We start from the raw sequence: 115,343 nt of genomic DNA on the forward strand, positions 1-115,343 counted from the left end.
CGACGAACAGCATCCAGATGGTGGTCCGCTTCCCGTCGATGGTGACCGTCATCGGCTCCGCCGCTGCGAGAACCCGGATCATCGCGGCTCCTGCGGCCGGCCACTTACCGAATCGTGGTTCCCATTTTTCCCTCAGGCGCACAGCATCCGGGTATCCACCGAGGCTGGCTGTGTTGAGAAACCGTGCAGTCACTCCGGAATCCGTGCGCACCACCGCGTGGTCGACGAATGCCGCCTGACCGGACTCGACTGCCTGTGCGGTCTCCTCGACATTCACCGCCCCGACGTCGCGGGCGAAATGGTTCAATGTTCCGCCGGGAAAAACCGCAAGTGGTAGCTCGTGCTTTGTCGCCGCGGTCGCGACCGTGACCACTGTTCCGTCGCCGCCGCATACACCCAACGCTTTCGGCGAGAGCTCGGGGATCTTGGCATCGATCTGCATGTCGAAGTCGATGTCCGCGTCGAACTCGTAGACGATCGCCGCAGGTAGTAGTTCTCGAATCGATTCCACGATCCCGTCGTCCTCGGAGCCTGAACCAGGATTGGTGAAGACCAACAAGCCTTCTCCGCGCGGGAGCGCGGGAACCACGCACTCGGGTCCGAGTTCGGCGGGTTCTTCGTCGCGCACCGCCCACCAACGACGCGTGCCGGCAGCGATAGCACCGCCGACCGCGAGGCCTGCGAAGACGTCGGACGGCCAGTGGACTCCGTTGTGAACGCGTGAGTACGCCACTGCTGCGGCCAGTGGTGCGAGAGCAGCTCCAGCAACCGGGGACTCCATGGCCACTGCCGCGGTGAATGCCGCGGCCGAAGACGAATGTCCGGAGGGGAACGAGGACGACGTCGGAATGTCGACGCCTCGCTTCGGGCTCAGCCAGACGCGTGCCGGTGGGCGTCGGCGGGGAAAGAGGGGCTTGAGTATGCCGTTGGCCAGCGCGCTGGAACCGGCCAGTGCGAGCAGCCCGCGTGCTGCTGCCCTACGGGGCCGCCCGCCGATCATCGCGAGCAAGGCGGCGACAACCATCCACAAAACGCCGTGATCGGCGGCTCTGGAGAGAAACCGCATGGTCGGGTCGAGCACGGAAGGGCGCAGTGCTCCAGTGCTTTCCATGACTTTGACGTCGCTTCGGACAACTTTTCGGCGAATAAGGCTCACACCGTCACACTATGCTGCCGCCCGACGTTGTCGAGTCGTGACTTACGACGCGATCGAAGTACACGGGTGAACCTCGCATTCTGGTTGTACTGTCGAAGTGTGCAGAGACGAATCATGGGTATCGAGACGGAATTCGGCGTTACCTGCACCTTTCACGGGCACAGGAGACTGAGCCCCGACGAGGTTGCTCGTTACCTCTTCCGTCGTGTCGTGTCGTGGGGTCGCAGCTCCAACGTCTTCCTCCGTAACGGAGCTCGCTTGTACCTGGATGTGGGTTCGCACCCGGAGTACGCGACGGCCGAGTGCGACAGCCTCATCCAGCTGGTCAATCACGACCGTGCCGGTGAGCGTGTGCTCGAAGAACTGCTGATCGACGCCGAGGCGAGACTCGCCGAGGAGGGTATTGGTGGCGACATCTATCTCTTCAAGAACAACACCGACTCGGCCGGAAACTCGTACGGCTGCCACGAGAACTTTCTCGTCGCGCGCGCCGGTGAGTTCTCCCGCATTTCGGATGTCTTGTTGCCGTTCCTCGTCACGCGCCAGTTGATCTGCGGCGCCGGAAAGGTACTGCAGACTCCGAAGGCCGCGACGTTCTGCCTCTCGCAGCGCGCGGAACACATCTGGGAGGGCGTCTCGTCGGCTACCACTCGCTCGCGTCCGATCATCAACACCCGCGACGAACCGCACGCGGACGCCGAGAAGTACCGCCGCCTGCACGTGATCGTCGGCGATTCGAACATGGCCGAAACGACGACGATGCTCAAGGTCGGTTCTGCCGCACTGGTGCTCGAGATGATCGAAGCCGGGGTGTCGTTCCGCGATTTCGCGCTGGACAACCCGATTCGTGCCATCCGCGAGGTCAGTCACGACGTGACCGGTAAAAAGCCGGTTCGCCTTGCTGGTGGACGTCAGGCCAGTGCCCTCGATATTCAACGCGAATACCACGCCAAGGCAGTCGAACATCTGCGTAACCGCGAACCGGACCCGCAGGTGGAGCAGGTAGTCGACCTGTGGGGTCGCACCCTCGATGCCGTCGAAGCTCAGGATTTTGCGAAGGTCGACACGGAGATCGACTGGGTCATCAAGCGCAAGCTGTTCCAGCGCTACCAGGACCGTCACGGTTTCGACCTGTCCGATCCCAAGATCGCGCAGCTCGACTTGGCTTACCACGACATCAAACGCGGCCGGGGCGTCTTCGACGTTCTCCAGCGCAAGGGCTTGGTCAAGCGGGTCACCGAGGACGAGACGATCGACGACGCCGTCGAGAATCCGCCGCAGACCACGCGCGCCAAATTGCGGGGCGACTTCATCACCGCAGCCCAGGCAGCAGGCCGGGACTTCACAGTCGACTGGGTTCACCTCAAGCTCAACGATCAGGCACAGAGAACGGTGCTGTGCAAGGACCCGTTCCGCTCCGTCGACGAGCGTGTCGAGCGTTTGATCGCTTCGATGTAGGTCACCCAATTTCACGATTTACAACACAGCAGGTCTGTTTTGCGGCGACGCGCCGGGCACGAAAGTGTCCGGCGCGCGTTCGGTTATCGGATAGCCACTAGGATTTCGGCGTGGCGACATCAAAAATCGAGCGGTTGATGAACCTGGTGATCGCGTTGCTGTCCACCAGACAGTTCCTCACGGCGGAGAAAATCCGTGACAGTGTGGCCGGGTACAACGATTCCGCGAACTACGAAGCGTTCAGTCGCATGTTCGAGCGCGACAAGAACGAACTTCGTGACCTGGGTGTCCCGTTGGAAACCGGTCTGGCAGGACGGTTCTCGACCGTCGAGGGGTATCGGATCAATCGCAATGCCTACGAGCTTCCGGACGTGGACCTCACCAGCGAGGAATCTGCTGCAGTCGCCGTCGCGGTGCAGTTGTGGGAGTCGCCGGAACTGATTTCGGCAGCCCAGAGTGCACTACTCAAACTCCGAGCGGCCGGCGTCCAGGTCGACTCAGAAGTCAGTGCCGCCCCGGTCACCGCGATTCCCGCGCGCACCCGCGGTTCGGAGCCCGCGCTCGGCAAGCTTCTTGCAGCGGTCGACGCCGGCCGAGCAGTTCATTTTCAGCACCGCGGCGCATTGAACGAACCGTTCACCGAGCGCACCGTCGAACCGTGGGGCGTCGTCACGCACAACGGCAAGTGGTACCTGGTCGGGCACGACGTCGACCGTGATGCGGTGAGGACCTTCCGGCTCTCACGGATCGGTGACGACGTCAGGGAGTTCGGCCCGGCCGGTTCGGTTCACAAACCTGAAGGTGTCGACCTTCGCGAGGTCGTCGATCGCGTGACCGGTTCGGGCGTCGTGACCGGGACGGCTACGGTGTGGGTCGCAGACGGCCGCGCCCATGAGCTTCGGCGGCTTGCGACGTCGTCGTCCGAACGGCGGTTGACCGATCGCGACGGCAGCGTGCTGGCCATCCCCGTCCGATCCTGGGAATGGACCGCTCGGTTGATCGCCGGTCACGGGTTGGACGCATTGGTGCTGGACCCACCGGATTTGCGTGCTGAGGTCGTCGCGAAGCTGCGCGCCGCCGCGGCGAGCCCGATCACCGGCAATGGACAGGGGGACCACTGATGAGCAATCGACTGTCGTCGCGGTTGGCACGGCTGCTCAACCTCGTGCCGTACTTCATCGCAAATCCTGGCATCAGTCCCGCCGAGGCCGCCGAGGAGCTCGGTGTCAGCACCACTCAACTGATGACCGACCTCAATCAACTGTGGGTGTGCGGACTGCCCGGTTACGGTCCCGGTGATCTCATCGACCTGTCCTTCTCCGAGGAAAGTATCGAGGTCACGTTCTCGGCCGGGATCGATCGCCCGTTGCGCCTCACCTCGACGGAGGCGACGGCGTTGCTGATCGCCCTGCGGTCCTTGGTGGAAATGCCCGGCATGGTCGATCCGTCCTCGGCGCAGCGTGCCATCGCGAAGATCGAGGACGCAGCAGGCTCGGCCGCGGCACGAGCCATCGGTCAGGACCGGGACACATCGCCGGCGCCGGACATCGCCGAAGACCCGATAGCAGCGACGGTCAGAGCCGCGCTCGCAGACAAGACCGCCCTGCGATTGACGTATTACTCCGCCTCGCGCGACGCGGTCTCCGAGCGCATCGTCGACCCCGTTCGTATCGTGTTGGTCGACAACTACAGCTACCTCCAGGCGTGGTGCCGTCAAGCCGAGGGAGTGCGGTTGTTCAGATTCGATCGGATCGACGCCGCCGTCCAACTCGACGAGCCCGCCGACCCGCCGCCGCAGGCCCTCGAGGAGGATTCGAATCTCGAATTGTTCAGCGGCGACGGTTCCCTTCCGGAAGCGCGGTTGTTCATCACCAAAGAGTGGGTGTGGATGCTCGACTACTACCCGTTGGACGTCGAGCACGTGAACGACGACGGGTCGGTCGAGGCGACGATGAGTTTCGGAACACTTGAATGGATGGCAAGGCTGGTGTTGGGATTCGGTGAGGGCGTTCGGGTCCTTCATCCGCCGGAACTGGTCTCCGAAGTCCATGATCGAGCCGTTGCGGCGCTCGACGCCTATGACGTAATCGGTTCGTAAAACTTCGGGAAACTTCACGTTCAGTGAGTTCGCAGGAAACAAACAGGTAAAAGGTAGCTGAAGTAAGTGCTTTGGCAGCTCCGAGCGCCGGTTGTGTCCGGTAGCATCGAGGAATCTGATCATGGGAGGTCGTTATGGGTGCAATGCAGCCGATGCATTGGCTGATTGTCGCTGTTGTCGTCGTAATTCTGTTCGGGTCGAAGAAGCTTCCCGATGCAGCACGCGGTCTGGGTCGTTCCCTCCGCATCTTCAAGAGCGAAGTCAAGGAAATGCAGAACGACGATGCGGCGCCCGCAAGCGCGCCGGTCGCACAGCCTGCTCCGGCACAGTTGCCGACGGCCAACACCGCGGTCGTCGCAAACGGTGCAGCAGCACCTGTTGCGCAGCCGACTGAAGTCAAGCCGCTCTAGTACACACTGCGTTCTAGCCGGGGTGAAATATTCGTTCACCCCGGTTGTCTGCTGACCAAGACCAGGATGCACAGTGCGTATTCCGTTAGACCCGCGTAACCGCAAGCGGAAGGTCAACCCAGACGGCACCATGTCGTTGGTCGACCACCTGTACGAATTGCGGACTCGTTTGTTGTTCGCATTCCTCGGCGTGATCATCACAACGGCGTTCGGCTTCTTCTGGTATTCACACTCGATACTCGGTCTCGAAAGTCTGGGCGATCTGCTTCGCGGACCGTACTGCGAGCTTCCGTCCGAGAGTCGCGCCAACCTCAGCACCGACGACGCGTGCCGATTGCTGGCGACCGGGCCGTTCGAGCAGTTCATGCTGCGATTCAAAGTGGCGCTCACCGCCGGCATCGTTCTTGCCTGCCCGGTGTGGCTTTACCAATTGTGGGCATTCATCACCCCGGGCCTCTACGCCAAAGAGCGTCGCTACGCGGTCGGATTCGTCACCGCAGGTGCCGCTCTCTTCATTCTCGGCGCAATCCTGGCGTACCTCGTCGTGGCGAAGGCTTTGCACTTCCTCCTGACCATCGGTGACAACGTCCAGATCACCGCGCTCAGTGGTTCTGAGTACTTCGGCTTCATCATCAATCTGCTGCTCATCTTCGGCGTCAGCTTCGAAATTCCACTGCTCGTCGTCGTGTTGAACTTTGCCGGCATTCTGACGTACGAGCGTTTGAAGGCCTGGCGTCGAGGATTGATCTTCGGGCTCTTCGTATTCGCTGCAGTTGCCACGCCAGGGTCGGATCCGTTCTCGATGTTGGCGCTCGCGCTGGCTCTGACGCTTCTCTTCGAGGTCGCGGTACAGATCGCTCGCCTCAACGACAAACGTAAGGCCAAGCGCGCCGGTGAAGACTGGGGCGCACTGTCCGACGAGGAAGCTTCCTCCATCTCGGCTCCGTCCGATCTGAACGAGGCTTTCGACAATCCGACCAAACCCAAGGCCGAATCGAGTGGATTGTTCGGACGTAGGTCCAAGTCCAAGGCTCCGGTCGCGGAGAAATCCGACACCGCCGGCGACAACGCGCCCGGCCAGGATTTCACTGACACTCTCTGAGCGCCGTGCCACCACGTCGGCGGCGTGTGAAACCCTGACGAGGTGGTTATGAACAAGAGTGAACTGAGCACGTTCGCGTCCAGCCTGAAGTTCGAACTCGATCCATTCCAGGTGAAGGCATGCGTTGCGCTCGAAGCGGGCCACGGCGTCCTTGTCTGCGCGCCGACCGGTGCAGGCAAGACCGTGGTCGGCGAGTTCGCTGTCCACCTGGCTCTGGCGGCGGGCCGCAAGTGTTTCTACACGACGCCGATCAAAGCGTTGAGCAATCAGAAGTACGCCGAACTCGTCGAGCGGTACGGCCCCGGCGAAGTCGGTCTGCTGACGGGTGATTCGAGTATCAACTCCGACGCACCGGTGGTCGTCATGACCACCGAAGTCCTGCGGAACATGCTCTACGCCAACTCCGAGGCACTGCGCGGGCTTTCGCACGTCGTCATGGACGAAGTGCATTACCTGGCCGACCGGTTCCGTGGGGCGGTGTGGGAGGAAGTGATCCTGCACCTGTCCGAGGACGTACGCCTGGTGAGTTTGTCGGCGACCGTGAGCAATGCCGAAGAATTCGGTGCCTGGATGGAAACCGTCCGCGGCGACACCACTGTGGTCGTGGACGAGACTCGGCCGATCCCGCTGTGGCAGCACATCATGGTCGGTAGGCGAATCTTCGATCTCTTCGACAGTCGTAGTCATCCTGCTGCCGGGCCGAAGACCGTGCTCGTCGACCAGGATCTGGTTCGCCACGTCAAGCAGCGTCAGGCTCTCGAACGCGTCGAGAGCTGGCAGCCGCGTGGCCGCGGACGACGCGGCAGCTACCAGAGCTCCAACGATTTCCGGCCCTTGCCACGACCTGACGTCATCGCTCAGCTCGATCAGTCCGGACTGCTCCCGGCCATCACTTTCATCTTCAGCCGCGCCGGTTGTGATGCGGCTCTTGCACAGTGCCTGCGGTCCAGACTGGATCTCACTTCGCCGGAGCAGGTCCGCGAGATCGACACCATCATCGAGAAACACACCGGGGAACTACCCGAAGAGGATCTCGAAGTTCTCGGATATCGGGACTGGTGCAAGGCACTACGACGCGGACTGGCATCTCACCATGCCGGCATGCTGCCGGCATTCCGCCAGACAGTCGAGGAACTGTTCGTCAAGGGACTCGTGCGGGCGGTCTTCGCGACCGAGACGCTGGCCCTCGGCATCAACATGCCGGCACGCACGGTGGTGCTCGAACGTCTGGTCAAGTACAACGGTGAATCGCACGCCGAACTGACGCCGGGGGAGTACACGCAGCTGACGGGTCGGGCCGGCCGACGCGGCATCGACGTCGAAGGCCACGCTGTGGTCCTGTGGCAGCCCGGGGTCGAGCCGACGGATGTCGCCGGCTTGGCGTCGACACGGACGTTCCCGCTCCGCAGTTCGTTCCGCCCCTCGTACAACATGTCGATCAATCTCGTCGAGCGCATGGGCGCGGCGGATTCACGGAAGCTGCTCGAACGTTCCTTCGCGCAGTTCCAAGCGGATCGCTCGGTGGTCGGCCTGGTGCGTGGCATCGAGCGGAACGAAGAAGCACTGAAGGGTTTGCAGGAGAAACTCGGCGGTGCGGACGGCGAATACTTCGAATACGCGTCGTTGCGTGAGCGGCTCAGTGCGCGCGAGCGCGCGCTCGAACGTAAGGGCCGCGAAGACCGACGCGGAGATGCGGTGGAGTCCCTTCGTGTACTCGCCCGCGGTGACGTGATCGCAATTCCCATCGGTCGTCATTCCGGGGTGGCGGTGGTCCTCGTCCCGGACAACGATCCGAAGGACCCGCGTCCGCTGGTTCTGACTGCCGACCAGTGGGCCGGCCGACTCTCCTCGGGTGATTTCCCGGAAGCAGCCGACGTTCTGGGAAAGATGCGACTGCCCAAGCATGTCGATCACCACACCGCCCGGATCCGGCGCGATCTGGCCTCGGCGTTGCGTAGTACCGGGATCAGTGCCCCCCGGCGAAAGAAGCGCCACAAGGCCGGCGCGTCCGAAGATGCCGAGGTCGCTACTTTGCGACGTGCTATTCGCTCGCATCCGTGCCATAGCTGGCCCGATCGTGAACATCTGAGCCGGATCGGTGAGCGCTACAACCGGCTGGCCAGGGAAACGCAGTCGATGAGGGAAAAGGCTGCGGCCACCACCAACTCGTTGGCGCGGACGTTCGACCGCATCATTGCGCTACTCAAAGAGCGTGAGTACATGACTGCCGAAGCAGCGCCCGAAGTCACCGAATCCGGACGACGACTCAGCCGCATCTACTCGGAAAGCGACCTTCTGGTCGCCGAATGCCTGCGGACCGGGGCGTGGACAGGCCTCAGCCCGGCCGAGTTGGCGGCCGTCGTGTCCTCGGTGGTCTACGAATCACGTCGGGACGGGGACACCGTGGATCGAGTGCCGACAGCGGCGCTTCGTCACGCCCTCAACGACACTCAACGATTGTGGAGCGAACTGCGGTCGGACGAGATTCGCCACAAGCTGCCGCCGACGCGGGAACCGGATCTCGGATTCGTCACTGCCGTTTATCACTGGGCGAGCGAAAACTCGCTTGTCGACGCACTGATCGCGGCCGGAGTGCAGGGTCGTGCGCTGTCTGCAGGTGATTTTGTACGTTGGTGTCGTCAGGTGATCGATCTCCTCGATCAGGTCCGCCTGACTTCGACGGATGCCGACGTCGCGAAGACTGCGGCGCGGGCGGTAGCTGCAATTCGTCGCGGGGTAGTTGCTGTCGACGCAGCATGACCGCAACTATGTGGTTTGATTCGCAGACTGGTATTTCGAGTGGGAGGCGAACATGAGCGGGCCTTACGGACCGAACGATCCGAATCGGCAATGGGGTCCTGGTGATCAGCAGCAGCCGAACGAGCAGCAGTGGGGGCAGAATCCTCAGCAGCCGGGCGGACAACAGCAGCCTGGTCAGCAGCCCGGCCAGCAACAGCCGTGGGGTCAGACTGGTCAAACACCGCAGCCCGGTCAGCAGCCCGGCCAGCAACAGCCGTGGGGACAACCTGCCTACGGCCAGCCGGGTGGTCAGCCTGCGTACGGTCAGCCGCAACAGCCTGGACAAGGACAACCCGGCCAGCAACAGCCGTGGGGACAACCCCAGCAACAACCTCCCGCACAGCCGTGGGGTCAGCCCGGGCAACAGCAGTCACCTGACGCAACCCAGGCGTGGGGTCATCCTCCGGCTGCCGCACCGCAGCAGGCGTGGGGCGCCACGGCCCCCGGGCAGACTCCGGGACAGCAGAACCAGTGGAACCAGGCTCAGCCGTTCCCGAGTCCCGGTGCGCCCGGAAACCAGTCGGGTAAGTCGAAGAAGCCCCTGATCTTCGGTGCGATCGGCGTTCTCGTCGTTCTTGCCGCTGTCGTGGTGGCCCTGGTGTTCGGAGTCTTCGGCAAGAACACACTCGATCAGAGCGCGGCTCAGGCCGGCGTCGAGAAGATCGTCACCGAGTCCTACGGGGCGAAGAACGTGAGCAACGTTCAGTGCCCCGCGGACCAGGAAGTCAAGTCAGGCAACAAGTTCACCTGCACGCTTTCGATCGCAGGTGTGAAGTCGAACGTGACCGTGACGTTTGTCGACGACAACGGCACGTACGAGGTCAGCCGCCCGAGCTGACGCCCTATTGGTCGGAACGGCCTGCCGCCGCAGCCTCGAGCGCGGCGGCAAGCCGGCCGGCCGAGCGCTCGATGTTGAGCGAGGCCGCCACTTCCTCGAGGCGTGCGGGATCGACGGGGGTCGCCGGGAGTCGGTCGTCCTTCGAGAACTGAACGTCCGCGTCGCGAACCACTCGTACGACCGGCAACGCAGCATCAAGGTAAGCCATTGCCTCAGGTGAGGTCAGTTTTGCGCGAATCCCCTTGGCCATATCCGATTCAGGATCAGCTGCGGCCGCCCGAAGTCCGGCCAACGAGCCGTAACGGAGCATCAGTGTCGACGCAGTCTTCTCACCGACACCCTTGATGCCGGGTAGACCGTCGGAGGCGTCTCCGCGCAGTACCGCGAGTTCGGCGTAAGCCTCGCCCGCACGGTCACCGGGTACTCCGTACTTCTCCGCAACCTCGACCGGTCCGAAGAGTTCCGCCTTGGACAGGCCACGGCCCACGTACAGGACACGGACAGGTACGTACTCGTCGGTGACGACCTGCAGTAGGTCGCGGTCACCGCTGACGACGATGGTGAGATCTTCGCGCTCGGTGGCGGCAAGCGTTCCCAGTACGTCGTCGGCTTCGAGTCCGACTGCACCCGCCGTCGCGATACCCGCTGCAGCGAGCACGTCCATGATCATGTCGACCTGAGGCGTCAACGTGTCCGGAACTTCTTCGGACGCACCGTCAGAGCCTTCCTCGACGCGATGTGCTTTGTACGTCGGGACTGCATCGACGCGGAACTGCGGTCGCCAGTCCAAGTCCAGGCACACGGCGAGACGACTCGGCTCGTGTTTGGTGATCAGGGAAGCAACCATGTCGGTGAAACCGCGCACCGCGTTGACAGGTCTTCCGTCGGGATCGACGAATGACTCGGGCAGCGCGTAGAACGCACGAAACCACAGGCTGGCACCGTCGAGGAGAAGCAATGGCCCACTCATGGTCACCATCCTGCCAGTCGGCACTAACCTGTAAGCCATGACGTCTCCAGCCGAACAGGATTCCCGATTCTCCAGCGCCGTGTACGGCGCACGTATCGCTCGCGCCGCGGAGTTGGCTCGATCAGCAGGACTCGACGGTCTGGTGGTGACTCCAGGTCCGGATCTGCGGTACCTGACGGGTTCTCGGGCTGACTCGTTCGAGCGCTTGACCGCGTTGGTCATCGCCGCGGACACGGCGAAGGCGTCCGTCGTACTTCCTCGGTTGGAGTTGGCGTCGCTGAAGGAATCGGCAGTGGGCGATCTCGGGTTGACCGTCCTCGACTGGGTCGACGGTGTCGACCCGTATGCGATTGTGGCGGCGCAACTCCCGACCGGCGCGAAGGTTGCGGTGACGGATGCGATGCCTGCGCTGCATCTGATCCCGCTCGCAGACACCTTGGGCGCGTTGCCGATTCTCGCCACCGGCGTCTTGCGCGAATTGCGGATGGTCAAGGACGGCGCCGAGATCGAGGCATTGCGGCGAGCCGGTGCGGCCATCGACCGTGTTCACGCCCGCATGGCCGAGTTCTTGGTCGTCGGACGTACGGAAGCTGAAGTGGGCGAGGCGATTTCGGCGGCGATTCTCGAAGAGGGGCACACTGAGGCGGCGTTCGTGATTGTCGGTTCGGGCCCGCACGGCGCCGATCCACATCACGAGGTTTCGGACCGGGTGATCGAGAGCGGCGATATCGTGGTCATCGATATCGGCGGACCGGTCGAGCCCGGATACAACTCTGATTCCACCCGCACGTACAGCATGGGGCAGCCGTCCGCGGAGGTTGCAGCGCAGTTCGCGGTACTCGAGGCGGCGCAGCAGGCCGCCGTCGATTCGGTGCGGCCGGGAGTATCCGCAGAATCCGTGGACGTTGCAGCCCGCGAAGTGCTTGCCGCACAAGGTCTTGCAGAGGTATTCGTTCACCGCACCGGTCACGGTATCGGGCTGTCCGTGCACGAGGAGCCGTACATCGTCGAGGGCAACACCATCGAACTCGTCGAAGGTATGGCCTTCAGCATCGAACCGGGAATCTACTTCCGCGGCAGTTGGGGTGCCCGTATCGAGGACATCGTCGTCGTGACCGCCGACGGTTGCGAGTCGTTCAACAACCGTCCGCACGGCCTGACTGTCCTCGCCTGATCAGCTTTTCTTGAACGCAGCGGACCCGAGTATGCGTGTGACGTCGATTTCGATGACCACGCGCGCGGGATTGACCCGTGGCTGGCGGTACCGCTCGGCATAGCGCCGAACGGCGTCGGCCACGGAGTCCGCGTCGGTGAGCACGCGTGCCGGCCCCTCGAGCGTGAGCCAGCGGCCACCGTCGACCGAACTGACGGCGGCGTATCCGCTACGCGCTGCGTTGATCGCCTTCTGTGAGCCACCGCTGGTGATCACGCGCGCTTTTCCGGCTTCCTGGTCCCAGGTGAACCCGACGGCAACGACGTGTGGGGTGCCGTTAGGACGCAACGTCGTGAGTGTCGCGAGGTGGTATTCACCGACGAACTTCAGCCCGTCTTCGGTGAGAGTCTGCTGTGACGATGGCGTGGTGGAGGGGGTGAGCGTCATGCCACGACGGTAATCCAGGACACTGGAGCGGTGACTGCGGGTGCGAACGTGAATGACATCGAGACGGTACTGCTCCTCGGCGGACGAAGTGAGATCGGCCTCGAGATCGGGGTCAGGCTCGCGCCGGGCCGCAACATCGTTCTGGCTGCCAGACGCAGCGGAGAGCTGTCGGAGCAGGAGCAGATGCTCAAAAACGCCGGCGCTGTCGAAGTCTCCACCGTCGAGTTCGACGCCGACGCTGTCGACACGCACGGAGACCTCCTGGGCGCCGTAGTCGCCGAGCACGGTCGGATTTCGATTGCAGTGCTGGCCTTCGGGATTCTCGGCGATCAGGCGCGTGCCGAAACCGACGCGGCGCATGCGGTCGCGGTGGTGCACACCGACTACGTGGCTCAGGTCAGCATCCTCACGCACCTCGCGGAGATCATGCGCCGACAGGGAACCGGAAAGATCGTGGTGTTCTCGTCCGTCGCCGGCGTTCGGGTTCGCCGCGCCAACTACGTCTACGGGAGCGCAAAGGCCGGCTTGGAGGGTTTTGCCAGCGGTCTGGGCGACGCGCTGCACGGTTCGGGCGTGCAGTTGATGCTGGTACGGCCAGGGTTCGTCATCGGGAAGATGACCAAGGGAATGTCGCCTGCCCCGATGTCGAGCCTTCCGTCGCAGGTCGCGGACGCCGTCGTGCGGGGACTGAACTCCGGGGCGACGCGTGTGTGGGTACCGCGAGTTCTGCAGCCGGTGTTCTTCGTCATGCGGCTTCTGCCTCAGACGATCTGGCGCCGGATGCCGCGATGACCACACACCCGGTGGTGATCGTCGGCATCGGCGCCGACGGCTGGGATGGGCTGTCCGAGAGCGCAAAGGGCGCAATCCTGGGCGCGGAGGTCCTGATGGGGTCGCCGCGCCAATTGGACTTGGTCCCGGCGACACATCTCGGGGCACGGCGTGCGCCCACCAGGCTGACCTGGCCGTCTCCGATGATTCCGGCGTTGCCGTCGATGTTCGCCGAGAACGCGGACCGCAGAGTATGCGTGCTCGCCAGCGGTGACCCGATGTTCCACGGTCTCGGTGTCACATTGGTCAGGCTGCTCGGCGCGGACAACGTGCGAGTGATCTCCCACCCGTCGTCGGCGGCGTTGGCGAGCGCGCGAATGGGATGGGCATCGGCCGAGATCGACGTCGTGAGCCTGGTCAACCGAGACTCGGCGACAGTATTGGCTTCCGTGACTGACGGTGCGCGACTGCTGGTGTTGAGCAACGGGCGCTCGACACCGGGGGAGGTGGCACGTCTGTTGTCCGGCGCGGGCTTCGGTCGATCGATCGTGACCGTGCTGGCCCAGCTGGGCGGGGCCGGGGAATCGCGGACCGTCACGGTCGCAGACGAGTGGGATCACGCGGACGAGGACGTGGACGCGTTGAACGTTCTGGCCGTCGAGTGCATCGCGGCCGATCCTCTCTTGCGGCTGACTCGAATCCCGGGGCTACCGGATGCTGCTTTTGTCGGCGACGGTCAGATGACCAAGCAGGAGATCCGTGCGTTGACGTTGTGCGCGCTTGCCCCGGCGCCGGGAGAACACCTCTGGGACGTGGGCGGTGGGTCGGGAACCGTCGCCATCGAGTGGATGCGAACTCACCCACGTTGCACTGCAACAACATTCGAGAAGGTGGCGAGCCGCGTGTCGCAGATCGGTGCCAATGCACTCAATCTCGGCGTGCCCGCGTTGAACGTGAAAGGGGCCGCGCCGGAGGCGTTTGCGGACGAAACTCGACGTCCCGATGCGGTGTTCGTCGGCGGCGGCGTCACGCAACCGGGAATGCTCGAAGCGTGCTGGGAGCAGTTGAGCGTGGGTGGTCGTCTGGTCGCGAACGCCGTGACCGCCGAGTCCGAATCGTTGCTGCTCGGCTGGATGAGTCGCCATGGTGGGACGCTGCGACGCTTTCAGGTGCAGCGCGCCGAGCCGTTGGGAACGTTCAACGTTTGGCGACCGCAACTTCCGGTGGTCCAATGGTCCGTCACAAAACGTCAGCCGTCTGCAGGCGCAGACACAGATACGCCGGAGGAATCCACACAATGACCGTTCATTTCATCGGTGCGGGTCCCGGTGCGGCAGATCTGATCACTGTCCGCGCGCAACGCATCATCGCTGCGAGCCCTGTGTGCTTGTACGCAGGCAGCCTTGTTCCAGCGGAGTTGCTCGAGTGGTGCCCGGTCGGAGCTCAGGTCGTGGACACTGCTCGGCTGAGCCTGGACGAGATCACCGCGATTCTTGTCGAAGCGGATTCCGCTGGGCTGGACGTCGCGCGTTTGCATTCCGGTGATCCGTCGATCTTCAGTGCAGTGGCAGAGCAAGCTCGTCGCCTGGACGCCGCAGGAGTCGATTTCGACATGATTCCCGGTGTTCCTGCATTTACCGCGGCAGCAGCCGCGCTGGGGCGCGAGCTGACTGTCCCAGGCGTCTCGCAGACCATTGTTCTCACCCGAGTCGCCACCTTGTCGACGGCAATGCCGGAGGGCGAGGATCTGCGGTCCCTCGGCCGCAGCGGCGCGACGATGGTGATTCACCTCGGCGCTCATCGCATCGAACAGATCGCATCCGAGTTGGCCGACAGTTACGGCGAGGATTGCCCGGTCGCGGTGGTCGCCTTCGCCTCACGGCCCGAGGAGATCGTTGTTCGAGGCACTTTGAAGACGATCGTCGAACTTGTTCATGCAGCCGGCATCACGAAGACGGCCGTTGTGATCGTCGGCCGAGTGTTGACTGCTGAAGGATTCCCGGACAGCTATCTCTACTCGGCGGCGCGTGAGAGAAGCACACACTGACCCCGACAGGTACTCGTCGTCGCGTGCTCATTCTCGGCGGCACGGGTGAAGGTCGAGTGATCGCTTCTCGGTTGGCCGGTTCGGCCGACCTCGAAGTTGTCACATCGCTGGCCGGCCGGGTTCGTGATCCTCGATGGCCGGAGGGGGAAGTGCGCATCGGTGGGTTCGGGGGAGCCGAAGGGCTGTCGGAGTGGTTGTCGGCCAATGATATTCGTGCAGTGCTCGACGCCACGCATCCGTTTGCCGCTCGCATCACCCAGAATGCGTTCGAAGCGTGCCTTGCGAATTCCGTGCCGTACGCCATGTACCGACGCCCGCCCTGGCGCGAGCAACTCGGTGACACTTGGCTTCCGGCACACGATCTCGATCACGCCGCAGAGTTGGTGCCGACGGTCGGCTCACGCGCTTTTCTGACGATCGGGAGGCAAGGAGTTTCGGCGTTCGACCGCGTGAAGAGCGTCTCGTTTCTCGTGCGCTCGATCGATCCGCCTTCAGGGACATTGCCGCCTCACTCGCAATTGCTGCTCGCACGTGGTCCATTCGACATCGAAGCGGAAGTCGATCTGATGCGAACTCACAGCATCGACGTCGTGATCACCAAGAACAGTGGCGGCGAGCAGACGTACGCAAAGATCGCCGCAGCCAGGCAATTGTCGATCCCGGTGATCGTCGTCGAACGACCACCGATCCCGGCGACCGTCCCGGCATTCGATACCGAAGCCGAGGCGATGGACTGGCTCACGGCTTTCGGTCGTGGAACGGCGCTGTGAGGCCGACATCGCGTTCGCTTCAGGTTCGTCTAAGGTTCCGTGACCATACTGGAGGGATGTTGGGATTTTTCGACGCCGCACTGCGGGACCGCGCATGAGAGTGTCGGTTCCCGGAATGAGCCGTCGAAAACCATCGGGAATTCACGTGCGGACGCTCCATGCTCGCGTGAAATTGCTGACTGCAGGCCTGGTGGCGATCGCGGTGATCGTGTCGGCGTCGGCGGTGTACATAGTGTTCAACGCGTATTTGCAAGGCAACGTCGATCGGCAACTCGAGCGCACGAGTGACGCGATCACCGACACCGTCAATTTCGGCGGTGTCACACCGGTTCTGGGATTGACGGCCGGCGCGGATACAGCGGTCATCCAGGCGGTGGGGCTTCTTACTGCCGACGGCGCCTTGGTGACGGCGACTCCCGGTCTGCCGCCGTTCAGCACGAGCGCAGACGCCATCAGGTCGATCGCAGACGGCAATTCGTCGCAGACAATCGCGACGGTTGATGCGTATCGAATTCTTGTCGAGCCCTCGGTTGCGGGCCAGACTTTGGTTGTCGCGCAATCCCTGGGGCCGACGCGTTCGGTACTCAAGCGACTGGCAGTGGTGTTGGCGGCACTCGGGGCGGCCGGAATCGCCCTAGCTTACGCAGCCGGAGATGCTGTGGCACGCACAGGATTACGGCCGATCGCGCGACTTACTGCGGCGACGCGGCGGGTCGCCGAAACGGATGATCTTGCGCCGATCCCGGTGACCGGTGACGACGAGTTGGCGTCGTTGACAGTCAGTTTCAATCGGATGCTCGGGACGTTGTCGGAATCGCGGGCACGCCAGAGAAGTCTGATCACCGAAGCGGGCCAGGACCTTCTGGCTCCTTTGACTGCACTTCGCACCAATATCGAGTTGTTGATGTCTTTCGATACCAAGTCCGGCGCGATTTCCGAGGCGGATGCAACGCAGTTGCGTGAGGAAATCACCGACCAGATGATGGAGTTGACGCTCCTCGTCGGAGAGTTGGTGGACCGTGCGCGGGTTGACGAAAGCACGTTGGGGAGAGGAGATTCCCTCTAAATCGGACGTCTGACCAGCGACTTTGTTGCATTCGTAATTGAAGCAATGGAAGGAGCGCTGGTAATGTGGGGCAATTGTGAAGTTTTTGGGTATAGCTGGAGTGTGGCGCGAACCGTGGGGTTTGCTGGGCGGGGGCCTTTGGAGGACGAGAGGGATTCAGTGGTCAAGCAAGCACGCGCCGAGCTGACTCGGCAGCAAATCGTTGCCGGCGCGGCCGCGCAGTTCGAGAAGACTGGTTACGGCAGCACCAGCATGGCCGACATAGTCTCGGGGGCCGGTACTACCAAGGGCGCGTTGTATTTCCATTTCGCGTCGAAGGACGAGCTCGCGCAATTCATCATTGCCGAACAGCATCGGCTCTCGATCGAGTCGGTGCAGGCGATTTCCGCGACGGGCAAGGACCCGTTGGAACAGATGATCATGCTCACGCACGAAATGGCACGCCAGATTGTCGACGAGCCGATCGTTCGCGCGGGCATCCGCCTCACGCTGGAACTGAGCACGTACGAGGGGCCGGTGGAACCGTACGCCGAATGGATCTCGGCAATCACCGATCTCACCGCCAGAGCTCAGGCGGAAGGTGAAATCCGAAAATCGGTCAGCGCAGAATCGTTCGGCAGGTTCATGCCCTCGGCATTCACGGGGGTACAGCTGGTTTCGAACGTTCTCACCCGACGCTCGGATCTTCCGGATCGTGTCGACGAGATGTGGCAGATCCTGCTTCCGGGGATCGTCAGCGACGAACTTTCCGGTGACATCGAGCGCCTCGTCAAGTCGCGGTGGACTCCGGCGGCGGCGTAGCCTGCGGGACATGGCCGTCACGCGGATAGTTTCGGATCTGTCGAGTAGTTCGCTCGAGGCCGCGCAGCGCTTCTACACCGAAGTGCTGGGCCTCGAAGTTGTCATGGATCACGGGTGGATCGTGACGTTGGCTTCGCCGACGGATCCGTCATTGCAGATCAGCGTCATGACGCACGACGCTCATGCGCCCGTAGTACCGGACGTCTCCGTCGAGGTGGACGATCTCGACGCGGCGTACGAGGCCGCGGTGCAGCGCGGCGACACCATCGTCTATCCCGTCACCGAGGAGCCGTGGGGTGTCCGCAGGTTCTTCGCTGCCGACCCCGACGGCCACGTGGTCAACATCCTCAGCCACCGACGCGAGCAATGATGGCGTCCCGCCCGGGCGGGCTGACGTACCTCGAGGTGGGCGCAACGTCAGGCGTTCTCCCCGCCGGCTATCACCACGTTCACGAGAGCGCGACGGTCGGATCCGGACGGGAGGATTTCGAGGTTGCCGCTCGAACCGTCGCGAATTGGGGAATGCACCGCGGAGCCGGACTGGCCGTACGGACGGCAGCCCCGACCGCCGTGGCGGGTCAGGATGCGACCTTCGGACTCGGTCCGGTAACTATCCCCGTTCGGATCGTCTATGTCGTAGACGAACCCAATCGCAAGGGCTTCGCGTACGGAACCCGCGCGGGCCACCCCGAATGCGGGGAGGAATTGTTTGTCGTCCAGTTCGACGAGGCCAGCCAAGCGGTTCGTATCGAGATCGTTGCGTTCTCCAAGCCCGGAACGTGGTGGGTGCGTCTCGGCGCTCCGATCGGACGTCGAGTACAGGCGTTTGTCACGCGCCGCTACATCCGTGCCGTCCGCCAGAGCGTCGCCCGATCGCGGGTCTGACCCGTTGTAGGCGTCAATTCAATCCAGCGTACGAATGCAATCCCGACACGACGTAGTTGATCGCAAACATGTTGAAAAGCATGGTGGCGAGCGCAGCAACATTGATCCATGCCGCACGCATGTTCTTCAACCCGGCGGTAGCGCGCGCATGGAGGTACGCGGCATAGAGAACCCAGGAGATGAACGAGACCGTCTCCTTGGGGTCCCAGCCCCAGAAACGTCCCCACGCGGCCTCCGCCCAGATCGCCCCGCAGATCACCCCGATGCTGAACAACGGGAACCCGACGACCGTTGTTCGGTAGGCCACGCGGTCAAGCAATTCGGATGACGGCAGTCGTGCCGCAATCCAACGCAACGCGCGTTTCTTCGACTGCGGGCCCACCTCGGCAATCATGAAAAGTGCGCTGACCGAACTTGCGAACGTAAGGATGCCGGAGGCGGCGACGATGATCGTGACGTGCACGCCGATCCAGTACGAACGAAGAGCGGGTACGACCGGCGCTGCCTCGGCATACATGCTTGCGGCGGCGACGAACAGAAGCACCACGGTGGGTGACAGAACGAAGATGGTCAACGATCGAATCGGGTACCGCCGCAGAATGACCAGCCAGCATGCCACCAATGCCGCGCTGAGGAAAAGCGCGTACTCGTAGAGGTTTCCGAGAGGCCATCGGTGCGTCGAGATGCCGCGAAGTGCAAGCGCGGTGACGTTGAGGACCAGGGCGACGACGATGAGAGACATGGCAGCGCGACCCGCACGATGGGCGCGGGTTCGATTCGGCAGCAATGCGATCCGGCCGGGCAATGCAGGATTCGATGCACTTCCGGCATGTGCGAGTGCCGGTCGCACCGTGGCAGAGAGGGGTGTGCTGGAGAAGTCGACGACGGAAAGAACCAGGGCGAGAACGTAAATCGCGAAAGACGACGCGAAGGCGTAGTCGCTGTACTGCGCGAGAACTGGATCGACCGACATCAGACTCCTCATAACGACCGGTTGGTTGTCATTTGGAATCTACTACACACGATCGTAGAACTGGCAGGGCCGTCTGTCGGATCAGTGGCCCGGAAAATGATTGGACGAGCTTCGGTTGGGGTTGATAGCTTGTGCGAGACCGTGACAACACGCCAGGAGGTGAGACCCATGAACGCTGTAACCATGTGGGTGCTCCCACTCGTGTTCACGGATCGGCGATTGACGTAGGTGTCGCCGGGAGCGCCTCGAGTAGGCAATCCCGAAAGGTAACACCATGCAATCCAATTCTCAGACCATCGAATTCACTTCCGAGACAACGTCGAACGGGGTCGTCGAACGCCATTTCCTTCTGGACGACATCACCGGTGTGCTCTGGTCACCCGCGTCCGGATCTGTCGAATCACCCCTTCTGCTGTCCGGGCACTCCGGCGGCATGCACAAGAAGGCACCAGGACTGGTTGCCAGCGCACTCCACAGTGTGAGCTCCCACGGGTTCACAGTCGCCGCGATCGACGCGCCCGGACACGGCGACCGCCCGCGGAACACACAGGACGAACAGTGGGTCGAGGCGATCCACCAGGCTAGGGCGGCCCACGAGCCGATCGCCCCGATCGTCGTCGAGTACAACCGATCGTTGGCGGAGCGTGCAGTGCCGGAATGGCAGGCGACCATCGACGCTCTGCAAACGCTGCCCGACGTCAACGCCGACGCTCCGATCGGCTTCGGCGGCGTGTCGCTAGGGGTCGTGACCGGGCTCATGTTGGCCCCGGTCGAATCCAGGATCGCTGCCGTGAGCTTCGGGGGAGTTTTTGTGGACGACTCCCTCATCGAAGCGGCACGAAAGCTCGCGGTCCCGGTCGAGTACCGGATCCCTTGGGACGACAAGGATTACGACCGCACGTCGGGGATAGCGTTGTTCGATGCCTTCGGCTCGAAGGAGAAGACGCTGCACGCCTACTCGGGCAGGCACTATCCGGTGCCCGACTACGAGCGCGACAGTTCGGCTCGGTTCTTCGCCCGCCACCTCGGCGGGAGCGGTGGCGCTCCTGTGAGCTGACGTGAACTCGTATCGGCGTCCGGCCTGTGTCGGACGCCGATACGATCTCGATCCTTCGCTCGCTAGTAGCCGTCCAGCTTGGCCATTTTTGCTGAGGCGCGCGAGGGTGCGCGCAAGCATGGCCCTCGACCGGGGGTGCTTACAGCTCGAGGTGCAGTGCCCGTGGAATAAGGGGCCAGAGTGTTCGATAGCGACAAGTGGTCCTTACGGTCCGCCGGGCGGAACGAACTTGTTCGTGATCCAGTTCGATGCTTCGATCTCGTCGAGGGTTGTCCGGAGACTTCGGTGGCTAATGCTCGTGCTGTGCCGAGTGTCCGGTCAATACCGAACATCGAACAAGACTGGAAACTTTCTCGTGTCCGACCTGAGGCGACGACATGTGGTTTCAACCGCGCATGTCCAGCCATGCGTCGACTAACCGTCCGATACCTGACCTGGGGGCGGTACTTGAGTGGGCCGATATCGCACGGCGACTGCACCCGACTGGAACTCGTGGCGATCGACGAGTTCGAGTTGGATGCGCTCGTGCAGACCGGCGAGCAACGTCGGTCCGTGTCCGGCAAGGACCGGTTGCACAACGAACTCGTACTCGTCGATCAGTCCCAGGTCTGCCAATGCCAGGGGGAGTGTCACGCCGCCAACCCACAGACCTTCGCCGGGCTGCTCCTTGAGCCGTTGAATCGCTGACCCCAAGTCGCCTTGCACGAGTTCGGCATTCCAATCGACCCCGCTCAGCGTGCTCGACACGACGTACTTCTTAGCCCGGTCCATTGCCTCGGCGAACGGGATCTCCCACTCGTCCATCCAGTCAGGCCACGCCCCCGTTGCGGGCCGCCGCCACGCCGACTCCATCATCTCGTAGGTCACCCGGCCGAACAGCAAAGCATCGGCTCGTTCCATCTGAGCGGTCCAGTAGCGCATCGACTCCTCGTCGGGTGGAAGCCCCGCCTCGTGATGGCAGCAGCCGTCGAGGGTGACGTTGATCGAGTATCGAAGTGGTCTCATCTTGTTGTTCTCCCCTGATACGCGCAGAGTGACAGCACCGGACCGTACTCAGACTACTGCCGGGCCGTCGGTGTAGATCAGGTTCGGGACCTGGAGTCACGCGGGGGTCGACCGAACAGTAACCAGACGAGCGCACCGAGTACAGGCACCGCGATCACCAGTGCCGACCACCAGAATTTGCTCCCCAAGCGGTCGAAATCGGTGCGCACGATCGCCACGAGCGCGCTAATCGTGATGAAGATCCAGGCAAGAACGAAGACGGTGAAGGTGATGTCCATCCAAAGCGGAATGGTGGGGTTGGGGGTCGATTCGTTCACGCTTCCAGACCACTTTCGACGACTGTGCCTTGATGAAACAACACGCTCCATCGATTCTCGGTGAACCGCCAGATGGATGATCGCTCGGTAACTCGTTGCAATTGCGCCAGCCGGTACGTCACCAGATACGTGTCAGGCGCAATCCGGCTCAGCGCTGGCCGGTCGGCCGTCCACCCGAGTTCGGCGGCGTCGTTCACCTCGCCGCGGAGGCGTCGGCGCTCAACTACCGACTGCACGTAGTCGCGGGTGTATCGAGCGCCGGAGGCTCCGATCTCCCGGAACTGCGGGTCGACGACCGCATCGAACTCGTCTCGTGACATCGCTACTCGAGTTCGGTGAAACAGAGGTTCGAACTCCATCAACTCGTCGAGGATCGGGCGAAACTCGTGTGGGGTCGTCACGACTGCTCCGAGAACTGCGCCCTCATCTCGATCCCTATCTCCGCGTGTCGCAGGAGGAAGGCCTTCTCGTCATACCCCTTGCGCCGCAACCAGAGAGTGACCTCGCTGTTGCATTTGCTTGCATTGCACGAGCGGCACGCCGGTGCGATGTTGTCGAGTGTGTAGCGCCCACCGCGGGAGATCGCCAGCACGCAGTCACGTTGCGGCGACTCGTCCGACTCGCCGCAGTACGCGCAGCCACCCCAGGCCGCTTTGAGCGCGGACCACTGCTCGACGGACAGATCGTGCTCCACCAAATCCATCCGGCGTTTCCGTTTACGCGCGTATCTTGCTTTCCGGGTCCGGTTGACGGGCATGACGCCATGCTATCGCCGTGCGGCGTTCACTCCGGGTAGCGCCGCGGGGTGAACACCTGACGGCCCGAACCGGTTTCGACGACGGTTGTCATCGACGAACCGACGATGAGCAGCGTCCGCATGTCGATCTCGGAAGGCTCGAGCTCGCCGAGGGTCACGACGCGAACTGATTCCTCGGCACCGGCAACATCGCGGCCGATGACGACGGGAGTCTCGGGGGAGCGGTGCTCGAGCACGAGGTCCTTCATGGCTTGGACCTGCCACGTCCGGGACTTCGACGCCGGGTTGTAGACCGCAAACGCCATGTCCGCGGCTGCAACTGCCGAGATACGGCGCGCGACGACATCCCACGGCTTGAGGCGATCAGACAACGAGAGCACCGCGTAGTCGTGCCCGAGGGGAGCACCGACGCGACTGGCGACAGCGTTTGCCGCCGTCATGCCGGGAAGGATGCGGACCGGCACGCCGCGCCACTGGTCTTCGGCGGCAACTTCGAGAACTGCTGCAGCCATGGCGAATACGCCGGGATCTCCCGACGAGACGACAGCTACACGGGCGCCGTTCTTCGCCAGGTCCAACGCCATCGCGGCGCGTTCCGCTTCGACGCGGTTGTCGCTGGAATGGCGACGCTGGCCCGGACGCGTCGGCACGCGATCGACGTACGGGCCGTAGCCGACGAGGTCGGTTGCCAACGAAAGCTCATGCGCCACTTCGGGTGTGGTCCAGGCGGTGTCGCCCGGCCCGAGTCCGACCACGACCACCTCGCCGCGAGACTCGGCTGCGGGTCGAGGGTTGTTCGACGGGCTCGGAACGATGGCGATCGAAAAGTACGGAACTCCGTCCGGGTCGACCTCGGCAGCGGATTCGACGCGTTGACGTGTGGTGCTCGCGCGCTCGACGTAGTGAGCTTCATCCAAGCGGCCGGAATCCTCGAGCGATTGGAGGACCGGTGGGAAGGTACGTCCGAGCTTGAGGATGGCCGCGGCGTCGGTTTCCTTGAGCCGCCTGGTCAGCTCGGCCTGCGGCAACGTTCCGGGCAGGATCGTGAGGATCTCTTCACCCTCGACCAGCGGCTTTCCGAGTGCAGCAGATGCCGCGCTGACGGAGGTGACGCCGGGAATCACTTCGGCGTCGAAGCGATCGGCCAGTCTCTTGTGCATGTGCATGTAGGAGCTGTAGAAGAGCGGATCGCCGGCGGCGAGCAACGCGACGGTTCGACCGGCCGCGAGGTGAACTGCCAGCCGTTCGGCAGCTGCTTCGTAGAACTCGTCCATCGCGCCCTGGTATCCGCCGGGATGATCAACGGTCTCGGTGGTCACGGGGTAGACGAGGTGTTCTTCGATCTGTCCTTCGCGCATGTACGGCGCTGCAACTCCGCGGGAGATGCTCTTGCCGTGCCGCGCGGAGTGGAACGCAACCACATCGGCCTCGCCGATGACGCGGGCGGCCTTGACGGTCACCAATTCGGGATCGCCGGGGCCGATACCGACACCCCAGAGCTTGCCTGCACTCATTCGACTTCGCTCGCAATCGCATTGACGACGGCGGCGGTGATCGCGCTGCCGCCGCGTCGGCCGCGGAGAACGAGATGATCGATCCCGCTGGCGTGTTCGATGAGGGCTTCCTTCGACTCGGCAGCGCCGATGAAACCGACCGGACCTCCGACGATGGCGACCGGACGGGGTGCGCCGGCTTCGATGAGGTTCAGGAGATGGAACAGTGCGGTGGGTGCGTTTCCGATCGCGACAACAGCGCCCTCGAGCTTGGCTCCCCACAGTTCGAGAGCAGCCGCCGAGCGAGTGTTGTCGATGGTCGACGCCAGCACGGGAACCCGCGGATCGCCGAGGGTGCAGATGACGTCGTTGCCGGCGGGCAGACGCTTGCGCGTGATGCCGGCAGCCACCATCTGGGCGTCGCAGAAAATCGGCGCGCCGTCGCGCAGAGCTGCGCGCGCAGCCGAGACGACACCGGGTGTGAAGGCGACGTCGTCGACGAGATCGACCTGGCCACTTGCATGAATCATGCGCACTACAGCTTGCGAGACATCCGCCGGGAAACGGCTCAGGTCGGCTTCGGCCCGAATGGTGGCAAAGGACTGGCGATAGATTTCCGCGCCGTCACGGATGTACTCGATCATGTGCCACACGATAGAGGCATCACCGATCGGGCGGATTCACCCGGTAACCGTCACCCGTCGCGATCACATCCGCTACGTCCCCGCGGGGACGTCCACAACTGCGGTCGCACCCGGCCCAGTGCTGGCGCCCGACAACGGGAAGTTCTGCCTGCTCGACGGCGGTGATCGCGTCGGCGCGCACATCGGCGAGCGACTTCTCGCATCCCGGACTTCCGGTGCAGGCGGTGACCTCGAGCCACGGTGAGTTCTCGTCGAAGATCAACCCCATGGGTGCCAGCACCCGGACTACCTGCTCGGCTGCCCATTCGTCGAGGTCGAAGATATGCACCGATCGCCACGGTGTCACGACGACGGGCTTGTCGACGGCGGCGAGGAACTCGGCCAGCCGAGCGTCGAGCAGTCCGAATCGCAGGCCGCCGCCCAGAGCTACGGTCCCGTCGCGCTGCTCGAGCCAGCCGATAGTAGGCCGTGCATCCGGCGTGAGGTCCGCAGCACCGGTGGACTCGGCGCTCAGACCCAACTGCTCGAGGGTGCGTTCGATTCCGTCCGGAACCTCGGCCAGGCGCCAGTGCTTGTCGCGAACGTCGAGGAATGATCGAGCCGCCTCGAGGAGCAATTCGACGGCGTCGTCCGCCTGGACGAGATGAGTGGTGTGGTGACCGGCGAGCACCAGTGAATGCTCGGTGGCGCTGCGCGCATGGAGACCGAAATCGCCCCGTAGCCCGGTGATGTCTCCGCGCCCGTCGTCGAGGGTGAACAGGGTTCGCCCTGGCAGATCTGCCAACGCTTGATCCGCTTGGATCGCCGAATCGAGACGGTGGACCAGTTCACGAATGTCGGCGACGCCCCCGATACGGCCGGACAGTGGGGACGCGAGGATGTTGCGCACTCGCTCGTGCGTCGCGGACGGCAGCAGACCGGCCGAAGCGATACGCGCCGCGAAGGCTTCGGGGTCCGAGACCGAGCGCAGTTGTACGTTGCCCCTCGAGGTGAGTTCCATCTGCCCGTTGCCCAGATCGCGCGCCGCGTCGGCGAGCGTCTGCAACTGGGTGGGGGTGAGGAGTCCGCCGGGTAGGCGCACGCGTGCCAGTGCGCCGTCGGCGGCGTGGTGAACTTGCAGTGCACCCGGGCACGCGTCTGGCTGTGAACGGTCCGTGGGCATGGCTCCAGGGTACGACCTGTCATGAGTGCCTTCTGCGGACCGGTAGCATCACCACCACCAGTGACGGCAGTTGAGGAAACCGGTGAAAGTCCGGTGCGGTCGCGCCACTGTGAGTGTTGCTCGAGCGGGACGTGTTTCCGCTCGGAAACACGAGTCAGACCCTCAACCGCCGTCGATGACAGATCTGTGCCACGGGGCGCGAAACCCCAGGAAGGCTTCACCCGTGATTCTTCTGCTCTCCACGTCCGACACCGATCTGCTGAGCGCCCGCGCCAGCCAGGAAGCCGGCGACGGCGTCTCCTATCGCTGGGCCAACCCCTCACGCTTGCTGGTCTCGGAGGACTTGCCGCCCTTGCTCGACGGCGTCGACCTCGTGATCGTTCGTATCCTCGGTAGCCGTCGCAGCTGGGAAGACGGCCTGGACATGGTCCTCGCCTCCGGACTCCCCGTAGTCGTTCTCGGCGGCGAGCACGCGCCGGACGCCGACCTCATGGAGTGCTCGACGGTTTCCGCCGGTGTCGCTGCCGAGGCTCACAACTACTTGGCCGAGGGTGGCGCACAGAATCTGGCACAGCTGCACCACTTCCTGTCCGACACCGTCCTGCTCACCGGCCACGGGTTCGAGCCGCCGGCTCACCTGCCTTCCTGGGGCATCGCTGATTTCGCGCCCGATCTCGACTCGGCGAGCGGTCCGGTCATCGCAGTTCTGTACTACCGCGCTCAGCATTTGGCCGGCAACACCCGGTACATCCAGGCGTTGTGCGACGCGATCGCCGAGGCCGGTGGCACCGCGCTCCCGATCTACTGTGCATCTCTGCGAACAGCTGAAGCCGAACTTCTGAGCATGCTCCGCCGCGCCGACGCCATGGTCGTGACAGTTCTCGCCGCCGGCGGCACCAAGCCCGCCACCGCGTCCGCCGGTGGGGACGACGAAGCCTGGGATGTCGCCGCACTCGCTGCACTCGACGTCCCGATTCTGCAGGGGCTGTGCCTGACCAGTAGCCGCGCCACCTGGGACGAGAACGACGACGGACTGTCGCCTCTCGACGTCGCGACGCAGGTGGCGGTGCCGGAGTTCGACGGTCGCATAATTACCGTCCCGTTCTCCTTCAAGGAAATCGACTCCGACGGACTGTCCACCTACGTCCCCGACGTCGAGCGCGCCGCCCGTGTCGCCGGGATCGCGGTCCGTCACGGCAAGCTGCGCCACATTCCCACCACCGAGCGTCGCGTTGCTCTGATGCTCTCGGCGTACCCGACCAAACACGCCCGCATCGGCAACGCGGTCGGTCTCGATACTCCGGCGAGCGCAATCGACCTGCTCACCGAAATGCGTTCTGCCGGTTACGATCTCGGTCCGGTCGACGGTCCGGACGCAGTTCCCGGCCTGGCGGCGAAGGACGGCGACGCGCTGATCCATGCCCTGATCGCGGCCGGCGGACAGGATCCCGACTGGCTCACTGCCGAGCAGCTCGAGGGCAATCCGATCCGCATCTCGGCAGCGAAGTACCGCGAATGGTTCGCCACCCTGCCCGAGGAACTGCGCAGCGGTGTCGAAGGGCACTGGGGCGCAGCGCCCGGAGAGCTGTACGTCGACCGCTCGCAGGATCCCGACGGCGAAATTGTCATCGCGGCACTGCGATTCAACAACATCGTGCTCATGGTCCAGCCGCCGCGGGGATTCGGTGAAAAGCCCGTCGCGATCTACCACGACCCGGATCTGCCGCCGAGCCACCACTACCTCGCGGCCTACCGCTGGATCGCTGCAACACCGGACAACGGCGGATTCGGCGCCGACGCCGTTGTGCACCTCGGCAAGCACGGAAACCTCGAATGGTTGCCCGGCAAGACACTCGGCATGTCGAGCAACTGCGGTACCGACGCAGCCCTCGGCGACCTGCCGCTGATCTACCCGTTCCTCGTCAACGACCCGGGTGAAGGAACACAGGCAAAGCGTCGCGCCCACGCGACTCTCGTCGATCACCTGATCCCGCCGATGGCCCGCGCCGAAAGCTACGGCGACATCTCCCGTCTCGAGCAACTGCTCGACGAGCACTCCAACATCTCCGCACTGGACCCGTCCAAGCTGCCGGCCATTCGCCAGCAGATCTGGACGCTGATGCGGGCGGCCAAGATGGACCACGACCTCGGCCTCGCGGAGCGTCCCGAAGAAGACGTGTTCGACGACATGCTCCTGCACGTCGACGGTTGGCTGTGTGAGATCAAGGACGTCCAGATCCGCGACGGTCTGCACATTCTCGGCCGCGCACCCGAGGGCGACGCCGAAATCGAACTGGTCCTGGCCATGCTCCGTGCCCGTCAGATGTGGGGCGGCGAACAGAGTGTCCCTGGTCTGCGCGAAGCTCTCGGGCTCAGCGAAGACGGCGACGAGTCCCGCAACCGTGTCGACGACGTCGAGGAAAAGGCGCACGCTCTGGTTCGCGGCATGTACGACGCCGATTGGAACCCCGCTGCGGCAGAACAACTCAGCGACGACGAGACCGTCGTGAAGATCCTTCAGTTCGCGGCCACCGAAGTGGTTCCACGCCTCCGACAGACGAACAACGAGATCAAGCAGGTCCTGCACGCGCTCGACGGCGGCTTCATCGCCGCCGGCCCGAGTGGGTCACCGCTGCGCGGCCTGATCAACGTGCTTCCCACCGGTCGTAACTTCTACTCCGTCGATCCCAAGGCAGTTCCCTCACGACTGGCGTGGGAGACCGGTCAGGCGATGGCCGAGTCGCTCGCCGCTCGATATCTCGCCGATCACGGCGAGTACCCGCGCTCGGTGGGTCTGTCCGTGTGGGGTACCGCCGCCATGCGTACCTCCGGCGACGACATCGCCGAAGTGTTCGCGCTCCTCGGTGTTCGCCCTGTCTGGGACGAAGCAAGCCGACGCGTGGTCAACCTCGAGGTCATCGATCTCGAAGAGCTCGGCCGCCCGCGCATCGACGTCACCGTCCGCATCTCCGGATTCTTCCGTGATGCGTTCCCGCACGTGCTCGCACTGCTCGACGACGCTGTTCAGTTGGTCGCCGCATTGGACGAGACGGACGAGCAGAACTACGTGCGCGCCCACGCGCAGGCCGACCTTGCCGAGCACGGCGATGCCAGGCGTGCGACCACTCGCATCTTCGGTTCGAAGCCCGGAACCTACGGCGCCGGCCTGCTGCAACTCATCGACTCCAAGACCTGGCGCGGTGACGACGACCTCGCCGAGGTGTACACCAACTGGGGCGGCTTCGCGTACGGCCGTGGGCTCGACGGAATCCCGGCAGCCGACGACATGCGCAGTGCATACCGTCGAATCAACGTGGCGGCCAAGAACACCGACACGCGTGAGCACGACATCGCCGATTCGGACGACTACTTCCAGTATCACGGCGGCATGGTTGCGACCGTGCGCGCGCTGACCGGAAAGTCGCCCGAGGCGTACATCGGCGACAGCACTCGGCCGGAATCGGTTCGCACACGCACACTTTCGGAAGAGACCGCACGTGTCTTCCGGGCGCGCGTGGTCAATCCCCGCTGGCTCGACGCGATGCGCCGTCACGGGTACAAGGGTGCGTTCGAGATGGCGGCCACGGTCGACTACCTCTTCGGGTACGACGCCACCACCAACGTGGTCGCGGACTGGATGTACGAAAAGCTCGCCGAGACCTACGTTCTGGACGAGCAGAACCAGAAGTTCATGACGCAGTCCAACCCGTGGGCCTTGCACGGAATCGCCGAGCGGCTCCTCGAAGCCGCCGAGCGCAACATGTGGGAGCACCCCGAGCAGAAGACACTCGACGGCTTGCGTCAGGTGTACCTCGAAACCGAAGGCGAACTCGAGGGGGAGTAAACCTCGATCACCGGCAGATCCGGGCGCTGAAGTGAGTCAGCGTCCGGACTTGATGATCTGATCGATGTTCCGCTCCGCCAGAGCGGTGATGGTCAGTGACGGGTTGACGGTGCCGGTGCTGCCCGGAATAGCGGCGCCGTCCATCACGTACAGGCCGTCGTAGCCCTTGACTCGCCCGTAACCGTCGGTGGCCTTGCCCAGAACCGCACCGCCGAGGGGATGCGCGGTGAACGAGGAATTGACGTCCTTCGCGAACGGCAACGCCGACGGCAGCGTGGTGCCGGCGAAGGCCATCTTGTTCTGGACGGCGCGTAGTGCCTCGACGGTGGCGTCGTTGCCGTTCTTCGGCCAGTTCAGCACCACCCGATCGGAGCCGCCGTCGTAGGCGAAGTCGGCGCGCTGCGAGTCGAGGGTCATCCCCAATGTTCCGAGCATGCCGATGTTGACGGGCAAGCCGGGGACATACCAATTCTCGAGGGAGAGTGGCATTCCCGACTCGTCGACGATGCGTGATGCCGACGGTGAGGCTTGCGCAGTGCCGTCACTGAAGCCGAACGAGCGCACCATCCCGGCGTCGCCGTTCGTTCCCCAGCCCTTACCGACGTGTTCGTTGAGGTTCGGCAGCGCGCCCGTCGCCTGGGCGCGTACCAGCAGTTCGGAGGTGCCGATCGAGCCGGCGCCGAGGAACAGACGGTCACAGGTAAGAGTCTTCCGGGCCAGAACGCCACCCGTCGGATCCGTCGATTCGACGTCGACGACGTAGCGTCCATCACGTTCGCGACTGATCGCGAGCACCTGATGTCCGTAACAGACGGTGGCTCGTCCGGTGGCTTCGGCGGCGGGAATGTAGTTCTGTGTGAGGTCGAACTTCGCGCCGTTGGAGTTACCCATGTTGCTGTCACCGACAGTGGCCGAGGCTCGGGTTCGGCCGCCGAGTTCTGAGCGCACCACGTCCCAGTTCCAGATCCCGTCGATCCGCTGCGGATCGAATCCGGCACGACGAGCGTCCTGATCCCAACGACGCGAGTGGCCGAAGTTCGGGGTTTGGTAAATGTCTTCGGGCAACGGGCTCAGACGCAGCATCTGGCGCACTTTGGGGTACCAGGTGGACGCCATCTCGTCGTAGTCGAGGGAGTTGCCGAAGACTGCGTCGAAGAATCGGCGCTCGGGCGCGATCATCACGCCGGTGAAGATGATGGAACCACCGCCGACTGCAGCGCCGCGCCAGACCGAGATGTGTTCGTAGTCGGTGGCATCGAGGACGCCGCTGAAGTAGTCGCACACCACCGGGAGTCCGGTGAGGTTGGTGAACGATGTGCGCCGGAAAACTCCGCGGCCGTCGGCCAGCATGTCGGAGGTGTGAATCTCCCGTTGCGGATCATGCGGCCATCGGAGTCCGCGTTCGAGGATGGTGACCTGGGTGCCGCTCTGCGCCAACCGGAGAGCGGTGGCGCTTGCGCCGAATCCGGACCCGATGACGATGGCTTCGGAATGCTCCGGGGGAGTAGGAGATGGTGCGAACAACTCGGGGACGAGCGCGCGGTAGTGATCAGCACCCATCGGGAGCGCCCGCAGTGGTGCGGGGGTGGCGTGGCTGGTCGACGTCGACATGAGCGGCGCCGCGGCTGCAACTGCCGCCCCCGCCCCGGCGGCTTTGAAAAAGTCACGACGCTGCATGTCACGGCGCTGCATGTGTAAATTCGACTCCCCAGTTCGACGGTTTGCCTCAGAATAACTCGAGATGGAGTTCGGGGACGAAACGGCGTGTCTGACGTCATGAAGAACCGGATAAAACGTGCATAAGTGGCACTTCCTGGGTGGTACTGATCGGTCGCCAGATAGTCGCGGAATCTTGTCGGTGTTCAGCGAGAGGCGCTCGCACCTATCCTCGAGGAGTGAACCCCGACTTCAAGCGCGTCTCCGAGGCCAAGTACGTCCTACTCACGACCTTCCGCAAGGATGGAACTCCGGTGGCGACTCCGCTCTGGGCCGCGCCGGACGGCGACAAGCTCCTGATGTGGACCGTCACCGATTCCTACAAGGTCAAGCGCATCAGGCGAAACCCGTCGGTCACCGTCGCTGCGTGTGACGCTCGGGGAAATCCCAAGGGTGAACCGGTGGCCGCCGTCGCCGAGATCCTCGACGGACCGGGCACCGATCATGCTCGCGACGCGATAGCACGTCGGTACGGAATCCTCGGCTGGATCACCATGAAGGGCAGTCTCCTGCGCCGCGGCAAGACCGGAACGATCGGACTTGCCGTCACTGCAGCCTGACCGCGCGTCAGTTGCCGAGCAGATCGTCCAACGCTGAATCGAACCGCGGATACGTGAAGGGGAAGCCTTTGTCCGCCAACACTTTCGATACGGCATGACGACCCGTCAGGCCCAGGGCAGCGTCGCTGCGAAGAAGGAACGCGCCGAATCTGACCATGAAAGCGGGCGTCGGCGGCGCAGGTGGCCGGTGAAGGTGCTTGCGCAGCCCGGCCATCAGCTCTGAGTTTCGGACGGGATCCGGAGCCGTCGCGATGACCACCCCCGAGGCAGCCGAAACGGGTTCGAGTGCCCAACGAACGATCGACAGCCAGTCCTCGATGTGAATCCAACTGGTCCACTGCCTACCCGAGGCGACGCGTCCGCCCAGTCCGAGACGCACGAGCAACAGCAATCGCTCGAGCGCCGGTGTGCCCTTCTCCAACACGACACTGGTTCGCAGGATCACCACTCGTGACGCGTTTGCACCCTCGACCGCTGCCTCCCAGTCCTTTGCGACGTCGGTCATCTGAGGTGGCCCGTCAGCGAGGGGAGAATCCTCGTCCAATCGTGCCTCACCCGCATCGCCGTAGATCGCGAGCGTGCTCGCCTGGATCCACACCGGAACAGGGTTCGCCAGTAGTTTCGACGCTTCGACCAGCGCGCGGGTCGGATCGACCCGGGAGTTGGTGAGTAGTGCGATGTTTGCCGGGGTGGGTCGGCGATCGACCAACTCGCCGGCCAGATTGATCACCGCGGCGCCGCCGAGTTCTCCCGCCCAGTCGCCCACCGTGACACCGTCCCACTGAACCTGCCTGTGCCTGCCAGGTTTCGGTGAGCGAGTCAGGACCACGACGTCATACCCACGGTCCGCGAGATCGTCGCTGATCCGGCGGCCGAGAGCGCCGGTGCCGCCGGCGATCACGACCTTCGTCATCACTGCGCCTGGCTGACCGAGGACATGTGGAAGTCGGGAATCCGCATGGGCGGCATGGCCGTGCGGGTGAACCAATCTTTCCACTCCCGGGGAAGCGTGATCTCGGTACGTCCAGCCTCGGTGACCCGCCGCAGGAGATCGAGAGGGCTCTCGTTGAAACGGAAGTTGTTGACGGCGCCGACGATCTTGCCGTCCTCGATCAAATACACCCCGTCACGGGTGAGTCCGGTCAACAGCAGCGTCGTCGGATCCACCTCACGGATGTACCAGAGGGTTGTGAGCAGTAGACCCTTCTCGGTACCTGCGATCATGTCCTCGATCGAGGTGTCGTCACCACCGGTCAGGACGAGATTGTCGCCGGGAACTGCGACAGGTCGACCGAATTCTCGTGCAGCGTGGCGCGGGTACGCCAGCGCATTGACGACGCCGTCTCGGACCCAGTCGACGGGTTCGATCTCCATACCGTTGTCGAACAGTGAGACGGATTCACTCGACGACGTCGTGATCACGAACGGCGCGGATTGCAAGCCCTCGGCGCCGGGGTCGGAGGTGAGTGTCAGTGGCAATCCGAGCTTCTCGCCGATCCGGGTACCACCGGTGGTGGACAGTGCGGTGTGGCCCTCTTCGGCGCCGCGACCCTCCATGGTCCACATCAGATAGATCATCAGGTCCGCCACAGCCGACGGCGGAAGAATTGTCTCGTAGCGGCCGGCAGGCAGACTGACGGAGTTACCCGCCCAGTCGAGTCGAGTGGTCAACTGCGACAAGAGCTTCGGTATCGAGATATCGCTGAAATCGACAGTTCCGGATCCGACCCAGGCGCTGGCGTCGCCGCGCTTGCCGTTGATTTCCACGGAGCCGGTGGCCTGAGCCGTTCTACGTCGCACGCCCGTCGAAGTGCCGAGCCAGGTGGTGTGCAACTGGTGGTGAGCGAAGCCGAACAACTGGTCGCCGCCGTCGAAGGCCGTGGACAGGTCGGCAGCCAACGGCGCAAAGACATCGATGTCGGTCAGGGCGGCCGGCAGGTCCCAGTCGGTCTCCGCCGCCGACTGCGTGATCAGGTCGGACGCGTCGTCAGCCGGAGTGGCTGTGCGCGCAGCTTCTTCGCTTGCCTGTACGAGTGCGGAAATCTGCTCCGGATCGACACTGCTGGAACTGACAGTGCCCACCTTCGCGATGTCACCCTCGCGCACGATCGAGATCACCGTCCACGTCCGGGACAGCGAAACTCCGTTGGTGGTCATCGAATTGTTGGCCCACCGCAGCGACGCCTCACTCGCATCGGTCACGATCACCAACGATTCGTCTACCGTCCTCGCGGCCAGTGCACGCTCGACGACCTGCTGCGGATCGATCACTGCTGAGCCTCCGAACGAGTGTTGAGGATGTTGACTCCGCGGAAGAGTGCGGACGGGCAGCCGTGGCTGACCGCCGCAACCTGACCGGGTTGCGCCTTGCCGCAGTTGAATGCGCCTTGCAGACGCCAGGTCGACTCACCGCCGACGGCTTCCATCGAGCCCCAGAAATCCGTCGTCGTCGCCTGATACGCCACGTCGCGCACCTGACCGTCGAGCTTTCCGTCACGGATCTTGAAGAACCGCTGACCGGTGAACTGGAAGTTGTAGCGCTGCATGTCGATCGACCAGGACTTGTCTCCGACGACGTAGATGCCGTTCTCGACTCGCGAGATCAGGTCTGCGGTCGACGTGTCCGTGTGAGGGTCGGGGGAGAGCGAGACGTTGGCCATACGCTGGATGGGAACGTGATGTGCGGAGTCGGCGTACGAGCAACCGTTGGAACGCGTCAGCCCCAGCCTCGGCGCGAACACGCGGTCTAGTTGATACCCGACCAGTGTTCCCTCTGCCACCAGATCCCACCGTTGAGAGGCGACGCCGTCGTCGTCGAATCCGACGCTGGCCAGGCCGTGCTCTTCGTTACGATCGGCGGTCACGTGCATGAGTGGCGTTCCGTATTTCAGCGTTCCCAGCTTGTCCGGCGTCGCGAACGACGTACCGGCGTAGGCCGCTTCGTAGCCGATCGCGCGGTCGTATTCGGTGGCGTGTCCGATGGATTCGTGGATCGTGAGCCACAGATTGGTCGGATCGATCACGAGGTCGGTCGGACCTGCTTCGACGGTCGGTGCCTTGGTCTTCTCGGCCAGCCACTCCGGGATCTGCGCGAGCTCATCGCCCCAGTTCCATGTGCTCTCCGCCCCGAGGTACTCCCATCCGCGGCCTACCGGCGGCGCCAAGGTGCGCATCGATTCGAAGCTGCCGGCCGACTTGTCGACGGCGGTCGCCTCGAACTCGGGGTGCAGACGCACCCGTTGCTGGGTGATCGACGAACCGGCCAGATCCGCGTAGAAGGTCTGCTCCTTGACCTGGAGGACACTCGCCGTGACGTGATCCACGCCGTCGGCGGCTTGAAGCCGTCCGGAGTAGTCGACCAGCAGGCCTACCTTCTCGGCCGTCGGTGTCGCGAAGGGATCTTCGAGGTACGGCGACACCCACGTCGCGTCGGCGTAGACGGGCTCGTCGGCGAGGGTGACCGGATCCCGATTGAGCGAGCGCAATGCCTTCGCGACCTCGACCGCTTGGCGTGCCAGCGCAGCAGCGACATCGGGGGACACCTCGGCGTGCGAGGCGAATCCCCACGTGCCGTCGACGATCACACGGACGGCGACCCCGATCTCGTCTCCGTCGGACACCGCCTGAACTACGCCGTCGCGCAACCTGATCGACTGTGTGAGCACGCGGTGGACACGAACATCGGCGTGCTGGGCGCCGGCCGTTCTCGCTGCCGACAGCGCCGCATCAGCGACAGGTCGCAGCGGGAGGGCGAGGAAATCTGCATCGACATCTCGGGTGACGGTCACGCACACGACGCTAGCCGACGACCGCCGATCTCAGCCGAACTGCTGCCATCCGAGGCGAATCACCATGGCGATCACGACCACCAACAGCGTGATCCGCACGAATCCGGATCCCTTGCTCAGCGCCATCCGCGAACCGATGACCGCGCCGAGAACGTTGCACACCGCCATCGCCAAACCCAAACTCCACCAGACATGCCCGGTGACGGCGAAGTAGGCGAGCGCGCCGAAATTGGAACCGAGATTGATCACCTTCGCCATCGCTGCGCTCCGAACGAATTCGGTTCCGAGGAAGGTCGCGAAGCTGATGATGAGGAAGGTGCCGGTGCCGGGTCCGAGCAGACCGTCGTAGAGGCCGATGAGTCCGGCGGAGAGCAGCAGGACGAGGACGGTCTTGCGCTGCGTCGGACGATGGGTCGCGATCGTGGTGCCCAGCGTCGGACGCATGGTCACGAAGACGGCGACGGCGACGAGGACGACCATCACGATCGGAATGAAGTACTTCTTGTCGATCAGCGAAACGGCCGCCGCCCCGCACGCGGCCGTCACCGCAGCCAACGCGGCTGCCGGCGCCATCTGCCGCCACTCCATCGGGATTCGACGGGAGAACGTGTACACCGCAGCACTCGTCCCGGTGAATGCCGTCAATTTATTGGTGGCCAGTGCCGCCTGTGGGGTCAATTGGGGTGCGACCAGAAAGAGCGCCGGCAACAGAATCAATCCACCGCCGCCGACCACGGCGTCGACCCAACCCGCCGCCGTCGCTGCCGTCATCAGCAGTCCCCAATCAGCAATATCCACGGCGGTGACTCTTTCACAGCTGTGACACTCTTGAGCACATGCGGAGGTTCAGCCTGTGGCTGCGAGGAAAGCCGATGATCGCGGACAGCGCGCTGGCGCTCGTGTTCTTCGCGCTCGAGGTAGTCACGTTCGTCAGTTCGCCGCGTGAGGAGCGGTGGCCTCAGCTCGTCGTCGGATTTCTGATCTGCCTTCCCGTCGTGTGGCGTCGCAAATATCCGCGTGTGTCCGCTGCGTCCATTTTGTCGATGTCGTACTTCGCAACCTTGATGATGTGGGCGACCGGGGATCCGGCTGCGGAACATCCAGGCCTGTTGGCGCTCGGGGTCTCGCTCTACACACTCGTTGCGTATGTCGATCGACGCACCGGGGCGATTTTCGCGTGCTTCCTTGCCCTGGACATGACACTCTCGTTGCTCGTCATCCGCGAAGACGTGATCCTCACGATCATCATCGCGACCCTGCTCTATGCACTGGCCTGGATCACCGCCGAGTTCTTGAGCGCCCGCCGCGCCTACGACGAGGAAGTGGCCGCCAGACTCGAAGTGGCCGAATACGAACGGGATCGGCGTGCCGAGGATGCGGTGGCCACGGAAAGAACCCGAATCGCCCGCGAACTCCACGATGTCGTCGCCCACGCGGTCAGCGTGATGATCGTCCAGGCGGACGGCGCGTCGTATGCGGTCGATTCCAATCCCGCGTTGGCCAAGAAGGCGCTCGGCAACATCTCCAGCACCGGACGCGACGCCCTTGCCGAGCTTCGCCGGACCGTCTCGCTGCTGCGCACCGAGGTCAGTAGTGATGCGATGCCGCAACACGGAACTGCCGGCATCGCCAAGGTCGTCGAGATGATGCGGGCCGCTGGTCTCGGCGTGCGCCTCGAGCTGACCGGCGAGCTCGACGACGTCAGTCCTTCAGTCAGCCTGGGAATTCATCGCCTCGTTCAGGAATCACTGACCAATGTCCTCCGCCACGCCGGCGCAAACCCGAAGGCACGAGTCACCGTGCGCCGCACCGACACCGCGGTACTACTCGAGGTCGTCGACAACGGAACGTCGAGTTCGACCTTCTCCCACGGTTCGGGGAATGGACTGGTCGGAATGCGTGAGCGGGTGGCGGTACTGCACGGGACGCTCGAGACCGGACGACGCCCCGACGGCAGTTGGCGTGTGTACGCAGAGCTGCCGCTCGAGATCCACGATTGATACCGGCTCGCCGCAATCGCATTGGCACCGACGTCTCAGGCCCGATAGGTTTACGCCGTGCCCATCACCGTGCTGCTAGTCGACGACCAGGAACTCATGCGGATGGGCCTGAACATGGTGCTCGAAGCACATGAAGACATCTCGGTTATCGGTGAGGCCGGCGACGGGGCCGCGGCGGTCGCAGCGGCGGTGGCGCTGAAGCCTGACGTCGTGTTGATGGATGTGCGGATGCCGATTGTCGACGGGGTGAAAGCGACCGAGCAGATTCTTGCCTCCGGGATCGAATCCAGGGTCCTGGTGATGACGACCTTCGACCTGGACGAACACGCTCTCGGTGCCTTGCGCGCCGGAGCCAGCGGCTTCCTTCTCAAGGACACCCCGCCCGAGGATCTCGTGTCGGCAATCCGCAGCGTGGCAGCCGGTGACGCGGTTGTTTCCCCGAAGGTGACACGTCGTCTGCTGTCGAGGTTCATCGTGGACGGTCCAGCGCCCCGGCGCGATCCGGTAGTTCTCGACGTCCTGACCGAACGCGAACGCGAAGTCCTCGGACACGTGGCCACGGGGCTGTCGAACATCGAGATCGCACAGCAGCTGTACCTGTCCGAATCGACGATCAAGTCGCACGTCGGACGCATTCTGACCAAACTCGATCTGCGTGATCGTGTGCAGGCTGTGGTGCTGGCCTACGAGACCGGACTGGTGACTCCGGGCGCGTAGGCCAGCCGCCTGTCAGGCAGCGAGCGTTTCGCTCTGCTCAAGCATCAAAAGCGCCCACTGTTGGCAGCACGATGCAGGTCTTCCCGTCTGCGTAATCGACATTGCCGAACAGAGCGGCAAACACCTTGCCGTCACCGGTGTCGACGACCTTCGAGAGCAACGGCGTATCGAGTACGGGCAACTTCTCGTCCAACGGGACGATGCCGCCCTTGAACGTGCCGACGTTGATCCAGGCAACACTCAACCCGGAGGTCTTGGGTATGCCGACGTAACCCGGGATTGCCTGGAACCGGAGATGGTCGGCCTCGACCCACGGCGGCAACGGGAAGTTCGGACCGGCCTGTGCGGAGCTGAGGGTGACGGTGACGGGTTCACCGGCCACGCCACACCCGACCGTCGGTGCGGGGTACATGAACGACTGCGGCTTGGTGACGCCGATGTCCGGGAGATCGAGAGCGGTCGTGATCTGATCAGCGCCTGCCGTGCCGATCAACTGCTGAACAGCAGCAGAGGCTTCGGGGGAGATGGCTGCGGCCTGCGCGATCAGTGCGGCAATTCCTTCGGGTACCACCGGTTCTGCGGCCGCGGTTCCCGCGCTGATCATCGCGCTGCCGGCGGTGAGTGCCACGACGGCGGCAGTGCCGGCGATGGCAGCGGGAATGCGTCGGGCGAGTGTCTTGCCGGGGAGTCGGCTCATGTCGGGCTCCTTCATTTCATGAGGCCGGGAAATGCGGCCCGAAGTGACTTGACCATGCGCAGAGTCTCAACGTCAACTTGAGGTTTAGAATCGTTAGCGGAGCGTTAGTTAACGCCAGGCAAGTCGCACGTGCGTGAGAGAAGGCCCGTGTGACTCACGGCACCCACCTGTTTTGCACCTCTGCGTCGTTGTCGGGAGAAAAACCGGCCTCTCGAGCGTTGAACGAATAGACCGTCTGAAAGGGGACGTCATGATCGCCGCCGTATTTCTCCTCTACGTGATCGTCGAGATCGCAGCCTTGGTCATCGTGGGCAACGCCATCGGTGTCGCCTGGACAGTGCTGCTGTTTCTCGCCGGATCGCTTGTCGGATTGATCCTCATGCGCTCGCAGTGGCGACGGGTCATGGACGGGTTCCGTAAGGCCACGCGGGGTGAGGGATCGCCGTCACTGGCGGTCGCCGACGGCGCCTTGGTCGCGGCGGGCTCCGCGTTGATGTTCGTACCCGGACTCGTGACTTCGGTTCTGGGCCTGCTGCTTCTGATTCCGCCGACCCGCTGGGCGCTGCGCCCGCTTGCAGTGCTCCTGGCAGGTAAGCGCGCAGCAGCATTTGCCGCCGGTGGTGACGCCTTCGCCGGAACCGTCGGCTACGCGGCGCGGATGCGCGGAAACGGCGAGGTGATCGACGGCGAGATCATCGTCGAGACACCCGAAACCACCGAGTACGTCGCCAGCAACGGCAAGGAACTCGTCCTCGAGGGTGAGATTCTGGACACGGATACACCCACCCGTTCGCGGGGGCCGCAGTACTAACAGGCAGACTGGGTGCTCGTGACTACTCGTCTGCTGGTCAACGGCCGGATCTACAGTTCATTTGCACCTGACGCGACCTCGATCGCCATCACCGACGGCACCGTCGTGTGGGTCGGCGACGAGCGCGCCGGACGGGCGTTGCACCCCGCCGCGGAGATCGAAGACCTGGGTGGTGCGTTTGTCACTCCCGGGTTCGTCGACACCCACGTACACATCACCGCACTGGGACTCAATCTCGTCGGCCTCGATCTCGTGGGCGCGAACTCTCTGGACGAATGTCTCTCGCGAGTACGAACATTCGCAGCCGCGAACCCCGAAACTGCCCATCCCGACGCAGTCATCTGGGGACACGGTTGGGACGACACCGAGTGGGCCGAGCAGACCCCGCCGTCGACCGCAGATCTCGACGCGGCCGCCCCTGGCCGCAAGGTGTATCTCTCGCGGATCGACGTTCACTCGGCCGCGTGCTCGAGCGCATTGCGCGACGGGATCTCCGGCCTCGCCGACACCGCTGGATACTCAGCCGAAGGCCCGTTGACGTTCGACGCACACCACCTGGCGCGCAATTCCGCTCGGAATCTGCTGACGGAAACTCAGCGCGCGTCTGCTCGTACCGCTGCGCTCGATCTCTGCGCCTCACGCGGAATCGTGGCCGTTCACGAGTGCGGGGGACCGGACATCTCGGGATTGACCGATTTCCAGGAACTGTTGGCCCACGATCACGGCGTGGAGGTTCGGGGCTACTGGGGTGAGCGTGTCGACAGCGAAGAGGATGCTCGCGCGCTCCTCGACAAAACCGGAGCAGACGGACTCGGCGGGGATCTCTTCATCGACGGCTCGCTCGGTTCGCATACCGCGTGGTTGCTCGAACCCTATGCAGACCAACCTGATTCGACGGGCAATGCCTACCTCGACGTCGACGCGATCGCCGCACACATCCGGGCCTGTACCCTCGCGGGCGTCCAGGCCGGGTTCCATGCCATCGGTGACGGCGCCGTCTCGTCGGCAGCTGCCGCGTTCCGCAGGGTCGCCGACGAACTGGGTGGCCCCAAGGTCGCCGCGTTGGGTCACCGCCTCGAGCACGCGGAAATGATGTCTATGGCCGACGCGGAAACCTTTGCCGCCTTGGGTGTCATCGCTAGCGTCCAACCGGTGTTCGACGCACTGTGGGGTGGCACCGACGGTCTTTACGCCACGCGCCTGGGAGTAGAGCGCGCAGCAGCGTTGAATCCGTTTGCACCTGCTGCCGGTAAGGGTGTCTCGCTCGCATTCAGCTCCGACGCCCCGGTCACCCCCATCGAGCCGTGGGCGATGCTGCGCGCCGCTGTCCAGCACCGCACCGACGGAAGTGGAATCTCGCCGCGTGCGGCCTTCTCCGCGACCACTCGCGGCGCCTGGCGCGCGGGCGGAGTGCGGGACGGCGCCGCGGGAACCCTCAATCCGGGCGCACCGGCCTCCTACGTGTTGTGGGAGGCAGGCGAACTCGAAGTGAGCGCACCCGCCGACTCGGTTCAGCGATGGTCTACCGATCCGCGCTCGCGCGTACCCGCTCTGCCGAGGCTGGCGGAAGATGCGCCGATCCCGGTCTGCATCAAGTCGGTGCATCGCGGACGCGTCGTCTATCAGCGCGGCTCGTCGAGTGAGTGAGGCCGGCGCAGAGGCGTCTGTCGGTGATCGCTCCCGTGTGAGCGCTGTGCTCACCGGTTCCGCATGGCTACGTTCGCTGTACGCGACCGCTGGTGGATTCCTGATCTTCGCAGGGTTCCCACCCCGCCCGCTGTGGTTCTTGGCGCCCGTCGGGATCGCTCTTCTGACGTGTGTGTTGACGAACTTCGGGCGCGGCGGACTGCGCCTTCGTGCCGGCTTCGGTTACGGATACTTGGCCGGTCTCGGATTTCTGGTGCCGTTGCTTCCGTGGATCGGTGTGTTCGTAGGTGCGGTCCCGTGGATCGCGTTGGCCGCGGTGGAGTCGTTGTTCATCGGACTGTTCGGGCTGCTTGCGGTTCTGGTGGCGAGGTTGCCATGGGCACCCTTGTGGATTGCTGCGACCTGGACGCTCACCGAGTGGCTTCGTTCCAGCGTTCCTTTCGGCGGATTTCCTTGGGGCAGGCTCGCATTCGGTCAATCCGAAGGGTGGCTCCTCCCTCTTGCGAGTGTCGGCGGTGCGCCGCTGCTCAGCTTCGCGGTGGCCCTGACCGGTACCGGCTTGGCAGCAGTTGCAGTCGCTGTCGCGGCCAAACGATGGGACCGAGGATTCTTCGGAGCTGTTGCCGCTGCCCTCGTGCCCGTGATCATTGCTCTCGTGGTGTCGCCGTTCTTGTCCACCATGGATTCCGGTGATCGAACGATCACCGTCGCCGCCATTCAGGGAAGCGTTCCGAGGTTGGGCTTGGACTTCAACTCGCAACGCAAGCAGGTCCTCGACAACCATGTCGCCGAAACCGTGAAACTTGCTGCCGAGGTGGACGCGGGCCGCGTCGATCAGCCTGACGTCGTGATCTGGCCGGAGAACGCCTCGGACATCGACCCCCTGCGAAACGCCGATGCCGCTGCCGACATCACCCGGGCCTCCGAAGCGATCGGAGCGCCGATTCTTGTCGGCACCGTACTCGTGAATGCCGATCGTACGACCACCAATTCGGTGATCGTGTGGGACGGCGCCAACGGTCCTCAGGAACAGCACGACAAGAAGATCATTCAGCCGTTCGGCGAATACCTGCCCTACCGAAGCTTCTTCCGGAACTTCTCCTCGTACGCCGATCGCGCGGGCAATTTCGTTCCCGGCGAGGGCAACGGCGTTGTCCATGCAGCGGGGGTACCCATCGGTGTCGCGACTTGTTACGAGGTGGCGTTCGACCGGGCGTTCCAGGAATCGGTGCGCAACGGTGCACAGTTGCTGGCGGTACCGACCAACAACGCTACTTTCGGGGACACCGAGATGACCTATCAGCAGCTGGCAATGTCGCGTGTGCGGGCAGTCGAGCACGGCCGCGCCGTCGTTGTCGCCGCAACCAGTGGTGTCAGCGCCATTATCGCTCCCGACGGTGCGGTGACTTCGCAAACCGACCTGTTCGTGCCGGCGGCCCTGGTGGCGAAGGTGCCGCTCTCGACCAGCTCCACCCTTGCCAGCCGAGTAGGTCCGGTGCCGGAGATCGTGCTCAGCATCATCGCGGTCGGCGCGATTGCCATGGCAGTGCTGGCCCGGCGCCGAGATCAGGCTGAGCACTCACCCGAGGAGACTGCGGCAATCTGAGCCGAGCATCGGATATTAGGGCTGCCGATGTTCCGAGGAGCGCCTACGCGGGTACTCGCTGTGCCACCCGTTCCTGCGTAAGGCGGCTTCTTGTGACCGAGCCTGAGAAAACCGAGCCAGACAAGTCCGAGCCCCGGGATGCAGTTCACAAAACCAGTGTCGTCGACGCGGTTCTGCAGTCACCGCTCGCCGGCCTGTCGCCGTGGATCTTGCTGTCCTTGCTCTCCGGGCCGGGAAGGTTCGAGGAATCCGCGGCCGCAGCCCTCGGGTTGTCGCTGCTGATCTTGGCGGCCAGTCACCGGCGCGGCGGCACCGTGAAGCTGTTGGAGGTCTTCGACGTCGTGTTCTTCGGCGTTCTGGCGGCCATCGGCCTCCTCGCGTCGGCGAACACGATTCGGTGGTTCGAACTCTGGGGAGGCGAACTGACCAACATCGCACTGGTGGTCTTTGCCTTCGGATCGATCCTGCTCCGCAATCCTTTCACTTTGCAGTACGCGAAAGAGTCGACGCCCGAAGAGTATTGGACGACGCCACTGTTTCTGCACATCAACTACGTCATTACGGCGGTGTGGGCTCTCGCCTTCACCTGGTCGGCCGTAGTGGGCCTGTTCGGAGACGCACTGCTGCACGACGGTGACAACTTCTGGACCGGATGGATTCTGCAGTTGCTCGGAACCTTCTTCGCGATCTCCTTCACCGAGTGGTACCCCGAGTATGCGCCGAACAAGGCCGCTCAGGCTCAGGGCCTCGAAACCGAACCACCGCAGTCGATTTTCAGGCTGTTCGACTTTTTGCCGGTGTTCGTAGCCGTGACCGGCATCGCGGGGTTGGTGACCGACTCCGTTTCCGTGACCGCAGGCGTCACGTTGATTCTGGTCGGCGTGTTCGGACATCTGGCGATGCGACGGTTCACCGTCGACTAGGAGCTCTCGGTGATCTCGCGCCTACGGGAACTTGGTGCACGATCGTCTCGATGACCGGCAGGTGCCGGCTGATGCACGGAATTTGTCCGTTTCTGCGATAGTCAGTACACCTGCCGTGCAATGGAAACGAGGGAAATTGAGCGTTATTTCGAGTACTGCACACAAGCACGAGCCCCTACACGGAAGACGTCCACCAGCGGATCACCGCTTCCTCGGATTCGACACACGAGTCTTTCCACACGCCCTCGCGATCTTGGCGGTGTGGATGCTCTGGACCGTGATCGTGCCCGCCATCGATTCCGCTGTCTCCTCCGAAGATCCAACCGGCGCCGGAGACCGGATGGCCGTGACCGAAACGGTCTCCTTCGCCGCACCTGCGGGCTGGAATGTCAACAGTGGTTTCCGAACCGACCAACATGGCGCGTCCGATTCGCTCCCACGTGTGACGTTGACCGATGGCACCGTCACCGTGAGCGTCGACGCCGACACATTCAGTGGAACTGCCGACGAACTCCTCTCCCAAACAGATGCCGTGAGTCTTGCGACGAACGGCAGTTCCGTGCTTGCGGTCTCCGGTGCGCGCCAGCCGATCAGCACCGCCGGGGGTCTGAGCGGCGTCCAGGTCAGCTTTGACACTCCGCGGTCCGCCGGATCGGTGACCACATTCGTCGTCGACGGCAAGGGAATTCGGGTACAGGTAGTCGGCCCACCCGATCAGATCGCCGCCCGCAGTCGAGAAATCACCGACATGATCGCCTCTATCGGCACACACGAGGGAGACACCAAGTGAGCACCGATCTCCTCGAAACCCGCTCCCGCGCATTCGATACGACGGCCTGGGGCGAGAAATTTCACTTCTTCCAGCCACGCAACGTCGTGTTCTGGATATACCTGTGGATGTGCGGATTCGGCCTCGTCAAAGGCTGGCAGATGTTTGCTCCCTTCGCCGGATACTTCGGGCGCGCACTCCTCGTTGCCGGCATCGTCGGCGTCATCAGCGCCGCGGTCTGGACATGGTGGTTCCGGCACATCGACCGCTACGAACGCCAACCCGTAGGACTAGTGGTCACCGGCTTCATCTGGGGCGCCACCGCAGCAACGTTCACTATCGCAGTACCCGCGAACGGAGCAGTCGGTTCGCTCTACTCGAAGATTTTCGGGCAGGTATGGGCTCAGGACTGGCATGCGGGCCTCTCTGCACCCTTCGTGGAGGAAACCGCCAAAGGCATCGGCATCGTAGTCCTCCTCGCGCTTGCACCACGTCTGGTGCGCACCGCAACCGACGGCCTGCTCCTCGGTGCTTTCATCGGCTTGGGATTTCAGACCAGCGAAGACTTTCTGTACTCGATTGCCGGCGCAACACAGGGCTTCGGCGCCCACCAAACCGACGGCCTGCTCGGTTCCATCGCCACCCGCACCTACTCCGACATCGTCTCTCATCCCCTGTTCGCCGCCCTTTTCTGCGCCGGCGTGATCTATCTGATCGGCACCCCGGCCCAGCCCCGGCGGATCGGACGCGGATTGGCGTTGATCGTGGCACCCATCTTGATCCACGGCGTGTGGGATTCCATGCTCGCGATCGCCGGCGGCAGCAGTTCGCTCGTGTTCGTCATCATGATCGGCGACATCGTCTTCGCGTTCACTGCCTTGTGGATCGCGTTCGTCTGGGCGCACCCACGTGAATCCCACTTCGTCCGTGACATTCTCGCCCCGGAAATCGAGTCCGGCGTCCTGACCGACGCCGAGGTGACAGCCGCCGGCGGATGGCGACAACAACGTACTTACGCGAAAGCCGCACCCACTCGCACCGAACGTCGCCAACGACGACATATCGTTCGTGCCGCGCTGGATCTGTGCAGCGACCTTGCTGTCAGCAAGGGCGACGACAGCCCCCAGGTCGTCGAATCACGCAACGAAATCACCCGCCTCCGCCAAGGAACCGCGGCACAGAGCATCACTCGGTGACCGGGAAGTAGCGGAAGAACCGTTCAGCACCGCAAAACATTCACCCACACCCCAGTCGGCCGGGTTGCTTGCCATCGTCACTTGGCAAGCAACCCGGCCGAGTGACTGGGCTACCAGTTCACTCCGTATCGAAGTTTGGTGTACCGAAGTTTGGTGTACCGAAGTTTGGTGTGTCGCGGGGTGGGGGATACAGCTCACACTGGTGCATGAAGCAGTGCCGATGGTTCTTCAGCGCAAGTCCAGGATTTGCGCACTGTCGGCCCGCAAGTGCGCCTGGATGCTGAATGACGTTGCCCTGAAGTGTCTTTGAGGACCGCGAAGCATCCTGAAGTTGCCACGTCGAAGAAGGGCCGAAGTATGACGTCGACTTGTGAACGATCACTCCCCGAAGAACGAGAAAGACCGCCCGGTGTAGAACCGGACGGTCTTGATCGAAGTGCTAGTTCATGCGCCGCGACGCTTGGCTTTCAGCAAATCGAGACGCTCTTTGAGGAGCTCTTCGAGTTCCTCGACCGAGCGACGCTCGAGCAGCATGTCCCAGTGGGTGCGGGGAGGCTTGACCTTCTTGGCTTCGGGAGCAGTCCCCTCCATGAGGGTGCCTTCGAGGCCGTTTCGGCACAACCAGGTGCCGGGGATCTCGGCTTCGTCCGCGAACGGGATGTCGAAGATCTCGCCGTTCTCGCACTTGTACTTGGCCATACGACGGGGCGCGAGGTCATGGTCACGGTCGGTCTCGTAGCTCACAGCTCCGAGTCGGCTACCTCGAAGTACGCGATCTGCCATGGTGGTGTCCTCTCTTCGTTCGTCACCGCTGGTGGGCGCCCTGACTTGGGGAGTAGACGCTCACACTCATCTACAACGCCACGAGCACCCGATTGGTTCCCGTGTGGCGAGAAGACGCAACCTCTCCATCTTACCGGGTACCGTGCGCGTTCATCGAAGGCGTCCGAATCTCGAGTACAGTGTCGATTCATGGCTGAGAGCACACGCGTCGGATCACCGCAGTCTGCGCGTTCGGGAAACCCGTGTGTGTGGTGTGGTCGAGAGGTCGCGGTGACCGGTGTCGGTCGTCGACGCCGGTACTGCAGCCAGTCTTGTCGACAGCGTGCGTACGAGCAGCGCAATGCCGTCAAGGGCACGTCGATCCCGGCTGACGCCGTCATCTTGACCGCAGTCGAAGCGGTCGAACTCGTGGATCGGATGTTCGAGGTCCGATGCGCTGCCGAAGATGTGGCGACAGCAGTTGCCGAGGGCGCAGAGAGTTCAGAGCTCACACAGTTGTGTGAACGGTTGACCGAGCTTGCCCGCGAAGCCGAACGTTTCCGGTAGAGCAGGTGTGGGCAACCGGTTTCTAGCCTTGCGTCGAGCACTGCAACACTGCGGTGCTCCTGACGCCTGACGACGACAAATTTTGATCCTGAGTTCGGACCTTCGGGGAGGTTCGGACTTCGAAGCGACCCTTCGTCGAGGTCGATGACCTTCGGCTGCGCTCTCGCAGGATCGCCACATGGTTTCCACTCGATATCGAGGCGGTGCGATGTTTCTCTTCAATCCCCGAGCCACACTTCCCGGCGCTGATCGTGACAACGCTGATCGTCACAACGCTGTGTGGGGGTGGTCGTGATGGATACCGACAAGAGGATCGACCCGCTCACCGGATCGCGAAGCCTGCCGGCAGGAGCGTTCCCCCTGTCAGCGGTGCAGCGCAGCATGTGGTTTGCGCAGCAACTTCACCCGACGGTCCCGTACTTCATCGCGCAGTACATCGAGTTCCACGGCGATTTGGACATGCAACTGCTCAGTCGCGCCGCGGTGGAGGCTGCCCACGAGTTCGAATCACCGTTTCTACGGTTGATGTACCCGGATGGGGAGCCCTGCCAGATCGTGGACTTCACGATCGACCCGGGCATCGACTACTTCGACTTCCGCGAGCGTGAGAACCCTCGGCAGGCTGCCTCGGAGTGGATGGACAACGATTACGCGACGACGCTCGATCTGACTCGCGATCGTCTCGTCGAGATGACAATTCTTCAAACTGGTGATCGGGATTACCTGTGGTACACCAGGATTCATCACGTCGCTCTCGACGGATACAGCGGTATGACGATCGTCAATCGGATTGCGGCGATCTACACCGCAGCCGTCGAAGGTCGAGAGCCTGCGGTGAACAAGGCGCTCGACGTCACGACGCTGTCCGAGCTCGACCAGAAGTACCGCGAATCGAGCCGATTCGAAGCCGACCGCGAGTACTGGGCCCAGCGTGTGTCGGGCGTCGAACACGGTTCGACGTTGGCCACCCGTGAGGGACCCCCGACAGCACGCAGTGAACTTGTCAGTGCCGCGATGTCGACGAACAGCCTTGCTGCCTTGGACGAGTGGAATTCACGTTCCGGTGCAACTCCGGCCGCAGTGTTGATTTCGGCACTGGCGTGCTACCTGTCCCGCAGTACCGGCTACGACGACGTGCTGATCAACCTGCCGGTTTCCGCGAGGACGACGGCACCGCTGCAGCGGTCCGGCGGAATGCTGGTCAACGTCGCGCCGCTACACATCCACGTAAACCCGGACGAAAGTGTCGACGATCTGGTCGGGCGCGTGCAACTCGAACTTCTCGGTGCGCTTCGTCATCAGCGATGCAGCCTCGAGGACATCCGGCGTGATGCCGGTCTGACCGTCGGCGACGCGCGTCTGTCCGGCCCGATGATGAATGTGATGCTCTTCCGGCAGGAGATAACCCTCGGGCCACTGACCGGTGAGTATCACATCGTCACGTCGGGTCCGGTCGAGGATCTGCTGGTCAACGTGTACCAGAGCGGCGATCCGGCGCAGACGTTGATCGACTTTCGCGGAAACCCCAATCGCTACGGACACGACGAACTGGCCGAGCACCACCGGGCGTTCACCGAGTTGGTCGCAGAACTGACAGCAGCACCGGCCGGTACGCCGATGAACCGGATTCATCCGGCAAGTGCCGAGGTAGGGGCGCGCAGTGCACAGCGCAGGGAACTCGAGCGGTTCTGGGCGAGATACCTGGGGGACTCCGACGAGGGCTCCACACTGGACCTCGAGACACTGGGCCTCGAGCGAATCGACGCCGAATCGGAGCCCACCGGTACGAATCGGCTGAGCGTCCCACTCGATCCCGCGGTCGCCGAACTTGCGCGCACGGAAGGCGTCTCCCTCTTTGCCGTTGTCCATGCCGCATTTGCTGCGTTGCTGTCGAGATCGACCGAGCGCCGGGACGTGCTGATCGGAACGAGGACCGAGTGGGGAACTCTGCCCCTGCGCTGCGAGGTCGATCCGGCGGCGCCGTTCGACGAGTTCGTGAGTTCTCTTGCTCGAGAACGCGATACGTTGTCGATTCGATCGGCGGCAGGTGTCCCCGCACTGCCCGAGTTGCACGTCCACCTCAACGACGGCTCGCAGGAGACCACGATTGCCGGCCTCGACGTGGCGATCGACGTCCACGCAGATACCGGCGCCCTCGAGGTTGCGTACTCCACGCAGCACTACGCCGAATCCACGGTCCGAGCCTTCCTCTCGCGACTGGTGCGGATCCTTGCAGGCGCAGCAGCAGCCCCGCGAACGCCGGTCGGAGACCTCGATCTCCTCGACGACTTCGAGCGTGAGTCCCTGGTACCGGCGCGGGGAGCGACCGCGTCCTCCCCGTTGACTCTCCCCGATATTCTCCGCCGGGCCTCGGCTGTGAACCCCGATGCCCCAGCGCTCGTTTTCGGTGATCGTGAGGTGAGCTACCGGGATCTCGACGCCGAGTCGAACACACTCGCCCGTGAACTGATCAACAGGGGAGTCGGCCCCGGCACCTATGTCGCCCTTGCGCTGTCGAGGTCTCTCGAATCGGTGACCGCGACGTGGGCGGTGGCCAAGACCGGCGGTGCCTTCCTCCCGATCGATCCGCGCTACCCCGAGGATCGTATTCGGCACATGCTCACCGATTCGGGAGCTGTAGTCGGAATCAGTGTGGGGGAGCACCACGGCGGGCTCGCCGATTCGGTGGATTGGCTGCTCCTCGACGAACTGGACACCTCGCACCAGTCCGATGCACCGGTCGACGACGCCGAGCGGCGTACGCGCCTGAGCTACGACGATCCGGCATACCTCATCTACACGTCCGGCTCCACCGGTGTCCCTAAAGGCGTCGTGGTCAGTCACCGCGGGCTGAGCAGCTTCGCCGACGAAGAACGAGTCAGGTTCGGAGTCGAACCTGGAGACCGCACCCTGCATTTCTCTTCGCCGAGCTTCGACGCTTCGGTCCTCGAACTCCTCCTTGCCTTCGGGGGCGCGGCAACGATGGTGATCGCGCCGCCCACCGTGTACGGCGGCGACGAACTGGCACAGGTGATGCGTATCGGACGGGTCACCCACGCTTTCGTCACCCCGGCCGCGCTGGCAACAGTCGATCCCGCCGGCCTACCGGATCTACGAGTGGTCGTGACCGGCGGCGACGCATGCTCACCCGCGCTGGTGGATCAGTGGTCACACGGACGCTCGATGTTCAACGCGTACGGACCGACCGAAACCACCGTCGTCGCCACTCTGACCGGACCGCTGAGCAGCGATGTTCCCGTCACCATCGGGAAGCCGATGCGCGGAGCCGCAACCGTCCTCCTGGACTCGCGGCTTCAACCGGTGCCGATCGGTGTCGCCGGCGAGCTCTATGTGAGCGGTGTCGGTTTGGCGCGCGGGTACCACGCGCGTGCCACGATTACGGCCGAACGATTTGTTGCCGACCCCAACGGTGTTGCGGGAGAGCGCATGTACCGCACGGGTGACCTCGCGCGGTGGAACGGCGAGGGTGAGCTGGAGTACCTCGGCCGGAGCGACTTCCAGATCAAGATCCGCGGTTTCCGCGTCGAGCTCGGCGAGATCGACGACGTGCTGCGCCGCCACCCGAGCGTCGCACAGGCAGTCACCGCCGGAGTTGCGGGCCCGAGTGGGGAAACACTGTTGGCGGCGTACGTCACGGCGGCTGCGGGCACACACATCGACAACTCCGAGCTGGTCGCCCACGCGAGATCTTCGTTGGCAGCCCACATGGTTCCCGCGCGGATCGTCGTCCTCGACTCCATTCCGTTGACTCCGGCAGGAAAGATCGACAGGAAAGCGTTACCGGACATCGATTCTGTGGGCGGGTCGGCTGAATACCGTGCCCCCGAGACCTCGACCGAGAAGCGAATTTCGGCGGTGTTCTGCGATCTGCTCGGTATCACCCGGGCGGGAGCAGACGACAGTTTCTTCGACCTCGGCGGTGACTCGTTGATCGCGACCCGCGTCGTGTCGCGAGTCAACGGAGCTCTCGGAACGACGCTGAGCGTTCTCGACCTCTTCGAGGCGCCGACCGTCTCCGCTCTGGCAGCACGTGCCGACCTCGCGGACTCGCGGAACACACGTGCCCCGGCACTGACGCGTATCGATCGCCCTGACCGGATACCGGTATCTCTGGCGCAGCAACGAATGTGGCTGACCAATCAACTCGATCCGAGTTCGCCGGCGTACAACATTCCGATCGCGGTTTCGATGACCGGCGATCTCGACGTCGATGCACTGTTCACCGCGCTGCGGGACGTGATCGTTCGACACGAGATCTTGCGGACCGTTTTCCCCGAGAGTGCGCGTGGCCCCGTCCAGCACGTTCTCGGTGTGGACGAGATGTTCGATCATCTCGAGGTGGAAACGGTGCCTGCCGCAGCGACCTCGGCGCGGGCGAGTGAGCTCGCGCGAGAGGGATTCGACGTCAGCGAATCGGTGCCGATCCGCGCGACTCTGCTCGAGGTGAACGAACGCGAGCACACCTTGGTCCTCGTCGTGCACCACATTGCAGCAGACGGCCTGTCGATGGCGCCGCTGGCTCGTGACGTGATGGTGGCGTACGCCTCGCGGGCGAGCGGACGCGTGCCGGCATGGCTGCCACTCGAAGTGCAGTACGGCGATTTCAGCGAGTGGCAACGCGGAGCGCTCGGTGAAGCGTCCGACCCGGATTCGATTCTTGCCGAGCAGTTGCGGTTCTGGTCGCACACGCTCACCGAACGCGGTGAGCTCGCGGAACTGCCGATGGATCATCCGCGCCCTGCGGGTGTCTCGCTCCGCGGTGACGATCTCGATTTCCGGATCGACTCCGCGACGTACCGCCGGGTCGGCGAGATCGCGGCGCGCAGCGACGTCAGCGTGTTCATGGTGATCCACGCCGCGCTGGCCGTCCTGCTCAGCCGAGAATCCGGAGCGAACGACATCACGATCGGCACTCCGGTGGCCGGGCGGAGCGAGCGCGCTCTCGACGACGTCGTCGGAATGTTCGTCAACACGGTGGTGCTGAGGACGGTTCTCGAGGGGGGACTCACCTTCGGTGAAGTTCTCACCCGCGTCCGCGACGTCGACGTGGCGGCCTTGCAGCACACCGAAGTGCCGTACGACGTACTCGTCGAATCCCTCGCAGACAACCAGGCGCCGCTGTTCCAGGTGATGCTGGTGATGCAGGGCGCCGCTCCCACCGAGGTCACTTTGCCCGAGCTCGAGGTCACGGTCGACGAACTGTCGACGGGCGCGGCAAAGTTCGACCTTCAGGTCATTCTCACCGACCGCGGCGACCATCTCGACGGCCAGTTGAACTACGCCAGCCAGCTTTTCGACTCGGACACCATGTCCGGCCTCGCTGATCGCTTCACGATGCTCCTCGACGCGGTAGCTGCCTACCCGGAATCCGTCGTCGGCGACGTCGATCTCACAGCTCCGGGCGAGGCGGAACTGGTCCTCGAGCGTTGGAATGCCACCGAACACGCCGTACCGATCACCACCCTCTCGGACCTGGTGGCGGAGCAGGCAGCCCGGACACCCGAGGGGGCCGCGCTGGTCTTCGGCGAGCGGACACTGACCTATGCGGAGTTCGACGCGAGGGTCGGTGAACTTGCCAGAACCCTCATCGCCCGCGGGGTCGGCCCGGACATGCGCGTCGCGGTGTCGATTCGACGGTCACCGGAACTACTCGTCGCGGTCCACGCCGTGATCCGTGCCGGTGCGGCATACGTCCCGGTGGATCCCGATCATCCCGCCGAGCGCATCGCGTACGTCTTCGACATCGCGGAACCGATCTGCGTGCTGAGCCGGCCCCAGGACCACGGCGCTCTTCCCGCGCGAGTCCCGATCGTGGACGTCGATCTCGATCGTCAGGTGTCCACGACGGCGCCGATCACCGACGCTGATCGGCTCGGACCCCTGCGCCCGGACAATGCTGCTTACGTGATCTTCACGTCCGGATCGACGGGTCGACCGAAAGGTGTTGCAGTATCACACCGTTCGATCGTCAATCGCCTGCTGTGGATGCAGGACACGTACCCCCTTCACGCGTCGGACGTGGTGCTGCACAAGACCCCGGTGACCTTCGACGTCTCGGTGTGGGAACTGTTCTGGCCCCTGCAGACCGGCGCGCAGTTGGTGATCGCGGAACCGGACGGGCACCGTGATCCCGGGTACCTGTCGGCGTTGATTGCCGACAGAGGCGTCACGACGGCGCACTTCGTTCCGTCGATGCTCGCGGAATTCGTCGCTGCCGCGACTGCCGGGCAGTGTGCGAGCCTGCGTCAGGTGTTCTGCAGCGGTGAAGCGCTCGCGCCTACCACTGCGGAGGCGTTCACCCGTCTGAGTTCTGCGGGACTGTTCAACCTGTACGGACCCACGGAGGCTGCCGTCGACGTCAGCGCCGCCGAATTCACCCCCGACATGACCGTCACCGTTCCCATCGGTGCGCCCGTGTGGAACACCCAGCTCTATGTCCTCGACGGGCGGCTGCATCCGGTTCCGGTCGGCGTTCACGGCGAGCTGTATCTGGCGGGAGTGCAACTGGCGCGTGGATACCTCGGGCGCAGCGATCTCACCGCCGACAGGTTCGTGGCCGACCCGTACGGCCCGTCTGGCACCCGGATGTACCGAACCGGTGATGTCGTCCGGTGGCGCGCCGACGGGCTGCTCGACTATGTCGGTCGACGCGATTTCCAGGTCAAGATCCGCGGGCAGCGCATCGAACTCGCCGAGGTCGAAGCAGCGTTGCTCAGGCTGCCCGGTGTCGCGCAAGCTGCTGCTCTCGTCCATCACGACGACGTGGTCGGTGACAGTTTGGTCGGCTACGTCATCGCCGAGACCGGCACTTCGATCGACACGGACGGTCTACGCACCGAGTTGAGAGGTCTCCTTCCGGCCTACATGGTTCCCGCTGTGGTCATCGCCCTCGACGTGTTCCCTCTCGGTTCGACCGGCAAGCTTGATCGGAAGGCTCTGCCCGCGCCCAGCTTCGACAGTTCGCAGACGTATCTGGCGCCGCGAACACCGCTCGAAGCGCAGTTGGCGGCGATCTTCGAGGAGCTTCTGGAATCCGGGGCAGTCGGTGTTCACGACAACTTCTTCGAGATCGGCGGAAACAGCCTCGTCGCTGCACGCGCTGTGGCGCGCGTGAACGATTCGCTGTCGTTGAACTTGTCGATCAGAGAGTTGTTCGACGCGCCGACCGTTGCGCAGTTGGCGGTCGAGTGCGCCACGGCACGAGGGGGACCGGCAGTCCTTCCGCTCGAGGCATTGCCGCGGCCACAGACGATCCCGCTGTCGCTGGCACAAAAGCGCATGTGGTTCGTCAATCAATTCGACGTCACGTCCGCGGCGTACAACGTCGCCATAGCGATCAGGCTGAGAGGCCGGTTGGACGTTGCCGTGTTGGAGGGCGCGATCACCGACGTGCTTACTCGCCACGAATCGCTGCGCACGCTGTTTCCCATGATCGAGGGAGTGCCGGCGCAGGTGATCGTCGAACCCGGTGAAGCGTTGGGCGCGCTGCCGGTTGTCGCCGCAAACGCCGAAGCGGTACTCGGGGAGATCGAACGTCTCACCTCGAGGGGCTTCGACGTCACGCAGGCTCCACCGATCAGGGCGGAACTGATCGAGGTCGACGAAGAAGATCACGTCCTGACCGTGGTCGTCCATCACATCTGCGCCGACGGATTCTCGATGGCACCGTTGGCGTTCGACGTGATGAGCGCGTACTCGGCAAGGGATCGAGGTGAGGCGCCCGACTGGTCTCCTCTTCCGGTCCAGTACGCGGACTTCGCCATCTGGCAGGAAAGGGCTCTCGGTCGGATCGACGAAGCGGACAGCACTCTTGCCGGTCAGCTCGAGTACTGGACACGTCAACTGGCGAGTGTTCCCGAACTTCTTGCGCTCCCCGCAGATCGACCGCGTCCGCGTGTGCAGGATCTCTCGGGCGGCGTCGTTCGATTCGACATCGATGCCGGCATCCACCGCCGTCTGAGCGAAACCGCGATCGAACACCGAAGCAGTATGTTCATGGCGGTACACGCCGCATACGCAGTGCTCGTGGCGAGATTGTCCGGCATGGAAGACATCACGATCGGCTCACCGATCGCCGGGCGCGGAAATGCCCTGCTGGATCCGATGGTCGGTATGTTCGTCGGCACGTTGGTCCTGCGCGCCGACGTCGACCCCGCCGCCTCGTTCACCGATCTGTTGGCCAGAGTTCGCAGCACCGACCTCGACGCCTTCGCTCACGCAGACGTCCCCTTCGAGCGCGTCGTCGATGCGCTGGCTCCGGAGCGGTCGACATCGCATTCACCGTTGTTCCAGGTGATGCTGGAGTTCAAGAACACCACTCGGCCAGCAGTTAGTCTGACGGATTTGGACGTCGAGGTCCTCGAACTCGAATCCGCCGTCTCGAATTTCGATCTGCAACTCACGCTTGCCGAGACCTTCGACGACGACGGCCGGCCGGCCGGAATCGAGGCCGGGTTCACCTACGCCAGCGCCCTGTTCGACGAGTCGACCGTCGAAGGTTTCGCTCGATACCTGGTTCGGATTCTCGGTGCTGTCACCGAATCACCGCACACGCCGGTCGGCGACATCGATCTCGTGAGTGATCTCGACACGATTCGCGCCGTCACACCGGAACTTCCCGAGCAGGTTCACTTCTCGACGTTGCTCGAGCGGAAGTACGTCGACGAACCGCAGAGGACTGCACTGATTTTCGGCGACCGCCATCTGACCTACTCCGATCTGGACCGCCGCGCCAACCGGCTTGCACGACTGTTGATCAGCCGCGGGGTCGGTCCGGAATCCGTTGTCGCCCTGGCATTACCACGCTCACTGGAATCCGTGGTCGCGATCTGGGCGGTTGCCCGGTCCGGCGCTGCATTCGTACCCGTCGACCCGGCGTATCCCGTCGACCGCGTGCACCACATGATCAACGACTCGGGAGCGGGCGTCGTTCTCACCACCGCCGAGCATGTGGGTGTCGTCCCCGACGAGGCAGACGCCGTTCTGCTCGATCAGGCAAAGACACTCGCAACCCTCGAACAGATCGGTGATCAGCGGATAGATGCCTCGGAGCTGCTGGCTGCGGTGTCCCTGGACAACCCGGCCTATGTCATCTACACCTCCGGTTCCACCGGCGTCCCCAAAGGCGTCATGGTCACTCACCGTGGGCTTTCGGCACTTGCCGAGCAGGAACGCAGTCGCTTCCGCGTCGAGTCGACCTCGCGCACGCTGCATTTCAGCTCACCGAGCTTCGACGCCTCGATTCTCGAACTCCTGATGGCTGTTGGTGCCGGCGCCACGATGGTCATCGCCCCACCGAGCATCATCGGCGGAACCGAACTGACGAGCCTGATCGCCGACCAGCACGTCACGCACGCCTTCATCACACCAGCCGCACTGGCCACGGTCGATCCGAGCGGACTGAACGAGCTGGTGTGCATCGGAACCGGCGGCGACGTCTGCCCACCCGACCTCGTCGCCGCCTGGGTCAGCGATCACCGGATCATGATCAATGCCTACGGACCAACCGAATCGACGGTCGTCGCCAGCATCACCGAGCCGATGTCCCCGACCGATCGAGTCACGATCGGTCGCCCGTCGACAGGCATCACCGCGTGGGTCCTCGACAATCGCCTGCACCGCGTCCCGGTCGGAGTGACGGGAGAGCTGTACGTCAGCGGCGACGGACTCGCCCGCGGTTACCGAAACCGCGCCGGCACGACCGCCGAACGATTCGTGCCCAATCCCGCGGGCAGTGCGGGCACACGGATGTACCGAACCGGCGACCTCGCCAGGTGGAACAAGAACGGCGAACTCGAGTACCAGGGTCGAGGCGATTTCCAGGTCAAGATTCGCGGATTCCGCATCGAACTCGGCGAGATCGAGGCAGTTCTGGCTCGCTATCCCGGCGTTGCACATTCCGTGGTGACCACGCTCGAACGTGACGGAGGCGCCGCACGGATCGTCGGATACGTCGTGCCTGCCAACGACGCTCAGACTGTGGATCCCGAGGCCGTCATCGCGTTCGCGGGCTCGGCTCTGGCCCCGTACATGGTTCCTGCGGTCGTGGTCGTTCTCGACGAACTGCCGATGACTGCCAACGGAAAGCTCGACCGCCGAGCCCTGCCGGTTCCCGACTTGCGAGCAACCCAGGCACGCTCGCGGGCCGCCGAATCCGATACCGAACGCACGCTGGCCGCCTTGTTCGTCGATGTCCTCGGTGTCGAATCGGTGGGCGTCGACGACTCGTTCTTCTCGATGGGCGGCGATTCGATCATGTCGATTCAGCTCGTCGCCCGTGCCCGCGACGCCGGGCTCGTGTTCACCCCGCGTGACGTCTTCGAGGTGAAATCGGTCGCCGGTCTTGCGGTTTTGCTGGCATCGACCAAGGACGACGAACCCGAGGTGCTCGAGGAACTTCCCGGAGGCGGCGTGGGCCACGTGCCGTTGATGCCGGTGGCTCAGTGGTGGCTCGACCGGCTCGGCTCCGATCTCCGAGGTCTCGATTCGTTCTCCCAAGCGACTCTTCTCAACGCGCCGCACGGGCTTCGCAGTGTGGAGCAGTTGACCGCGGCTCTTCAAGTTGTTCTCGATCGTCACGACATCCTTCGCGCACGCCTCGAGCTCGACGGCGAGCGCAGGCTTGTTGTCGGCGAGCCGGGATCTGTTGCAGCCGAGAATATTTGCCGGGTGATCGAGGTAGAGGCCGAGCCGGGCACCGCGGTGTTCGACGGGGCGATCGTCGACGCACTGGGCGGTGCGCGTCGAGAACTCGACCCCGGCCGGGGCGTGATGGTGCGGGTCGTCTGGTTGTCCGGCGTGCGCAACACCGGCCGGCTGCTCCTGGTGATCCACCACCTCGCCGTCGACGGTGTCTCCTGGCGCGTCCTCGTGCCGGAACTTGCGTCGGCTTTCCACCGCATCGATGCAGGCGAGGAACCGGAGCCGTCGTACTCGGGCACGTCGGTTCGTCGTTGGTCGCATGCGCTCCGCGACATCGCGCCCGATCGAAGAGTCGAATTGCCCCGGTGGCGTTCGATACTCGAAGGTGCCGACCCGCTGATCGGAACCCGGCCGCTGGACCCGCGGCTCGACACGTTCGATTCGGTCGGCCGAGTTGTCGCCGACGTACCCGTCGAACTGTCCGACACAGTCCTGACCACGCTTCCGGCGCTTTTCGGTGGATCAGTCAACGACGGTCTCGTTGCTGCTCTCGCACTGGCACTGACGCAGTGGAGGCAGGCACAGGGCATACGAACCGACAACGTACTCATCTCGATGGAGGGCCACGGACGCGAAGCTCACGTGGTTCCCGGTGCGGACGTCCTGCACACGGTCGGCTGGTTCACCAGCGTCTTCCCGATGCGGATCGACCTCGCCGGCATCGACATCGCGGAAGTGATGAGCAGCGCCCCAGAGGCAGCGGTGGTGCTCAAGCGTGTCAAGGAAGAACTCTTGGGTGTTCCGGACAGCGGCATCGGCTACGGAGTTCTGCGTTACCTCGACGAGGTGGGTCGAGCGGAACTCGAAGACCTCCGCCAACCGCAGATCTCGTTCAACTATCTGGGCCGTTTCTCCGGCACCGAAGCAGGAGAGTCACTGGGGGACTGGGCACTGGCCCGGGACGTCGATCTGGAAGCGGCAGCGCGGTCCGAGATGCCAGTGGGTTCGGTCCTGGACGTCAACGTCGTCACCACCGAGATCTCGGGCGCACCGCACATCGGTGCCACTATCGCCTATCCCACCGGCGTGCTGGCAGAGCGCGATGCTCGCGCCATCGCCGACCTCTGGGTGCAGGCGTTGCGCGCGCTGGCCACCTATGCCGAACACAGCGAACGCGGGGGACTCACCCCGTCCGACATCGATCTGATCGAACTGGACCAGGAGTCCATCGACCACCTCGAGCGCGAGTTCCCGACACTGACCGACGTCTGGTCCCTCTCACCGCTGCAATCCGGACTGCTCTTCCACGCCCGCTACGCCGAACACACAGTCGACGCGTACACCGTCCAACTCGCACTCGAACTCGACGGCGTCGACGCGTCCCGGTTGCACCGCGCCGCACAGGCACTGCTCGACAGACACGAGAACCTACGCGCGGCGTTCACGACCGACACCGGTGGACGATCGGTGCAGGTGATCAACGCAGACGTTGACGTGCCGTGGACCGAGATCGACATCTCTCCGTTGGCCCCCACCGAACAGGCGACCGAGATACGCGAGCTTCTCCATGCGGATCGGGTCCGCGGCTTCGACATGGCCACTCCGCCCCTGCTGCGGTTCCTGCTTCTGCGAACCGGTGACGACGCGTATCGGTTGATCCTGACCAACCACCACATCCTCCTCGACGGATGGTCGATGCCGCTGCTGGTCCGCGACCTACTGACGCTCTACGCGACAGACAGTGATCACAGTGCCATCCCACGCGTACACCCCTACCGGGACTATCTGAGCTGGATCAGAACTCGCGACGACAGCGTGTCGATCGAGGCCTGGGGCGAAGCACTCCGCGGACTCGACGACCCGACGCTGCTCACCGGAACTCACGCCGTCGACGAGGACGGCGCTACCTCACGCTCGACGACCACAGCGCTCGGAGAACGTGAGACGGAACTTCTGCGTGGATTCGTCCGCTCCCGTGGCCTGACGACAGCCTCCTTGATCCAGGTGGCCTGGGGAATCGTGCTCGCCGAACTCCTCGGCCGCGACGACGTCGTCTTCGGTGGAACCGTCTCCGGCCGACCACCCCAGGTGTCCGGCGTCGAGTCGATGGTGGGTTTGTTCATCAACACCGTCCCCGTCCGAGTTCGCCTCGATCCAAGAGAGTCCCTGGCGGCGCTGTGCGTTCGCGTCCAAGCGGAACAGGCGCGGTTGTCCGATCACCATCATGTCGGGCTTTCGCACATCACTTCGGCTGTGGGGTCCGCTGCATCGTTCGACACGCTGACTGTGTTCGAGTCGTATCCCGTCGACCGCGGTGGACTCTCCTCCGGCACCGACATAGCCGGAATGCACGTTCTCGACGTCCACGACGCCGAGGATGCCGCGCACTATCCACTCGCGATCGTTGCCTCTGCGGCAGACGGGCGACTGCGGCTCAAATTCGAGTATTTCCCGGGAGTCCTGGGCGATCACGACATCGACGCGATCGCCGACCGGCTGCTCCGCACCCTCGAGCTGATCACCGCGCAACCGGATCTCCCGCTGGCGAAACTGCGTTTGATGCCGGATTCGCAAGTGCAGCAATTGGTTCCCGCGCGCGGCCGGCAGGGCCGCTCGGTCAGGACACTCGATCGCATCTTTTCGGACACTGCGAGCAGATTCCCCGAACGGGTCGCACTGTCCTGTGGTGACAGAAAGATGACCTATCGAGAGCTGGACGAGGCGTCGAACCAGTGGGCGCGCGTGCTCATCTCGGAAGGCGCCGGCCCGGACTCACGGGTGGCGATCTGTGTGGAACGCTCCTTCGAATCCGTCGCAGCGGTCTGGGCGATCACCAAGACCGGCGCCGCCTTCGTGCCGATCGATCCTCGCTACCCGAGTGACCGGATCTCGTTCATGCTCGAGGACTCGGCATCCTCGCTCGGATTGACCACGGCTGCCCACAGACCCGGCGACGGCGGTGTGACGAAGTGGCTCGAATTCGACGACCCGACGAGCATCGCTCGGCTCTCCGGAGTATCCGCGGCGCCGCTACGCGAGGACGAGCGTCGAGGAACCCCGCGGTTGGAGAACACTGCCTACCTCATCTACACCTCGGGCTCGACCGGCCGACCCAAGGGCGTCGTCGTCACGCACACCGGTCTCGAGAACTTCGCCGACGAACAGCGTCATCGCTACGGTCTCACCGAGAATTCACGCGCACTGCATTTCGCCTCTCCGAGCTTCGACGCCTCCGTTCTCGAGTACCTGCTCGCCTTCGCCGTCGGCGGCGAACTGGTCGTAGCTCCCACCACCGTCTACGGAGGAACCGAACTGGCCGACGTTCTCCGCGAGGGACATGTCACCCACGCGTTCATCACGCCTGCAGCGCTGACGTCGGTGGATCCCGAGGGAATCGACGAACTGACCACCATCACGGTGGGCGGCGAGGCGCCCTCGGCGGACCTGGTGCGCACCTGGGCGCCGGGAAGATCGTTCGTCAACGTCTACGGACCCACCGAAACCACCATCTCCTGCAACCTCAGCGACCCCATCCCTGCCGGCGAGAAGGTCTATCTCGGACCGCCGAACCGCGGATTCAGCGAGGTCGTCCTCGATCGCAGACTTCAACCGGTGTCCGTCGGAGTTCCCGGCGAACTGTATGTCGCCGGAGTCGGACTCGCGCGCGGCTATCACGGGCGCTCACCACTGACAAGCGAACGATTTGTCGCCAACCCGTACGGCGAGCCGGGGGAGCGGATGTACCGCACGGGCGACGTGGTGCGCTGGCGCAGCGACCGCACCATCGAGTACCTCGGACGCAGCGACTTCCAGGTCAAGATCCGCGGCTTCCGTATCGAACTCGGCGAGGTCGACACGGCGTTGGGTCAGCTGCCCGGCGTGGAGTACGCGGTCACGTTGGCGGTGCGCGGACCCTCCGACGAGCAGGCCTTGGCGGCATATGTCGTCTGCGACGACGAACGCCGGGTGAGCGCCGAGGACATCCGGGCGGCGGCACGGGAGCTACTGCCGGCACACATGGTGCCCGCAAGCGTCGTCGTGCTCGACGAACTACCGCTGACCGGCGTCGGCAAGGTCGATCGGGCTGCTCTTCCGGCGCCTCGTTTCGACACCGATGCCGAAACACTCACTGCACCGGCCACCGAGTTGGAACGGCTGGTGGTGGGCGTTTTCGAGGACGTGCTCGGAGTGTCTCCGATCGGTATCGACACTCACTTCTTCGACGTCGGCGGAAACTCACTGACCGCGACCCGCGTCATCGCCCGCGTCAACGCACTTCTCGGCACCGACATCGGCGTTCGAGGATTGTTCGAGTCTCCGACAGTTCGGCAGCTGTCTCGTCTGGCGGAAAGCGTCGGCCGCGGCGAGAACCCCAGACCACCGTTGACTCGGCGATCCCGCCCGGACCCACTGCCCGTGTCACTGGCACAGAAGCGGATGTGGTTCCTCAACCAGTTCGACGTGACGTCCCCCGCCTACAACGTTCCCCTGGCAGTGCGCCTCGACGGCGATCTGGACTTCGCCGCATTGCAGGCCGCGGTAGCGGACGTACTGGGGCGCCACGAGAGCTTGCGGACGAAGTTCCCCTCGATCGACGGACAGCCGGTTCAGCAGGTGATGTCCAGCGACGAAGTCATGCCGATCCTGGAGCCGGAAATCGTCACTGCTGCCAGAGTGTCCGATCGAATCCTCGAGCTGGCCTCGGCAGGCTTCGACGCCTCGGCCGAAGTTCCGATCCGCTGCGCGGTCCTGCGCGTCGACGGGGACGAGCGCAGGCACGTACTCGTGATCGTCGTCCACCACATCGTCGCCGACGGGTTCTCGATGAACCCCCTCGCAGCGGACGTGGCAGCGGCTTACGCGGCCCGCAGTGCCGGCAGTGCGCCGAACTGGTCGGAACTGGCCGTGCAGTACGGCGACTTCGCTGTGTGGCAGCACGAAGTGCTCGGCTCCGAGGAAGATCCGGACTCGGCTCTGACCCGTCAGCTCGATTACTGGAAGGACCGACTCGCGGGACTGGGCGAGCCGATCGCGTTGCCGACGTCGTTCCCACGTCCGGCAAAGCCGTCCATGGTCGGCTCGGTCCACCGGTTCGCGGTATCGCCGCAGACCCATCGGGCGCTGACCGACCTGGCACGTGAGCACGGCACCACCATGTTCATGCTCATGCACGCAGCACTGGCGGTACTTGCGGCGCGCCTGGCCGGTACCGAGGACATCGCCATCGGGACACCCGTCGCCGGCCGCGGCGAGGCCGAACTTGATCACCTGGTCGGTATGTTCGTCAACACTCTCGTGCTGCGAACACAGATCACGCCCGACGCGTCGTTCGAGGACGTCCTCGCCCAGGTTCGCGAAGGCGACCTCGGCGCGTTCCAGCACACCGATTTGCCCTTCGAAAGGTTGGTCGACGCACTCGACCCGGAACGCTCGACTTCGCACACTCCGTTGTTCCAGATCCTCATCGAGTTCCGCAACAATGCACTCCCACAACTCGAATTGCCGGGGCTGTCGGTCTCGGGAGTCGAGTTCGACCTACCCGTCGCCAAGTTCGATCTGCAACTCTCGGTCACCGAGCGTTACGACGCGGATGGCGGAACGGATGGCATCGACGCCGAATTCATCTACGCCACAGACCTGTTCGACGGTGACTTGATCGATTCGTTCTCACGCAGACTGCTCACCATCCTCGAGGCGGTCTCCCGAGAGCCGTCGACTCCTACCGGTGACATCGACGTCGTGAGCGCCGACGAGCGTCGACAGATGCTGACCGAGTGGAACACTCACGCCGAACCGGCTCCAGCGGACAACATCGCGGACCGATTCTTCGAGGCTGTTGCAGCACATCCGTCGTCGACCGCGGTCAACGACAGCGACGGCGCCATGACGTACGCCGAACTGGACGGGCGCGCTAACCGCCTGGCCCGACTCCTGATCGGCCGCGGTATCGGTCCGGAATCCGTGGTTGCCGTTGCAATGCCCAGAACCACCGATCTCGTGCTCGCCCTCGTCGCCGTCATCAAAACCGGAGCGGCATACCTGCCGGTCGACATCACCTACCCGGCCGAGCGCATGCGGTTCCTCTTCGACGACGCGCGGCCGGTATGCCTGGTCACGACCGGAGACTTCCGAAGGGACCTACCTTCGGAGATCATCGAATCCGGCATCGACATCGTCGAACTCGGATCGCCGGAGATCGCGGTACGCCTCGATCACTCCGCGCCCCATCGCATCACCGACGCGGACCGGACGACACCACTTCTGCCCGACGCGGTCGCGTACATCATCTACACCTCCGGATCCACAGGGCGCCCCAAAGGTGTCCAGGTCAGCCACCGCAACGTCCTGACTCTGATGGACAACACCGCCCCGACGTTCGGGTTCGACGACACGGACGTGTGGACCATGTTCCACTCGTACGCATTCGACTTCTCCGTCTGGGAGCTGTGGGGGCCGCTGCTACACGGGGGCCGGCTGGTCGTCGTCGACTACTACACGACCAGATCACCGGACATGTTCCACGAACTGCTCCGCAGGGAGCGAGTGACGGTGCTGAACCAAACACCCACCGCCTTCTACCAACTCGCCGAAGCCGACCGTGCGTACTCACCGAACGGCACGGATCCCGACCTTGCACTGCGCTACGTCGTCTTCGGTGGCGAAGCGCTCGACCTCGGGCAGTTACGCAAGTGGTACGACAGGCGGGCCGACACGGCTCCGACGTTGGTCAACATGTACGGGATCACCGAGACGACAGTGCACGTCAGTCGAATCGCACTCGACCGCAACGACAGCGAGCACGCGTCGGCGAGCATCATCGGGCGAGCAGTACCGGGATTGTCCGTCTACGTACTCGATCGGCGACTGAACTTGGTACCACCAGGTGTCGTCGGCGAAATGTACGTCGCCGGTGATCAGGTGACTCGGGGATACCTCGGGAAACCCGCATTGACTTCGGTGCGGTTCCTTCCCGATCCATTCGGTAGTTCGGGGGATCGAATGTATCGGAGCGGGGACCTGGCGAGGTGGAACGACGCGGGGCAGTTGGAGTACGTGGGCCGCAGTGATTTCCAGGTGAAGGTGCGTGGTTTCCGCATCGAACTCGGCGAGATCGAAGCCGCAATGCTCCGCTGCCCCGGCGTCGCTGCCTCGGTAGCACTTGTTCGAACGGAGGGAGCGTCACCGCGGATCGTCGGGTACGTGGTCGCCGAAACAGGCAGTACCGTCGATTCAGCGACGGTGACCGACTTCGTCGCCGCCGAACTCGCGGAGTACATGGTGCCCACCGCCATCGTCGTCCTCGAATCGCTTCCACTGACGGTCAACGGAAAGCTCGACCGACGCAGCCTCCCGGCTCCGGACTTCACCGTCACGGGAACAACCGAGGCGACGCGGGCGCCGGCCACCGCTACCGAAGCGGTCCTCGCGGACCTCTTCGCGGAGGTGCTGGGTCGGGGCAGTATCGGAGTGGACGATTCCTTCTTCGGTCTCGGCGGCGATTCGATCATGTCGATCCAACTCGTCTCACGGGCGAAGTCCGCAGGCCTCGTCTTCACTCCGCGGGACGTCTTCGAAGCGAAGACCGTGGCCGGCCTCACCAAAGTGCTCCTCATCGAATCATCGGAAACGGCACCGGTTCTCACGGAGCTACCCGGCGGGGGAGCCGGCCCGCTACCGCTCACGCCGATCATGGAGTGGCTCGTCGAACGCAGTCGCGGTGACCTGAGCACGATCCGCAGTTACAGCCAGAGCGCGCTGATCGCACTGCCCGCGGATGTCTCCGGCCCCGCGCTGGAACGAGCATTGCAAACGATCCTCGATCGTCACGACGTGCTGCGGGCGCGCCTGGACGCCGCGACTCACCAACTCGAGATCCGCGAGCCAGGGAGCATCACCGCCCCCGACATCCTGCGCCGAACCTCCATCGTGTCCACCAGCGGCGAAGAATTCGTCGCCGCTGCGGAAACCGCGATGCAGGACGCATCCAGCCGCCTCGATCCCGAACACGGGAAGATGATCAGCGCAGTCTGGTTGGATCCCGTCAGCTCGAACGGCAACCGGGCCGAAGCCGGACGGTTGCTCCTGGTCCTTCATCACCTCGCGGTCGACGGTGTGTCCTGGCGCATGCTCGTCCCGGGCCTGGTCACTGCTTATGCCTCGGCGTTCGACGGAGAAACACCGATACTTCCGCCGGGTGGAACGTCGATACGTCGCTGGGCGACAGCGCTCGCCGAGACCGCTGCGCAGCGACGCGACGAGATCGACCTGTGGTCGAGAATGCGGACCGACGAGCCATTGCTCGGGGCACGCGGGCTCGACCCAGCCGTCGATGTCGGAGCCACCGTCGACCGCGTCAGCGTCGACGTTCCGACCTCCGTGACCGAGAACGTCATCTCGACGGTGCCTCAGCATTTCGGAGGCTCGGTGAACGACGGGCTGCTCGCTGCTCTCGCGATTGCCGTCACCGCCTGGCGTCGATCGCGCGGACAGCGCAGCGGGGACGTGCTCGTCAACCTCGAAGGGCACGGCCGCGAGGAGAACGCCGTACCGGGCGCCGACCTCTCGCGCACGGTCGGCTGGTTCACCACCTTGTTCCCCGTCCGGATCGATCTCACCGGACTCGATGTCGTCGATGCACTGGCCGGGGGATCAACCGCCGCCTCCGCCGTGAAACTCGTCAAGGAAACGCTGCTCGGCCTGCCCGACAACGGAATCGGGTTCGGCATCCTGAAGTACCTCGATCGAAACGAGGAACTTCGTGAGCTGCCCACGCCGCAGATCTCGTTCAACTACCTCGGACGATTTGCCGGCTCGGATCCCGAGCACGGCGAAGTGCCGTGGCTGCCGATCTCGGAAGTGACCCTCGACGAAGCGCACAGCGGCGAATTGGCCGCCGCGTCGGTGCTCGACATCAACGCCGTCACGACCGATACCGCACACGGTCCGATTCTGCGCGCTACGTGGTCCTTCCCCCGCGGCATTCTCAGCGAGGCCGAAGTCACCGAACTGGCGGAGCTCTGGACCCGAGCACTGGGCGCACTGAGTGAATACGTGGAGGAACACTCCGAGCGCGAGCTCACGCCCACCGATCTCGATCTCGTCACCGCGGATCAACAGAGCATCGAACAGCTCGAGCGCAGATTCCCCGACCTGACCGACATCTGGTCACTGTCACCTCTGCAGTCGGGCATGCTCTTCCACGCCCAGTTCGACGAAACCGAAATCGACCCGTACATGGTGCAACTGACCCTCGAGCTCGGGGGTCGGGTGGAGGCGCCGCGCCTGCGCCGCGCCGCGCAGGCCTTGGTTGATCGTCATCCGAGCCTTCGCGCGGGATTTGTCTCCGCACCGGGAGGGCGGGCACTGCAGGTGATCCGTTCCGGTGTCGACATCGGCTGGGCCGAGATCGACCTGTCCGGAGCCGAAGACAGCGAAGTCGCGTTCGGTCAGCTGCTCGAACGCGATCGCGCTCATCGTTTCGACATGGAAACAGCCCCGTTGATCCGCTTCATGCTCGTGCGAATCGGACCGGACACAGCACGCCTCGTCGTGACGAACCACCACATCCTGCTCGACGGCTGGTCCACCCCGCTGTTGCTTCGAGACCTGCTCACTCTCTACGCAACCGACGGTGACCCCGAGATTCTGCCCCGAGTTCAGTCGTATCGCGACTATCTCTCCTGGATCTCGAAGCAAGAACCCGAGACTTCGCTACGGGCGTGGCAAGAAGCGCTACGGGGCGTCGACACGTCCACCCACCTCTCGAGGGCAGACACCGCCGCCGAAACCGTGGCAAGTGAAATCCACTCGTACTCGCTGCCGACCGAACGAGCCGAGACTCTTCGGGCGTTCGCGCGAAGCCGCGGCCTGACCATGGCGACCCTGGTACAGGTGGCATGGGGAATCGTGCTCGCCGAACTTCTCGGACGCGACGACGTCGTCTTCGGCGGAACGGTCTCAGGACGCCCACCACAGGTGCCCGGCGTGGAATCGATAGTCGGCCTGTTCATCAACACGGTGCCTGTCCGAGTCCGCCTCGACGCCCGAGAAACCCTCGCCGAAATGGCCATTCGCGTGCAATCCGAGCAAGCGTCATTGCTCGACCACCACCACATCGGACTGTCGGACATCGCCGGAGCAGTCGGCGCCGCCGGTTCCTTCGACACCCTGACGGTATTCGAGTCGTATCCCGTCGACGAGACAGCCCTGACCGCCGAAACCGACATCGCGGGAATGCACGTTCTCGGCATCGACGGACGCGACTCGGCGCACTATCCGATTGCCGTGGTGGCGTCCGAAAGTGACACGCTGAATCTGAAGATGGAGTACTTGCCGACGCACTTCTCCGCCCGCGAAGTCGCCAAGATCACCGAGCGCGTGGGCATCGTCCTCGGGCAACTCGCCTCGGCACCGGATCAGCCGCTGGCCCGTCTGCAGGTTCTCACGGAGTTCGAGAGCCGTGATCTTGCGCCGGTCTTCGGCTCCCCGGGGCGCTCCGCGCGAACGCTCCCAGAGATTCTCGCCGACGTCTCTGCCACCTATCCCGACCGCATCGCGCTCTCGGCCGGCAGCCGTTCCATGACCTACGCCGAACTGGACCGGCGCTCGAACCAGTTGGCCAGAGCCATGATTCGCCGCGGCGCCGGGCCCGAGACGTCGGTTGCCATCGGCATCGAAAGGTCCGTCGAATCCGTACTCGCGGTGTGGGCGGTGGCCAAGACCGGCGCAGCGTTCGTCCCCGTCGACCCCACCTATCCGGCTGACCGAATCGAACACATGCTCAGCGACTCCGAGGTGTTGTTCGGGTTGACCGTCGTCGACGCCATCGACACACTTCCACCCATCGTGTCCTGGTTGGTGCTCGGAGAAGAGGCATTCGACGACGACGTCGCCACCAGTTGCACCCTGCCGATCACCCAGGACGAACGGCGTGCACCGGTGGTCATGGACAACGCCGCCTACGTGGTCTACACCTCGGGATCCACCGGCCGACCCAAGGGAGTTGTCGTCACCCACACCGGACTCGACAGCTTCGCACTCGACCAGCAGCGTCGATTCCACGCAGATCACCACTCTCGAACCCTGCACTTCGCCACCCCCAGCTTCGACGGAGCCGTCTTCGAGTACCTGCAGGCATTCGGTGTCGGAGCCACCATGGTGATCGTCCCGACCGACATCTACGGCGGCGCCGAACTGGCAAGTCTCATCCGCCGCGAACACGTCACTCACGCGTTCGTCACCACGGCAGCGCTCGCCACCGTCGACCCGGCCGGCCTGGACGAGTTCCGGCACGTCGTCGTCGGGGGAGAGACACTACCGCCGCATCTCGTCGGCCTCTGGGCTCCCGGACGAGAATTCGTCAACGCCTACGGCCCGACCGAGACAACCGTCATGGCAGACATCAGCGAACCCATGACAGTGGGCGCACCCATCACGATCGGTGGACCGATCCGCGGCGTGCACGAGATGATCCTCGATTCGCGCCTGCAACCCGTACCCGTCGGAGCTCCCGGTGAGCTGTACATCGCCGGCATCGGCCTGGCTCGCGGATACCACCGGCGTCCCGGCCTGACCAGCGAGCGATTTGTCGCCGACCCCTTCGGCAAGCCAGGCGACCGGATGTACCGCACGGGCGACATCGTCTCCTGGCGAAGCGATCACACCATCGAATACGTCGGGCGCAGCGACTTCCAGGTCAAGATTCGCGGATTCCGCATCGAGCTCGGCGAGGTCGACGCCCAGATCACCGCAATGGCGAGTGTCACGAATTGCGTGACACTCGGCGTCGACGGACCGGCCGGCGCCACAGTTCTCGCGTCCTACCTCACCGTCGAGGAAGGATCGACGCTGACCGGGGCAGAGATCACCGCGCACCTCGCCGGACGTGTTCCCTCGCACATGGTTCCGGCCAGCATCATGATCGTCGACGAGCTACCGCGCACCGCGGTCGGCAAGCTCGATCGAAAAGCGTTGCCGACGCCGGAGTTTACCGGAACCGGTGTGGAATTCCGGGCGCCCGGCACCAGCCTCGAACGTCGGATCGCCGATGCGTTCATCGACGTACTCGGCGTCGAACGGGTCGGCGTCGACGACAATTTCTTCGAGCTCGGCGGCAACTCGCTGATCGCCACTCGCGTGGTCTCGCGGCTCAACTCCGCACTGAACATCGACGTCGGGGTGCGCGTGCTGTTCGAGGCACCGACGACGGCTCAGCTCGCCGAACGGCTCTCCAGCGCTGTCACTGCCGTCGGCGCTGTGCCGCTCACTCCCACGGAGCGCAGTGGCAGCGTCCCGCTCTCGTTGGCGCAGAAGCGCATGTGGTTCCTGAACCAATTCGACACGCGCTCAGCCGCGTACAACATCCCACTAGCTGTTCGCCTTACCGGTGACCTCGACGTCACGGCCATGCAACAGGCCATCGCCGACGTCGTCGAGCGGCACGAAACACTGCGGACGGTGTTCCCCGCCGTCGGCGGCGATCCGATTCAGCAAGTGCTCACCGTCGACGAGGCAGTACCGCCGGTCCGTGAAATGACGTTGGGGGAGGACGAGCTCGCGGAGCGCATGCAACGACTCGCCACGACCGGCTTCGACGTGTCGGTGGACCTGCCGCTGCGCGTGGCACTGTTCCGACTCGACACCGCTGAACCCGTTCACATTCTGTTTGTCGTGGTCCATCACATCTGCGCCGACGGATCGTCGATGGCGCCGCTCGCACGCGACGTGATGACGGCCTACCTGGCGCGTACGGCTGGGACCGAGCCCACGTGGGCGCCGCTCGAGGTGCAGTACGCAGACTTCACGTTGTGGCAGCATCGCGTCCTCGGATCGGAAGACGACCCGGAATCCGTCATCAGTCGCCAATTGCACTACTGGAGTGAGCAACTCGCCGGACTCGACGACGTCATCGCACTGCCCGCCGACCACCCGCGACCCGTGCAACAGACCTTCCACGGTGACCGATTCACCTTCGACATCGACGCGAACACCCACCGCGCCCTCGCGGACCTCACCAGGGCAAACGGTGTCACGATGTTCATGGCGCTGCACGGCGCGCTCGCAGTGCTGATGTCCAAGTTGTCGGGCGCCGACGAAGTCACCATCGGCACACCGATCGCCGGCCGAGGTCAGGCAGCGCTCGACCATCTCGTCGGAATGTTCGTCAACACACTGGTCCTGCGAACCAGCGTCGATCCCGACATCACGTTTGCCGACCTGTTGGAGCACGTCCGGGAAATCGACCTGGCCGCATTCCAGAACTCGGACCTGCCATTCGAACGGCTCGTCGACGTCATCAACCCAACCAGATCCACGTCGTACTCACCGTTGTTCCAGGTCGCCCTCGAACTTCAGAACAACGAACCCGCACATTTCCACCTACCCGGCCTCGACATCGACGGACTGACCGTGGAAACCAAATTCGCGAAGGAGGACCTGGAGCTGATCGTCGACGAGAAGTTCGACGAGTTCGGCATCCCGGCTGGGATGTCCGCAGCCTTCGACTTCGCAACCGATCTCTTCGAACCCGCCACCATTCGTCGGTTTGCCGACCGACTGCGCCTGATCCTGGACGCTGTCGGACGCGACCCCGCAACACGTATCGCCGACATCGGCATCCTCGGCGCCGATGAAACAGCTGCCCTGGTGCCGGCATCCGGTGCCGCCGCGACTCGAGCGCGGGTGTGGCCGGAGATCCTCGCCGAAGCAGTCGCCTCGAACCCGGATGCCCCAGCCCTCTCGAGTCGCGAGAGGTCGATGACCTACCGCGAGCTCGACGAGGAATCGACGAAGCTGGCGCGCGCGCTGTGTCGGCGCGGCGTCGGTCCCGAAGATTTTGTGGCGCTGGGTCTGCCGCGGTCCACTGCGGAGATCGTCGCGATCTGGGCGGTCACGAAAACCGGTGCAGCGTTCTTGCCGGTCGACCCGAACTATCCCGACGATCGCATCAACCACATGCTCGACGATTCGCGGGCCGTACTCGGCATCACCGACGACGCTCACCGCAGTCAACTTCCCGACACGGTCGAGTGGATGGTCCTCGATGAAGCCGAGACCGTCGACGAGATCGACGCCCAGAGCGCAGCCGCGATCACCGATCGCGACCGCACGATCCCCTTGCATCACGGGCATCCCGCGTACCTGATCTACACCTCGGGTTCAACCGGGAAGCCGAAGGGCGTCATCGTCACCCACCTCGGGTTGTCAAACCTCAACGCCGAGGAACATCAGAGATTCAACGTCCAGCCCTATTCGCGGATCTCTCACCTGGCATCACCGAGCTTCGACGCCTCGGTCTTCGAACTCATGATGGCATTCGGCAGCGGAGCGTGCCTGGTCGTCATCCCACCGACGGTCTTCGGCGGATCCGAGTTGGCCGAAATCTTTGCCGACGAACACGTCTCACACGCGTTCATCACTCCGACCGCGCTCAGCTCGATCGAAAGCTCCGCGCTACCCGAACTCCGCGTACTCGCAGTCGGTGGCGAAGCCTGCCCACCCGAACTCGTGGACATCTGGGGCCGCGACCGTCGCATGTTCAACGGATACGGACCCACCGAATCCACCATCCAGGCCAGCGTCAGTGAACCCATGCGGCCGGGCAAGGACATCAACATCGGACGACCGGCCATAGGCTTCGCCGGACTGGTCCTCGACGGGCACCTCAAGCCCGTGCCGGTGGGAGTCATCGGGGAGCTGTACGTGACCGGCCCCGGACTCGCCCGCGGATACCACAATCGTCCCGACCTCACCGCCGACCGATTTGTCGCCGATCCGTTCGGCGAACCAGGCCAGCGGATGTACCGCACGGGCGACCTGGTGCGCTGGCGCTCCGACAGCACCCTCGAATACCTGGGCCGCAGCGACTTCCAGATCAAAGTCCGCGGATTCCGCATCGAGCTCGGCGAAATCGACTCTGTCCTGATGGCACACCCATCCGTCTACTTCGCCGCCACACTCGGGCACGAAGCGCCGTCGGGGGAGACGATGATCGCCTCCTACATCCAGCCCGTGGAAGGACAGACCGTCGACGACTGGGAGCTTCGCCGCCATCTGTCTTCTCGCCTGCCCGCGCACATGGTTCCCGGCGCGATCGTCGTCGTCGACCGCATTCCGGTGACACCGGTCGGCAAGCTGGACCGCAAGGCACTGCCGACCCCGAGCTTCGAGCGACGCACGGTCCCGTACGCACCGCCGACAAACAACACCGAACGAACGGTCGTCGACATCTTCGAGACCGTGCTCGGGCACGAGCACATCGGCGTCGACGACGACTTCTTCGAACTGGGCGGAACGTCGATCGTGGCCACTCGCATCACCATCGAACTCGAGAAGCGTCTCGGGATGCGAGTGCCGTTGCAATCGCTTTTCCTGGATCCGACACCTGCCGGAGTCGCCCGGGCTGCCGACGGAATGGACGCACACTCGCCGGACGATTCGTCGGATCTTCTCGCCCCGATGATCACGCTGCGCGCCGGATCCGATCGTGCACCACTGTTCTTCGTCCATCCGGGTATCGGATTGTCCTGGGGTTACGCAGAATTCGTCAAGCATCTCGAGCTGGATCAACCCGTCTACGGTCTTCAGCTACCGTCCCTGAGCGGCGGGCCCAGCTTCGACTCGCTGACCGAACTCGCCGACGACTACGCGAATCGCATTGCAGCCGTGGCATCGACCGGCCCGATCCATCTGGCCGGCTGGTCGCTCGGCGGCGTGATCGCACACGCCGTGGCACACAGCCTCACTCGGAGCGGACGTGACGTGACTCTGTCGATACTCGACAGCTATCCGTCGTCGGATTCCGATCAGCCCGCAGAACTCTCGGTCTCCGAACTACTGGCCGGGCTCGCGATGCCGGCGGGATCCAAGACGGTCGAGACCTTCGAAGAAGCGGCGGAATTGCTGGAGCAGACCCTGGGTGCCGGAATCGGAATCGAAGCGGAGCATCTGGCGCGGATCAGTCGCGGTTACTCCCACTCCGTCGAATTGACGAATCGGCACCAACCGCCTGTCCACGTTGGAGCCATCGAGTTCTTCGTAGCCGGAAGATCTACGGAGAACGGACACGATGTCGCCGAATGGCGAAGGTTTGTAGAAGGGGACATCCGAGTCACCGAAGTCGATTGCGAACACAACCAGATGATCGAACCGGGTCCGGCGGCAACCATAGCTGTACGATTGCGAGAAGTTATCGCTCAGTGGGGTGTCTGAACCAGGTTCGACATGGGTATGAGTGAAACACACAGGGTGATGGACCCCGGGTGGGTCCGGACGAGGGGAAAACGTTGAAACTGCGAACCACACGCGTGTTTACCGGATCGATGCTGACTGCCGCTGCACTGACTGCCGCACTGCTCTCCGGGGGGACTGCACAGGCCGATCCCGCATATCCGGCACCGGACCCGGACCCGTTCTACTCGCAAGCAGCTGCCGAGGGGACCGCCGGCACGCCGATCTCCGTGCGCCGGGCCCCTGACCTGATGACCTTTCCCGGCGTCGCGATCTGGCAGGTCAGTTACAGGTCCACGAACTCAGAGAACAAGCCTATTGCCGCGGTCAGCACGATCCTGGTCCCGCCGAATCAAGCACAAGACGGCCCGTTGCTCTCGTATCAGCACATCGTCAATGCACTCGGTACGGGATGTGCGCCATCTCGCGCGCTATACGCATCGGATCCCAACATCGTCATCCGTGAAGCGCCCATCCTCAACGTCGCGCTGCAACGTGGATGGACCATTGCCCTTCCCGACCATCTCGGACCCAACAGTGCGTACGGCGCCGCGCGCCTGGGCGGACAGATCACGCTCGACGGTATCCGCGCCGTTCAGAAAGTCCCCGAATTGCGTAGTGGCGCCAGCCCTGTAGGTATTGCCGGCTACTCCGGCGGCGGCATGGCCACCGCGTGGGCGGCCGCACTGGCCCCGAGCTACGCACCCGAGGTCAACCTTGTCGGTGTAGCCGAGGGCGGCGTCCCGATGAATCTGTCCAAGATGGCAAACGGCCTCGGACAGGATCCGCACCCGGCATTCGGCCTCGCCTTCGCCGCAGCAATGGGCCTCGAACGCGAGTATCCCGACCTACTGCCGCTGAGCAACCAACTCAACGACCTCGGACGGTCGATGCGGGCCGAACTCACCAACGCGTGCACCAACGACATCCTCAGGGTCGGTGCCGGGCGCAGTGCCTCTCAGGTGTCGACGTCGACATCCTTGCTGTCCAGCCCTGAAGTGCGAAAGGTGATGGACGACAACAGCGTCGAACTCTATCCGGGTGTGCCGACTGCCCCGGTGTTCGAATGGCACACACCCGACGACGTTCTGATCCCCATCGATTCGGTGGTCAACACGATTTCGCGGTACTGCGCCGCCGGAGCCACGATTCAATCCCAACTGTTCCCCAGCCCGGACCACCTCACCACTGCGGTCCTCGGTCTGCCCACCGCATTCGAGTACCTACAGGACCGATTCGACGGAGTGCCGGCCCCGCGTTCGTGCTGAATGTCTCCGGAGTGACGTATCGAGCAGGCGCGGCACATGGCCAACTCGGTGTGCCCGTGGCATCGTTGATCGTATGAGCGACACGGATGACACCGGCGCGGCCGGCAATGGCGATTACAGTCTCGATCCCGACGACCAGCTTCAACCTGAAGACACTCTGATCGATCGAGGCGTCGACGACATTCTCGACGAGGGAATCTCACCACCGGAACGCCCACTGGGACTTGATGCCCACGGGTTGACCGGCAGCGAGGAATCAGCGGGGGAGACCCTCGACGAGCGCCTGGCCGAAGAAGAACCCGATCCGTACGCGTCGCTCGGAGATCCTTTGAAGGATCCCGCCGATGCCGACGAATTCGAACGGGAAGAAGAATTCCCGGACGGTGACGAAGTGGGTAACCGTCGGGTCGGGCGTCTCGTTGCCGAAGACGAGGGCAGATACGAGGACGAGGAAAGTGAACTCATTGCCGGAGACGTCGGAATCGACGGCGGCGCAGCGTCGGCAGAGGAAGCCGCGATGCATCTGATCGACGATTCAGAGGACTGAACGACCGCCTGACTGTTGTGGCTGTTGTAGCTGTTGATCGGTGAGAACGATGGAGTGGACGTGATTTCCACCCATTCTCTTGCTTTCGTACATCGCCGAATCGGCGAGGCGATGTAGATCGTGAACGCCACTTTCTGCTGCTTGTACGTCCGGCCAGGCGCCGTTGTGGATGGCTATGCCGATGCTGGTCGTCGAGATTGGTTCGCCTGTAGGGGAGTTCATGATGGGCGCGATCCGGGCCAGTAGATCGCCGACGTACGGCAACGGCATCATCTGAACGACGACGAACTCGTCACCGCCGATGCGCGCTATCGCCGCGTCCGATCTGGCCCAGTCGTGTAGTCGATAGGCCGTGCGCAGTATGACTCGGTCGCCGACGTCGTGACCGTAGGTGTCGTTGAAGTGTTTGAAATTGTCGATGTCGATCACCACCACCAGCAAGGACTGGTCGAGGCTGGATTTCGCTTGCAGTAGTTCGGAAGTCCGCCGTGCGAGTCCGCGCCGATTCAGCAGGTCCGTCAACGGATCGAGTTCTGAGCTTTGAGCGTCGTTGCTCAGAAGCGCCAGAGCAATCTGCGTGACCACCGGTATGACAGTGATGACAGGAATGGCAAAGGCAATGCGCCCCAGGACGTCTGGAAGGCCAGAAGGTACATCGGTGAACACGCCGATGCTGGCGACAACGATGACCGCCCCGGAAAACAGCAGGTGCCACAGCTGAGTTCGAAGATTGTGAAAGAAGGCTATGTACGAGCCGACGAGCCCGAAGACGAGACATCCGAGTAATCTCTGATCCGGATTCGCCTCGGCCAGCACGATCACCGCAACAGCGAAGTCCCCGGCAACGACGAAGAAATACGACCTTTCACGGGTGGTCGCTACGACAGGCAGGGCAATTCCGCCGATCATCACAAGCACTGCGACGACGACGTCCAACGGAAATCCGATGGTCTGTACCGAATGAGTGCCCAGTCGCTTCAGCAGAATCGTGATACCCAGGAGGAAAACCAATACGCCGATGCCTATCCGAGTCGGCATCAGAATTCCGTTGTCGCGCAAGAATCGCGTGAAACGGTCAAACTGGTCTGGCACTGCGAGCCAGCGATGCACGACCTTGGGTGTGTCGCTCATCGCGGCCACTGACCATGAGAAGCGGCCGGTCGAATACAACACATGCGGCGATAGTAGTCCGTGGCGATGACAATGGAACTGAACTCGCCTCCAGCCTGTCGACCATAATACGTCACAGTGACGAATTGAGGTGGGGTAGCCGGAAGTCGGTGAGACGTGTTTATCGGCATCAATCCACATCAGAGCACTTATTGGTCGTTCCTGACGTCCAGGTCGCGCGGCGTAGCCGCAGTCGCCGGCGAGGCCATGCGGTGATCGGTACCAATTCAGCCGGCGATCGCGGAGTCGCAATGGTCGAGTCGTGCAAGCCGGTCGCAGATCTAGGACGGAAACGCAGGAAAGCCGGCAAATGTACCGGCAGACAGACATAGGTGGGCGGAAACAAGGAAGGTTGCACGAACCAGGCGTGAGCCGGATATCGCCAGGTCGAGAATTTGCCGATAATCTACATTATGTCAAGTAATGGATATTCGAACGTCCCCCGTCAGCTTGTCCGCTAGCTTTACCCACATGGATTCCGTTGCACTCGTCCTCGGTTCACCACGTGGCCGTCGCTTCTGTGCGAACGTCGGTTACGCATGCCGCGCCGGCGCACGCACATCCGGTGGACACTGGCCTCAATCGCCGGACGATGCGCTCCAAGTTCTCGGCGCTGTTGATATCCGGGCAATCGGCGAGATGTCCGAACTCGAGATTCTGCACTGTCTTGCGTATGCCGTAGATTTTGCACGCTACTGGGAGCCGCCGGACGAAGAAGATCTGATCTTCGTCCGCCCTGAGGTGATCGCGGCATTGCGACCGATTGCCGAAGCACTACTCGACTCCCCACACACTGCCTGGTGGACCGAGCCGATCGACCGTCTGAACCAGAATCTGGTTGAAAAGCGAAACCCTATTTACGGCTGGTCGGACCTACCCTTGCGGATTTACCGTGCAGAGGACGGCCTCGAACAGTGGCGTGCTGAGGCACTCGACAACGAACGTCAGTTTCTGGAATACCAGATCGAAGATCCGGACCGTCACATCGGAGGCGAATGGTGGTCTATCCCGTTTGCCAACGGCACAACCGAAACAACCAGGGCCCGCGACGGTATCGGGGCGCTCGGGGTGTTTCTCGAAGAAGACAGCTCCTCGAACGAGGCGCGGGTGCAGCCGGTAAGGATCTACGGCGCGCCCCGGATCTACGAGATCACCGGTCCGCAGGACTGGGCGAATCTGGTCGATACCTATCCCCTGCCAGTGCCCGCTTCACGTCGCTCTGTGTGGTACGACACGACCGGTGAATACCGTGACTGGTTCATTCCGGACTGGGTTTCGGTCGCTGCAGATTACGACGCCGTGCACCTGACCATGATGGCTTATCTGACCACGCCAGGCATCGCGATCCCGTTGTCGGCCAACTCGGGGGCCACCGTGCTCGCCGGGTGGGATCCGGACGCCACCTTCTGGCTACGTAGCAACAACATCACCGTTGACGACGACCCGACGGGCTGACATTCGGCTACACCGAGTTGAGCAGGTGCGGCCGCACTGCCAGCCACCGCGCGGTGTCCTCGATCCCCTGTTCCAGGGTGAATGTCGGAACCCACCCGAGTAGTCGCAACGCACGATCGTTCGACGCGTAAGCGCCGGCAGTGTCACCGGTGCGTCGGCCGGCAGCGACCACGTCGATATCTTCACCGAGCACGTTCTCGAATGTGTGTACCAGCTCCCACACCGTCGTCCCCCGCCCGCTGCCCAGATTGACCACAGTCATGCGTGATGATTCAGCGGTGACCCGGTCGAACCTTTCCAGCGCTCGAACATGAGCGTCTGCAAGGTCCCAGACATGAACGTAATCACGCACTCCGGATCCGTCGCGCGTCGGCCAATCCGTTCCCGTAACCCTGAAAGGCGTTCCTGTCGAAGATGATTCGAACAGCTTTCCGAGTGCGTGGGTCGGGCGTGCCGATGGTGTACCACTTCGCAGCTCCGGATCTGCCCCGACCGGATTGAAGTAGCGTAGAGATATCGCCGATAATTTAGTGGCCGCCGCAATGTCGTCGAGCATCGTTTCGAACTGAGCCTTGCTGTGCGCATAGGGACTCTGCGGTGCGATCCCCCAACGTTCGTCGACACACCCACCGTCGCTCGGCGCATACACCGCCGCAGAGGAACTGAACAAGAAGCGCTCACACCCGTTCCGAAGGACACTCGATACCAGCGTCAGCGACTTGGATACGTTGTTCTCGTAGTACCGCGCCGGGTTACTCACGGAATCTCCGACCACGATCAAGGCCGCACAGTGAACTGTCGCATCGATATCGGAATGATCTGCGAATACTTTGTCGAGCAGTTTCTCGTCCGCGATGTCGCCGCAGTAGAACGGGAATCTGTGCGCAAATTCGGCGCGGCCGGTCAGCAGGTTGTCGAGAATCACGACATCGATCCCGGCGTCGACGCACTTCGACGCGACGGTGCTTCCGATGAATCCCGCTCCGCCCGTGATCAGTACTTTCACGCCGCTCCCCCGGCATCTTCGACGGCAGTTTTCGCACGACGGACGAAGTGGGACACGCGTGAGCGGGCCAAGTCCCATCCACGTAGGTCGCGCCCGTCCCGGATGGAAAGCCGATCACGGTCGAGAAAGAGCGGCACCATGACCAGATCGCGGTAGAGCGAGTGCAGGCGTGGGCGATCCGCCAACCACAGCGTCCATCGCCACCACCAACGAGCCGAGATGGTCGTCATTCCGGTACTGACGCCGAAGATCGATTCCACCGCCGCCCAGTGGACGTTCACCGCCCGACGGACATCGCGTGGCAACTGGCGTCTGGAGAGCGTCACAGCGAGTTCCGGTTCGGAAGTGAGCAGGTACCCCACGTCGAAGACACTGTTCAACGACAAATCGGCTCGAATCAAGGCCCGATCGGCAAGCCGCGCGTGAGCGATGACGTGCAGCGTCACGTCGGCCATCGCAAGGCGGGATTCTTCCGCCTCCGCGCTGATTCCTCGGACTGCGGCCTCCCGGGTCAGCGCGTGACGGGCGAACCTCGGAAGTAAGTGCGAATGGATTTCGACGGAGCCATGACGGTCGTCGCGAAGGAGTGCCGGTTCCTGATGATCGTCGTGATCGATGGAGTCGGAGTCCACTTCGTCAGGGCGGACCATTCGGTAGCCGAAATCGAGGATCGCGTCGTTGGCCGGAACGGCATGTGCAGGGTCGACGACCAAAAGGTCGATGTCCGTCATCCGTCGAGCTGCCGGGTTCGGCCAGATTTTTCGCTCGAGAAGGGCGGCACCCTTCAGTGCAACCGTCGGAAATCCGTTGCTGTGTAACAACTCTTGCAGTTCCACTCGCTGCGCGTCGAGGTCCGAGATCCTTATGGTGTTTCGGTGATGGACAAGGCTCAGCGTCAATTCCGGACTCGATGCGGTGGCCGAGGATTCCGACAGCATTTCCGCGAAGCTCGCAGGTAGGACCGATGCGAAGCCGGCCTCGACCGCTCGGGAGGCGAGCAGCGGCAATACCTTGTGCCTTACAGCGGCGTCGATGACTCTGGGCCAATCCTGCTGCGAACACAAGCGGATGACGTCGGCCCCACACTCGGGTTTCAACATGGAAATCAGGTACCGGGTGTCACGCATGACGCCACCAGTTCCTCCACGGTGTCGGCGCCGGTATCGCCGTGATGTCGAATCAGTCTGTAGCACGGGGCATTCGAGAGTAGAGCAGCGATGTTTCTCAGGGTCAATCCGTGGTTGTCGGACCACAGTGCGGATTGCTCGGCTAGCGACTGTATCGCTTGGGGTACGGGCATCGGAGCGAGTCGAGTCGGCCCCTCGTCCCATCCATCGAGGATCAGCACCAGATCGATTCCGCGAACCGCCGAGCTGACGTTTCGTTCAGCAGGCAAGGTTGACGGGTCCAACGCCCACACCGGCGGGGCGTACGGAAGATACAGCGAATCGTGCGCTTTGATCTCCGGGAGGACGTCGAACGTACCGGCTTTGAGGTGGACCCGCCGTGGTAAGCCCACAGCTTCGGTACCACGAATGAAGACGCCTTCGTCAGCACGCAGTTGTGCACCCCGTAAGGCAAGGGCGAGCGCCAAGGTGGTCTTGCCCGCCCCGGAATGCCCGGCGATCGCCACTCTCACACCGTTGCAGTCGACCAGAGCGGCGTGCAGGCGTGTCCAATGTCGGGCGTGCGCGGCCGTCATGACATCCCGGTGCACCGTGCGGTACACGCTCTCCGCGAGCTGGAGACCGTCCAGACCGATCAGCGTTTCACGGCTGCCGCTGATGGTCGATTCGATGGTGACGTCCCAGCGACCGAATGTCGCTCGATTCCGCTGAATCCGAACTTCGACGTTGTTGTCCGCAGGCCACGGGCTGGCAATCCGATGCTCGACGACACCGACCTCGGGTATGCGGAAACCGCGCACAATCGCGTCAACCCAAAGGTAATGCGCCCGGAATTGTGGTACGTGGTTGCCTGTCACGGAATTCTCACACCAGCAGACGAGAGGTGCTCAGCTGTCCGTACGTCTCGTTGACTACCGACTTCGCCTCGTCGTCAGGGATCTCGAGCACTTCTGCCACGGCCTGGACAATTTCGCTGACGGTCCGGCCGTCACACAGTTCCCACACCAACGTCGCGACCGGGTTGAGGTGATGGGCAACCTCGCTGGAACTGTCGTACAGCACAACACCGTCGGTGAGATCGTTGCTCTCCACCGTCTGAGAGCGTTGCGGTCTCACACCTTCGAGTAGTTCGGTCAAGATATCTCCTTGATTCAGCGAATCCGATTTCGTTTCGGTGGTGGTCTCACAGTGCGAAGCGTCGTGAGTATTCGGATTCGATTGCGCCCGAACGAATCAGGCTGCGTGTGGAGGCGATGCCGGGCGACAGCGTCAGGCACGTGAGCGCTCCCCCGGCACTCGCATCCACCAGGTAGTCGCCCAGAGTTCGGTAGTGACCCGCCCATTGTCCGAATGCTTCGGGATCTGACTCCGGATCCGCAATCTCATCGAGAATTCGCTCGAAGGCGCGCGAATGTACGAGAACGGCGTGGACGCCACAGTTCTCAGGACTGGTGCGCAAGAGTGCCGAACCGTCGAGCAGAGCTCCGTCCCTCGATTTCGGGTCGTGTCCGAGGTGGACGACATCCCAATCGCCGTGATCCAACTCTTCGCGGGCATGGCCAAGGATCGATGCGGCGGCATCCAGCAAACTGACGTCGTCAGCAGCGATGAGGACCGAATCCCAGCCCTTCTCAGTCGCCCGAGCGAGCGCACGACGCCACGAGACGGTGAAGGCCGCGTCCTGATTCATCGCGTCCTCGAAAGCCGACACTCTTTCCACCGCTGTTACGCGCGGTAAGCGAATGAATCTATGCCAGGACGCTTTCCATCTGTCGATGTCAAGATCGAGATTCACGACGGCAACACCGAGGTCCGACTGAGAATCCTCGACAACGGGGTTGGGTTCTCCCCCTACTCGGACAGGCGACAGTGGGCGATCGAGCACAACGTCGACTGCGCCTCGCTCGAGCAGATAAGCCGCCAGTGAGAAGTCGGACGGCACGGGTCCGTTGATCCTTCGTGAGAGTTCGTCTCGCAAAGTTCCGTATGTCGCCGCGCGAACAATCAGTGCAGCTCCGACCAGATCTTCGCCGTGTGCGTGGATGACAGCCGTATCGGCTTCGGCGGGGAGGTCGTCGACGATGTTCCGTAGCTTGTACATAACCGCGGGTTCGATCACGCGCGCCTCGTCCAGAAAAACCACCGACTTCCAGCCCAGCAGAATTGCCTTGTCGAGTCCGGCGACGAACGCAGAGGCCGTCCTCCACCCATCCGGACCGTCGTCCTCCGCCGGAATGGCACGGTGAACGGTCAGTTCGATCGACTCGGCCTCCGCCAGGCATGAACGCCACGGAGCGACTCGGCCGTCGTCGCTGAGAACGACCACCCCACCGAAGACCAACTCGGGTCGCTGGACGCTCAGCTCGGCACGGTGACGAATCTCGGGATACGAATCACCGAGGTACCTGGAGAACTGACGATGGAGTGAGTCGAGATCCCATCCGACCTCACTCCAACCGAGCAGGTAATTGTGAACACGATCTTCCCAGTTTATTCGATACGGGACACCGGCCGGGCGCTCGAATCGATGGTGCCAACCAAATGTCGGAAGGCAGACGACCTTTCCGCCGTTGATCCGGAACTTCTCGTGGATGTATCCCTCTTCACCGCCGAATCCGGTGAAGTGCGAGTTCAATCCCGGCCATGCCTCACGCCTGCAGGCAAATGAGCCGAGGCCCTGCATGACGATCTCGAAAGGCACGTCAGGGTGTTGCTTCGCTCGCGGATCAACTCCCCACGAGCCGAACATCCCGTTGCGCCACTTGGGGTCCATGTGGGTGGCCGCGATGTGCGAGGAATCCTGGGAGAGCATCGGTCCCTGGATCAGATCGTCGGTTTCCGGGTCCGCATCGAAATACGCCAGCAACGCCGACAACGATCCCGGTGCCAAGATCACGTGAGAGTCGAGGACAAGGACATACTTTCCGGTGGCCTTGCGGAACAGGACGTCCCGCACCGCAGTCGATCGAACGTCGGTGAACGGGATGTAGCGGAACCGACCGATGTAACCGGCAAACGATTCGAGCATCGGCGCCGGCAACCCCTCGGGGTTGTTGTCCAACAAGACGAATTCGACTCTGTCCAGAACCTCGCGATGATGGACCAAGATCGAGTGGATCGTGAAGTACGCGCCGTCGAAATCGTCGTAGGTCGCGATAGCGACAGTCAGATCGGCCGGTTCTCCGTGTGGCGGAGTCTCCTTCACCTGAACCGACCCCGCGCTCTGAAACTTCTTCAGAGCGCGGTGTAGCGCGACGTCGAACTCTGTCATCGTCGGTGTTCCCCCTCGGAACCAGTCGCGTCGTGTCGGCTACGTAGGTTCCGTGGGATTCGTCGGCTGGGTCGGAGGGGTCGGGAAGGTCGGCTCGGTGCGAGTGGTCGGTACCGTCGGTACGGTTGGCACAGTCGGGACGGTCGGCTCCGTCGGCGCTGTCGGCCCGGTGGGCTTGGCGGTCGTCGTTCCACCCGAACCTGACGAGCTACCAGTTGATCCGGAACCTGTGGAACTTCCGGACGGTCCCGAACTCCCGGAACTACCCGAACTTCCTGACGATCCCGAACTTCCCGATGATCCGGGATTGCCCGGCTCGTTTCCGCCCGGCTGATTCCCTCCCGGAGTATTACCACCGGGCTGATTCCCGCCTGGTTGCTCGCCGCCTGGTTGATTCGGATTCTGCTGGCCACGACTTGGCGCTCCGGAAAGATTCGGCGTGTCACCGGCTGCGAAGGCCGGCGCCGCACCACCGAGGCTGATCGACGTCACGACTGGCACAGTTACCGCCGAGGCCGCTAGAACTGTCTTGACGAACTTGCGTCGATCAACTGGAACATTCTGAAAAGCGTCGCCGCCCATAGCGTTTCTCCCATGCGTCCGAGACGAGGTCGTCCTCACTCGATGTCGGGCAAAACGCTAGCATCCTTCTGGCAACTTTACAGACTGAACGCGCCGATATTTGACGGTTATGCGAATTTGAGTCCGGACTGGGCCGACTGTTCGGACAAACGTACGGCGATCTCCTCCTGTTCAGGGGACTCGTTTGTCCCGGTCGACAACCGTCAACCGACCGGCATCTCCCACGGCGCCACCGGAAGAGTATTTCCGGTCTCGAGGTAGGACTTCAGATTCGACAGCACCGCCGACCATCCGCCGGCCACCTCCACGCGAGCCGATTCGTCCGCCAAATCGGTGTGCTTGACGGTCAGTCGCACGATCGCGCCGAAGGCTTCGATGTCGAAACTCACCCGAGAGATGTCGACGCCCGGTTCGCCGTTCGGATCAGCCCAGGTGGTGACCAACCTCGACGGAGGGTTGCTCTCGACTACGGTGCCGACTACATCGGCAATGTTCGAACCGTCGATCCGGCGGTGCTCCCAGGTCGATCCCGGCTGCCAGTCGGAGACGTTGCTGTGTCCCCAATACTCTGCGGTGGCCTGTGCGTCGGTGAGCGCTTTCCAGACGTTGTCCGCCGTGCTCGCAATGTAGGTGACGTACACAAAACTGGGCTTGTCGGTCATGGCTTCCTCCGCGATTTTTTTGACGGTACTGAGCGCACGAAGGCGCGGTACCTCGAACTTGTTGATCCACCGCTCTCGAATCTCCTCGAGCGCAACGGGATTGAGATAGTGAAGCTTTGCCCTCCCCTGTCGGACCGTGCTGATCAGATTGGCGTCCTCGAGCATAGTGAGGTGTTGAGTGACAGCTTGCCGACTCATGTCGAGGCTGTCGCACAGCTCGCCGAGCGACTGACCGTTGGCTACGAACAAGCGGTCCAGGAGAAGCCTTCGTGTGGGATCGGCCAGTGCTTTGAAGGCTGCATTCATCCGGTCGTTCACAACTTCACAATATGCAAGCATTTACTTGCATGTCAACGGTTGGGCGTGCCGGGTTTCGAAAGTTGGGACAGATGAGGTGTGATGTCTCTAGGCAGATGTGATCTGAATCCCGGATTGCACCGTAAGAGAGGTTGGGCACATGGACTGGGCAGCAATTGGAGTGGGTGTCGGGTATGCCTCGGTGGCCCTGTCGATCCTGGTTTTCGTCGGCGGGTGCATCGCACTGTTCATCTTGTCCGTCCGCCAGTAGCTGACACCTCGACAAAGTGGTGATCACCCCGGGGTCCGGCCAAGCCGATCACCTCGGGAGTGATCACCCTCGAGGCCGCTTGATCGATTCGGACACACCGGCGCGCGTCGGACTGCTCGCAGAGAAGCTCGGCCGCGGTGGGACTACCGTAGGACTGTCGCCTAGAACTCGAGGAGTACGGAATGAGCATCCAGTCGGTTGAACCGCACCGCCACCGCGTAGTGGTGATCGGTTCCGGCTTCGGAGGATTGTTCGGCACTCAGGCTCTCAAAAAAGCCGATGCCGACATCACGATGATCGCGCGTACAACCCACCATCTGTTTCAGCCGCTCCTCTATCAGGTTGCGACCGGCATCCTCTCGGTCGGTGACATCGCTCCCGCCACGAGACTGGTGCTGCGCAAGCAGAAGAACGCACAGGTACTGCTCGGTGAGGTCGAGACCATTGATCTCGAGAATCAGACCGTGACCTCGCGCCTGCTCGAACGCGTCACTGTTACGCCGTTCGACAGTCTGATCGTGGCAGCCGGTGCCGGTCAGTCGTACTTCGGCAACGACCAGTTCGCGGAGTTCGCCCCCGGAATGAAAACGATCGACGACGCCCTCGAACTGCGCGGACGAATCCTCGGGGCCTTCGAACAGGCCGAACTGTCGGACGATCCCGCCGAGCGTGCGCGCTTGCTCACCTTCGTCGTTGTCGGCGCCGGCCCCACCGGCGTGGAGTTGGCCGGGCAGATCGCCGAGCTTTCCCGTCGAACGCTGGACGGCGCGTTCCGCAAGATCGATCCTCGTGAAGCGCGCGTCGTGCTCCTCGACGGCGCCCCTGCCGTGTTGCCCGTGTACGGCGGGAAGCTCAGCCGCAAGGCTGCCGAGACGCTCGAGAAGCTCGGCGTCGAGATCCAGCTCGACGCGATGGTCACCGACGTGGACAACGACGGTCTGATCATCAAGGAGAAGGACGGCACGCTTCGCCGTATCGAGTCGCAGTGCAAGGTGTGGTCCGCCGGCGTGCAGGCCAGCCCCCTCGGCAAGCAGCTCGCAGAACAGAGCGGCGGAGAAACCGACCGCGCTGGCCGCGTCATGGTCAATCCCGACTTGTCTCTGCCCGGGCACCCCAACGTCTTTGTCATCGGCGACATGATGTCGCTCGACAAGCTGCCCGGATTGGCTCAGGTTGCCATGCAGGGTGGCAAGTACGCGGCCAAGCAGATCAAAGCGTCACTGGACGGCAAGTCCCCGTCGGAACGAGTTCCGTTCAAGTACTTCGACAAGGGCAGTATGGCAACGATCTCGCGCTTCAGCGCGGTAGCCAAGGTGGGCAAGCTCGAGATCAGCGGCTTCATCGGGTGGGTTGCCTGGCTGGCAATTCACCTCCTCTACCTCGTCGGATTCCGTTCCCGTGCCTCGACGCTGTTGTCATGGGCGGTGACGTTCTTCGGGCGTGGCCGTGCTCAGATGGCGTCCACCGAGCAGCAGGTCTTCGCGCGAAACGCGATGGGCGAATTGGAGAAGAAAAACAAGGAAGCGACGGAGTCCGGCAGCGCTTCGAATGGCGAAGCCAAGAAGGCTGCCGGCAAGCAGCAGAAGGCCGCCGGCTGATCAACACCTGAGTGACCGGCGGAGGGCGGCTGTGGAGTTCAACTCCACAGCTGCCCTCCGTCATTCGATCGACTGCCGTGTTGTCAGTTTCCGATCTTCGCCACCTCGGTGATGTTCGCGAGGCGAACCTGTCCCTTGGAAACGAGTCGGTCGTTCTCGTCGGTGATGCGAACTTCCCAGAGTTGCTGGGTGCGTCCGCGATGAATCGGGGTGGCTTCAGCGGTGAGAGTGCCCTCCCGCGTTGCGCGCAGGAAGTCGGTGTTGTTGTTGACTCCGACCACGTGTCCTCGCTCACCCAGCCACACGGTGCCACCGACGCTGGCGAGAGACTCCACCACCGAGCAGTACACACCCCCGTGCTGTATCCCGGCGGGCTGGTGCAGCGTGGGCTTGACGGTCCATTGCGCCCGCACGCGATCTGGGCTCAGTTCGGTGTATTCCAGGCCGATGGTGGCGTCGAAGCCCGTTCCGAGCCGTTTCATCATCTCTGCGGTCTCAGCAGTGTCGACCATGCCATCTCCATCTGTGATTCTCTGGCGCCGGTGTGGCTGCCACTCCCTACCTGATTACACGAGAGGTAACTCGAGCTTGGAATCAGGTCTGGAAAAAGAACCGGCGGGTTTCACATCATTCGATGTGAAACCCGCCGTGGGAAGGACCGGGAGTCTCTGCAGCCCTCAGGACTCCGGCGCGGTCCGGCAGTTTCGTCACTCTCGCGGGGTGTAGCTCGCCGCGCGGTGTTCCACAATCATAGGCAAGGCTGACCTAATTTAGCAAGCCCTTCGTCGAACTGGTTCCAACGAGGACGTAGCGAGACCTTGCGGCGTGCACGCACGGGCAGTCCGGCGGCGACAAAAGCGTCCAGCAGCCCCTGCCCGCGGCGCTGAGCGGCTGATTCGCCCCCGCCGGCCAAGATGGGGACATATGCCGCTGCGCCCAGGATCGACTCCCCTACCAAGCCCCAGAATCTGAACTGGTCGACGGGCGCACACCTGGAGACGGCGTCGTAGATCGCCCGTAGCGAGGTCAGGCAACGGTGCGCGGTCCAGACGAGGAGCGCTTCTTCGCACGGCATGTCGACGACGCCGTCACTGCCGGACTCCCGTCCGTTCGGCGCAACTCGCAGAGTTTCGTCGATCACCCCGGCCCAGTCGATACCGCCGTCGCTGTCCATGTGGATGAACAGGTTCTCGAGGCCTGGATCCCAAGCGGCACCTTCGGAGACGATCGATGCGGCAACCCTGCCGACCACAGCGTGAATCAGTGATGTTGCGACCTGTATCGCCGCAGCTTCGGCACTGTCGAGATCCTGGAGCGAGCGGGCGAACATCTGATGCACCCGATCCCCGCACAAGCCTTCACTCAACTGCCACCAACGCCGTTTGCCTTCACCTGACATGGCGGCAACCGCGTAGACGCGCGGGTAGTCAGGGTTGAGTGCTCGTAGGCGAACGCTGGTGCGGCTCAATGCGTTCGACCGGAGTTCGAATTCACGAACATCCGCATGCTGGGTGGTCAAGGTGATTGTCACCGTGCACTCCAATCGGCCGAAGTTGTCTTGTGGTTCTTAATGTAGGTTAGCCTCACCATAATTCAAGAGTAAAGAACTGTGACGCTGGGCACCGCATATTCACAGGAACTTGCCCCGCAGGGAGCACACCCACATAGGGTTCCGTAACCTAAGATGCGAATTCCCTGCGCACAAAGACCAGGAGCTCGAACCGCCAGTGACGATGATCAAACCGCTCGGGAACGGACATCCCCGAGGACCCAGCGAGACGTACGGACGGCGCATAGTGCCGCGCGGCCCGGCTCCTGTCCGAATGCGTGTTCTAGCTGGGATTTTCGACGCGGGGGTGTTCCTGCTTCCGTTGCTCGTCGGCTGGTACGTCGTTCAGTCGCTCCGAGACGAGAACGGTGGCGGCGAAGCCGACCGCGCAGTATTCGGTGGGACGGCAATAGCCATTGCCGTTGGTCTCCTCGTGTGGAACCTGGGATTCCGCGAAGGTGCCACAGGCCGGACCTCGGGAAAGGGATGGGTAGGTCTGGTCACGCGTGACGCGAAGACAAAGCAGCCCATCGGTGTTCGCCGGGCTCTGCGCAGGCCGTTCGATCGAACCGGTATCGAGGTGGTCCGTGAAAGCACGGCGCGCGAAGAAGGGTTCGAGGAACTCGCGCGCGACAACAGCGTCGGGGCAACTCGTCGACGCCGGCTGATCGGTCTCGCGGTGCTCACGGTTCTTCTCGCGCTCGTCATGCTCGCGAGCATCGCGGTGGGCGCACGTCCGCTGACGTTTGCCGAGATCTTCCACGCCATCTTCAGTTCGGACGGCACCCAGACGGACATCATCGTGCGAACGTTGCGCGCTCCGCGGACCATCCTGGGTCTTGTCGTCGGCATCGCACTCGGTATCGCCGGCGCCCTGATTCAGGGACACACGCGTAACCCGTTGGCAGATGCCGGACTACTCGGCCTCAACGCCGGCGCGGCTTTCTTCGTAGTCATGGCGATCTATCTCTTCGGCTTCACCGCACCGAGTCAGTACCTCTGGTTCGCGTTTGCAGGATCGTTCGTCGCCAGCATCGTCGTCTTCGGCTTGTCCTCCATCGGAAACGGCGGCGCAAGTCCTCTGAGTCTGGCTCTGGCGGGCGCGGCCGTCGCGTTCTTCCTGCAAGCCATGACCAACGCCGTGATAATCCTCGACCAGACGAGCCTGGACGCCTACCGTTTCTGGGTAGTCGGGTCGGTGTCCGGTCGCGGGTTCGACGTTCTCTGGCAGGTCCTCCCCTTCCTGATACTCGGATTGGTCATCGCCCTGGCAAGTACGCCTGGTCTCAATGTCCTCAGCTTGGGTGAAGACGTCGCAAAAGCCTTGGGAACGAACATCGCGTTCAGTCGCACACTCGGCATCATCGCGATCACCCTGCTGACCGGCGCCGCGACCGCAGCGTGTGGACCTATCGCGTTCATCGGATTGGTGGTCCCCCACGTGGCCCGGGCCATCACCGGACCCGACTACCGCTGGCTGGTCCCGTACGCGGGCTTGCTCGGTGCGGTCATGCTGATCACCGCGGACATCATCGGTCGCGTAGTCGTGCGCCCCGGCGAGTTGCAGGTCGGAATCATCCTGGCCCTCTTCGGCGCCCCGTTCTTCATCGCTCTCGTACGCCGCAGGAAGTTGGCAAGTCTGTGACGCTCAAGCAAGAACTCCGGGTACTCCCCCGGACCGTCCCCTCACGTAAGTCGATTCGTATCGGTGGATTCTCGCTGGTCTACCGTCCACTCGCGGTGTCGGTGTGCATTGCCCTCGCGGTCGCACTCTTCCTTCTGCTCTGCATCAACATCGGACGCGGCGACTATCCGATCTCGATCCCCGATGTCATTTCCGTCCTGCTCGGTAATGGAAGCAAGACACAGAACCTGATCGTCTTCGACCTCCGACTTCCTCGATCGCTCACCGCACTCTTCATCGGTATGGCACTCGGCATTGCCGGTGCGGTCACCCAGACGATCGCTCGCAACGCCCTCGCCAGCCCCGACATCCTCGGAATCACGGCCGGATCGAGTGCTGCCGCGGTTGCTCTCATCGTGCTCGGTGGTGGCGGGTCGTTCGTGGGACTGCTTGCCACACTGGGGATTCCGTTGGCTGCACTCTGCGGCGGCCTACTGACAGCAGTGGTGATCTACGCCCTGGCGTGGCGCAAGGGCGTCGAGGGGTTCCGCCTCATCCTGATCGGTATCGGCATCAACGCCATGCTGGTGGCAGCGACGGGATGGCTTCTCATCTCGGCGGACATCAACGATGCTTCCCGCGCACAGGTGTGGCTCAACGGTTCGCTCAACGGTGCCACCTGGAATCAGATGTGGCCGGTAGCCATCGCTGTCGCGGTAGTCGGCGGCTACGCGGTGATCGCTTCGTTCACCATGGGAGCGCTGCGGTTGGGCGACGACAACGCCACCTCTCTCGGTGTTCGCTTGCAATCATCGCAGGCCAAACTGTTGCTCTCCGCCGTGGCGCTGGCCGCCATCGCAACCGCCGCAGCAGGTCCGGTCGGCTTTGTCGCCCTGGCTGCGCCACAGGTCGCTATGCGTCTGGTGCGCTCTGCCGGCCCGCCCATCGTGGCGTCCGCGCTGACCGGTGCTGTACTGGTGGTCGGCAGCGACGTCATCGCTCGAACAATTCTGCCTGTGGAACTCCCCGTCGGAATCGTGACTTCCGCACTTGGTGGTCCGTTCCTGCTCTACCTGTTGGTTCGTAACAATCGGAAGGTCACAGCATGACCACCATCGCCCAGTCCACCGATACTCCTTCGCGTCTCGTCGCCAAGAACCTGACGCTCGGGTACGGGGACCGCATCATCGTCGACGGACTCGATCTCGAGATCCCTACCGGCGTGATCACGACGGTCATCGGCCCCAACGGTTGCGGCAAGTCGACGCTCCTGCGTGCGCTCGGTCGTCTGCTCAAGCCCAAGGGCGGATCGGTTGTCCTGGACGGCAAGGCGATCAGTTCGATGAAGACCAAGGAAGTCGCACGGGTGCTCGGAATGCTCCCCCAGACTCCGGTTGCGCCCGAAGGACTCACGGTCGCCGATCTGGTCTCACGTGGGCGCCACCCGCACCAGTCGTGGATCAGGCAGTGGTCCGCGGACGACGAGGGCGAGGTCGCCGAAGCGCTGGAGCTGACCGGTGTCTCGGATCTCGCCGATCGACCCGTCGATCAATTGTCCGGCGGTCAGCGCCAGCGGGCCTGGATCTCGATGGCTCTCGCCCAGGGAACCGACATTCTGCTTCTCGACGAACCGACTACCTATCTGGACCTCGCGCACTCGATGGAAGTCCTCGACCTGGTGGATCAACTCCACGAGGAAATGGGGCGCACCGTGGTGATGGTTCTGCACGACCTCAATCTCGCGGTCAGATACAGCGATCATCTGATCGTGATGCGCGACGGCGCCGTCGTCGCTTCTGGTGTCCCCAAGGACATCATTTCCGCGGAACTTCTGCTCGACGTATTCGGTCTCGAAGCTGCGGTCATCGACGATCCCGTCTCGGATCGGCCGCTGATCGTTCCGATCGGAACCCGGCACGTGTTCGGCGCCGTCGGCGGGCCGGCAAAGCCTGCGTGACGATCGCGAATCAGCGACCCAGAATCGTCCGAACAAGTTTGAATCCCTGACCGATCGTCACGGTCGGCAGGTACGCCCGTCCGACCGCGTTCCCGATGCTCGGCAACGCGGCTGGATCGGCGAAGGTCATGTGCATCGGCACGTACCGAGGCTGGAACTTCGATTTGAAGGCCAACAGCGAACGAAATCCGTACACCGGTTCCAGGGTGCGACCGAGCAGGTCGAGCACGCTGTCCATCATCGCCGAGAAAGTCGTGGCCTCCGGTTCGTTCGCATTCCTCTCGGAGTCACCGGCGATTGTTGCCAACGGTGCACCGGACAGACTGAGGAACTCGACGTCCTCCTCCTCCAATTTCAGTGCAGCGGAGGCGATGAGGAACTCCATCGCGGGACGGAATCCTTCGGAGCGTCGCCTCATGAAGTCGAGTGTCCACCCGACGACTTTGCCGTCGCGGTACACCGGTAGCCACGACGTGACACCGTGCACGGTGCGATCCTCGTCGACGGCGATCAGGCACCGCACTTGTTCGTCGTCGATCTCGTCGAGTCCGCCGAGGGTGAATCCCATCTCGGGCATCCCCTTGTCCGCCACCCATTCCTCCGAGATCGCAACTATCTGATCCTTGATCGCGAGAGGTGCATGAGGGAAGGAAATCCACTCGGCCGTGATCCCGGACTTCTTCGCCCGGTTCAGTGCTGTTCGCACATCCTGGAACCGCTTTCCTGTGAACGCGACCTGTCCGAGGTCGAGCACGGTTTCCTCGGCGACCTGCAGGCCGCTCCAGCCCATGGAATCAGTGATGCTTCGGGCGTCGTCGGTCACTGAATAGAAGCAGGGAATCCAACCGTTCGACGAAGCGAACTCGGCAAACTCCTCGATCGCCGTGCGCATGCGATCTGGAGGACCGACCGGATCACCGGTTGTGAGAGCAACACCGGCGATGACGCGATACGCGACGTAACTCGAACCGTCCGCGCTGAACCAGTATGTGTTTCCCTTCCACGTCGTCATCCAGGACAACGGGCTGCCGGTACCGGCGATCAACATGGATCGCGCTCGTTCGGCGGCTTTGGGATCGGCGGTCTTGACCGGCTTGAGGAAACTCACGAACACCAACACGGCGGCGACGCCCCAGAACACGACGCCGGTCCACTCGAAGAGCAACGTCGACTCGATGTCCACGGGAAGCAGACGCGGATCGATCAACTGCAGGTACACGGGCGGTACAAGGCGCTGAGGGAAGTCCGCGAGCAACATCGTTACAGTGGGCTCGCGATCGAACCCGTGCCTGGCGAGCATTCCGCCGCCGACGTAGATCACGGCGAGGACCGCGAGCAAGGTCACGATCGCAGCACCGAGACGTCGGTATGTCTTGGCCGGGGCCGCGACGTCGAAGTATCGACGTGTCGCGATCAGCAGGATCAGTACGAAGAGCGGTGTCAGGAACGGCACCAGAGTTCGGTACACGTTCGGATCGCTGATTCCGTAGAACAAGCTGTCACTGTCGACGGCGTCGACGAACCTGATGACGAAGTTCCCGATCGAGAGGACGAGTAGGACTACCTGAGCACACACTGTCGCAATCCAGGCGAATCTGCGGCCACGACGGAGCCCGTCACTCAACACGAGAACGAAGATCGACGGCATCAGCGAGAGCAGAGTCGGGCCGATACCGGAGAGTCTGAGCTCGAGGAGTCCTCGTCGGCAGTCCGGATCCGACGAGGACTCCTCGCACAGTTCTCGAACCTCGGCGACAGTCCAGGGAACTCCGCGGAAGAGGTCACGGAGGACCGCGAGTGGGCCGACCGCCTGCGGGGACAATGCGGCGATCATCGGGCCGATCGCACTCGCCGCGACGACGATGGCGACCAGGACGCGACCCTCTCGCTGTGTCCCGGCGATGCGCTCACCGCGCGCCGATCGTCCGACGATCCACTGACCGATCACCAAACCCACCACAGCGGCAAAGAATCGGATGACGTCTTGCAGCTGACCACTGAACAAGGCCAAAGTGATCGTCAACGCCAAAGTTCCGACGCGAATGCGACGGCGCCACAGGGTGCCCATGTTCGAGCTGGCGGCCATCGCAGCGCCGACGATCCATGCACTGGCTCCGACCGCGGAGCCCACGTGGAGGCGGAATCCCCAACTGGAATCGAACACCTTCGCAAACGACGCCCAGCCGAGCCCGAGCAGGACTCCCAAGATTTGAGTGCTTGCGCCGGCGATCGCAAGTTTGATCGTTCCCATTCGGCGTTCGAGGGGTGCGGCGACTGCGATCAGGAGCACGGTCGCGCCGAGGTACCCGAGCAGGTTTCCTGCCCACAGCACGGACGTGAGCGGCGTCCAGATGCGGCCGTGCTGGATCGAGCCCATTCCGGCACCGATCGTGTGCTCGAGATCGCGGGACGGTCCGTGAACGAGGCTGCCGGTTGCGGCACCCACGATCCACATGGTGAGAAGTAGAACGACCGTCAACGGTGCGTCGCGAATGCCGAAACGGATGATGCCGGCAGCTTTCTGCGTGACTACCCGCGCCCGTGATGTCGATTCTTCGGTGCCCGGCGAACTGTCGATCGTCATCTACGTGCGGCTACTTTCTGCGGATCGACTGTTTGGCTTGCAATTATCGGGCATCGTCATTGTCGGGACTTTCGTCGTCTCACACCACCGTAACCGTCACGCAGATCACTATGGCCAATACCACACCCCCACCGAGGTGGTTACTACTACCAGTAGTACGTATTTCGTCGTGGAAGTCCGTAGAATCGAAGAATGGCAGGTCTAGGTGAACTCGAACGCGCGGTGATGGATCATTTGTGGTCCACATCGGAACCGCAAACTGTGCGACAGGTGCATGAAGCACTCGCGACGCATCGCGAATTGGCGTACACGACGGTAATGACCGTTCTGCAGCGCCTGGCGAAGAAGCATCTGGTGATTCAGCAGCGTGACGATCGCGCACATCGCTATCTTCCCGTCAACAAGCGCGAAGAACTGGTCGCGAGCCTGATGGTCGACGCTCTGGCCCAGGCTCCGGAGTCCGGCGGTCGCGCCGCGGCACTCGTCCACTTCGTGGGACAGGTCAATGCTGACGAAGCCGATGCTCTCCGCGAAGCGCTCGCTGCCCTCGAGGTGCGCGAGTCCGCGAAAAAGGCTGCGCAGCCCGGAATTTCTAGGCCGAACTGATTTCGTCGTGCATGATGTGTAGGACATGAACGCCACTACTGCACTGGTTTTCGGACTGCTTGCCTTGTTGCTGGCCGGTCCGGTTCCCGCACTCCTGAGCCGCTCCACGTGGCCTTACCGCGCTCCACGCGCGGCGTTGGTTCTGTGGCAAGCCGTCGCAATTGCTGCGGTGCTGTCGGCATTCAGCTCGGGCCTGGCCATTGCCAGCCAGCTGCTCGTTCCCGGCACTGACGGTAGGCCGACGACGGCCCCGACCGCCGAAATCGATGCACTCGGGCTCCCGCTGTGGATTCTGTACGTGGTTGTTTTTGCCCTGACGCTTCTGATCGGCGCGAAGCTGATCTTCTCGATCATCCAGGTCGCTGTGAGAACCCGACGTCGCCGTGCACGTCACCGCGTGTTGGTGGACCTTCTCGACGACTGCGCCATGCCCGCGTCGGTGGAACGCACACCCGATCTGCGGGTACTGGACGTCGACGAACCGATCGCATACTGCCTGCCAGGTCTGCGTCAACGCGTGGTTCTCAGTCAAGGCACTCTGCAGAACCTCGATCATGCCGAGGTCAAAGCCATCCTGACGCACGAGCGTTCCCACCTGCGAGCTCGTCACGATCTGGTCCTCGAGGCTTTCACTGCCGTCAACCACGCGTTCCCCCGTTTCGTTCGTAGCAAGTCGGCCCTGGGATCGGTGCAGCTACTGGTGGAGTTGCTCGCCGACGATTCAGCCGTGCGGGCTACCGGTCCCACTCCCCTCGCGCGGGCGCTTGTCGCGTGTGCCGGATCGACGGCACCCCGCGGGGCAATGGCAGCGGGCGGGCCGTCGACGCTCATCCGGGTGCAGCGCCTCTCGGCCGACGACGCAGATCCCCGCATCGCAGTTTTTGCGTATCTCGGGGCGGTCGCGATTCTCGTTGTTCCCACGGTTGCGGTTGCTGTGCCCTGGCTCACCGAACTTCGACTGCTTTTCAACGCATACTGAGTCTTGACCTGCGTAACCCCGTGTAGTAGTGCAGGTCACAGGCGGGGCTACCTGACTTCGGTGTCCCCGGTGGCGTAGAGTGGATCACGGCCACCATCGTGGTCCGTCAACATATAACGGCACACAGCCCAATTCCCCGCAGTATGCGTTCGGATTGCCAGGTGACATGTGCCCTGGCTCGTCCCTTTGCGAACTGTGTCGTGTATTTCAGCATGGCTTCTTCCGCTCCGCGACGTGCCCGTAGTCCGGAGAGGTTTCCGCGTGACCAACGCTGTCCAAATGTCGTCTTCCGAGAACATCGAAGACCCCACCGTCAACACCCCCGCTGCCGAAGAAGCAGTCGCCACCGAGCCGGGTATCACCTTCGCCGAGATCGGCCTGCCCGAGCAGCTTGTTGCCGCATTGGCGCGCAACTCCATCACCGTCCCGTCCCCCATCCAGGCGCAGTCCATCCCGGACGCGCTCGCCGGTACCAATGTTCTCGGCCGCGCACAGACCGGATCGGGCAAGACCCTCGCCTTCGGCCTGCCGATGCTGACCCGCCTCTCACGCCACGAAGATCGCCCGGCCGCCAAGCGTCCCCGCGCACTCGTGCTCGTCCCCACCCGTGAGCTTGCTTTCCAGGTGGTCGACTCCCTCAACTCCTACGCCGGAGCACTCGGACTCACGGTTCGCCCCGCTGTCGGTGGAACGCCGTTCGCCAAGCAGGTCGATCAGCTTCGCCGCGGCGTAGACGTCCTCGTCGCAACGCCGGGTCGTCTCGGCGACCACCTGCGTCAGGGCACCTGCATCCTCGACTCGGTGGAAATCACCGCACTCGACGAAGCCGATCAGATGGCGGACATGGGCTTCCTGCCCGAGGTTCGCTCGATCCTCGGTGAGACCCCCGCAGACGGACAGCGTCTGCTGTTCTCGGCAACCCTCGACCGTGAGGTCCAGTCGCTGGTTCGTCAGTTCCTGGCCAACCACGTCACCCACTCCACCGAAGACGGCCGCGCAAGCGTCGACACGATGGAGCACTACGTCCTCCTCGTCGATCGTGGACAGAAGGATTCAGTCCTCGCCGAGATCGGTGCCCGCGACGGACGCACCATCATGTTCGCCCGCACCAAGCTCGGTTGCGAGGGAATCACCGACCGCCTCCGCGCAGTCGGCATCGCTGCCGAGTCGCTTCACGGCGGCAAGGCACAGAACCAGCGCACCCGCGTCCTCGAGCGTTTCAAGAACGGCCGCACCCCGGTCCTCGTCGCAACGGACGTCGCAGCACGCGGCATCCACGTCGACGGCATCGACCTCGTCGTTCACGTCGATCCCCCGGCCGACCACAAGGACTACCTGCACCGCGCTGGTCGTACCGCTCGCGCCGGCGAGAAGGGCACCGTTGTCGCCATCGTGCTGCCGAACCAGAAGCGTCAGTTCAAGCGTCTGACCGGTATGGCCGGCGTCAATGCCGCAGCCGTTGCCGTCACCCCGGGTTCTGCTGAACTTGCTCGCATCACCGGCGCCAAGAAGCCGACCGGAGAACCGTTGCGCGAGAGCTCTTCTCGTGGCGAGCGTTCCTTCGGTGATCGTGGTGGAAGCCGTGGCGGCTACCAGGGCAACCGCTCGTCCGGTGGATACCAGGGCAACCGCTCTTCGGGTGGCTACCAGGGCAACCGCGACGGCGAGAGCCGCGGCGGATACCAGGGTGATCGCTCCAGCGGTGGTTACCAGGGCAACCGCGACAGCCGCCCCTCGACCGGCTACCAAGGAAACCGCTCTTCGGGTGGCTACCAGGGAAGCCGCGACGGCGAGAGCCGCGGCGGATACCAGGGCAACCGCTCTTCCGGTGGATACCAGGGTGATCGCTCCAGCGGTGGTTACCAGGGCAACCGTGACAGCCGTCCGTCCTACGGAGACCGCGACAGCCGCCCCTCGACCGGCTACCAAGGAAACCGCTCTTCGGGTGGTTACCAGGGCAACCGTGACGGCGAGAGCCGCGGCGGATACCAGGGCAACCGCTCTTCCGGTGGTGGATACCAGGGCAACCGTGACAACAACCGCTCGTACGGCGATCGCGACAGCCGCCCCTCGACCGGCTACCAGGGCAACCGCTCCTCCGGTGGATACCAGGGAAACCGCGAAGGCGGCGACAACCGTGCAGCCTCGACCAGCGGTGGCGGCTTCCGCAGCCGTACCGACCGTCGTAGCTATGACGGATTCGACGGCCCGAAGCGCGATCAGCGGTAATACCTGCGCTGAGCTGCGGCTCGACAACTGAACACTGAGAACCTTCCGGCTGTGCCGGAAGCTGTATCGAGACGGATGCAGGTCACTGCAATTAAAGTGATCTGCATCCGTGTTTTGTATGCACGGTCTGATGTTCACGCGCGTCGCGGCCGCACCGTTTTCGGCTGCGCACAGCGCAGGATTTCACAGCCGCGGACCGAGAGGGAAAGCTGTAAGCATGTCAACCACTAGCACCGAATCACCCCGAGCTCAGATCGGCGTCACCGGCCTGGCCGTCATGGGTTCGAATATTGCCCGCAATTTCGCCCGCCACGGTCACACCGTTGCCCTGCACAACCGCAGCATCGCGAAGACCGATGCCCTGATCGCCGAGCATGGTTCCGAGGGCGATTTCGTGCGCACCGAGACCGTCGAGGAGTTTGTTGCCGCACTTCAGAAGCCGCGACGCGTCCTGATCATGGTCAAGGCCGGCGCCCCGACCGATGCTGTCATCGAAGAGCTCGCAAACGCCATGGAGCCCGGCGACATCATCATCGACGGTGGCAACTCGCTCTACACCGACACGATCCGTCGTGAAGCGGCGATCCGCGCCCGCGGACTGCACTTCGTCGGCGCCGGTATCTCCGGTGGCGAAGAAGGCGCACTCAACGGTCCGTCGATCATGCCGGGCGGCCCGAAGGAGTCCTACGAGGCTCTCGGCCCGCTTCTCGAGTCCATCTCCGCTCACGTCGACGGCACCCCGTGCTGCACGCACATCGGCCCCGACGGCAGCGGTCACTTCGTCAAGATGGTGCACAACGGCATCGAGTACGCCGACATGCAGCTCATCGGCGAGGCGTACAACCTCTTCCGCGACGCTCTGGGCTACGACGCCGGTCAGGTTGCCGACGTCTTCACCGAGTGGAACAAGGGCACCCTCGAGTCCTACCTGATCGAGATCACCGCCGAGGTGCTCCGCCAGGTCGACGCCGAGACCGGCAAGCCTTTGGTCGACGTCATCGTCGACGCTGCCGAGCAGAAGGGCACGGGCCGCTGGACGGTCAAGTCCGCTCTGGATCTGGGCGTGCCGGTCACCGGTATCGCCGAAGCCGTGTTTGCTCGCGCACTGTCCGGTAGCCGCAATCAGCGCGCTGCAGCTCAGGCGCAGGGTCTGGCTGCCGGCTCTCTCGGCGACAAGCCTGCTGACGCCGAGCAGTTCGCCGCCGACATCCAGGCCGCGCTGTACGCGTCGAAGATCGTGGCGTACGCGCAGGGCTTCGATCAGATCGCTGCCGGCAGCGCCGAGTACGACTGGAACCTCAAGCCTGCCGACCTGGCGACGATCTGGCGCGGTGGCTGCATCATCCGTGCGCAGTTCCTCAACCGCATCAAGGACGCGTTCGACGCGGATCCGAGCCTGCCAAGCTTGATTCTGGCGCCGTACTTCCGCGAGGCCATCGAGGCAGGCATCGACAGCTGGCGCCGCGTGGTCGCCACCGCGACGATGCTCGGCATTCCGGTACCTGCGTTCGCGTCCTCGCTGTCGTACTACGACGGTCTCCGCGCGGAGCGTCTGCCGGCCGCCCTGACTCAGGGTCAGCGCGACTTCTTCGGCGCGCACACCTACGAGCGCATCGACAAGCCGGGCAAGTTCCACACACTGTGGAGCGGTGACCGCAGCGAAATCGAGGCCTGATTCACAGCGGGTATCGGTAGATGCGGTCATCTGCGTCTACCGATACCCGGTAGCCTGGACAAATGCAGGAATCGACGATCGACTCGCCCACCTCGACCGAAGGGCGTTCGTTCGTCGACCTCGGAATCCCCGCCGTGATGGTGCACGCGTTGCGCCGAAGCGGCATCGATGCCCCCTTCCCCATTCAGTCGGCAACCATCCCCGATGTTCTTGCCGGTCGGGATGTACTCGGGCGCGGTGCGACGGGTTCCGGAAAGACTCTGGCCTTCGGGCTTCCGATGCTGGTGCGCCTCAAGGGTGGGGCGAGCAAGCGGAATCGTCCGCGCGGTTTGGTGCTCGCTCCCACCCGTGAGCTGGCGATCCAGATCCACAAGGCACTCGACGACGCCGCTACCGAGATCGGTTTGCGTGTGGCAAATGCGGTCGGGGGCGTTCCGATCAAGCGTCAGGCCGACATCCTTGCCCGCGGCGTCGATCTGCTGATTGCGACCCCCGGGCGCCTACTCGACCTACTCGACCAGAAGTCGGTGATTCTCGACGACGTCGTGATCACGACCATCGACGAAGCCGACCACATGGCAGACATGGGTTTCATCGACGAGGTTGCGAAGATTCTCGACACGACTCCGAAAGACGGTCAGCGTCTTCTCTTTTCGGCGACACTCGACGGCAAGGTCGACGATCTGGTCGCGGGTTACCTGCGCAATCCGGCGTCGCACTCGACTGCTCCCCCGGTTGCGACCGTCTCGACCATGGAGCATCACCTGCTTTTCGTCGACCGCGACGACAAGAGATCCGTTGTCGCACATATCGCTTCGCGCGCGGGGCGGACCATCATGTTCGTCAAGACCAAGCACGGTGTGGATCGTCTTGCGCAGCAACTGCATTTGATCGGCGTCTCGGCCGGGGCTCTGCACGGCGGCAAGACGCAGAACAATCGGACCAAGACCCTCGCGTCGTTCTCCGACGGGACAACACCGGTCCTGGTCGCCACCGATGTCGCCGCGCGCGGAATCCATGTCGACGACGTGACGCTCGTCGTTCACGTCGATCCCCCGGCCGAGGCGAAGGACTACCTGCACCGGGCCGGCCGGACGGCACGCGCCGGGGAATCAGGCGTCGTCGTCACCATCGTCACCGACGAAGAACGTGAATCGGTCGAGAAGTTGACCAAGCAGGCAGGCATCAAGGTTCACGGTGTGCGGGTTCGTCCTGACGATCTTGAACTCACGCGCATCACCGGTGCGATGGAGCCGACGGGAATTCCGGTCGAGGCTCCCGATACGACGGTTGCCGTCAAGCACACCGCCAAGCGTGGCCGTCAGGAACACGACACTGCAGGCCGGACCGCTGCCGGAGGCCGGATGAAGAAGGACGGCGAGAAGCGCGCCGCCTCCTCGCGGCGCGTCACCGATCCGAAGAGTGTGAAGAAGATCCGTGCGGACGGCACTCCGGTCCCGACCCGTTCGGAGCGTCTGGCGTCCAAGGGCTTGACCCCGCGTCGCGGCGCACCCGGCGCAGGAAAGCCGTCTGCCGGAAATCGGGCGGGCAAGCGCGCACACTGAGGGAATGGGTGATCTTCCACTGATCTCGGTTCTCTGCGCACTTCTCGCTGCACTGCTCTTCGCGTGCGCTTCGGTCGCTCAGCAACGGGCGGCGTCCGCGGTTCCCGAGGGCGAGGCGTTGGTGGCGTCGTTGATTCGCAGTCCTCGGTGGTGGGCCGGGTTGATCGGTGACGGCGGCGGGTACGTCATGCAGGCCGTTGCACTGTCGTTGGGTTCGGTGTTGGTGGTGCAGCCGCTGATCGTGACCTCGTTGCTGTTCGCGCTGCCTCTCTCGGCCAAATTCTCGGGAATCCGCATCACCCGTTCCGCGTGGTCACTGGCGATCATGCTCGCGATTTCCTTGGCGATCTTCCTCGTCGTCGGCGATCCCACCGAGGGAGACAGCAATGCTCCATGGTCGGATTGGGCTGTGCCCCTGACGATTACGGTCGCAGTGGCCGTGGCCGCAACTGTCGGCGGCTTGTCCAAACTCGACGGCGGCTGGCGCGCACTGCTTCTCGGCTCTGCGGCAGGCATCTTCTACGGCGTCGCCGTCGCATTCACCAAGTACGTCACCGACCTACTCGGCCACGGCGTCGTCGGGGTGATTTCGGCATGGCAGACGTGGGCGCTGATCGCCTCGGGCGCAATCGGGGTCTACCTGCAACAGCGCGCGTTCCAGGTCGGGCCGCTGTCGGCGTCGCTACCCGCCCTGACGATCGGCGAGCCGATCGCGGCCATCTTCCTGGGGATGACAGTGCTCGACGAACGCCTCCGCGTCGACGGTCCCGGAATTGCTCTCATCGGGTGCGCCGTCGCCGTCATGATCATGACCACGATCGCCCTCTCCCGCTCACAAGCGCGCGATACCGAGGGCGCTACGGCGGAATCGACGGTAGGCTCGTGAAACGTGCAGTTCCTCGAAGGGCAACGCCCCCCATACGACCTGACCTACGACGACGTCTTCCTCGTCCCTAACCGGACCGAGGTCACCTCTCGGTTCGACGTCGATCTCAATTCTTCCGACGGATCCGGAACGACCATTCCCGTCGTGGTCGCCAATATGACCGCAGTCGCCGGCCGCCGCATGGCGGAGACTGTCGCCCGCCGCGGCGGGCTGGTCATCATTCCGCAGGACGTCCCCACCGAAGCTGTCGCCGAGACCGTGGCGTTCGTCAAGAGCCGCCACCTCGTCGCCGATACGCCGGTCACGCTGAGTCCGGACGACGCCGTCTCCGATGCGCTGGCGCTGCTTCCCAAGCGCGCTCACGGCGCGGTCGTGGTGGTCGAGGACGGTAAGCCTCTCGGTGTCGTCACCGAGGCTGCCTGCGCGGATGTCGATCGGTTCACTCGCCTCCGTACCGTCGCGATCACCGACTTCGTCACGGCCCCGGTCACCGCCACACCGCGTGAGGTCTTCGAACTGCTCGAAACCAAGCATGATCCGCTGGCGGTCATCGTCAACGAAGACGGGACTCTTGCCGGCGTCCTCACCCGCACCGGCGCGATTCGTGCCGGCATCTACGACCCCGCAGTCGACGAGCGCGGCGCACTCCGGGTCGCTGCGGCGGTCGGTGTGAACGGTGACGTGGGCGCCAAGGCCAAGGCACTCGTCGACGCCGGTGCCGACGTGATCGTCGTGGACACGGCTCACGGTCACCAGCAGAGAATGATCGATGCGCTCACCACCCTCAAGGCGCTCGATCTCGGCGTCCCGTTGGTTGCAGGCAACGTGGTCTCCGCACAGGGAACCCGTGATCTGATCGCCGCAGGCGCGGACATCGTCAAGGTCGGCGTCGGACCCGGAGCCATGTGCACGACTCGCATGATGACCGGCGTCGGACGCCCGCAGTTCTCGGCCGTCGCGGAATGTGCTGCAGCGGCACGTGAGCTCGGCAAGCACGTCTGGGCCGACGGCGGCGTTCGACACCCCCGCGACGTTGCACTCGCCCTCGCGGCGGGCGCGTCGAACGTCATGATCGGCTCGTGGTTCGCCGGCACATACGAGTCCCCCGGCGATCTCAAAGTCGATCAGGCGGGCAACGCGTACAAGGAGAGCTTCGGTATGGCCTCCAAGCGCGCTGTTGCCGCTCGCACGGCCACCGAAACGGCTTTCGATCGCGCTCGTAAGGGATTGTTCGAGGAAGGCATCTCCAGTTCGCGGATGCGTCTCGATCCCGAGCGCCCCGGAGTCGAGGACCTGATCGATCAGATCTGTTCCGGCGTGCGCAGTACCTGCACGTACGCGGGTGCGCGCTCTCTCGAGGAGCTGCACGAGAAGGCCGTTCTGGGCGTGCAGTCCGCCGCCGGATTTGCCGAAGGACGGCCGCTTCCGTCTGGTTGGTGAACCACGTTCTGTGACTGTCGGCGGGTGCTCGGGTCCCTACTCCCGGGCACCCGCCGGTATCATTGGATCCGTAAACAGAAAACAAAACTCGGTCGGGTGCCCTTCGGCGACCCGACCGAGCCCGCTACAGCCGAGAACTACTCGGCTCTGACGAAAGGAACCCGGTGCCCGAGGCACCCACACACTTACCCGGCGCTACACCCGTCGTTTTATCCGAGGAATCTTCTGATTCCGCCGGTTCGGAGGGCTCCTCTAGCGAGCCGGGAGACAAACCCGGCGGCCCCCGTGCACATCTCAGGTGGCGATGACACATGGACATCGTTTTCACCATTCTCAGCCTGGTCGGCTTCATCGCGCTGACTGCAGGCACCGCCCTCTTCGTGGCGGCCGAATTCTCACTGACCGCGCTCGAACGCAGCACCGTCGACGAAGCTGCTCGTGGCGGCGACCGACGCTCGCGGCAGGTTCAACACGCGCACAAGACTCTTTCGTTCCAGCTCTCCGGCGCTCAGCTGGGCATCACGATCACAACCCTGATCACCGGTTACCTGGCCGAGCCGGTCCTGGCACGGTTCATCACACCGGTCACGAAGGCCGTCGGGCTCAGTGAATCCGCGGCCTCGACAACGTCTTTGATCCTGGCGCTCGTGATCGCGACCTCGTTCTCCATGATCTTCGGTGAGCTCGTACCGAAGAACCTCGCAATCTCCAAGCCGATGCCCACCGCCCGCGCGACTGCGGGCCTGCAAGCAGGGTTCTCGCTGATCTTCCGGTGGGCCATCAACGGCCTCAATGGAACCGCCAACTGGATCGTGCGACGCCTGGGCATCGAACCCGCGGAGGAATTGCGCTCCGCGCGATCACCGCAGGAACTCGGGTCCCTCGTGCGGACGTCCGCGCAGCGCGGGTCCATCGACAAGGGCACGGCGATGCTCGTCGACCGTTCACTGCAGTTCGGTGACCGCACGGCAGAAGAGCTGATGACTCCGCGAGTGAAGATCGAATCGCTGGAACTCTCGGACACCGTCGCAGACCTGATCGTGACGGCGTCGCGGACCGGCTATTCGCGCTTCCCGGTCGTTCGCGGCGATCTCGACGACACGGTCGGCGTCGTACACATCAAGCACGCGTTCACCGTTCCGGCCGAGCGCAGGCGCACGACGCGCGTCGACAGTCTGGCTCAACGTGTTCCCGTCGTGCCGTCGAGCCTGGACGGAGACACCGTCATGGAGCGGATCCGCTCGGACGGTATGCAGGTTGCGCTCGTCGTCGACGAGTACGGCGGAACTGCCGGCATCGTCACGATGGAAGACCTCATCGAGGAAATCGTCGGCGATGTGCGCGACGAACACGACGAACCCGAACTCGACGTACAGCGCGTCGGCGACGGATGGTCGTGCTCCGGTCTCCTGCGCATCGACGAGGTCACTTCGGCGACCGGGTACACCGCTCCCGAAGGCGACTACGACACGCTCGGCGGCTTGGTGCTCACCGAACTGGGCCGCATCCCCGACGAGGGTGACGAGGTGGAATTGCCCGACGTCGACTCGTCCGGTGATTCGCGCGGAAAGTGGATTGCACGAGTGACCGGCATGGACGGCCGCCGTATCGACCGGGTGACCATCACGCCGGTCCCCGCTTACGTCGAACCCGAATCCGCAGACGACAGCAAGAAGGAGTCCGACGATGAATAACCTCTTCGGTGTACTCCTCACCGTCGTGCTGCTCGCCGGCAATGCATTCTTCGTCGGTGCGGAGTTCGCACTGATCTCCGCACGACGTGACCGCCTCGAAGCACTGGTCGCGCAAGGCAAGAAGCGGGCGCTCACAGTCATCAAGGCCGGTGAGAACCTCTCGCTCATGCTTGCGGCGGCTCAGCTGGGCATCACGATCTGCTCGATCCTCCTCGGTAAGGTCGCCGAGCCCGCCATTGCGCACCTCCTCGAGGTGCCGATGGAAGCCGTCGGCCTGCCCGACGGATTGCTGCACCCGATCTCGTTTGCCATCGCGCTGTCGCTCGTCGTCGTGCTGCACATCCTGCTCGGCGAGATGGTGCCCAAGAACATCGCGTTGGCCGGCCCCGAGAAGACGGCCATGCTGCTCGTTCCCGTGCATCTGGCGTTCATCAAGATCGCTCGCCCGATCATCGCGTTCTACAACCTGTGCGCGAACGGAGTGCTCAAGCTCCTGCGCGTCGAACCCAAGGACGAACTCGACGTCACGGTCTCGGCGGTGGAGTTGTCCGCGATGATCGGTGAATCGCGATCCGAAGGTCTGATCGACGCCGAAGAACACCGGCGGTTGAAGCAGGCACTCGAATCGACCGATCGGACCGTCTCCGAGGTCCTGATCACTCTCGACAAGGTGCGGACCATTCCCCTCACACCGTCGGGAACAACACTGGGTGAGATCGAGCGTGCGGTCATCGAGACCGGATACTCGCGTTACCCGGTGCGAGCGAGCGACGGATCGCTGGCTGGGTACGTGCACCTCAAGGACGTGCTCGACGAGGTGCTCGACGAGGCCGCTGGACCGGACACCGTCGTTCCGACGTCGGATATCCGGCCGCTGCCCATCGTTCCGCTCAGCACACCGCTGGCCGAAGCGTTGGCCGGCCTTCGTCGGGCCAGCTCGCACCTCGGCGCTGTCACGGACGCTGACGGAGTGGTGATCGGTATCGTCGCGCTCGAGGATCTCCTCGAGGAGTACGTCGGAACGGTCCGCGATGGCACGCATCGCGGCACGGATGCTGTTCCCGGACAAAGAAACAGCTGATCGATGACACGTTCGGTGCATTCACTCGCACTCGCGCAGAGCGAGTGGACGGCTCGGCGGGCACTTCACCTCGAGGAGGTGGAGAAGCTCGTCGAGCCGCACCGAGCGCGTCGTAGCGCCGGTATCTCTCACCCGGTGCACGACTTCCTCTTCACGTACTACAACTTCAAACCCGCCCAACTGCGCCGCTGGCACCCCGGGTACGGAGTCGCGCTCGAGAACGCCGCCGAATACGCAGCCTTCTCCGGCTACCGCGTCGACGAGTCGGGTACCGCGACGGTCGAGGCCTCAGTGCTGGAGCGTCGGCGTCACACAGTCGAATTCGTGTGGAATCTGTTGAATCAGACGTCTGCGCGGCCCGCTGTGCTGGGTTGCTTCGGCCTCCACGAATGGGCGATGGTCTATCGCGGGGGCGAGGACGCAATCCGTCACCAGTCGGTGCCGCTGCGACTCGGGTTCGCCGGTACCGACGCGGTCGTCGAATCCCTGCCACTCAAATGCACGCACTACGACGCGTTCCGGTTCTTCACACCGGACGCGGCCCCCAAGAACTCGCTCCCGCTTGCACGCGAAACTCAGATCGATCACGAACAGCCGGGCTGCCTGCACGCCGGTATGGACCTGTACAAGTGGAGCTTCAAATTGTTGCCACTCGTCGATTCCGACCTGGTGATGCGGTGCTTCGAACACGCGCTCCTGGCCCGTGAACTCGACATGCGCGCGAGCCCATACGACCTCGCCGAGTACGGGTACTCCCCCATTCGTATCGAAACTCCCGCGGGCCGCGCCGAATACGTGCGTCAGCAACAACAGTTGGCGGATCGTGCTGCGCCGCTCCGCGATACCGCTGGCAGAGAAGTGCCGGGAGCTTCTCGGCCACTGAACTGCCGAAAGGCGTCGCATGGATCACGGGTACGGGTTCTATCTCGACGAATACCAGCGTGACGTCGGGGTGCACAGCGACGACCGACGCGGGCACATCGAATGCCCGGACTCGGCGGGTTTCCTTGCGGCGCACTTGCCGGTGTTCGACCTCGCTGCGGGCTCAGTCGCGGCGTTCGCCTCGGCGATTCATCGGTCAACCCGCCCGGGCGACGGACACTGGACCCTCGATCCCGAGCGCATCGCCGCGTCCTTCTCGAGCGATCGACTGTTCCGGATCGGCGGCGAGCCGATCAACGGGTTCTCCGAGCACTCGGGGTTCTTTGCCGCCCGCGACGGTTGGGTCCGCACGCACGGCAACTATCCGCACCATCGCGACCGCCTGCTCGCCGTCCTCGCGCTCGATCATGGATCACCCAAAGATGCAGTGGCGCAACGGATATCCGAACTCAGCGCCATCGAGATCGAGCAGCAGGCCGCCGAGATCGGAGCCATCGCGGTCCGTGTTCGTACCGAGACCGAGTGGCGCCTGAGTGAGCAGTGCGCAGCTGCGAGGTCTGCGCCTCTGGTATCCATCCGAGCACGCGACGAGGGAAAACCCCGCACGCATCCGACGCGCCCACGCGTTCTCGACCTGACCCGCGTCATCGCCGGTCCGGTCGCGACGCGTGCCCTGGCGTTGGTCGGCGCTGACGTTCTGCGGATCGATCCCCCGGCGATCCCCGAGATCGGATGGCAGCACCTCGACAGTGGACAGGGCAAGCGGTCGGCGCTTCTCGACCTGAAGTCCTCGGCCGGAGCGGCAGCGTTCCGAGAACTCCTCGAAACCGCAGACGTACTGGTCACCGGCTACCGGCCGGGTGCACTCGAAGCGCTCATCGGGCAGGATCTTCCCGCCCACCTGATTCACGGGCGCGTCAGCGCATGGGGATGGGAAGGTCCGTGGGCGAATCGCCGCGGCTTCGACAGCATCGTGCAGGCCGCATCCGGTATCTCGTTCCTCGAGGGCGGTGAGAACCCTGGTGCGCTTCCGGCGCAGGCACTCGACCACTCGACCGGATACTTCTTGGCAGCGGGGATCCTCGACGCGTTGACGCTGCGCTCGCAGGACGGCCGTGGCCGCGATGTCGACGTGTCATTGGCCAGCACCGGCGCCCGTCTTCTCGACGCACCCGGCCGAACCGTCCATCCCGGTCTACCGACCGCTCCCGGCCTGAATGTTGTTGTCAACCATGCCGACGTGACCACCGCACGACCCGCGCTGGCAGAGTTCGAGGACTACCCCGAACCAGCCCATCCGTGGGGATCGGATCGCGCGGAGTGGGCACACTGAGGGACCGGCACATTCAGGGCAAGATGGACCTGTGAAGTCACATACCTACACACTCGACCTTCAGTGGACGGGCGATCTGGGAACCGGAACGTCCAGCACGCAGGGATATTCGCGCAATCATGCAATATCCGCGGTCGGAAAGCCGGAACTTCTCGGCAGCTCCGATCCCTCGTTCCGCGGTGACGCGCAGCGATGGAACCCCGAGGAACTGCTCGTTGCCTCCCTCGCCCAGTGCCACATGCTCTGGTACCTCGGGCTGGCAGCTGCCGCTGGGGTCGTCGTTCTCGACTACAGCGATCAGCCGGTCGGCAGCATGATCGAGGAATCCGATGGCGGCGGCCAGTTCATCGAAGTGACGTTGAATCCGACGGTGTTGGTCGCGGAGGCGTCGATGGTCGAGAAGGCCCAGGAGCTTCACGGCCCCGCACACACGAAGTGCTTCATCGCTCGGTCGGTGAACTTCCCCGTCCTGCATTCCCCGACGATCCTGGTGGCCACCGATGAGTGACATGCACAAACTCATCGTCGACGTCGACACCGGTATCGACGACTCGTTGGCGCTTCTCTATCTCCTTGCCAGCCCCGAAGCCGAGATACTGGGGATTGCGAGCACCGCCGGCAACGTTCCGGTGGAACAGGTCGCGGCCAACAACTTGAACTGGCTTGCGCTCTGCGGCGCCCCGGACATCGAGGTTGCACTCGGCGCCCGCGAGCCATTGGTCATACCGTTGCGCACCACCGAGGAGACTCACGGTCCGCAAGGAATCGGCCATGCGGTCCTCCCCGATTCGGGTCGCAAGCGCTCGGTCCGAACCGCCACCGACCTCTGGGTGGATCTCGTCCGGGAGTACCCCGGACAACTCACCGGGCTGGTGACGGGGCCGCTCACCAACCTGGCCTTGGCGATCAGACGTGAACCCGATCTGCCGTCTCTGCTGAAGCGACTGGTAGTGATGGGTGGGTCGTTCAACTATCCGGGCAACACGACGCCGACCGCGGAGTGGAACGTCTCGGTGGATCCGCACGCCGCCAAGGAGGTGTTCGACGCGTTCTCCGTCGTACCCGCGCACCGGCGCCCGATCATCTGCGGCCTCAACGTCACCGAATCCATCGAGATGTTCCCCGAACATGTGCGTCGGCTCGCCGAAGCTGCCGGGAGCACCCCGGAAGAGATCATCTCGCCTGACGACGGTCCCGACGTCCGCAGTTCCGCGTCCAACAGCGTGATCAGGCATATGTCCGACGCAATCCGGTTCTACATGGAATTCCACCGTGAATACGACCAGGGATTTCTTGCTCACATGCATGATCCCTTCGCTGCTGCCGTCGCGCTCGATCCGAGCCTGGCGACGCTGAAACCGGCAACGGTAGATGTCGAAACCGAGAGTCCACTGCTGATCGGAACGACGGTCGCGGACTGGGTCGGGCACTGGCAGCGTGAGCCCAACGCGGATATCGCGGTCAGAACCGATCCGGCGGAATTCTTCGATCGACTTGTCCACCGAGTGGGAAATTACGCCCGCGTCGTGGGTTGACCGAGCCGGTCACCGGCTATGCTCGCATGGACAGAACACCAACGAACGAGAACAAAGGACCTGACGTGCAGATTTCCAGCCACGATGCCTCCCCGGCATTTGCGCTCGGATTGATGGCGTTCTGGCCCACTCGTCGTAGCGCATGCTTCGATCAGGCGTGTTGCTGAGCGGCGATTCTCGCTGCCTGCACCCCTGACTTTGTCGCTTCTTCGCTCGGAGTCTGTCTTCTCATGTTCAACCTTCTTTTGTTCACCCTTGTCGGCGTCGGCGCCCAGCTCGTCGACGGCGCCCTCGGTATGGCCTTCGGTGTCACCGCAACCACTCTGTTGATGATCGGTGGCCTCGGTCCGGCTCAGGCCAGCGCCGCTGTTCACCTGGCCGAGGTCGGCACCACCCTCGCTTCGGGTGTGTCGCATTGGAAGTTCAAGAACATCGACTGGAAGCTCGTCGCCAAGCTCGGTGTGCCCGGCGCAGTCGGTGCATTCATCGGCGCAACTGTGCTCTCGGGTCTGTCCACCGAAGCGGCAGTCCCCATCACGGCGACGATCCTGCTGGCCATCGGTATCTATGTGGCACTACGCTTTTCGGTCCGCCCACCGGCCGTCGCGGACGCTCGTACCACCCCGCACACTGCACGTTTCCTGTCCCCACTCGGCCTGTTCGGTGGTTTCATCGATGCATCCGGCGGTGGTGGTTGGGGTCCGATCACCACCAGCACGCTGCTCTCACGAGGAAAGACCGCGCCGCGCACCGTGATCGGCTCGGTCAGCGCCTCGGAGTTTCTGGTCGCGTCAGCCGCTTCGCTGGGATTCCTTGTCGGATTGGGACGTGAGTCGGCGGGAAACCTCCTCGTTGTCGCCGGTCTCGCGCTCGGCGGTGTCATCGCAGCTCCGTTCGCGGCGTGGCTGGTCAGCCGCGTACCTGCAACCTTGCTCGGAACGGCGGTGGGCGGCGTCATCGTGTTGACCAACGCACAGAAGCTGTTCAAATCCTTCGACATCACCGGGGCGGTCACAGTGACCGGTTACCTGACCATTCTCGGCGCGTGGGCAGCGCTGCTGTTCTACGCGTGGAAGCGGTCCACGCTCACCCCGGCCGAGGCAGAAGGCGATTTCACGGGAGTCGAACTCGCTGTCGAGACCGAACTCACCGAGCCTGCAGTCAAACGCGAACGATAGCTCGTCACAGAAGAAATCCCGGGTATCCGCGCTCGGATACCCGGGATTTCGTTCTTTCCGCGCTAGTTGCTTCCGTCGAACGCGTCGAGAATTCGCCCCGCCGCCAACGCTGCCGTCAGCGAACCGTCACGCACGCTCTGCTCGACGTCGGCCCGGATCGCACGCACCCGATCGTTGCTCGAGAGCCTGCGTAGCAGCTGATCGTTGACCATCGTCCAGGTCCAATCGACCTGTTGCTTGCGACGCTTCTCCTCGAACTGTCCTGCTTCGGTGAGCACCTCACGGTGTTTGGTGACAGTTCCCCAGAACTCGTCCAGCCCGACACCTTCGAGACCGCTCATCGTGATGACGGGCGGCTTCCAGATGGCGTCGTGCGGGTAGATCAAGCGAAGCGCACCCGCCAATTCGCGGGCAGCACCCTTTGCCTCGCGCTCATGCTTGCCATCGGCCTTGTTGACCGCCACCAGATCTGCGAGCTCGAGGACACCCTTCTTGATGCCCTGGAGCTGATCACCGGTACGAGCGAGGGTCAGGAACGTGAAGCAGTCCACCATGTTGGCAACAGTGACTTCGGACTGGCCGACACCCACCGTCTCCACCAGGATGACGTCGAAACCGGCAGCTTCGAGAAGCACGATGGTCTCGCGGGTTGCCTTGGCAACACCACCGAGCGTGCCGGACGTCGGTGACGGCCGGATGTACGCATTCGGTTCGACGGTGAGCCGAGCCATGCGTGTCTTGTCGCCGAGAATCGAGCCGCCGGTGCGGGTGGACGACGGATCGACCGCCAACACCGCAACCCGATGTCCCTTGCTCAGCAAGTACATTCCGAGCGCGTCGATGAAGGTCGACTTGCCGACGCCGGGAACTCCGGTGATGCCGATCCGGTGCGCTCCCCCGGCCTCCGGCAGCAACTTCAGTAGAAGTTGCTGCGCGAGGGCCCGGTGGTCGTCGCGAGTGGACTCGACGAGGGTGATCGCCCGAGCGAGGCCGGCACGCTGATTTCCGCGCACCGCCTCGGCGAGGGAATCAATGTCGATGGGCTGACGTGCCATCTTCAGTGACCCCCTTCTCAGCTGTTGTCGTGACCCAGTTGGGCGGAGAGCTTCTCCAACAATCCGCTGGCAGCGTCGGCGATGACGGTGCCGGGCGGGAAGATGGCAGCAGCGCCGGCCTCGTAGAGTTCGTCGAAGTCACCGGGCGGAATGACGCCGCCGACGACGATCATGATGTCGGGACGACCGGCCGCAGCCAAAGCCTCCCGCAGCGCCGGCACCAAGGTCAGGTGACCGGCTGCCAACGACGACACACCGACTACGTGGACGTCGTTGTCGGCCGCCTGATTGGCGACCTCTTCGGGGGTCTGGAACAGCGGTCCGACGTCGACGTCGAATCCGATGTCCGCGAAGGCGGTGGAGATGACCTTCTGGCCACGGTCGTGACCGTCCTGGCCCATCTTCGCGACGAGGATGCGGGGACGACGTCCCTCGTCCTCGGCGAACTTCTCGACCAGTTCCATCGCCTTGCTGATGTTGCTCACCGTTCCTGCCTCGTCGCGGTACACACCACTGATGGTGCGGATCTCGGCCTGGTGGCGTCCGTACACCTTTTCGAGGGCGTCGGAAATCTCGCCGACGGTAGCCATCGCGCGGGCGGCGACGACAGCGAGGGCGAGGAGGTTGTTCTCCATGCCGCCTTCGGTGGATGCGGCAGCGCGAGTGAGGTTCGCCAGTGCGGCCTCGACGGCTTCCGGATCACGTTCCGCGCGAAGGCGAACCAACTTCTCGAGCTGTTCCTTGCGGACCTTGGAGTTCTCGACCTTGAGAACTTCGATGGTGTCGACCTCGTCGGGAACGTACTTGTTGACGCCGACGAGCGGCTGCCGACCGGAGTCGATGCGTGCCTGGGTGCGGGCGGCAGCTTCCTCGATGCGCAGCTTCGGGATGCCTTCGTTGATGGCCTGAGCCATTCCGCCGGCTTCCTCGACCTCTTCGATGTGCTTACGAGCCCGGTTGGCGAGTTCGTTGGTGAGCCACTCGACGTAGTACGAGCCACCCCACGGGTCGATGGGACGCACTGTGCCGGATTCCTGCTGCAGCAGCAACTGGGTGTTACGGGCGATGCGGGCGGAGAAGTCCGTCGGCAATGCGATCGCTTCGTCGAGTGCGTTGGTGTGCAAGGACTGGGTGTGGCCCTGGGTGGCAGCCATGGCTTCGACGCAGGTACGCGGCACGTTGTTGAAGACGTCCTGCGCGGTCAGGGACCAGCCGGAGGTCTGCGAGTGGGTACGCAGCGAGAGCGACTTCGCGCTCTTGGGGTCGAACTTGGCGACAAGCTCGGCCCACAGGAGGCGTCCGGCGCGGAGCTTGGCGACCTCCATGAAGAAGTTCATGCCGATGGCCCAGAAGAAGGACAGGCGAGGTGCGAACTTGTCGATGTCCATACCGGCGTCGAGGCCGGCGCGGATGTATTCGACGCCGTCGGCGAGGGTGTACGCCAGTTCCAGATCGGCCGTCGCTCCGGCTTCCTGGATGTGGTAGCCCGAGATGGAGATGGAGTTGTACTTCGGCATTTCCGCGCTGGAATACGCGAAGATGTCCGAGATGATCCGCATCGAGGGC

81 protein-coding genes and 1 riboswitch (2 of these 82 running past the window's edge) are annotated in these 115,343 nt (G+C 63.6%); of the genes, 51 read left to right on the forward strand and 30 right to left on the reverse strand.

Going from position 1 to position 115,343, the window contains the following annotated elements:
* Positions 1-1,111, reverse strand: partial view of a bifunctional phosphatase PAP2/diacylglycerol kinase family protein gene (locus ABIE52_RS06775; RefSeq protein ID WP_172827081.1) — the 5' portion only. It extends 308 nt beyond the left edge of the window; only the first 1,111 of its 1,419 coding nucleotides appear in the window; the start codon lies at positions 1,109-1,111; its stop codon lies beyond the left edge, outside the window.
* A gap of 144 nt (positions 1,112-1,255) precedes the next feature.
* Between ABIE52_RS06775 and pafA the strand changes: the two genes are divergently transcribed.
* From pafA to ABIE52_RS06810, 7 genes are all read left to right on the forward strand, one after another.
* Positions 1,256-2,614: a Pup--protein ligase gene (gene pafA / locus ABIE52_RS06780; RefSeq protein WP_007729869.1), complete on the forward strand. Its 1,359-nt coding sequence runs from the start codon at positions 1,256-1,258 to the stop codon at positions 2,612-2,614.
* 110 nt (positions 2,615-2,724) lie between these two features.
* On the forward strand, positions 2,725-3,735 hold the full coding sequence (locus tag ABIE52_RS06785; RefSeq protein WP_003944939.1) for a helix-turn-helix transcriptional regulator: 1,011 nt from the start codon (positions 2,725-2,727) through the stop codon (positions 3,733-3,735).
* Positions 3,735-4,712: a helix-turn-helix transcriptional regulator gene (locus tag ABIE52_RS06790; protein WP_030536343.1), complete on the forward strand. Its 978-nt coding sequence runs from the start codon at positions 3,735-3,737 to the stop codon at positions 4,710-4,712. The genes ABIE52_RS06785 and ABIE52_RS06790 overlap by 1 nt, the downstream gene beginning before the upstream one ends.
* A gap of 134 nt (positions 4,713-4,846) precedes the next feature.
* The gene (gene tatA, locus ABIE52_RS06795; RefSeq protein WP_003944836.1) at positions 4,847-5,122 is read left to right on the forward strand and encodes a Sec-independent protein translocase subunit TatA; all 276 of its coding nucleotides are present in this window, start codon (positions 4,847-4,849) and stop codon (positions 5,120-5,122) included.
* A gap of 73 nt (positions 5,123-5,195) precedes the next feature.
* The gene (tatC, locus tag ABIE52_RS06800; protein ID WP_192712392.1) at positions 5,196-6,224 is read left to right on the forward strand and encodes a twin-arginine translocase subunit TatC; all 1,029 of its coding nucleotides are present in this window, start codon (positions 5,196-5,198) and stop codon (positions 6,222-6,224) included.
* 48 nt (positions 6,225-6,272) lie between these two features.
* On the forward strand, positions 6,273-8,984 hold the full coding sequence (locus ABIE52_RS06805; RefSeq protein WP_192712393.1) for a DEAD/DEAH box helicase: 2,712 nt from the start codon (positions 6,273-6,275) through the stop codon (positions 8,982-8,984).
* A gap of 52 nt (positions 8,985-9,036) precedes the next feature.
* Entirely contained in the window at positions 9,037-9,861 is an 825-nt protein-coding gene (locus ABIE52_RS06810) for a DUF4333 domain-containing protein (protein WP_192712394.1), read from the forward strand.
* Between the two features lie 4 nt (positions 9,862-9,865).
* Here the strand turns inward: ABIE52_RS06810 and ABIE52_RS06815 are convergent, their stop codons facing one another.
* Positions 9,866-10,831, reverse strand: a complete 966-nt coding sequence (locus ABIE52_RS06815) for a 5'-3' exonuclease (RefSeq protein WP_192712395.1) — start codon at positions 10,829-10,831, stop codon at positions 9,866-9,868.
* Between the two features lie 37 nt (positions 10,832-10,868).
* Between ABIE52_RS06815 and ABIE52_RS06820 the strand changes: the two genes are divergently transcribed.
* Entirely contained in the window at positions 10,869-12,005 is a 1,137-nt protein-coding gene (locus ABIE52_RS06820; protein ID WP_064114375.1) for a M24 family metallopeptidase, read from the forward strand.
* Here the strand turns inward: ABIE52_RS06820 and ABIE52_RS06825 are convergent, their stop codons facing one another.
* Positions 12,006-12,431, reverse strand: coding sequence for a PPOX class F420-dependent oxidoreductase (locus ABIE52_RS06825; protein WP_192712396.1), 426 nt, complete (start codon positions 12,429-12,431; stop codon positions 12,006-12,008).
* Positions 12,432-12,461: 30 nt separating this feature from the next.
* Here ABIE52_RS06825 and dprE2 point away from each other — a divergent pair, with 30 nt between their 5' ends.
* The 8 genes from dprE2 to ABIE52_RS06865 all read left to right on the forward strand — a co-directional run bounded on the left by dprE2 (position 12,462) and on the right by ABIE52_RS06865 (position 18,771).
* Positions 12,462-13,223, forward strand: a complete 762-nt coding sequence (gene dprE2, locus ABIE52_RS06830; protein WP_192712397.1) for a decaprenylphospho-beta-D-erythro-pentofuranosid-2-ulose 2-reductase — start codon at positions 12,462-12,464, stop codon at positions 13,221-13,223.
* Positions 13,220-14,503, forward strand: a complete 1,284-nt coding sequence (gene cbiE, locus ABIE52_RS06835) for a precorrin-6y C5,15-methyltransferase (decarboxylating) subunit CbiE (protein ID WP_192712398.1) — start codon at positions 13,220-13,222, stop codon at positions 14,501-14,503. Before dprE2 ends, cbiE begins: the two co-directional genes overlap by 4 nt.
* Positions 14,500-15,249 carry a precorrin-4 C(11)-methyltransferase gene (gene cobM, locus ABIE52_RS06840; protein ID WP_192712399.1) on the forward strand — a complete coding sequence of 250 codons (750 nt, stop codon included), beginning with the start codon at positions 14,500-14,502 and terminating at the stop codon, positions 15,247-15,249. Before cbiE ends, cobM begins: the two co-directional genes overlap by 4 nt.
* Positions 15,250-15,272: 23 nt before the next feature.
* Positions 15,273-16,019, forward strand: a complete 747-nt coding sequence (locus tag ABIE52_RS06845; RefSeq protein ID WP_192712400.1) for a cobalt-precorrin-6A reductase — start codon at positions 15,273-15,275, stop codon at positions 16,017-16,019.
* A gap of 145 nt (positions 16,020-16,164) precedes the next feature.
* On the forward strand, positions 16,165-17,085 hold the full coding sequence (locus ABIE52_RS06850; protein WP_007729850.1) for a HAMP domain-containing protein: 921 nt from the start codon (positions 16,165-16,167) through the stop codon (positions 17,083-17,085).
* Between the two features lie 159 nt (positions 17,086-17,244).
* The gene (locus ABIE52_RS06855) at positions 17,245-17,886 is read left to right on the forward strand and encodes a ScbR family autoregulator-binding transcription factor (RefSeq protein ID WP_019748499.1); all 642 of its coding nucleotides are present in this window, start codon (positions 17,245-17,247) and stop codon (positions 17,884-17,886) included.
* Positions 17,887-17,896: 10 nt separating this feature from the next.
* On the forward strand, positions 17,897-18,256 hold the full coding sequence (locus ABIE52_RS06860; RefSeq protein WP_007729848.1) for a VOC family protein: 360 nt from the start codon (positions 17,897-17,899) through the stop codon (positions 18,254-18,256).
* Positions 18,256-18,771 carry a DUF1990 domain-containing protein gene (locus ABIE52_RS06865; protein WP_007729847.1) on the forward strand — a complete coding sequence of 172 codons (516 nt, stop codon included), beginning with the start codon at positions 18,256-18,258 and terminating at the stop codon, positions 18,769-18,771. Before ABIE52_RS06860 ends, ABIE52_RS06865 begins: the two co-directional genes overlap by 1 nt.
* 13 nt (positions 18,772-18,784) lie before the next feature.
* On the opposite strand, the gene ccsB is transcribed toward ABIE52_RS06865, so the two are convergent.
* The gene (gene ccsB / locus ABIE52_RS06870) at positions 18,785-19,744 is read right to left on the reverse strand and encodes a c-type cytochrome biogenesis protein CcsB (protein ID WP_007729846.1); all 960 of its coding nucleotides are present in this window, start codon (positions 19,742-19,744) and stop codon (positions 18,785-18,787) included.
* A gap of 274 nt (positions 19,745-20,018) precedes the next feature.
* Here ccsB and ABIE52_RS06875 point away from each other — a divergent pair, with 274 nt between their 5' ends.
* Entirely contained in the window at positions 20,019-20,801 is a 783-nt protein-coding gene (locus ABIE52_RS06875; protein ID WP_192712401.1) for an alpha/beta hydrolase family protein, read from the forward strand.
* Between the two features lie 414 nt (positions 20,802-21,215).
* Here ABIE52_RS06875 and ABIE52_RS06880 read toward each other — a convergent pair whose 3' ends face one another.
* From ABIE52_RS06880 to cobG, 7 genes are all read right to left on the reverse strand, one after another.
* Positions 21,216-21,806: a dihydrofolate reductase family protein gene (locus ABIE52_RS06880; protein WP_042450962.1), complete on the reverse strand. Its 591-nt coding sequence runs from the start codon at positions 21,804-21,806 to the stop codon at positions 21,216-21,218.
* A 77-nt stretch (positions 21,807-21,883) separates the two neighbouring features.
* Complete coding sequence (locus ABIE52_RS06885; protein WP_007729843.1) at positions 21,884-22,123, reverse strand: PLDc N-terminal domain-containing protein; 240 nt, start codon at positions 22,121-22,123, stop codon at positions 21,884-21,886.
* On the reverse strand, positions 22,120-22,524 hold the full coding sequence (locus tag ABIE52_RS06890) for a nuclear transport factor 2 family protein (protein WP_192712402.1): 405 nt from the start codon (positions 22,522-22,524) through the stop codon (positions 22,120-22,122). The genes ABIE52_RS06885 and ABIE52_RS06890 overlap by 4 nt, the downstream gene beginning before the upstream one ends.
* Positions 22,521-22,880 carry an HNH endonuclease gene (locus tag ABIE52_RS06895; RefSeq protein WP_076948440.1) on the reverse strand — a complete coding sequence of 120 codons (360 nt, stop codon included), beginning with the start codon at positions 22,878-22,880 and terminating at the stop codon, positions 22,521-22,523. The genes ABIE52_RS06890 and ABIE52_RS06895 overlap by 4 nt, the downstream gene beginning before the upstream one ends.
* Before the next feature lie 26 nt (positions 22,881-22,906).
* Positions 22,907-24,394: a precorrin-3B C(17)-methyltransferase gene (gene cobJ / locus ABIE52_RS06900; RefSeq protein WP_019748489.1), complete on the reverse strand. Its 1,488-nt coding sequence runs from the start codon at positions 24,392-24,394 to the stop codon at positions 22,907-22,909.
* On the reverse strand, positions 24,391-25,017 hold the full coding sequence (locus ABIE52_RS06905) for a precorrin-8X methylmutase (RefSeq protein ID WP_192712403.1): 627 nt from the start codon (positions 25,015-25,017) through the stop codon (positions 24,391-24,393). The genes cobJ and ABIE52_RS06905 overlap by 4 nt, the downstream gene beginning before the upstream one ends.
* A gap of 19 nt (positions 25,018-25,036) precedes the next feature.
* Positions 25,037-26,179 carry a precorrin-3B synthase gene (gene cobG / locus ABIE52_RS06910; protein WP_042450957.1) on the reverse strand — a complete coding sequence of 381 codons (1,143 nt, stop codon included), beginning with the start codon at positions 26,177-26,179 and terminating at the stop codon, positions 25,037-25,039.
* A gap of 51 nt (positions 26,180-26,230) precedes the next feature.
* Positions 26,231-26,363, forward strand: a riboswitch (cobalamin riboswitch).
* 39 nt (positions 26,364-26,402) lie between these two features.
* Here cobG and cobN point away from each other — a divergent pair.
* Positions 26,403-30,023: a cobaltochelatase subunit CobN gene (gene cobN / locus ABIE52_RS06915; RefSeq protein WP_192712404.1), complete on the forward strand. Its 3,621-nt coding sequence runs from the start codon at positions 26,403-26,405 to the stop codon at positions 30,021-30,023.
* Between the two features lie 36 nt (positions 30,024-30,059).
* On the opposite strand, the gene ABIE52_RS06920 is transcribed toward cobN, so the two are convergent.
* Positions 30,060-31,700: a GMC oxidoreductase gene (locus ABIE52_RS06920; protein WP_502944852.1), complete on the reverse strand. Its 1,641-nt coding sequence runs from the start codon at positions 31,698-31,700 to the stop codon at positions 30,060-30,062.
* 218 nt (positions 31,701-31,918) lie between these two features.
* Here ABIE52_RS06920 and ABIE52_RS06925 point away from each other — a divergent pair, with 218 nt between their 5' ends.
* Positions 31,919-32,299, forward strand: coding sequence for a PPOX class F420-dependent oxidoreductase (locus tag ABIE52_RS06925; RefSeq protein WP_003944780.1), 381 nt, complete (start codon positions 31,919-31,921; stop codon positions 32,297-32,299).
* A 7-nt stretch (positions 32,300-32,306) separates the two neighbouring features.
* Here the strand turns inward: ABIE52_RS06925 and ABIE52_RS06930 are convergent, their stop codons facing one another.
* Genes ABIE52_RS06930 through ABIE52_RS06945 form a run of 4 tightly spaced genes read right to left on the reverse strand, consistent with a single transcriptional unit; the run spans position 32,307 to position 36,885 of the window.
* Complete coding sequence (locus ABIE52_RS06930) at positions 32,307-33,212, reverse strand: TIGR01777 family oxidoreductase (RefSeq protein ID WP_042919754.1); 906 nt, start codon at positions 33,210-33,212, stop codon at positions 32,307-32,309.
* Positions 33,212-34,570 carry a metallopeptidase TldD-related protein gene (locus ABIE52_RS06935; protein ID WP_192712406.1) on the reverse strand — a complete coding sequence of 453 codons (1,359 nt, stop codon included), beginning with the start codon at positions 34,568-34,570 and terminating at the stop codon, positions 33,212-33,214. Before ABIE52_RS06935 ends, ABIE52_RS06930 begins: the two co-directional genes overlap by 1 nt.
* Positions 34,567-36,087 (reverse strand): TldD/PmbA family protein, encoded by a 1,521-nt coding sequence (locus ABIE52_RS06940; protein ID WP_192712407.1) that lies wholly within the window; start codon positions 36,085-36,087, stop codon positions 34,567-34,569. The genes ABIE52_RS06935 and ABIE52_RS06940 overlap by 4 nt, the downstream gene beginning before the upstream one ends.
* A 30-nt stretch (positions 36,088-36,117) precedes the next feature.
* A complete protein-coding gene (locus ABIE52_RS06945) occupies positions 36,118-36,885 on the reverse strand; it encodes a TSUP family transporter (RefSeq protein ID WP_030536361.1) in 768 nt (255 codons plus the stop codon).
* A 38-nt stretch (positions 36,886-36,923) separates the two neighbouring features.
* Between ABIE52_RS06945 and ABIE52_RS06950 the strand changes: the two genes are divergently transcribed.
* Entirely contained in the window at positions 36,924-38,087 is a 1,164-nt protein-coding gene (locus ABIE52_RS06950) for a sensor histidine kinase (protein WP_030536362.1), read from the forward strand.
* Between the two features lie 57 nt (positions 38,088-38,144).
* Positions 38,145-38,804, forward strand: coding sequence for a response regulator (locus ABIE52_RS06955; RefSeq protein WP_003945024.1), 660 nt, complete (start codon positions 38,145-38,147; stop codon positions 38,802-38,804).
* A 37-nt stretch (positions 38,805-38,841) separates the two neighbouring features.
* On the opposite strand, the gene ABIE52_RS06960 is transcribed toward ABIE52_RS06955, so the two are convergent.
* Positions 38,842-39,501, reverse strand: coding sequence for a hypothetical protein (locus ABIE52_RS06960; RefSeq protein WP_003944837.1), 660 nt, complete (start codon positions 39,499-39,501; stop codon positions 38,842-38,844).
* A 250-nt stretch (positions 39,502-39,751) separates the two neighbouring features.
* Between ABIE52_RS06960 and ABIE52_RS06965 the strand changes: the two genes are divergently transcribed.
* From ABIE52_RS06965 to ABIE52_RS06990, 6 genes are all read left to right on the forward strand, one after another.
* Positions 39,752-40,312 carry an FxsA family protein gene (locus ABIE52_RS06965; protein WP_003944915.1) on the forward strand — a complete coding sequence of 187 codons (561 nt, stop codon included), beginning with the start codon at positions 39,752-39,754 and terminating at the stop codon, positions 40,310-40,312.
* Between the two features lie 12 nt (positions 40,313-40,324).
* The gene (locus ABIE52_RS06970; protein WP_192712408.1) at positions 40,325-41,959 is read left to right on the forward strand and encodes an amidohydrolase; all 1,635 of its coding nucleotides are present in this window, start codon (positions 40,325-40,327) and stop codon (positions 41,957-41,959) included.
* A 37-nt stretch (positions 41,960-41,996) separates the two neighbouring features.
* Entirely contained in the window at positions 41,997-43,565 is a 1,569-nt protein-coding gene (gene lnt, locus ABIE52_RS06975) for an apolipoprotein N-acyltransferase (protein WP_042919976.1), read from the forward strand.
* 92 nt (positions 43,566-43,657) lie between these two features.
* A complete protein-coding gene (locus ABIE52_RS06980; protein WP_192712409.1) occupies positions 43,658-44,488 on the forward strand; it encodes a hypothetical protein in 831 nt (276 codons plus the stop codon).
* 136 nt (positions 44,489-44,624) lie between these two features.
* On the forward strand, positions 44,625-45,278 hold the full coding sequence (locus ABIE52_RS06985; protein ID WP_354541473.1) for a hypothetical protein: 654 nt from the start codon (positions 44,625-44,627) through the stop codon (positions 45,276-45,278).
* A complete protein-coding gene (locus tag ABIE52_RS06990; protein WP_192712411.1) occupies positions 45,275-46,453 on the forward strand; it encodes a PrsW family intramembrane metalloprotease in 1,179 nt (392 codons plus the stop codon). The genes ABIE52_RS06985 and ABIE52_RS06990 overlap by 4 nt, the downstream gene beginning before the upstream one ends.
* 444 nt (positions 46,454-46,897) lie before the next feature.
* Here ABIE52_RS06990 and ABIE52_RS06995 read toward each other — a convergent pair whose 3' ends face one another.
* Positions 46,898-47,236 carry an RNA polymerase-binding protein RbpA gene (locus tag ABIE52_RS06995; RefSeq protein ID WP_003944971.1) on the reverse strand — a complete coding sequence of 113 codons (339 nt, stop codon included), beginning with the start codon at positions 47,234-47,236 and terminating at the stop codon, positions 46,898-46,900.
* Positions 47,237-47,425: 189 nt separating this feature from the next.
* On the opposite strand from ABIE52_RS06995, the gene ABIE52_RS07000 reads away from it, so the two are divergent.
* The 4 genes from ABIE52_RS07000 to ABIE52_RS07015 all read left to right on the forward strand — a co-directional run bounded on the left by ABIE52_RS07000 (position 47,426) and on the right by ABIE52_RS07015 (position 76,486).
* Complete coding sequence (locus tag ABIE52_RS07000; protein ID WP_042450945.1) at positions 47,426-47,782, forward strand: hypothetical protein; 357 nt, start codon at positions 47,426-47,428, stop codon at positions 47,780-47,782.
* Positions 47,783-48,076: 294 nt separating this feature from the next.
* Positions 48,077-74,653 carry a non-ribosomal peptide synthase/polyketide synthase gene (locus tag ABIE52_RS07005; RefSeq protein WP_192712412.1) on the forward strand — a complete coding sequence of 8,859 codons (26,577 nt, stop codon included), beginning with the start codon at positions 48,077-48,079 and terminating at the stop codon, positions 74,651-74,653.
* 110 nt (positions 74,654-74,763) lie between these two features.
* Complete coding sequence (locus ABIE52_RS07010) at positions 74,764-75,939, forward strand: lipase family protein (protein WP_054827626.1); 1,176 nt, start codon at positions 74,764-74,766, stop codon at positions 75,937-75,939.
* Between the two features lie 73 nt (positions 75,940-76,012).
* A complete protein-coding gene (locus ABIE52_RS07015) occupies positions 76,013-76,486 on the forward strand; it encodes a DUF5709 domain-containing protein (RefSeq protein WP_007732075.1) in 474 nt (157 codons plus the stop codon).
* Here ABIE52_RS07015 and ABIE52_RS07020 read toward each other — a convergent pair.
* Positions 76,475-77,524, reverse strand: coding sequence for a GGDEF domain-containing protein (locus ABIE52_RS07020; protein ID WP_230793231.1), 1,050 nt, complete (start codon positions 77,522-77,524; stop codon positions 76,475-76,477). The two genes, ABIE52_RS07015 and ABIE52_RS07020, sit on opposite strands and share 12 nt — an antisense overlap.
* A 603-nt stretch (positions 77,525-78,127) precedes the next feature.
* On the opposite strand from ABIE52_RS07020, the gene ABIE52_RS07025 reads away from it, so the two are divergent.
* On the forward strand, positions 78,128-79,111 hold the full coding sequence (locus ABIE52_RS07025; RefSeq protein WP_192712413.1) for a hypothetical protein: 984 nt from the start codon (positions 78,128-78,130) through the stop codon (positions 79,109-79,111).
* 7 nt (positions 79,112-79,118) lie between these two features.
* Here ABIE52_RS07025 and galE read toward each other — a convergent pair whose 3' ends face one another.
* Genes galE through ABIE52_RS07050 form a run of 5 tightly spaced genes read right to left on the reverse strand, consistent with a single transcriptional unit; the run spans position 79,119 to position 84,515 of the window.
* Positions 79,119-80,117 carry a UDP-glucose 4-epimerase GalE gene (gene galE / locus ABIE52_RS07030; protein ID WP_192712414.1) on the reverse strand — a complete coding sequence of 333 codons (999 nt, stop codon included), beginning with the start codon at positions 80,115-80,117 and terminating at the stop codon, positions 79,119-79,121.
* Entirely contained in the window at positions 80,114-81,244 is a 1,131-nt protein-coding gene (locus ABIE52_RS07035; RefSeq protein ID WP_192712415.1) for a nucleotidyltransferase family protein, read from the reverse strand. Before ABIE52_RS07035 ends, galE begins: the two co-directional genes overlap by 4 nt.
* Positions 81,223-82,101, reverse strand: coding sequence for a phosphoenolpyruvate carboxykinase (ATP) (locus ABIE52_RS07040; RefSeq protein ID WP_257899128.1), 879 nt, complete (start codon positions 82,099-82,101; stop codon positions 81,223-81,225). Before ABIE52_RS07040 ends, ABIE52_RS07035 begins: the two co-directional genes overlap by 22 nt.
* Before the next feature lie 7 nt (positions 82,102-82,108).
* Entirely contained in the window at positions 82,109-82,381 is a 273-nt protein-coding gene (locus tag ABIE52_RS07045; protein ID WP_007732082.1) for a PqqD family protein, read from the reverse strand.
* Positions 82,382-82,427: 46 nt separating this feature from the next.
* The gene (locus tag ABIE52_RS07050; RefSeq protein ID WP_047270411.1) at positions 82,428-84,515 is read right to left on the reverse strand and encodes a glycosyltransferase; all 2,088 of its coding nucleotides are present in this window, start codon (positions 84,513-84,515) and stop codon (positions 82,428-82,430) included.
* Positions 84,516-84,567: 52 nt separating this feature from the next.
* On the opposite strand from ABIE52_RS07050, the gene ABIE52_RS07055 reads away from it, so the two are divergent.
* Complete coding sequence (locus tag ABIE52_RS07055) at positions 84,568-84,849, forward strand: hypothetical protein (RefSeq protein ID WP_042450929.1); 282 nt, start codon at positions 84,568-84,570, stop codon at positions 84,847-84,849.
* A gap of 451 nt (positions 84,850-85,300) precedes the next feature.
* On the opposite strand, the gene ABIE52_RS07060 is transcribed toward ABIE52_RS07055, so the two are convergent.
* Positions 85,301-86,098 carry an ArsR/SmtB family transcription factor gene (locus ABIE52_RS07060; RefSeq protein ID WP_080961164.1) on the reverse strand — a complete coding sequence of 266 codons (798 nt, stop codon included), beginning with the start codon at positions 86,096-86,098 and terminating at the stop codon, positions 85,301-85,303.
* Between the two features lie 411 nt (positions 86,099-86,509).
* Between ABIE52_RS07060 and ABIE52_RS07065 the strand changes: the two genes are divergently transcribed.
* A complete protein-coding gene (locus tag ABIE52_RS07065) occupies positions 86,510-87,925 on the forward strand; it encodes an NAD(P)/FAD-dependent oxidoreductase (RefSeq protein ID WP_003944885.1) in 1,416 nt (471 codons plus the stop codon).
* A gap of 83 nt (positions 87,926-88,008) precedes the next feature.
* Here the strand turns inward: ABIE52_RS07065 and ABIE52_RS07070 are convergent, their stop codons facing one another.
* The gene (locus ABIE52_RS07070; RefSeq protein WP_003945020.1) at positions 88,009-88,437 is read right to left on the reverse strand and encodes a PaaI family thioesterase; all 429 of its coding nucleotides are present in this window, start codon (positions 88,435-88,437) and stop codon (positions 88,009-88,011) included.
* Between the two features lie 236 nt (positions 88,438-88,673).
* Positions 88,674-89,456 carry a hypothetical protein gene (locus tag ABIE52_RS07075; protein WP_003944809.1) on the reverse strand — a complete coding sequence of 261 codons (783 nt, stop codon included), beginning with the start codon at positions 89,454-89,456 and terminating at the stop codon, positions 88,674-88,676.
* 202 nt (positions 89,457-89,658) lie between these two features.
* On the opposite strand from ABIE52_RS07075, the gene ABIE52_RS07080 reads away from it, so the two are divergent.
* The 3 genes from ABIE52_RS07080 to ABIE52_RS07090 are packed head-to-tail and all read left to right on the forward strand — an operon-like array spanning position 89,659 to position 93,055.
* Complete coding sequence (locus ABIE52_RS07080) at positions 89,659-91,119, forward strand: FecCD family ABC transporter permease (RefSeq protein ID WP_073512408.1); 1,461 nt, start codon at positions 89,659-89,661, stop codon at positions 91,117-91,119.
* Complete coding sequence (locus tag ABIE52_RS07085; RefSeq protein WP_003944960.1) at positions 91,116-92,207, forward strand: FecCD family ABC transporter permease; 1,092 nt, start codon at positions 91,116-91,118, stop codon at positions 92,205-92,207. The genes ABIE52_RS07080 and ABIE52_RS07085 overlap by 4 nt, the downstream gene beginning before the upstream one ends.
* Complete coding sequence (locus ABIE52_RS07090) at positions 92,204-93,055, forward strand: ABC transporter ATP-binding protein (RefSeq protein ID WP_030536377.1); 852 nt, start codon at positions 92,204-92,206, stop codon at positions 93,053-93,055. Before ABIE52_RS07085 ends, ABIE52_RS07090 begins: the two co-directional genes overlap by 4 nt.
* A gap of 10 nt (positions 93,056-93,065) precedes the next feature.
* Here ABIE52_RS07090 and ABIE52_RS07095 read toward each other — a convergent pair whose 3' ends face one another.
* Positions 93,066-95,639, reverse strand: a complete 2,574-nt coding sequence (locus tag ABIE52_RS07095) for a bifunctional lysylphosphatidylglycerol flippase/synthetase MprF (RefSeq protein WP_007730911.1) — start codon at positions 95,637-95,639, stop codon at positions 93,066-93,068.
* Between the two features lie 192 nt (positions 95,640-95,831).
* Between ABIE52_RS07095 and ABIE52_RS07100 the strand changes: the two genes are divergently transcribed.
* From ABIE52_RS07100 to ABIE52_RS07165, 14 genes are all read left to right on the forward strand, one after another.
* On the forward strand, positions 95,832-96,245 hold the full coding sequence (locus ABIE52_RS07100; protein ID WP_003944876.1) for a BlaI/MecI/CopY family transcriptional regulator: 414 nt from the start codon (positions 95,832-95,834) through the stop codon (positions 96,243-96,245).
* A 25-nt stretch (positions 96,246-96,270) separates the two neighbouring features.
* On the forward strand, positions 96,271-97,224 hold the full coding sequence (locus ABIE52_RS07105; RefSeq protein ID WP_007730909.1) for a M56 family metallopeptidase: 954 nt from the start codon (positions 96,271-96,273) through the stop codon (positions 97,222-97,224).
* Positions 97,225-97,485: 261 nt separating this feature from the next.
* A complete protein-coding gene (locus tag ABIE52_RS07110; RefSeq protein WP_064688200.1) occupies positions 97,486-99,453 on the forward strand; it encodes a DEAD/DEAH box helicase in 1,968 nt (655 codons plus the stop codon).
* Between the two features lie 217 nt (positions 99,454-99,670).
* Positions 99,671-101,128, forward strand: coding sequence for an NADP-dependent phosphogluconate dehydrogenase (gene gnd, locus ABIE52_RS07115; protein WP_007730904.1), 1,458 nt, complete (start codon positions 99,671-99,673; stop codon positions 101,126-101,128).
* Positions 101,129-101,190: 62 nt separating this feature from the next.
* The gene (locus ABIE52_RS07120; protein ID WP_192712416.1) at positions 101,191-102,693 is read left to right on the forward strand and encodes a DEAD/DEAH box helicase; all 1,503 of its coding nucleotides are present in this window, start codon (positions 101,191-101,193) and stop codon (positions 102,691-102,693) included.
* 4 nt (positions 102,694-102,697) lie between these two features.
* A complete protein-coding gene (locus tag ABIE52_RS07125) occupies positions 102,698-103,579 on the forward strand; it encodes a DMT family transporter (RefSeq protein ID WP_003944968.1) in 882 nt (293 codons plus the stop codon).
* A 3-nt stretch (positions 103,580-103,582) separates the two neighbouring features.
* The gene (locus tag ABIE52_RS07130) at positions 103,583-105,019 is read left to right on the forward strand and encodes a GuaB1 family IMP dehydrogenase-related protein (protein WP_020969620.1); all 1,437 of its coding nucleotides are present in this window, start codon (positions 103,583-103,585) and stop codon (positions 105,017-105,019) included.
* A gap of 311 nt (positions 105,020-105,330) precedes the next feature.
* The gene (locus tag ABIE52_RS07135; protein WP_003944847.1) at positions 105,331-106,713 is read left to right on the forward strand and encodes a hemolysin family protein; all 1,383 of its coding nucleotides are present in this window, start codon (positions 105,331-105,333) and stop codon (positions 106,711-106,713) included.
* The gene (locus tag ABIE52_RS07140; RefSeq protein WP_003944826.1) at positions 106,706-107,794 is read left to right on the forward strand and encodes a hemolysin family protein; all 1,089 of its coding nucleotides are present in this window, start codon (positions 106,706-106,708) and stop codon (positions 107,792-107,794) included. The genes ABIE52_RS07135 and ABIE52_RS07140 overlap by 8 nt, the downstream gene beginning before the upstream one ends.
* A gap of 3 nt (positions 107,795-107,797) precedes the next feature.
* A complete protein-coding gene (locus tag ABIE52_RS07145; protein ID WP_354541474.1) occupies positions 107,798-108,739 on the forward strand; it encodes a 3-methyladenine DNA glycosylase in 942 nt (313 codons plus the stop codon).
* Positions 108,696-110,009 carry a CoA transferase gene (locus tag ABIE52_RS07150; RefSeq protein WP_192712417.1) on the forward strand — a complete coding sequence of 438 codons (1,314 nt, stop codon included), beginning with the start codon at positions 108,696-108,698 and terminating at the stop codon, positions 110,007-110,009. The genes ABIE52_RS07145 and ABIE52_RS07150 overlap by 44 nt, the downstream gene beginning before the upstream one ends.
* 31 nt (positions 110,010-110,040) lie before the next feature.
* Positions 110,041-110,517: an OsmC family protein gene (locus tag ABIE52_RS07155; protein WP_007727816.1), complete on the forward strand. Its 477-nt coding sequence runs from the start codon at positions 110,041-110,043 to the stop codon at positions 110,515-110,517.
* Complete coding sequence (locus ABIE52_RS07160; RefSeq protein WP_003945017.1) at positions 110,510-111,544, forward strand: nucleoside hydrolase; 1,035 nt, start codon at positions 110,510-110,512, stop codon at positions 111,542-111,544. Before ABIE52_RS07155 ends, ABIE52_RS07160 begins: the two co-directional genes overlap by 8 nt.
* Before the next feature lie 230 nt (positions 111,545-111,774).
* Positions 111,775-112,722 carry a sulfite exporter TauE/SafE family protein gene (locus ABIE52_RS07165; RefSeq protein ID WP_192712418.1) on the forward strand — a complete coding sequence of 316 codons (948 nt, stop codon included), beginning with the start codon at positions 111,775-111,777 and terminating at the stop codon, positions 112,720-112,722.
* Between the two features lie 62 nt (positions 112,723-112,784).
* Here ABIE52_RS07165 and meaB read toward each other — a convergent pair whose 3' ends face one another.
* A complete protein-coding gene (gene meaB, locus ABIE52_RS07170; protein ID WP_007727819.1) occupies positions 112,785-113,777 on the reverse strand; it encodes a methylmalonyl Co-A mutase-associated GTPase MeaB in 993 nt (330 codons plus the stop codon).
* A 17-nt stretch (positions 113,778-113,794) separates the two neighbouring features.
* A protein-coding gene (gene scpA, locus ABIE52_RS07175) for a methylmalonyl-CoA mutase (RefSeq protein WP_003944912.1) crosses the window boundary here: on the reverse strand, positions 113,795-115,343 show its 3' portion. The gene runs 704 nt beyond the window's last position; the window shows 1,549 of its 2,253 coding nt (coding positions 705-2,253); its start codon lies off the right edge, out of view; its stop codon occupies positions 113,795-113,797.

This window comes from Rhodococcus sp. OAS809, from assembly GCF_040546695.1.
GTDB classification, from domain to species: Bacteria; Actinomycetota; Actinomycetes; order Mycobacteriales; family Mycobacteriaceae; genus Rhodococcus_F; species Rhodococcus_F qingshengii.

What these genes read in the sequence shown, in the direction of transcription:
- ABIE52_RS06790 (WP_030536343.1), top strand. Translation starts at nt 3,735, where the DNA reads ATGAGCAATCGACTGTCGTCGCGGTTGGCACGGCTGCTCAACCTCGTG.
- tatA (WP_003944836.1), top strand. Translation starts at nt 4,847, where the DNA reads ATGGGTGCAATGCAGCCGATGCATTGGCTGATTGTCGCTGTTGTCGTC.
- ABIE52_RS06805 (WP_192712393.1), top strand. Translation starts at nt 6,273, where the DNA reads ATGAACAAGAGTGAACTGAGCACGTTCGCGTCCAGCCTGAAGTTCGAA.
- ABIE52_RS06810 (WP_192712394.1), top strand. Translation starts at nt 9,037, where the DNA reads ATGAGCGGGCCTTACGGACCGAACGATCCGAATCGGCAATGGGGTCCT.
- ABIE52_RS06815 (WP_192712395.1), bottom strand. Translation starts at nt 10,831, where the DNA reads ATGAGTGGGCCATTGCTTCTCCTCGACGGTGCCAGCCTGTGGTTTCGT.
- ABIE52_RS06820 (WP_064114375.1), top strand. Translation starts at nt 10,869, where the DNA reads ATGACGTCTCCAGCCGAACAGGATTCCCGATTCTCCAGCGCCGTGTAC.
- ABIE52_RS06825 (WP_192712396.1), bottom strand. Translation starts at nt 12,431, where the DNA reads ATGACGCTCACCCCCTCCACCACGCCATCGTCACAGCAGACTCTCACC.
- cbiE (WP_192712398.1), top strand. Translation starts at nt 13,220, where the DNA reads ATGACCACACACCCGGTGGTGATCGTCGGCATCGGCGCCGACGGCTGG.
- cobM (WP_192712399.1), top strand. Translation starts at nt 14,500, where the DNA reads ATGACCGTTCATTTCATCGGTGCGGGTCCCGGTGCGGCAGATCTGATC.
- ABIE52_RS06860 (WP_007729848.1), top strand. Translation starts at nt 17,897, where the DNA reads ATGGCCGTCACGCGGATAGTTTCGGATCTGTCGAGTAGTTCGCTCGAG.
- ABIE52_RS06865 (WP_007729847.1), top strand. Translation starts at nt 18,256, where the DNA reads ATGGCGTCCCGCCCGGGCGGGCTGACGTACCTCGAGGTGGGCGCAACG.
- ccsB (WP_007729846.1), bottom strand. Translation starts at nt 19,744, where the DNA reads ATGTCGGTCGATCCAGTTCTCGCGCAGTACAGCGACTACGCCTTCGCG.
- ABIE52_RS06875 (WP_192712401.1), top strand. Translation starts at nt 20,019, where the DNA reads ATGCAATCCAATTCTCAGACCATCGAATTCACTTCCGAGACAACGTCG.
- ABIE52_RS06880 (WP_042450962.1), bottom strand. Translation starts at nt 21,806, where the DNA reads ATGAGACCACTTCGATACTCGATCAACGTCACCCTCGACGGCTGCTGC.
- ABIE52_RS06895 (WP_076948440.1), bottom strand. Translation starts at nt 22,880, where the DNA reads ATGCCCGTCAACCGGACCCGGAAAGCAAGATACGCGCGTAAACGGAAA.
- cobJ (WP_019748489.1), bottom strand. Translation starts at nt 24,394, where the DNA reads ATGAGTGCAGGCAAGCTCTGGGGTGTCGGTATCGGCCCCGGCGATCCC.
- ABIE52_RS06905 (WP_192712403.1), bottom strand. Translation starts at nt 25,017, where the DNA reads ATGATCGAGTACATCCGTGACGGCGCGGAAATCTATCGCCAGTCCTTT.
- cobG (WP_042450957.1), bottom strand. Translation starts at nt 26,179, where the DNA reads ATGCCCACGGACCGTTCACAGCCAGACGCGTGCCCGGGTGCACTGCAA.
- ABIE52_RS06920 (WP_502944852.1), bottom strand. Translation starts at nt 31,700, where the DNA reads ATGCAGCGTCGTGACTTTTTCAAAGCCGCCGGGGCGGGGGCGGCAGTT.
- ABIE52_RS06930 (WP_042919754.1), bottom strand. Translation starts at nt 33,212, where the DNA reads ATGACGAAGGTCGTGATCGCCGGCGGCACCGGCGCTCTCGGCCGCCGG.
- ABIE52_RS06950 (WP_030536362.1), top strand. Translation starts at nt 36,924, where the DNA reads ATGCGGAGGTTCAGCCTGTGGCTGCGAGGAAAGCCGATGATCGCGGAC.
- ABIE52_RS06960 (WP_003944837.1), bottom strand. Translation starts at nt 39,501, where the DNA reads ATGAGCCGACTCCCCGGCAAGACACTCGCCCGACGCATTCCCGCTGCC.
- ABIE52_RS06965 (WP_003944915.1), top strand. Translation starts at nt 39,752, where the DNA reads ATGATCGCCGCCGTATTTCTCCTCTACGTGATCGTCGAGATCGCAGCC.
- ABIE52_RS06995 (WP_003944971.1), bottom strand. Translation starts at nt 47,236, where the DNA reads ATGGCAGATCGCGTACTTCGAGGTAGCCGACTCGGAGCTGTGAGCTAC.
- ABIE52_RS07000 (WP_042450945.1), top strand. Translation starts at nt 47,426, where the DNA reads ATGGCTGAGAGCACACGCGTCGGATCACCGCAGTCTGCGCGTTCGGGA.
- ABIE52_RS07005 (WP_192712412.1), top strand. Translation starts at nt 48,077, where the DNA reads ATGGATACCGACAAGAGGATCGACCCGCTCACCGGATCGCGAAGCCTG.
- ABIE52_RS07010 (WP_054827626.1), top strand. Translation starts at nt 74,764, where the DNA reads ATGCTGACTGCCGCTGCACTGACTGCCGCACTGCTCTCCGGGGGGACT.
- ABIE52_RS07015 (WP_007732075.1), top strand. Translation starts at nt 76,013, where the DNA reads ATGAGCGACACGGATGACACCGGCGCGGCCGGCAATGGCGATTACAGT.
- ABIE52_RS07020 (WP_230793231.1), bottom strand. Translation starts at nt 77,524, where the DNA reads ATGCCGACTCGGATAGGCATCGGCGTATTGGTTTTCCTCCTGGGTATC.
- ABIE52_RS07025 (WP_192712413.1), top strand. Translation starts at nt 78,128, where the DNA reads ATGGATTCCGTTGCACTCGTCCTCGGTTCACCACGTGGCCGTCGCTTC.
- ABIE52_RS07035 (WP_192712415.1), bottom strand. Translation starts at nt 81,244, where the DNA reads ATGCGTGACACCCGGTACCTGATTTCCATGTTGAAACCCGAGTGTGGG.
- ABIE52_RS07050 (WP_047270411.1), bottom strand. Translation starts at nt 84,515, where the DNA reads ATGACAGAGTTCGACGTCGCGCTACACCGCGCTCTGAAGAAGTTTCAG.
- ABIE52_RS07060 (WP_080961164.1), bottom strand. Translation starts at nt 86,098, where the DNA reads ATGCTTGCATATTGTGAAGTTGTGAACGACCGGATGAATGCAGCCTTC.
- ABIE52_RS07065 (WP_003944885.1), top strand. Translation starts at nt 86,510, where the DNA reads ATGAGCATCCAGTCGGTTGAACCGCACCGCCACCGCGTAGTGGTGATC.
- ABIE52_RS07070 (WP_003945020.1), bottom strand. Translation starts at nt 88,437, where the DNA reads ATGGTCGACACTGCTGAGACCGCAGAGATGATGAAACGGCTCGGAACG.
- ABIE52_RS07080 (WP_073512408.1), top strand. Translation starts at nt 89,659, where the DNA reads ATGATCAAACCGCTCGGGAACGGACATCCCCGAGGACCCAGCGAGACG.
- ABIE52_RS07090 (WP_030536377.1), top strand. Translation starts at nt 92,204, where the DNA reads ATGACCACCATCGCCCAGTCCACCGATACTCCTTCGCGTCTCGTCGCC.
- ABIE52_RS07095 (WP_007730911.1), bottom strand. Translation starts at nt 95,639, where the DNA reads ATGACGATCGACAGTTCGCCGGGCACCGAAGAATCGACATCACGGGCG.
- ABIE52_RS07100 (WP_003944876.1), top strand. Translation starts at nt 95,832, where the DNA reads ATGGCAGGTCTAGGTGAACTCGAACGCGCGGTGATGGATCATTTGTGG.
- ABIE52_RS07105 (WP_007730909.1), top strand. Translation starts at nt 96,271, where the DNA reads ATGAACGCCACTACTGCACTGGTTTTCGGACTGCTTGCCTTGTTGCTG.
- gnd (WP_007730904.1), top strand. Translation starts at nt 99,671, where the DNA reads ATGTCAACCACTAGCACCGAATCACCCCGAGCTCAGATCGGCGTCACC.
- ABIE52_RS07120 (WP_192712416.1), top strand. Translation starts at nt 101,191, where the DNA reads ATGCAGGAATCGACGATCGACTCGCCCACCTCGACCGAAGGGCGTTCG.
- ABIE52_RS07125 (WP_003944968.1), top strand. Translation starts at nt 102,698, where the DNA reads ATGGGTGATCTTCCACTGATCTCGGTTCTCTGCGCACTTCTCGCTGCA.
- ABIE52_RS07135 (WP_003944847.1), top strand. Translation starts at nt 105,331, where the DNA reads ATGGACATCGTTTTCACCATTCTCAGCCTGGTCGGCTTCATCGCGCTG.
- ABIE52_RS07140 (WP_003944826.1), top strand. Translation starts at nt 106,706, where the DNA reads ATGAATAACCTCTTCGGTGTACTCCTCACCGTCGTGCTGCTCGCCGGC.
- ABIE52_RS07145 (WP_354541474.1), top strand. Translation starts at nt 107,798, where the DNA reads ATGACACGTTCGGTGCATTCACTCGCACTCGCGCAGAGCGAGTGGACG.
- ABIE52_RS07150 (WP_192712417.1), top strand. Translation starts at nt 108,696, where the DNA reads ATGGATCACGGGTACGGGTTCTATCTCGACGAATACCAGCGTGACGTC.
- ABIE52_RS07160 (WP_003945017.1), top strand. Translation starts at nt 110,510, where the DNA reads ATGAGTGACATGCACAAACTCATCGTCGACGTCGACACCGGTATCGAC.
- ABIE52_RS07165 (WP_192712418.1), top strand. Translation starts at nt 111,775, where the DNA reads ATGTTCAACCTTCTTTTGTTCACCCTTGTCGGCGTCGGCGCCCAGCTC.
- meaB (WP_007727819.1), bottom strand. Translation starts at nt 113,777, where the DNA reads ATGGCACGTCAGCCCATCGACATTGATTCCCTCGCCGAGGCGGTGCGC.